The organism is Paenibacillus cucumis (ex Kampfer et al. 2016) (assembly GCF_019748695.1).
In the GTDB taxonomy this organism is placed as follows: domain Bacteria; phylum Bacillota; class Bacilli; order Paenibacillales; family Paenibacillaceae; genus Paenibacillus; species Paenibacillus polysaccharolyticus.
The window spans coordinates 57,672-173,014 of the sequence record NZ_JACLIC010000002.1; the positions used below are offsets into that span (position 1 = coordinate 57,672).

At 45.8% G+C, this 115,343-nt stretch carries 107 protein-coding genes, 1 tRNA gene and 1 pseudogene (1 of these 109 only partly in view); 81 read left to right on the forward strand and 28 right to left on the reverse strand.

Going from position 1 to position 115,343, the window contains the following annotated elements; genetic code table 11:
* The 5 genes from H7T88_RS00255 to H7T88_RS00275 form a co-directional block, all read left to right on the forward strand.
* A protein-coding gene (locus H7T88_RS00255) for an endo-1,4-beta-xylanase (RefSeq protein WP_221786427.1) crosses the window boundary here: on the forward strand, positions 1-2,621 show its 3' portion. Its footprint begins 640 nt before the window's first position; the window shows 2,621 of its 3,261 coding nt (coding positions 641-3,261); its start codon lies off the left edge, out of view; it ends in the stop codon at positions 2,619-2,621.
* A gap of 292 nt (positions 2,622-2,913) precedes the next feature.
* Positions 2,914-5,400 carry an EAL domain-containing protein gene (locus tag H7T88_RS00260; protein ID WP_154886820.1) on the forward strand — a complete coding sequence of 829 codons (2,487 nt, stop codon included), beginning with the start codon at positions 2,914-2,916 and terminating at the stop codon, positions 5,398-5,400.
* Between the two features lie 280 nt (positions 5,401-5,680).
* Complete coding sequence (locus H7T88_RS28570; RefSeq protein WP_260510634.1) at positions 5,681-5,830, forward strand: hypothetical protein; 150 nt, start codon at positions 5,681-5,683, stop codon at positions 5,828-5,830.
* A 446-nt stretch (positions 5,831-6,276) separates the two neighbouring features.
* Positions 6,277-6,954, forward strand: a complete 678-nt coding sequence (locus H7T88_RS00270; protein ID WP_221786428.1) for a hypothetical protein — start codon at positions 6,277-6,279, stop codon at positions 6,952-6,954.
* Between the two features lie 4 nt (positions 6,955-6,958).
* The gene (locus tag H7T88_RS00275) at positions 6,959-8,698 is read left to right on the forward strand and encodes a zinc ribbon domain-containing protein (protein ID WP_221786429.1); all 1,740 of its coding nucleotides are present in this window, start codon (positions 6,959-6,961) and stop codon (positions 8,696-8,698) included.
* A 459-nt stretch (positions 8,699-9,157) separates the two neighbouring features.
* On the opposite strand, the pseudogene H7T88_RS00280 reads toward H7T88_RS00275, so the two are convergent.
* Positions 9,158-9,466 (reverse strand): annotated as a pseudogene (locus H7T88_RS00280) (stage V sporulation protein R); the annotation flags it as partial.
* A gap of 14 nt (positions 9,467-9,480) precedes the next feature.
* Between H7T88_RS00280 and H7T88_RS00285 the strand changes: the two are divergent.
* Positions 9,481-9,678 carry a hypothetical protein gene (locus H7T88_RS00285; protein WP_221786430.1) on the forward strand — a complete coding sequence of 66 codons (198 nt, stop codon included), beginning with the start codon at positions 9,481-9,483 and terminating at the stop codon, positions 9,676-9,678.
* Positions 9,679-9,860: 182 nt separating this feature from the next.
* Here the strand turns inward: H7T88_RS00285 and H7T88_RS00290 are convergent, their stop codons facing one another.
* Both H7T88_RS00290 and H7T88_RS00295 read right to left on the reverse strand, forming a co-directional pair.
* Entirely contained in the window at positions 9,861-10,274 is a 414-nt protein-coding gene (locus H7T88_RS00290; RefSeq protein WP_221786431.1) for a hypothetical protein, read from the reverse strand.
* Positions 10,275-10,334: 60 nt separating this feature from the next.
* Positions 10,335-10,757 (reverse strand): YqxI family protein, encoded by a 423-nt coding sequence (locus H7T88_RS00295; protein WP_221786432.1) that lies wholly within the window; start codon positions 10,755-10,757, stop codon positions 10,335-10,337.
* Positions 10,758-11,158: 401 nt separating this feature from the next.
* On the opposite strand from H7T88_RS00295, the gene H7T88_RS00300 reads away from it, so the two are divergent.
* The gene (locus H7T88_RS00300) at positions 11,159-11,854 is read left to right on the forward strand and encodes a hypothetical protein (RefSeq protein WP_221786433.1); all 696 of its coding nucleotides are present in this window, start codon (positions 11,159-11,161) and stop codon (positions 11,852-11,854) included.
* Positions 11,855-12,038: 184 nt separating this feature from the next.
* On the opposite strand, the gene H7T88_RS00305 is transcribed toward H7T88_RS00300, so the two are convergent.
* Complete coding sequence (locus tag H7T88_RS00305) at positions 12,039-13,475, reverse strand: SpoVR family protein (RefSeq protein ID WP_154886817.1); 1,437 nt, start codon at positions 13,473-13,475, stop codon at positions 12,039-12,041.
* Positions 13,472-14,638 carry a sporulation protein YhbH gene (gene yhbH, locus H7T88_RS00310; protein ID WP_154886815.1) on the reverse strand — a complete coding sequence of 389 codons (1,167 nt, stop codon included), beginning with the start codon at positions 14,636-14,638 and terminating at the stop codon, positions 13,472-13,474. The genes H7T88_RS00305 and yhbH overlap by 4 nt, the downstream gene beginning before the upstream one ends.
* Before the next feature lie 257 nt (positions 14,639-14,895).
* Between yhbH and H7T88_RS00315 the strand changes: the two genes are divergently transcribed.
* The 9 genes from H7T88_RS00315 (at position 14,896) to H7T88_RS00355 (ending at position 24,838) form a co-directional block, all read left to right on the forward strand.
* The gene (locus tag H7T88_RS00315; RefSeq protein WP_261769205.1) at positions 14,896-16,236 is read left to right on the forward strand and encodes an MFS transporter; all 1,341 of its coding nucleotides are present in this window, start codon (positions 14,896-14,898) and stop codon (positions 16,234-16,236) included.
* Positions 16,237-16,593: 357 nt separating this feature from the next.
* Complete coding sequence (locus tag H7T88_RS00320) at positions 16,594-17,862, forward strand: sulfotransferase family protein (RefSeq protein WP_221786434.1); 1,269 nt, start codon at positions 16,594-16,596, stop codon at positions 17,860-17,862.
* A complete protein-coding gene (locus H7T88_RS00325) occupies positions 17,859-19,790 on the forward strand; it encodes an asparagine synthase-related protein (protein ID WP_154983027.1) in 1,932 nt (643 codons plus the stop codon). Before H7T88_RS00320 ends, H7T88_RS00325 begins: the two co-directional genes overlap by 4 nt.
* Positions 19,791-19,831: 41 nt before the next feature.
* Positions 19,832-19,969: a paeninodin family lasso peptide gene (locus tag H7T88_RS00330; RefSeq protein ID WP_123065008.1), complete on the forward strand. Its 138-nt coding sequence runs from the start codon at positions 19,832-19,834 to the stop codon at positions 19,967-19,969.
* A gap of 138 nt (positions 19,970-20,107) precedes the next feature.
* The gene (locus H7T88_RS00335; protein WP_154886806.1) at positions 20,108-21,052 is read left to right on the forward strand and encodes a phosphoenolpyruvate carboxykinase (ATP); all 945 of its coding nucleotides are present in this window, start codon (positions 20,108-20,110) and stop codon (positions 21,050-21,052) included.
* Positions 21,049-21,348, forward strand: coding sequence for a lasso peptide biosynthesis PqqD family chaperone (locus H7T88_RS00340; protein ID WP_090919998.1), 300 nt, complete (start codon positions 21,049-21,051; stop codon positions 21,346-21,348). The genes H7T88_RS00335 and H7T88_RS00340 overlap by 4 nt, the downstream gene beginning before the upstream one ends.
* Positions 21,349-21,352: 4 nt before the next feature.
* A complete protein-coding gene (locus H7T88_RS00345) occupies positions 21,353-21,835 on the forward strand; it encodes a lasso peptide biosynthesis B2 protein (protein ID WP_221786435.1) in 483 nt (160 codons plus the stop codon).
* Positions 21,825-23,021 (forward strand): nucleotidyltransferase domain-containing protein, encoded by a 1,197-nt coding sequence (locus H7T88_RS00350; RefSeq protein WP_221786436.1) that lies wholly within the window; start codon positions 21,825-21,827, stop codon positions 23,019-23,021. The genes H7T88_RS00345 and H7T88_RS00350 overlap by 11 nt, the downstream gene beginning before the upstream one ends.
* A gap of 20 nt (positions 23,022-23,041) precedes the next feature.
* Positions 23,042-24,838 (forward strand): ABC transporter ATP-binding protein, encoded by a 1,797-nt coding sequence (locus tag H7T88_RS00355; RefSeq protein WP_260510635.1) that lies wholly within the window; start codon positions 23,042-23,044, stop codon positions 24,836-24,838.
* Between the two features lie 112 nt (positions 24,839-24,950).
* Here the strand turns inward: H7T88_RS00355 and cysC are convergent, their stop codons facing one another.
* On the reverse strand, positions 24,951-25,589 hold the full coding sequence (gene cysC / locus H7T88_RS00360; RefSeq protein ID WP_221786438.1) for an adenylyl-sulfate kinase: 639 nt from the start codon (positions 25,587-25,589) through the stop codon (positions 24,951-24,953).
* A gap of 147 nt (positions 25,590-25,736) precedes the next feature.
* On the opposite strand from cysC, the gene H7T88_RS00365 reads away from it, so the two are divergent.
* The gene (locus tag H7T88_RS00365) at positions 25,737-26,144 is read left to right on the forward strand and encodes a hypothetical protein (protein ID WP_090920012.1); all 408 of its coding nucleotides are present in this window, start codon (positions 25,737-25,739) and stop codon (positions 26,142-26,144) included.
* A gap of 99 nt (positions 26,145-26,243) precedes the next feature.
* Positions 26,244-27,023, forward strand: coding sequence for a delta-lactam-biosynthetic de-N-acetylase (pdaA, locus tag H7T88_RS00370; RefSeq protein ID WP_090920015.1), 780 nt, complete (start codon positions 26,244-26,246; stop codon positions 27,021-27,023).
* 160 nt (positions 27,024-27,183) lie between these two features.
* Here pdaA and H7T88_RS00375 read toward each other — a convergent pair whose 3' ends face one another.
* Both H7T88_RS00375 and H7T88_RS00380 read right to left on the reverse strand, forming a co-directional pair.
* The gene (locus H7T88_RS00375; protein ID WP_221786439.1) at positions 27,184-28,032 is read right to left on the reverse strand and encodes a DegV family protein; all 849 of its coding nucleotides are present in this window, start codon (positions 28,030-28,032) and stop codon (positions 27,184-27,186) included.
* Positions 28,033-28,143: 111 nt separating this feature from the next.
* Positions 28,144-28,563 carry a hypothetical protein gene (locus H7T88_RS00380; RefSeq protein ID WP_154886794.1) on the reverse strand — a complete coding sequence of 140 codons (420 nt, stop codon included), beginning with the start codon at positions 28,561-28,563 and terminating at the stop codon, positions 28,144-28,146.
* Between the two features lie 184 nt (positions 28,564-28,747).
* On the opposite strand from H7T88_RS00380, the gene H7T88_RS00385 reads away from it, so the two are divergent.
* Positions 28,748-29,134 (forward strand): DUF423 domain-containing protein, encoded by a 387-nt coding sequence (locus H7T88_RS00385; RefSeq protein ID WP_154886792.1) that lies wholly within the window; start codon positions 28,748-28,750, stop codon positions 29,132-29,134.
* A gap of 99 nt (positions 29,135-29,233) precedes the next feature.
* Here H7T88_RS00385 and H7T88_RS00390 read toward each other — a convergent pair whose 3' ends face one another.
* Positions 29,234-29,833, reverse strand: a complete 600-nt coding sequence (locus H7T88_RS00390) for a hypothetical protein (protein WP_221786440.1) — start codon at positions 29,831-29,833, stop codon at positions 29,234-29,236.
* A 246-nt stretch (positions 29,834-30,079) separates the two neighbouring features.
* Between H7T88_RS00390 and H7T88_RS00395 the strand changes: the two genes are divergently transcribed.
* Positions 30,080-30,433 carry a hypothetical protein gene (locus H7T88_RS00395; RefSeq protein ID WP_154886788.1) on the forward strand — a complete coding sequence of 118 codons (354 nt, stop codon included), beginning with the start codon at positions 30,080-30,082 and terminating at the stop codon, positions 30,431-30,433.
* Positions 30,427-30,729 (forward strand): YunC family protein, encoded by a 303-nt coding sequence (locus tag H7T88_RS00400; protein WP_154887430.1) that lies wholly within the window; start codon positions 30,427-30,429, stop codon positions 30,727-30,729. The genes H7T88_RS00395 and H7T88_RS00400 overlap by 7 nt, the downstream gene beginning before the upstream one ends.
* 133 nt (positions 30,730-30,862) lie before the next feature.
* On the opposite strand, the gene mtnA is transcribed toward H7T88_RS00400, so the two are convergent.
* Together mtnA and mtnK are read right to left on the reverse strand one after the other, a co-directional pair.
* Positions 30,863-31,927: an S-methyl-5-thioribose-1-phosphate isomerase gene (gene mtnA, locus H7T88_RS00405; RefSeq protein WP_123064994.1), complete on the reverse strand. Its 1,065-nt coding sequence runs from the start codon at positions 31,925-31,927 to the stop codon at positions 30,863-30,865.
* A 23-nt stretch (positions 31,928-31,950) separates the two neighbouring features.
* The gene (gene mtnK, locus H7T88_RS00410; protein WP_221786441.1) at positions 31,951-33,168 is read right to left on the reverse strand and encodes an S-methyl-5-thioribose kinase; all 1,218 of its coding nucleotides are present in this window, start codon (positions 33,166-33,168) and stop codon (positions 31,951-31,953) included.
* Positions 33,169-33,465: 297 nt separating this feature from the next.
* Between mtnK and H7T88_RS00415 the strand changes: the two genes are divergently transcribed.
* The 9 genes from H7T88_RS00415 to H7T88_RS00455 all read left to right on the forward strand — a co-directional run bounded on the left by H7T88_RS00415 (position 33,466) and on the right by H7T88_RS00455 (position 41,441).
* The gene (locus H7T88_RS00415) at positions 33,466-33,927 is read left to right on the forward strand and encodes a Dps family protein (protein WP_090920097.1); all 462 of its coding nucleotides are present in this window, start codon (positions 33,466-33,468) and stop codon (positions 33,925-33,927) included.
* Positions 33,928-34,080: 153 nt separating this feature from the next.
* Positions 34,081-34,659, forward strand: a complete 579-nt coding sequence (locus tag H7T88_RS00420) for a DUF1802 family protein (protein ID WP_090920101.1) — start codon at positions 34,081-34,083, stop codon at positions 34,657-34,659.
* A 443-nt stretch (positions 34,660-35,102) separates the two neighbouring features.
* A complete protein-coding gene (sufC, locus tag H7T88_RS00425; protein ID WP_090920103.1) occupies positions 35,103-35,885 on the forward strand; it encodes a Fe-S cluster assembly ATPase SufC in 783 nt (260 codons plus the stop codon).
* 24 nt (positions 35,886-35,909) lie between these two features.
* Positions 35,910-37,214, forward strand: coding sequence for a Fe-S cluster assembly protein SufD (gene sufD, locus H7T88_RS00430; protein ID WP_090920106.1), 1,305 nt, complete (start codon positions 35,910-35,912; stop codon positions 37,212-37,214).
* Positions 37,211-38,431 carry a cysteine desulfurase gene (locus H7T88_RS00435; protein ID WP_090920108.1) on the forward strand — a complete coding sequence of 407 codons (1,221 nt, stop codon included), beginning with the start codon at positions 37,211-37,213 and terminating at the stop codon, positions 38,429-38,431. The genes sufD and H7T88_RS00435 overlap by 4 nt, the downstream gene beginning before the upstream one ends.
* Complete coding sequence (sufU, locus tag H7T88_RS00440; RefSeq protein ID WP_090920111.1) at positions 38,421-38,852, forward strand: Fe-S cluster assembly sulfur transfer protein SufU; 432 nt, start codon at positions 38,421-38,423, stop codon at positions 38,850-38,852. The genes H7T88_RS00435 and sufU overlap by 11 nt, the downstream gene beginning before the upstream one ends.
* Before the next feature lie 20 nt (positions 38,853-38,872).
* A complete protein-coding gene (sufB, locus tag H7T88_RS00445; protein ID WP_090920114.1) occupies positions 38,873-40,270 on the forward strand; it encodes a Fe-S cluster assembly protein SufB in 1,398 nt (465 codons plus the stop codon).
* Positions 40,271-40,425: 155 nt separating this feature from the next.
* Positions 40,426-41,136, forward strand: a complete 711-nt coding sequence (locus H7T88_RS00450; protein WP_221786442.1) for a M23 family metallopeptidase — start codon at positions 40,426-40,428, stop codon at positions 41,134-41,136.
* A gap of 164 nt (positions 41,137-41,300) precedes the next feature.
* Positions 41,301-41,441, forward strand: a complete 141-nt coding sequence (locus tag H7T88_RS00455; protein ID WP_167375722.1) for a hypothetical protein — start codon at positions 41,301-41,303, stop codon at positions 41,439-41,441.
* A gap of 83 nt (positions 41,442-41,524) precedes the next feature.
* Here the strand turns inward: H7T88_RS00455 and H7T88_RS00460 are convergent, their stop codons facing one another.
* Positions 41,525-42,571 carry an HD-GYP domain-containing protein gene (locus H7T88_RS00460; RefSeq protein ID WP_090920120.1) on the reverse strand — a complete coding sequence of 349 codons (1,047 nt, stop codon included), beginning with the start codon at positions 42,569-42,571 and terminating at the stop codon, positions 41,525-41,527.
* Positions 42,572-42,687: 116 nt separating this feature from the next.
* Complete coding sequence (locus H7T88_RS00465) at positions 42,688-43,437, reverse strand: molybdenum cofactor biosynthesis protein (protein WP_090920123.1); 750 nt, start codon at positions 43,435-43,437, stop codon at positions 42,688-42,690.
* A 119-nt stretch (positions 43,438-43,556) separates the two neighbouring features.
* On the opposite strand from H7T88_RS00465, the gene H7T88_RS00470 reads away from it, so the two are divergent.
* From H7T88_RS00470 to H7T88_RS00500, 7 genes are all read left to right on the forward strand, one after another.
* A complete protein-coding gene (locus H7T88_RS00470) occupies positions 43,557-44,987 on the forward strand; it encodes a bifunctional metallophosphatase/5'-nucleotidase (RefSeq protein ID WP_221786443.1) in 1,431 nt (476 codons plus the stop codon).
* A gap of 90 nt (positions 44,988-45,077) precedes the next feature.
* Positions 45,078-46,199 (forward strand): HD-GYP domain-containing protein, encoded by a 1,122-nt coding sequence (locus H7T88_RS00475; protein WP_154958199.1) that lies wholly within the window; start codon positions 45,078-45,080, stop codon positions 46,197-46,199.
* Between the two features lie 225 nt (positions 46,200-46,424).
* Positions 46,425-47,561: a radical SAM/CxCxxxxC motif protein YfkAB gene (gene yfkAB / locus H7T88_RS00480; protein WP_221786444.1), complete on the forward strand. Its 1,137-nt coding sequence runs from the start codon at positions 46,425-46,427 to the stop codon at positions 47,559-47,561.
* Positions 47,562-47,607: 46 nt separating this feature from the next.
* Positions 47,608-48,954, forward strand: a complete 1,347-nt coding sequence (locus H7T88_RS00485) for a hemolysin family protein (RefSeq protein WP_221786445.1) — start codon at positions 47,608-47,610, stop codon at positions 48,952-48,954.
* Between the two features lie 272 nt (positions 48,955-49,226).
* On the forward strand, positions 49,227-49,517 hold the full coding sequence (locus H7T88_RS00490) for a spore coat associated protein CotJA (protein WP_090920510.1): 291 nt from the start codon (positions 49,227-49,229) through the stop codon (positions 49,515-49,517).
* Positions 49,489-49,764 carry a spore coat protein CotJB gene (locus H7T88_RS00495; RefSeq protein WP_090920142.1) on the forward strand — a complete coding sequence of 92 codons (276 nt, stop codon included), beginning with the start codon at positions 49,489-49,491 and terminating at the stop codon, positions 49,762-49,764. The genes H7T88_RS00490 and H7T88_RS00495 overlap by 29 nt, the downstream gene beginning before the upstream one ends.
* Positions 49,765-49,786: 22 nt before the next feature.
* Positions 49,787-50,356, forward strand: a complete 570-nt coding sequence (locus H7T88_RS00500) for a manganese catalase family protein (RefSeq protein WP_090920145.1) — start codon at positions 49,787-49,789, stop codon at positions 50,354-50,356.
* A gap of 374 nt (positions 50,357-50,730) precedes the next feature.
* Here the strand turns inward: H7T88_RS00500 and H7T88_RS00505 are convergent, their stop codons facing one another.
* The 4 genes from H7T88_RS00505 to H7T88_RS00520 form a co-directional block, all read right to left on the reverse strand.
* Positions 50,731-51,723, reverse strand: a complete 993-nt coding sequence (locus tag H7T88_RS00505; protein WP_221786446.1) for a 3-oxoacyl-[acyl-carrier-protein] synthase III C-terminal domain-containing protein — start codon at positions 51,721-51,723, stop codon at positions 50,731-50,733.
* Between the two features lie 62 nt (positions 51,724-51,785).
* Positions 51,786-52,127, reverse strand: a complete 342-nt coding sequence (locus H7T88_RS00510) for a hypothetical protein (protein WP_154886770.1) — start codon at positions 52,125-52,127, stop codon at positions 51,786-51,788.
* 194 nt (positions 52,128-52,321) lie between these two features.
* Positions 52,322-52,690 carry a carboxymuconolactone decarboxylase family protein gene (locus tag H7T88_RS00515; RefSeq protein ID WP_221786447.1) on the reverse strand — a complete coding sequence of 123 codons (369 nt, stop codon included), beginning with the start codon at positions 52,688-52,690 and terminating at the stop codon, positions 52,322-52,324.
* A gap of 12 nt (positions 52,691-52,702) precedes the next feature.
* On the reverse strand, positions 52,703-54,340 hold the full coding sequence (locus tag H7T88_RS00520) for a thiamine pyrophosphate-binding protein (RefSeq protein ID WP_221786448.1): 1,638 nt from the start codon (positions 54,338-54,340) through the stop codon (positions 52,703-52,705).
* 283 nt (positions 54,341-54,623) lie between these two features.
* Here H7T88_RS00520 and H7T88_RS00525 point away from each other — a divergent pair, with 283 nt between their 5' ends.
* The 9 genes from H7T88_RS00525 (at position 54,624) to H7T88_RS00565 (ending at position 65,750) form a co-directional block, all read left to right on the forward strand.
* The gene (locus tag H7T88_RS00525; RefSeq protein ID WP_154958194.1) at positions 54,624-55,604 is read left to right on the forward strand and encodes a Gfo/Idh/MocA family protein; all 981 of its coding nucleotides are present in this window, start codon (positions 54,624-54,626) and stop codon (positions 55,602-55,604) included.
* A gap of 29 nt (positions 55,605-55,633) precedes the next feature.
* On the forward strand, positions 55,634-56,320 hold the full coding sequence (locus tag H7T88_RS00530; RefSeq protein ID WP_154886764.1) for an HAD family hydrolase: 687 nt from the start codon (positions 55,634-55,636) through the stop codon (positions 56,318-56,320).
* A 285-nt stretch (positions 56,321-56,605) separates the two neighbouring features.
* Positions 56,606-57,496 (forward strand): carbohydrate ABC transporter permease, encoded by an 891-nt coding sequence (locus tag H7T88_RS00535; protein WP_221786449.1) that lies wholly within the window; start codon positions 56,606-56,608, stop codon positions 57,494-57,496.
* Between the two features lie 22 nt (positions 57,497-57,518).
* Positions 57,519-58,400 carry a carbohydrate ABC transporter permease gene (locus H7T88_RS00540; RefSeq protein ID WP_221786546.1) on the forward strand — a complete coding sequence of 294 codons (882 nt, stop codon included), beginning with the start codon at positions 57,519-57,521 and terminating at the stop codon, positions 58,398-58,400.
* Positions 58,401-58,516: 116 nt separating this feature from the next.
* Positions 58,517-60,262, forward strand: coding sequence for a sensor histidine kinase (locus tag H7T88_RS00545; protein ID WP_221786450.1), 1,746 nt, complete (start codon positions 58,517-58,519; stop codon positions 60,260-60,262).
* Between the two features lie 14 nt (positions 60,263-60,276).
* Entirely contained in the window at positions 60,277-61,884 is a 1,608-nt protein-coding gene (locus H7T88_RS00550) for a helix-turn-helix domain-containing protein (RefSeq protein WP_221786451.1), read from the forward strand.
* A 129-nt stretch (positions 61,885-62,013) separates the two neighbouring features.
* Positions 62,014-63,414 (forward strand): ABC transporter substrate-binding protein, encoded by a 1,401-nt coding sequence (locus tag H7T88_RS00555; RefSeq protein ID WP_221786452.1) that lies wholly within the window; start codon positions 62,014-62,016, stop codon positions 63,412-63,414.
* 93 nt (positions 63,415-63,507) lie between these two features.
* Positions 63,508-63,843 carry a cupin domain-containing protein gene (locus tag H7T88_RS00560; protein ID WP_154958190.1) on the forward strand — a complete coding sequence of 112 codons (336 nt, stop codon included), beginning with the start codon at positions 63,508-63,510 and terminating at the stop codon, positions 63,841-63,843.
* Positions 63,840-65,750, forward strand: coding sequence for an alginate lyase family protein (locus tag H7T88_RS00565; protein ID WP_221786453.1), 1,911 nt, complete (start codon positions 63,840-63,842; stop codon positions 65,748-65,750). The genes H7T88_RS00560 and H7T88_RS00565 overlap by 4 nt, the downstream gene beginning before the upstream one ends.
* A gap of 174 nt (positions 65,751-65,924) precedes the next feature.
* Here H7T88_RS00565 and H7T88_RS00570 read toward each other — a convergent pair whose 3' ends face one another.
* The 5 genes from H7T88_RS00570 to H7T88_RS00590 form a co-directional block, all read right to left on the reverse strand.
* Positions 65,925-67,103 carry a YheC/YheD family endospore coat-associated protein gene (locus tag H7T88_RS00570; protein WP_221786454.1) on the reverse strand — a complete coding sequence of 393 codons (1,179 nt, stop codon included), beginning with the start codon at positions 67,101-67,103 and terminating at the stop codon, positions 65,925-65,927.
* 37 nt (positions 67,104-67,140) lie between these two features.
* Complete coding sequence (locus H7T88_RS00575) at positions 67,141-68,247, reverse strand: YheC/YheD family endospore coat-associated protein (protein WP_221786547.1); 1,107 nt, start codon at positions 68,245-68,247, stop codon at positions 67,141-67,143.
* Positions 68,247-69,620 (reverse strand): YheC/YheD family endospore coat-associated protein, encoded by a 1,374-nt coding sequence (locus tag H7T88_RS00580; protein ID WP_154958186.1) that lies wholly within the window; start codon positions 69,618-69,620, stop codon positions 68,247-68,249. Before H7T88_RS00580 ends, H7T88_RS00575 begins: the two co-directional genes overlap by 1 nt.
* Before the next feature lie 61 nt (positions 69,621-69,681).
* Entirely contained in the window at positions 69,682-70,872 is a 1,191-nt protein-coding gene (locus tag H7T88_RS00585) for a YheC/YheD family endospore coat-associated protein (protein ID WP_221786455.1), read from the reverse strand.
* Between the two features lie 30 nt (positions 70,873-70,902).
* Positions 70,903-72,270 carry a YheC/YheD family endospore coat-associated protein gene (locus tag H7T88_RS00590; RefSeq protein WP_090920197.1) on the reverse strand — a complete coding sequence of 456 codons (1,368 nt, stop codon included), beginning with the start codon at positions 72,268-72,270 and terminating at the stop codon, positions 70,903-70,905.
* 233 nt (positions 72,271-72,503) lie between these two features.
* Here H7T88_RS00590 and H7T88_RS00595 point away from each other — a divergent pair, with 233 nt between their 5' ends.
* The 3 genes from H7T88_RS00595 (at position 72,504) to H7T88_RS00605 (ending at position 74,801) form a co-directional block, all read left to right on the forward strand.
* Entirely contained in the window at positions 72,504-72,851 is a 348-nt protein-coding gene (locus H7T88_RS00595) for a YlbF/YmcA family competence regulator (RefSeq protein ID WP_090920200.1), read from the forward strand.
* Between the two features lie 122 nt (positions 72,852-72,973).
* Positions 72,974-73,258 (forward strand): hypothetical protein, encoded by a 285-nt coding sequence (locus tag H7T88_RS00600; RefSeq protein WP_090920203.1) that lies wholly within the window; start codon positions 72,974-72,976, stop codon positions 73,256-73,258.
* Positions 73,259-73,466: 208 nt separating this feature from the next.
* Complete coding sequence (locus H7T88_RS00605) at positions 73,467-74,801, forward strand: DRTGG domain-containing protein (protein WP_090920206.1); 1,335 nt, start codon at positions 73,467-73,469, stop codon at positions 74,799-74,801.
* A 287-nt stretch (positions 74,802-75,088) separates the two neighbouring features.
* Here the strand turns inward: H7T88_RS00605 and H7T88_RS00610 are convergent, their stop codons facing one another.
* The 3 genes from H7T88_RS00610 to H7T88_RS00620 all read right to left on the reverse strand — a co-directional run bounded on the left by H7T88_RS00610 (position 75,089) and on the right by H7T88_RS00620 (position 76,340).
* A complete protein-coding gene (locus tag H7T88_RS00610; RefSeq protein ID WP_090920209.1) occupies positions 75,089-75,409 on the reverse strand; it encodes a YtpI family protein in 321 nt (106 codons plus the stop codon).
* Positions 75,410-75,501: 92 nt separating this feature from the next.
* Entirely contained in the window at positions 75,502-75,990 is a 489-nt protein-coding gene (locus H7T88_RS00615; RefSeq protein WP_154958185.1) for a sporulation membrane protein YtrI, read from the reverse strand.
* Between the two features lie 20 nt (positions 75,991-76,010).
* Complete coding sequence (locus tag H7T88_RS00620) at positions 76,011-76,340, reverse strand: YtrH family sporulation protein (protein WP_090920214.1); 330 nt, start codon at positions 76,338-76,340, stop codon at positions 76,011-76,013.
* Positions 76,341-76,631: 291 nt separating this feature from the next.
* Here H7T88_RS00620 and H7T88_RS28575 point away from each other — a divergent pair, with 291 nt between their 5' ends.
* The 9 genes from H7T88_RS28575 (at position 76,632) to H7T88_RS00670 (ending at position 87,116) form a co-directional block, all read left to right on the forward strand.
* Positions 76,632-80,729: a DNA polymerase III subunit alpha gene (locus H7T88_RS28575; protein WP_260510638.1), complete on the forward strand. Its 4,098-nt coding sequence runs from the start codon at positions 76,632-76,634 to the stop codon at positions 80,727-80,729.
* On the forward strand, positions 80,704-80,961 hold the full coding sequence (locus H7T88_RS00635; RefSeq protein ID WP_221786456.1) for a hypothetical protein: 258 nt from the start codon (positions 80,704-80,706) through the stop codon (positions 80,959-80,961). The genes H7T88_RS28575 and H7T88_RS00635 overlap by 26 nt, the downstream gene beginning before the upstream one ends.
* Positions 80,962-81,236: 275 nt before the next feature.
* Positions 81,237-81,728: a phosphatidylglycerophosphatase A family protein gene (locus H7T88_RS00640; RefSeq protein ID WP_090920516.1), complete on the forward strand. Its 492-nt coding sequence runs from the start codon at positions 81,237-81,239 to the stop codon at positions 81,726-81,728.
* Between the two features lie 282 nt (positions 81,729-82,010).
* Positions 82,011-82,199 (forward strand): glutamate decarboxylase, encoded by a 189-nt coding sequence (locus tag H7T88_RS00645; protein WP_090920220.1) that lies wholly within the window; start codon positions 82,011-82,013, stop codon positions 82,197-82,199.
* Positions 82,200-82,538: 339 nt separating this feature from the next.
* Positions 82,539-83,432 carry an acetyl-CoA carboxylase, carboxyltransferase subunit beta gene (accD, locus tag H7T88_RS00650; RefSeq protein WP_123064194.1) on the forward strand — a complete coding sequence of 298 codons (894 nt, stop codon included), beginning with the start codon at positions 82,539-82,541 and terminating at the stop codon, positions 83,430-83,432.
* Positions 83,433-84,536 (forward strand): acetyl-CoA carboxylase carboxyltransferase subunit alpha, encoded by a 1,104-nt coding sequence (locus H7T88_RS00655; RefSeq protein WP_221786457.1) that lies wholly within the window; start codon positions 83,433-83,435, stop codon positions 84,534-84,536.
* A 107-nt stretch (positions 84,537-84,643) separates the two neighbouring features.
* Entirely contained in the window at positions 84,644-86,071 is a 1,428-nt protein-coding gene (gene pyk, locus H7T88_RS00660; protein WP_090920229.1) for a pyruvate kinase, read from the forward strand.
* A gap of 132 nt (positions 86,072-86,203) precedes the next feature.
* Positions 86,204-86,710, forward strand: a complete 507-nt coding sequence (locus tag H7T88_RS00665) for an acyl-CoA thioesterase (RefSeq protein ID WP_373323200.1) — start codon at positions 86,204-86,206, stop codon at positions 86,708-86,710.
* Between the two features lies 1 nt (position 86,711).
* Entirely contained in the window at positions 86,712-87,116 is a 405-nt protein-coding gene (locus H7T88_RS00670) for an FxsA family protein (RefSeq protein ID WP_090920522.1), read from the forward strand.
* A gap of 122 nt (positions 87,117-87,238) precedes the next feature.
* Here the strand turns inward: H7T88_RS00670 and ytvI are convergent, their stop codons facing one another.
* Positions 87,239-88,357, reverse strand: coding sequence for a sporulation integral membrane protein YtvI (gene ytvI / locus H7T88_RS00675; protein ID WP_090920232.1), 1,119 nt, complete (start codon positions 88,355-88,357; stop codon positions 87,239-87,241).
* A 495-nt stretch (positions 88,358-88,852) separates the two neighbouring features.
* Here ytvI and citZ point away from each other — a divergent pair, with 495 nt between their 5' ends.
* The 4 genes from citZ to H7T88_RS00695 all read left to right on the forward strand — a co-directional run bounded on the left by citZ (position 88,853) and on the right by H7T88_RS00695 (position 92,936).
* Positions 88,853-89,965: a citrate synthase gene (citZ, locus tag H7T88_RS00680; RefSeq protein ID WP_221786458.1), complete on the forward strand. Its 1,113-nt coding sequence runs from the start codon at positions 88,853-88,855 to the stop codon at positions 89,963-89,965.
* Between the two features lie 147 nt (positions 89,966-90,112).
* Entirely contained in the window at positions 90,113-91,405 is a 1,293-nt protein-coding gene (gene icd, locus H7T88_RS00685; protein ID WP_154958182.1) for an NADP-dependent isocitrate dehydrogenase, read from the forward strand.
* A gap of 28 nt (positions 91,406-91,433) precedes the next feature.
* The gene (gene mdh / locus H7T88_RS00690; protein ID WP_090920243.1) at positions 91,434-92,375 is read left to right on the forward strand and encodes a malate dehydrogenase; all 942 of its coding nucleotides are present in this window, start codon (positions 91,434-91,436) and stop codon (positions 92,373-92,375) included.
* A gap of 135 nt (positions 92,376-92,510) precedes the next feature.
* Positions 92,511-92,936 carry a hypothetical protein gene (locus H7T88_RS00695; protein ID WP_154983046.1) on the forward strand — a complete coding sequence of 142 codons (426 nt, stop codon included), beginning with the start codon at positions 92,511-92,513 and terminating at the stop codon, positions 92,934-92,936.
* Between the two features lie 279 nt (positions 92,937-93,215).
* Here the strand turns inward: H7T88_RS00695 and H7T88_RS00700 are convergent, their stop codons facing one another.
* Positions 93,216-94,775: a histidine kinase N-terminal 7TM domain-containing diguanylate cyclase gene (locus H7T88_RS00700; protein WP_221786459.1), complete on the reverse strand. Its 1,560-nt coding sequence runs from the start codon at positions 94,773-94,775 to the stop codon at positions 93,216-93,218.
* A gap of 428 nt (positions 94,776-95,203) precedes the next feature.
* Between H7T88_RS00700 and H7T88_RS00705 the strand changes: the two genes are divergently transcribed.
* The 12 genes from H7T88_RS00705 (at position 95,204) to H7T88_RS00760 (ending at position 108,615) form a co-directional block, all read left to right on the forward strand.
* Positions 95,204-96,076 (forward strand): SDR family oxidoreductase, encoded by an 873-nt coding sequence (locus H7T88_RS00705; protein WP_221786460.1) that lies wholly within the window; start codon positions 95,204-95,206, stop codon positions 96,074-96,076.
* A gap of 353 nt (positions 96,077-96,429) precedes the next feature.
* Complete coding sequence (locus H7T88_RS00710; RefSeq protein WP_221786461.1) at positions 96,430-96,774, forward strand: cupin domain-containing protein; 345 nt, start codon at positions 96,430-96,432, stop codon at positions 96,772-96,774.
* Between the two features lie 172 nt (positions 96,775-96,946).
* A complete protein-coding gene (gene pnpS, locus H7T88_RS00715; protein WP_154958178.1) occupies positions 96,947-98,776 on the forward strand; it encodes a two-component system histidine kinase PnpS in 1,830 nt (609 codons plus the stop codon).
* A gap of 141 nt (positions 98,777-98,917) precedes the next feature.
* Complete coding sequence (locus tag H7T88_RS00720) at positions 98,918-99,646, forward strand: response regulator transcription factor (protein ID WP_221786462.1); 729 nt, start codon at positions 98,918-98,920, stop codon at positions 99,644-99,646.
* Positions 99,647-99,796: 150 nt separating this feature from the next.
* On the forward strand, positions 99,797-100,993 hold the full coding sequence (locus H7T88_RS00725) for a methyl-accepting chemotaxis protein (protein ID WP_221786463.1): 1,197 nt from the start codon (positions 99,797-99,799) through the stop codon (positions 100,991-100,993).
* Between the two features lie 252 nt (positions 100,994-101,245).
* Positions 101,246-102,001, forward strand: a complete 756-nt coding sequence (gene pstB, locus H7T88_RS00730) for a phosphate ABC transporter ATP-binding protein PstB (RefSeq protein ID WP_090920265.1) — start codon at positions 101,246-101,248, stop codon at positions 101,999-102,001.
* 63 nt (positions 102,002-102,064) lie between these two features.
* Complete coding sequence (gene phoU, locus H7T88_RS00735; RefSeq protein ID WP_090920525.1) at positions 102,065-102,724, forward strand: phosphate signaling complex protein PhoU; 660 nt, start codon at positions 102,065-102,067, stop codon at positions 102,722-102,724.
* A 247-nt stretch (positions 102,725-102,971) separates the two neighbouring features.
* The gene (polA, locus tag H7T88_RS00740; RefSeq protein ID WP_154958176.1) at positions 102,972-105,626 is read left to right on the forward strand and encodes a DNA polymerase I; all 2,655 of its coding nucleotides are present in this window, start codon (positions 102,972-102,974) and stop codon (positions 105,624-105,626) included.
* Positions 105,627-105,686: 60 nt separating this feature from the next.
* Entirely contained in the window at positions 105,687-106,514 is an 828-nt protein-coding gene (mutM, locus tag H7T88_RS00745; protein WP_090920271.1) for a DNA-formamidopyrimidine glycosylase, read from the forward strand.
* Between the two features lie 149 nt (positions 106,515-106,663).
* A complete protein-coding gene (locus H7T88_RS00750) occupies positions 106,664-107,428 on the forward strand; it encodes an MntP/YtaF family protein (protein WP_186811653.1) in 765 nt (254 codons plus the stop codon).
* Between the two features lie 30 nt (positions 107,429-107,458).
* Positions 107,459-108,055, forward strand: coding sequence for a dephospho-CoA kinase (coaE, locus tag H7T88_RS00755; protein ID WP_221786464.1), 597 nt, complete (start codon positions 107,459-107,461; stop codon positions 108,053-108,055).
* Positions 108,052-108,615 carry a lytic transglycosylase domain-containing protein gene (locus H7T88_RS00760; protein ID WP_221786465.1) on the forward strand — a complete coding sequence of 188 codons (564 nt, stop codon included), beginning with the start codon at positions 108,052-108,054 and terminating at the stop codon, positions 108,613-108,615. Before coaE ends, H7T88_RS00760 begins: the two co-directional genes overlap by 4 nt.
* 98 nt (positions 108,616-108,713) lie before the next feature.
* Here H7T88_RS00760 and H7T88_RS00765 read toward each other — a convergent pair whose 3' ends face one another.
* On the reverse strand, positions 108,714-108,935 hold the full coding sequence (locus H7T88_RS00765) for an alpha/beta-type small acid-soluble spore protein (RefSeq protein ID WP_017689472.1): 222 nt from the start codon (positions 108,933-108,935) through the stop codon (positions 108,714-108,716).
* Between the two features lie 115 nt (positions 108,936-109,050).
* Here H7T88_RS00765 and nrdR point away from each other — a divergent pair, with 115 nt between their 5' ends.
* From nrdR to H7T88_RS00800, 7 genes are all read left to right on the forward strand, one after another.
* Entirely contained in the window at positions 109,051-109,518 is a 468-nt protein-coding gene (gene nrdR / locus H7T88_RS00770; RefSeq protein WP_090920285.1) for a transcriptional regulator NrdR, read from the forward strand.
* Positions 109,519-109,722: 204 nt separating this feature from the next.
* A tRNA-Ala gene (locus H7T88_RS00775) sits at positions 109,723-109,795 on the forward strand.
* A gap of 157 nt (positions 109,796-109,952) precedes the next feature.
* Positions 109,953-110,204 (forward strand): hypothetical protein, encoded by a 252-nt coding sequence (locus tag H7T88_RS00780; RefSeq protein WP_221786466.1) that lies wholly within the window; start codon positions 109,953-109,955, stop codon positions 110,202-110,204.
* 184 nt (positions 110,205-110,388) lie between these two features.
* Positions 110,389-110,691 (forward strand): tyrosine-type recombinase/integrase, encoded by a 303-nt coding sequence (locus tag H7T88_RS00785; protein ID WP_312027568.1) that lies wholly within the window; start codon positions 110,389-110,391, stop codon positions 110,689-110,691.
* Between the two features lie 1,403 nt (positions 110,692-112,094).
* Positions 112,095-112,934, forward strand: a complete 840-nt coding sequence (locus H7T88_RS00790) for a hypothetical protein (protein WP_221786468.1) — start codon at positions 112,095-112,097, stop codon at positions 112,932-112,934.
* A gap of 606 nt (positions 112,935-113,540) precedes the next feature.
* Complete coding sequence (locus H7T88_RS00795; protein WP_221786469.1) at positions 113,541-114,059, forward strand: DUF4365 domain-containing protein; 519 nt, start codon at positions 113,541-113,543, stop codon at positions 114,057-114,059.
* Positions 114,044-115,162, forward strand: a complete 1,119-nt coding sequence (locus tag H7T88_RS00800) for a hypothetical protein (RefSeq protein ID WP_221786470.1) — start codon at positions 114,044-114,046, stop codon at positions 115,160-115,162. Before H7T88_RS00795 ends, H7T88_RS00800 begins: the two co-directional genes overlap by 16 nt.
* Positions 115,163-115,343: the final 181 nt, after the last annotated feature.

Consider the following 115,343-nt stretch of genomic DNA (forward strand, 5'->3'; position numbering starts at 1 on the left):
AACCTCGCGGTACTGAAAAGCTGGAGGTAGTCAGCGGCATCGGACACAATAGTAACCGCAGTTTGAAAACCTCCTCCCGAACGGAAACTTATCATGGACCGTTGGTAGAGGTGTTGCCTTACTTGCAAAAGGGAAGTACAGTTCATGTCTCCTTCTGGGCGATGTATGATGAAGGGCCTGCAACCCAGGTAATCAACGGCTCATTGGAGAAGGAATTTAATGGTGATGCAGCTAAGCTGGAATATGCAACCTTTGCTTCCACTACACTGAATAAAGGCCAATGGAAGAAGATCGAAGCAGATGTCATCGTTCCGGCAGAAAGCACGGGTGTAAGCGGATTGCGGATGTATGCCGAGACACCGTGGAAGCAGTCTTCTGAAGTGACGGAGACAGACACGATTCCGTTCTACATTGATGATGTTCAGATTACAGCGACGGAAGCGATCGCAATTGAGAAGGATATCCCGGATTTGGCCAAAACGCTGGGGACATCTTATGCTCTTGGCGCAGCGATTGACCAAACGGCTCTAGATCCACAAGATCCGCACTCGGATCTGCTTAAAAAACATTTTAAAAGTATTACTGCGGGCAACTTCATGAAAATGGATGCCATGCAGCCGACGGAGGGCAATTTTGTCTGGTCTGAGGCAGATCGGCTGGTTAACTTTGCTGCAGCGAACAATATGGAGGTCAGAGGCCATACGCTACTATGGCACAGTCAAGTACCGGACTGGTTCTTTACCGATCCTAATGATCCATCGAAACCAGCTACGCGTGAGCAACTTCTGAAGCGTATGAAAACACATATCCAAACGATTGTGAGCCGTTACAAAGGTAAAGTGCATACGTGGGATGTTGTTAATGAAGTCATCTCGGACGGCGGCGGTCTGCGTGATCAGGCGAGCAATTCGAAATGGCGGGATATCATTGGCGATGTAGACGGTGACGGAGATGACAGTGACTACATTGAACTGGCTTTCCGTTATGCACGCGAGGCTGATCCTGACGCGGTACTGGTGATCAATGATTACGGTATCGAAGGCAGTGTTAGCAAAATGAACGACATGGTCAAACTGGTAGAGAAACTGCTGGCTAAAGGTACACCGATTGATGCTATCGGCTTTCAAATGCATGTGTCGATGTACGGACCGGATGTAAAACAAATTCGTGAAGCGTTCAACCGGGCGGTTGCTTTGGGGGTTCACATTCAAGTAACGGAACTGGATATGTCGATCTATTCGGGGAACTCGGAGCAGGAGAAACCTGTGACCGATGAGATGATGCTGGAGCAGGCTTATCGTTACCGTGCGCTCTTTGATCTGTTCAAGGAGTTTGATGATCGTGGTGTTATGGACAGCGTGACGTTATGGGGACTTGCTGATGACGGCACATGGCTGGATGATTTCCCTGTCAAAGGCAGAAAGGATGCGCCGCTGCTGTTTGACCGTAAATTGAAAGCTAAACCTGCTTATTGGGCATTGGTTGACCCGGCATCCTTACCTGTATATCGAAATGAATGGACAGCCGCACAAGCCAAAGTATCCTTGCCAGACCGTAAAGGGCAGGAGGATATTCTCTGGGGAGCTGTTCAGGCCAAGCCGGTTTCACATGTAATTGAAGGCACAGCAGGAACTACAGGTCAAGTGAAGACATTATGGGATGGGAAAAAACTGAACCTGCGTATTGAAGTCAAAGACGCCACACGTCAGAAAGGCGACCAGGTAGAGGTGTTTGTAAGCCCGGATGATATGGCAACCAGCAAGAAAAACACGACACCGAAAGATGGACAATACGTCTTTCATCGGGATGGCGGCAAAGGCAAAGATCAGAAGCTGTACCAAGTGAAGGAGGATAAATCGGGATATATTGTCTATGCATCATTGCCGTTCTCCGCAGCTGATCTGGCGGAAGGCAAGGTGTTATCTCTGGATTTCCGCATTACGGATAAACAGCCTAACAATAAAACTTCCATTATTGTCTGGAACGATACCAATAATCAGCAACCGCAGAAAAAGGAAAGTCGGGGCAAGCTTAAGTTAGGCCCTGCATTAAAACAAGTCAAAGTTTCACATGGAACTCCTGTTGTTGATGGTAAGGAAGATAAGTTGTGGAAAAAAGCAGTGACCATCACAACGGATGTTAAGGTTGCCGGAAATGCCGGTGCTAAGGCCAAGGCGAAGTTGCTGTGGGATGAAAAGTATCTTTACGTACTTGCTGAAGTCAAAGATCCTTTGCTCAGTAAAAAAAGTGCTAACGCACATGAACAAGATTCCATCGAGCTATTCATTGATCTGAATAAAAATCAAACGAACAGTTATGAGGACGATGATGCCCAGTATCGAGTTAATTTCGATAATGAAACTTCGTTTGGTGGTAATGCCCGTAAAGAGCTGTTCAAATCAAGTACACGTCTGACGAAGGATGGATATGTGGTAGAGGCAGCTATTCCGCTGGAGAATGTTAACGCCAAGCAAAGCAAATGGATCGGGTTCGATCTGCAGGTGAATGATGACGGTGCTGGAGATGGAAAACGTAGCAGTGTCTTCATGTGGAGTGATCCTTCAGGCAACTCGTACCGCGATACTTCCGGATTCGGTAGTCTGTTATTGGTAAAGAAGTAGAATTACTGACCATGCTTTGGATGAGGATGTTTAATGAAGTGTAACAAATGAGTGACTAGGGTGAAATGGGCTGTGCTTCTGGAAATAAGTGTTGATTTTCAGGGCTGGGACGTTTAGACTATAAACATTCATCATTAGCGGGTTTCATTGTATGCCAATCGGTTTATGACTAAGTCGCTAGTCGCAAAGTCAAATGCTACGGAGGGAGTGCCTGTCGCCCAGGCAGCGCACTCGCTTCTTTTTTTACATTTAACATACATATGAGCATTACCCGGCTGAAAGGACAGAGTGAGTGGAGCACATACATGGCACGTACAATCTACAACTTGTTATTTTATCCTATTTCATTGCGTCGTTAGCCTCTTATGCAGCACTTGATCTTGCAGGCCGTGTATCTTTGACGAGTGGAAAGGCGCGTCACTGGTGGGTTGCTTGCGGGGCAATCTCTATGGGACTGGGTATCTGGTCGATGCACTTTGTTGGCATGATCGCTTTTGTGCTCCCTATGCACGTTTCCTATTCCATGGACAAGGTGATCTTGTCCGTTTTGTTAGCTATTATCGCGTCGGGGGTAGCATTGGAATTTGCAGGTCGCCCGTCCAACCGGATTAGCAAACTTGTGTTTGCCGGATTGTTGCTGACTGCAGGCATCACCTCTATGCATTATGTAGGCATGGCAGCGATGTCTATTCCGATTACGTACAAGCCGGGCCTTGTGGTGTTATCCGTTCTGATCGCGGCACTGGCTTCCTATGCAGCGCTGTGGCTGATGTTTTTTTTCAATCGTCCGGAATCTAAACATCATTGGGTCTATAAAATAGGCAGTGGACTCATTATGGGTTTGGCCATTACAGGCATGCACTACACCGGAATGGCAGCAGCTCAATTTCATCAAGTGCAAGTCATCCCTGAGAGTCTAAGCAGACAGGTGGAGTCGGAGGTTCTTGCTTACCTTATTGCGGCGGGAACGATTGTGGCCATTGGTCTCACGTTATTCGGTAATTTTATCAATCAACGGATGATTCAGAAAGATCAACGTATTCATGAAAATGAACAGTGGTATCATGCACTGTACCATAATCATTCGGATGCCATCGTTTCCGTAGATCGCGAAGGTATCATTAAAGGCATTAACGCTGTAGTCACTACAATTACTGGATATCCTGAAAAGAGGGTGATTGACCGCCCGATTAACCAGATTATTGAGCAGATCAGTGTACAGTGTTCGAGTAAGGATAACGCTCACACGTGGGACAACCAGGAATTGCAACAGCGGCATTACATGGCCAAAATGAGAAATACACAAAATGAACTCCTTGATCTGAGTATTGCGGTCATTCCAGTCATCATTGATGACACCCATGTTGGGAGCCATATCTTGATTAAAGATATTACAGAAGAGACCCAGGCACAGCAAAATATTCGGCATCAGGCTCTGCATGATCCACTTACAGGGTTGCCTAACCGACGCAAGTTGGATGAAGTGCTGGCTACTACGATAAATGTCTGTGAACAACAAAAACAGCATAAGTTTGCTGTAATGGTCATGGACATAGACCGGTTTAAGATGATTAATGACTCTCTGGGGCATTCCATCGGGGATGTGTTTCTGAAAGAAGTGAGCAACCGGATTATAACCGTAATTGAAGCTTCTCATCCTCAGGCAACCTCTAATGTTACGCTAGCCCGAATGGGCGGGGATGAGTTTACCATGGTAGTCACAGGAGAACAAGCGGATGAAAAACAGGTGGTTCGACTTGCAGAAGAAATTGTGGAAGCGATTAAGCAACCTTATCGTTTGAAGGAAAATGATTTTTACGTTACAGCCAGTATCGGTATTGCCATGTACCCTGAACATGGGGTTGGAACGGATGCTTTGATTAAACATGCCGACTCCGCAATGTATGAGGTGAAGAAAAATGGCAAGAACGGTTACCAGTTCTATACGGCTCAGCTCGACTCTGAACTTTATGAACGGATTGAGCTCGAAGGTTATCTAAGGAAAGCACTGGAGCGTAATGAGATGGTGCTGTACTATCAGCCGCAGATTCGTACGCTGGACAGCCGAATGATCGGGGTAGAGGCTCTGATTCGCTGGCAACACCCGCTTAAAGGGCTGCTTGCACCCGATGTATTTATCCCCCTGGCCGAGGAGACCGGCATGATCTACGATATTGGTAACTGGACGATTCGTGAAGCCTGTAGACAGATGAAGCTGTGGCACGCTAGCGGCGGGCCACTCATCCCGGTGTCTGTGAACTTGTCCAGCCAGCAGTTTCACCAGTCCAACCTGGTGGAGCAGGTGCAGAATGCTTTAACTGAGACAGGTCTGGAAGCCAAATATCTGGAACTGGAAATCACAGAGAGCATGATGATGGATGCAGCGGTATCCACGGCAATTCTAAACGAGCTATCCGCTCTGGGTGTGAAGATCAGTCTGGACGACTTTGGCACGGGATACAGCTCACTGAGTTATCTGAAGCATTTTCCGATCCACAAACTCAAGATCGACCGCTCGTTTGTCACGGATATCACCGAAAGCCATAGCGATCAGGCTATCGTAGCCACAATTATCTCGATGGCCCAGAATCTTAAGATGGAAGTGATTGCAGAAGGGATTGAGACCAAAGGCCAACTCGATATTTTGATGCAAAATGATTGTCGGGAAATTCAGGGTTACTATTTCAGCAGGCCTTTACCAGCCAATGAAGTGGAAAATAATTTCTTTGTACCCCTGCGTTTGCTGGGGGAACGTAACACGGTGTTTCATTCCGTATAACAGGCTAAGCGGCAAGTTCTCGATCTGTATCGGGAACTTGCCGCTTTTCTGTTCTAAGATACAAATTGAGAAATGATTAAATACAGGAATATCACAGTGGGTGACTAAGTTCTTACTTGGTTATATGCTATAATCAGATTAAACATTTCATCAGAAGATGTTGTGATTTCATCAAAGGAGGTTGCAAGGGATGAACTTTAGTCTGAAAGCTCCTGATGGCACCGTCATTGAATCCTATGAGAAAGATCATAAGGAATAGGAATTTATTCGTATTGCAGGCTTGGAATATGAAGTGTATAACCCGGTGGATGAGTTGGATTCCGATCCGGAAATAAGACAAATGATTGAAGCATCCGAGAAAGACATCGAGCAAGGCAAGCTGTATTCAACAGATGACCTGATTGAACTGGTGAAGCGTGGTGAGCTGTAATTGATGGTTCAATGGACCGCAACGGCGATGAATCGACTTCGTCAGATCAAGAGTGAACATTTTACAGATCAAGAAACGTTTTGTAGAGTGAAAAAAGTAGCCACCATTGCCCATTGTTCCTGCTCATCTCGTGTTGGATGACCCCAGCGGAGGTCGATATCTTCAGAAATTTTGAGTACTAGATAGTATAGGTTCAGACTCTTTTTGGACGGCTACACAACGGAAAAATCAGCTCGGCAAATTTGATGGTATCTTAACTACTCAGGTCAAACTTGCGTATGATACGTTGAGGCTAGTTCGAAGCCCGGCCTTCTTTGAATAAAGCGCTTGAATTAAAATGAATATATGGATAAGTATTACAACGTAAAATTTATTTTTCTAGTATAATAAAGTCTTACGCATGTAAGAAAGAGGTGAATTATCTGGACTCAAAAAAAAGTTTAAATATGTACCAAGAGCTACATAAGAAATTCAAAACTAACTTTACTATATCTTTGGCTAGCGAATCAGTTCTTCTAACTAGAGTGGAGTTAAAGTCTAGGTCATTTGCTATACTAGGTCAAATTATCAGTGAAGATAAATCTCTGAATCCTCATCAAAAAGAAATAATCACAATATTTGACGAACTTTTTTCTGACATATCAATAGGTATTTATTTTGCAGCATGTTCATTGGAGAACCCAGCAAAGATTCAGTTGAGGAGGGTTTTAGAACTAGGAATAGCTTCAGTGTTCCTTTGGGATATGCCTCATATTTTTTGGGGGTGGAAAGACCACGATAACGATTTAAACTTCAATGATATGCTAGAGCATTTTTCTAAAGATGGATACAAGTCCTATATTAAGTCGATCAACAAGGAATATAACAATGCTGAAATTTTAAACTTTAAAGATGCCCGAAGACTTTACAGGATCTTAAGTAATACTGTACATGGTAAAATAACAACTTTTGAGTCAAATTTACCAAAACGTTATTCCCATCAAGTAGAGGACTGGAAATCCATCTTACAGATGGCTGAGGAAGTCGAGGATATAGTTTTAGGTTTATGGAAAAAAAGATTTAATAAATATTTCCCTGAGCTTTACATTCAAGTTCCGTCTCTTACTATATTAAATGGAAGGTGAAAGCATGATTAGTACGTTACAAGAAGATGACTTGCTACAAGCGGCAAGGATGGAAGACTTGGTCTATGATCAAATTAGTGATTTAACAGTTCTCGGAGGTTTTGAAAGAAAAATTGTTGACACTTTAAAACAAAGTGGTGCGCATTTGTTAATGGGTGCACGTGGTGTTGGCAAATCAATGTTATTAAAACAAGCAGAGATAGAGCTTGATAAGGATTTCACAGCTAGTAGGAAATTAGCTGTGTACGTTACATTCAAAACCAGTACTATTCTAGAAGGGGTTAAAGCTGAAGAGAGAGATGCTTTTCAAGTCTGGGTTGGGGCTAAGATTCTGCAAGCTCTACACGACAAACTAACTCAACTAAATTTAATTGGTCATGAAGGAAGTACCGACCCTTATTTTAGAATTTTTGGTATTAAGTCAGCACATGGTACAAAAACAATGTTACAAGATAAAATTCATCAATTGCAAAAATTGGCGATTGCTTCTGATAAAGAAAAAATTATAAATGATATTGGCAGTAATTTTTTAGATAAAGTTAACGATGTAAGCTTTATAAATGAAATAATCAGAGATGTACTTAGTGAATTTAAAATTCAAAAACTAATTTTCTTATTTGACGAAGCCGCACATACGTTTATTCCTGCTCAACAAGAAATATTTTTTGAAATTTTCAAATTATTACATGGTGGACCTATTGCAGTAAAAGCTGCGGTGTATCCAAGTGTCACTTCTTATGGAAGGAATTTTGAAGTAGGGCATGATGCATATATTTTACAAATGGACAGATACGAAACTGGTGAGTTAGGACGTAAAGCAAATAGAAAGCTATTTAGAGATTTATTGGATAAGCGATTACCCCAACAGAGTTCGCTGAGAAAAAAAATCTTCCAAAAGGGAGAAATCTTAGATAATTGTATTGATCTGTCTACAGGAAATCCTAGAGCGTTTTTGCATCTATTAGTCAGAAGCCTGGATAAAGGCTTTTCAGAAAGAGCATTGTCATTATCAACGCAAGAGTATATTGATCAGGAACTGCTACCTTATCATAATAATCTTACAAAAAGGTTACCTAAATATTCCAATCACATTAAAGTTGGTTTGGATTTATTAAAATCTTATGTTATACCTGAAATTAAAGAGAAAAATTTACGTGAACGAAAAAATACATATCAGTCAGCATTTTTCACGTTTCCCAGAGATGTTTCTCCTAACTTAAAATTGGCATTAGATATTCTTTGCTATTCAGGGGTTCTAACCAGTAGAGGTACTGTAAAAATAGCCGATAGAAAAACTGGGCTTAGGTATATGGTCCATTTAGCTTTACTTACTACAGAAAAAGTCTTCTCTTCAAATAATATTAGTGAATCGTTGGGGAACATTAGTCTAACTGATTATAGAGAATTCAGTTTAAATGATTCTAATATTGAAGGCTATCTCCAGGAGATCAAGGATTTGTCTGATAAATGTGCTGATTGTAATAGAGACTTGTCCCCGAATGCAAAGTTTTGCTCTGAGTGTGGAAAAAAAGTCGAAAACACTTCTATTATAAGTAGTTTATTGGATGAATCAGTATATAAACTACCAATAGAAGCTCATTTAAAAAATAAAATTTCTTCTACGTATCCTCGGGTAGGAGATATTATCCAGACTTCTCGTGAAGAACTTATGACTATAAAATATATTAAAGAAGTTCGCTCGAGAATTATTAAGAACGCTGCGGATGAATTTGTATCAGGATGACAACGTAAATTTAGAGAGTGTTGTGAAACTGGAATGTCAGTTTTACAACACTCTTTAGATTGTTAAAGAGCTTGGAATTAATCGATGGAAATATGAACTTTTAGATTAAACTCTCGCATAATAACTCGTTGATAAAAAAACAAGAAAGACATTGAGCAAGGCAAGCTGTATTCAACAAATGAATTGATCGAATTGGTGAAGCGTGGTGAACTATAATTGATGGTTCAATGGACCGCAACGGCGATGAATCGCAAATATAGATTCTAGTTTTCGAAACAATCATGTTAAAACGGCCAAGCGGCAAGTGCCCGAGTTATATGGTGAACTTGCCGCTTTTTTTTTATGTCATATCCTCATATGTTTTAAGCGGAAGATAAGGCATTCTTTTTCTAAAGGAAAAGATTGGTACCACCTCACTCTGACTCATGCAAAACATTTCGGGTGTACGATCACTTCCGCCTATAAAAACTTGCGGTGGTGTTTTTTGCCGTCATAGGTGAACCAGATCAAGTTTATCCTCCACACTGGTCTCCACATGCACCGTACTTCTCCAGAGTCGATATAGGTAGAGGAGTGTGTGCTCCATGTATTTCAGAACCATTTCGATGCCCTCGTATGAGCTACTGTTCACACGGGAGAATACCAACTGGTGCTAATGCTTTCCCAAGACTTGTCGGTGATTTTCCAGCCCGGTCCTTTTTTCTCAAACACATAGAGGTCGAGATCTTCGGTTAACTTTTTGGTCATGTAGTTACGGATAAAGGCTATTATCCAGAAATAGGGTGACGGTTCGAAATACCGGAGATGATGAATACCGGATTGCTTATCGTTATGTACGGAACGTCAATGTGGACGCTATTAGTTCAATTGGGCATAACGGTCGAAGAGATGAACAGTTCAACGAAGACTTCTATATTGTTACGGCGGGCACAGTGCATGACGAAGCGCTTCTTCAAAGTGGGAAGCACGACTACGCGTGAAAGAAATAGCCGCTATCAAAGTTTGTATGACAAATGCTGTAACCGTTGAAGGTCGATGTTGAAATATGCAACGAAGGGTTGAAGGAATTAAGTAGGAAGATTAATCTGGAACAATTCATGTAGGACAACATATGTGTAGACAAAAAAACAGCCGTATAGGCTGTTAGAAAAAGCATGGTATGTTAAGAGTCTTTTAAAAGTAACTCGCATAATTCTGAAAACATGGATTGTCTATGCATGGCTGTTAATAGATACTTTGGGTTAATATCACTATTCATAATCTTGTCTATATATCCGCAAAATTCATGATAATTAGGCATATTATTTACATTTAATTCTTGGACGGTTATTCCATGATTTTTCAACTTATTTAATATGTTATCAGAAATTAAAGCAGTAGTATCAATTATTTCGCGGTTGTCTACTAAATAGCGGCGGCGTGAATTCATTGAAATCATTAAAGAGTTCAGTAAGTTTGTTTGATCTTCTGTTACCTCATGATCGAGTAGATACATGAAATAAGGGTGACTATCACCGCCTATTACCATTTTCATCAGTTTGATTTGATACTTCAACAGTTCAATTTCCTTGTTCAAAAGATCGCTTCCTTTATTTATTTAATAGTGTAGCAAGGCGCTAGAGGACTTACAAATTAATTAAAGCAGAATGCCCGTAATTGCACCAGCAATTACCCTAGCATAGCCTTGTGGTATATCACATTGGAATATTAAGAAATCTAACAATTTCTTTTCGATCTCATCAGTGACAGAATCGAGGAAATCAGCTATTTTACTAGAATGCTTAGATAAGTATTTAGCTTCTTTACTAGCAACTCCTAACCAGTCTAACAGAGTGTCAAGAGCTTCTCCACCATGTCGCAATGCTTTGACAACAACAGTCTTTTTAAAACCCATTGCATCAACTGTGTCATTAGCAGGTTCTTCAACTATAGTTGGTTGTGGAAATTGTGGTTGTACTCGATCTTGTGGATTAGCAGCATAAGTTAACGACGGAGCAACTATTCCAAGACCTAAAGCTACTACTAGCGTAGCAGCAACATACTTGATTTTTTTGAACATCAATATATTACTCCTTTATCCTTTTTTTTCCTCTAGCGTCTCTCTTGAATATAATCGGGTGTGTATAAAATGTCAATAAAACACTTCTTTTTACTTTATTGTGTTTTTATTTTATATTTTAGAAGTTTTTTTAGAAATACCCAAAGAAAATAGCCTGAAAAGGGTAATTTTGAAAAAAAATTACTTATTACTAAAATAGGGAAAGTACGTGAAAACTGAAATCGGGAAGGGATAGAAAACAAGGCGCATCGGACGTTAGTATGGTCGCCAAACGGAAGTAATCATTTCGGAATACGGTCAATAAATGGTTGCCAACATAAAAAAACACTTCGATTGTTTTCACCTGTTGCCTGATAAGCCGCTAGAAATGGCGCTGCTAAACATGGAAACTTTGGAACCTGATGAATCGGAAACGAATCAATTTTGAAAAGGGACGTGTAACGTTCTCGCCGTTTTCTGCGTCCGAGTGTGAACGCGAATTGTTCTATAAGACGTTGAAGGGTGATAAGGATGAACAAGTAATATTTCCGTATCAGAAACGTTGGGTTCGTAATGGTTCCGCTACATGCGGCACGGTACAAAAAGATCTGATTTATGCTGAACGTTTGGACGGTGTGAAGTTCACCGTTGATCGAATGTCTGACAAAACACCCGCATGGGAGCAAAACTTGAAGGGCGTAAAGCTAGTTAAGCATAACGGCGTTCGATTCCAAATTTTTTTAGGCATGATGGACGGTATTCTTGTTTACAAAGACGGTTCACAGGCTGGATTCGAGTTCAAAACGAAATCGACGACGATGGGCGCGATTGGTGAATATAAAATGAAGGATGCCCAAGATGGGCATAAAGAAAAATGCGTTGCGTATTCGATTCTCTTCGACATGGACGAGTTCCATTTGATATATGAAAGTCTTGTTAAGAATGGATGGAACAAAGGCGAAGAAGCTAAGCCTAACGTTCGACCGTCTTCCCTGAAATGGTCAAAGATGCTGAATTCCCTTGACTTCGAGAAGCATTCCCAGCTCAAGTACGAATACGGAAATCGAAAATTTTGGACGAAGCTGAATGAAAAATTAATACGAAGAGCCATTCAGTAGTAATCGGAGGCAAAAGAAGTAAAACCAGTTTAACTGATAAGTCAAGGTGACAAATAACACTGAGCCTGAACAACCCTGCTGCCAGGCTAGCGTTTTTAGGCGGAGTTTAGCAACAGGGGTTATACTCCGAGAGCAAACCACCCGTTGGACGGGTGGTCATGATTTCAAATATTATTACTCCCGCCTATAAAAACTTGCGATGGTGCTTTTTGCCGTCATAGGTGAACCAGATCGGTTTATCTTCCACACGGGTCTCTACATGCACTGTGCGTCCCCAGAGACGGTACAGATACGGAAGCGTGCGCTCCATGTATTTCAGATCCAACTCGATGCCCTCATACTGATGTTTCAACACGAGTTCGCCTGTACGCAGATAGTCTGCATCCTGTACGACTAGATACGGAGAGCCGCCGTTAATGCGGGAAAATACAAGCTGGTCACGGATGTTTTCCCAAGACTTGTCGGTAATTTTCCAGTCGGGTCCTTTTTTCTCAAACACGTAGAGGTCGAGGTCCTCGGTTAACTTTTTGGTCATGTAGTTACGGATGAACGAGGTATCGGAGTCGAACTCGCGCACTTCGAACATTTTGGCCCGGCCTTGCCCAGGCTGACGTCCCCAACGTTCCTGTTCCTCGCGTGTCGGATGATCCCAGCGCCGCTCGATATCTTCAAAGATTTTCAGTCCCAGGTAATATGGATTCAAACTCTGCTTGGACGGTTGCACAACGGAAGAATTCAGCTTGGCAAATTCGATGGTATCCTCACTGCTCAGATCGAGTTCGCGTATAATACGTTGATGCCAGTACGAAGCCCAGCCTTCGTTCATGATTTTCGTTTCCATCTGAGGCCAGAAATAGAGCATCTCCTCACGCATCATACTCATAATATCCCGTTGCCAATCGGTGAGCACCTCGGAGAACTCTTGGATGAACCACATAATGTCTTTCTCCGGCTCTGGTGGAAAATGATGCACTTGCAGACTATCCGTGGACTTTTCCTCAGTTTGCAGATTGTCGAGCGACCACAGGTCGTCATATTGACCTTCCGGTTTAGGGGCTTTATCACCACGTTGTTCGCGAATTTTCATCTCCATATAACGCTGTTTGTCTAGGTGCCGCGGTTTAATGAGCTGTGGGTCCACATGTTCTTGAATGGCAATTACCGCATCGATGAAGGCTTCAACCGCCTCCGTGCCATATTCCATCTCATAATTGCTGATTCGATCCGCCGTGGCGGCCATGCTTTCAACCATATTGCGGTTGGATTTGGAGAAGCGGGCATTGTTTTTGAAAAAGTCGCAGTGTGCGAGTACGTGGGCGACGATTAATTTATTCTGAATCAAAGAGTTGCCATCCAGCAGAAAGGCGTAGCAAGGGTTGGAGTTAATAACGAGTTCATAAATTTTGCTCAGGCCAAAATCATATTGCATTTTCATCTTGTGAAACGTTTTGCCAAAGCTCCAGTGGCTGAACCTTGTTGGCATGCCGTAAGCACCAAAGGTGTAGATGATATCCGACGGGCAGATTTCGTAGCGCATCGGGTAATAGTCGAGGCCGAATCCATCGGCAATCTCCATAATTTCAGCAATCGCGTATTCCAGTTCGCGGATTTCATCGGTCATCCTAGGCTGCCTCCTTCTCTTTTTTGAAAAAAGCTGCGGAGCGCTTTGTACACCTCGCCTTTTTCCTTGATGACGTAATACATAAACTGATCCATCTTAATATGGCGGTAAGCAGACATGAGTGTACTGCTGCGGTTATATTGGTTCACTTCACCGTAACCAAACATGTTGCTGCGCTTCATTAATTCCCCGATCAGCTTCACACAGCGCTCATTATCCGAGGTGAGGTTATCGCCATCCGAGAAATGGAACGGGTAGATGTTGTAACTGGTAGGCGGGTAACGTTTATCGATAATATCCAGTGCCTTCATATATACAGAGGAGCAGATCGTACCGCCGCTCTCGCCACGAGTGAAAAATTCCTCTTCCGTCACTTCTTTGGCTTCCGTGTGGTGAGCCAGAAACACAATTTCGACTTTCTCATACTGACGACGAAGAAAACGAGTCATCCAGAAGAAAAAACTGCGGGCGCAATATTTTTCAAATGATCCCATCGACCCGGATGTATCCATCATGGCGATGATGACGGCATTGGACTGAGGGATGATTTTGTCTTCCCACGTTTTGTAGCGGAGATCATCCGGACTGATGTGATGAATGCCCGGATTGCCCGTGGTTGCATTGCGGCGCAGGTTCTCCAGTATGGTTCGTTTCTTATCGATGTTAGACTGCATGCCTTTTTTGCGAATATCGTTGAAGACCACGGTATGTGTCTCGATCAAATCTTTATCCTTTTGTTTCAGATCCGGCAATTCCAGTTCGGCAAAAAGAATATCTTCCAATTCCTCAATGCTGACCTCAGCTTCCACTATGTCATGACCTGGTTGATCGCCAGCTTTCTCGCCCTTGCCCGGCTTCTGGGACGCAGGATCACGGCCAATGACATCGCCAACCTGACTGTCACCGTCCCCCTGACCGACATGTTTTTGCTTTTGGTAGTTATACACGAAACGGTACTCATCCAGACTGCGAATGGGTACCTTGATGATTTGTTTTCCATCGGACATGATAATATTTTCTTCGGTGATCAGATCGGGCAGATTCTGCTTAATGACATCTTTCACCTTTTGCTGATGGCGCTGCTGGTCCTGGTACCCTTTGCGGTGAAGCGACCAATCTTCCCGGGATACGACGAACGAGTAAGGCTGGTGTGAATTTGACATGTAGGCACCCCCCATTGATTACGCGGCACAGTTTGGCCTGTCGGTAATTAAGTATATTCACGGGCGGGGACGATATGTGATGCGATCTCAACTAAAATGAATGAAATACGCTGCAATTGCCTTAGGATAGGCTGGAGCGAGGTACATGTTTAAATTTTACAAAAATCATGATCATATGTGATATCTTTCCTTTACAATAGAGAAAAAGGTCTGATTCTGAGCATCGAGCCCTGATGCATGTAAAGGAAGGATTAAGTGTGGATAAACGTGCAGTAAAAGCCTGGATTACGTATGACTGGGCCAATTCGGCTTATGCTACAACCGTGCTTGCGGCGGTGCTACCTGTATTCTATGCTTCTGTTGCTGCGGCAACATTGGATAAGGATACGGCAGCTTCTTACCTTGCTTATACACACTCTATTGGAATGTTGTGTGTGGCGCTGTTAACTCCGCTGCTAGGAACACTGGCTGATCTATCGGGACGAAAAGGGGACTTCCTGCGAGTTTTCGCGATAACAGGAATTGTGTCAACGCTGGGATTCAGCGTGATCGGAGAAGGAGACTGGTTGCTTGCGTCTACCCTGCTCGTGTTATCCACGATTGGTTTTGCCGGAGGAAATACATTCTATGATGCGATGTTACCGGATTTAGTTCCCGCAGAACGAAGAGACATGGTATCCTCCAAAGGTTATGCCTATGGTTATATAGGCGGGGGGTTACTGCTTGCAATCAATCTGTTAATGATTCAGCAGCCGGGCTGGTTCGGCATGCCGAGTACACTTGCAGGTACGCGACTTGCGTTCATTTCAGTTTCGATGTGGTGGCTACTGTTCTCCCTTCCCATCTTCCGCTATGCACCTAGAAGGCCAGCCTCGTCTGAGTTGCCTGCATCCGCAACAGGTTATGCAAAGGTTGGCGTACGCAGATTACGGCAAACCTTCGGTCAGATCCGGCGTTTTCCGCAGTTGCTTCGGATGTTGGTCGCATTCTGGTTTTTCAATGACGGGATTAATACCATTATTCTGATGGCTACAATCTATGGAACAAGCATTGGCATTGGTACATCGGATTTGATGTTGGCGCTACTAATTACGCAATTCATCGGTTTCCCGTGTACACTGCTTCTAGGTGCTTGGGCGCAGCGGTGGGGAGCAAAGCAGGTGTTATTGGTAAGTTTAAGTATTTATATTTGTATCGTTATACTTGGCTACTTTATGACCCAAGCTCTGCACTTTTATGTGCTCGCAGGGTTGGTTGGCGTTGTGCAAGGGATTAGTCAATCGACGGCACGTTCCTTGTTTAGCAATCTGATGCCGGCTGCACGAACGGGGGAGTATTTTGGATTTGTTAACATTACAGGGAAGTTCGCTTCGATCTTTGGGCCATTTGTATTTGGTTACGTGGGACAGATTACAGGTTCTACCCGCTGGGGCATTCTGTCACTGATCTTCTTTTTTGTAGCAGGCATTGCGGTATTATTAACCGTGAAGGTACAGAAAGGAATGCAGGATGCTCAGTCAGCCGACCAGGAAGAGTTGGAACGTATGCAAGGCCTAGGTATGGCTGGAAAAGGGAAGGATGTTACCTTTACCGGATAAGTTTAGTCTGGTTTCAATTGGTTAGGTTAGATTAGGTCAGCTTGGTTTAGATAAGATGGATATAGTCATTGTGTCGTATCGGTTATTGATTATCTCGGTCTCCAGATTCTGTTTATCTCATAACAGGAACTGGAGGCTTTTTTGCATTGTTGCGTACTTAGATCATCGGCAAGTGAATAAATTATGAAAAGGTGAAAATAAAAGATTGACATGATACATTTTGTATCATAGAGTAAAGGTATAAATACATATTGTATCTTAGAGTGTCGAAATTCCCTGTCATTTCCAAGGTAATGATCATCCGGTCGATCCGATCCCACGGCATAATTTTATAAATTTACAGAGGAGAGGCTGCCATTGATAGATACGCAAGGAAACGGACTTGTCTTTTTATTATGCATTCCCCGCAGTGGCAGTTCGTTATCTACCGTTATGCTGCAAAATCATAGTCGCATATTTGCCACGCAGGAGATGTGGTTTCTGATGAATCTCGTCGATTTGTCCAAAGCCGACTCTCGCGCTTACGGTGGCAGTTCCATCATCCGTCAATTTTATCAAGCGATGGTGTCCGAAGATATTTTCGAAAAGGCGTGCAGAAGCTTTGCTCTTGAAATATATAATGGATTTCTGGAAGGGAGCGGAGCAGACTTCATCGTTGATAAATCTCCGCGTTATTATTATATGCTTGAATGGCTGGATCGATTGTTTCCGCAGTCCAGACGCATTCATCTTCAGCGTAACCCCCTTTCTGTAGCGGCATCCTTTAAAAAAGTAAATCGCCATACCGGCGAAGGTTTTGATCTGATTCAGAGTCTGAATCATTCAAAACTCAATATGAAAGCCGTAGACCTGACACTTGGTCTAACTCGATTGAATGATTATTTTGCAGAGGCTCATCCTTTGGCCTACGAATTAAAATATGAACAGCTCGTTATGAAACCTCAGGAAGAACTGGAGAAGTTATGTGCTTTTCTAGGCATTACTTATGAACAAGGCATGGAGCGATATGGTCAGTTTGTGGATAGTACGAAATCTGACATGTTCTATAGTATGGGCGTCGGGGACCCCTTCCTCTCTTCACATCAGGAGGCACATCAAGGTTCTGTTAACAACTGGAAAAACATACTCGAGCGGCAAGAAGTTGAACTGTATTGCCGTGTACTCGGTGCGAACCTGTTCCACCGGATGGGGTACAGTGAACAGCTACAAGAAGCTGAAGATTGGACGGGAGTCCAGTTTCAGGCAGAGCCGGATACGGAGGTATTGGAGCGGCTCAAGCAACAGCTAGTACTCGCAACGGAGTGTCGTTGGCAGCCAAATTACCGCATGGATGCGCCGATGAATGGAGCCAAGGATCGGTCTCCGATCCACAGCGGCAGTGAGGAGAAGGAAAGCCCCAAGATTGACCCGTCACTAGCCGCTATGGCCACGATCAGACAATTGCAGGCAGCTCTTCGCGCAGCGGATCAGCGGCTGGAACGTGGGTATACGGAGCGGGAACGTTTGAAGAAACAGCTTCATGCTGCCCATAGCAAATTACAACGAATCAAATCATGGATACCATTTGGTCATCGAATTAGCGCATGGGCATCCCAGCGCAAGATCGTTCGGGGAGGAAAGTCATGAGCGCCATAGCCGGAATCGTACATACAGAAGGTCAGCAAGCACTATGGGAGGACAGCTGGCGGCTCTACGCAAGTCTTGGACATATCCCGGCAGATACAACGGGGGTATGGAAAGGAGATGAAGCGTTTCTTAGTTGCCATGCTCAGTGGATTACGCTGGAGTCCGTAAACGAGAAATTACCTCTCTATGATGAAGAAAGTCAATTGACCATTACTTCAGATGCCATTTTGGATAACCGTGAGCAACTGGCCGATCAGTTGCAGATTTCACGAGCAGAGCTGGCTGGACTGGCGGACAGCGAACTGATTCTCCGTGCATACCAGCGTTTTGGAGAAGATGTAGCTGGTCATCTACTAGGGGACTTTGTATTTGCGATCTGGGATGAACGCCGCCGCATGTTGTTTGCTGCGAGGGATATTACGGGCATGCGGGCATTTTATTACCGACATGACGGTTCGCGATTTGCCTTCTGTACGTTAATGAAGCCATTGCTTGAGCTTGGAGGGGTGCAGAAGGCACTTGACGAAAACTGGTTATCCGAATTTCTGGCCATCCCTGACATGCACGATTCGGCTGATATTCATTCCACGGTGTATCGCGGAGTGAACCAGTTGCCCTCTGCGCATACGCTGACGTTTCGAAACGGGAGGATCGAACTCAGGCAATATCATCGCTGGGATGATGTCGAACCGCTTCGACTCAAATCGGATGAAGACTATGTAGAAGCTTTTCGTGAGGTGTTTAGCCAAGCCGTAGGTTCGCGCTTACGAACGCATAGACAGGTTGCAGCGGCATTAAGTGGTGGACTGGATTCAGGAGCTGTTGCGGGTTTTGCTTCCGGAACGCTCCGGAGTCAGGGGAAGCAGCTACAAGCTTATAGCTACGTGCCTGTTCCGGATTTTACGGATTACACGTCGAAAACGTTGCTAGCAGACGAGCGACCATTTATTCGTTCCACCATTAATCACGTAGGCAATATCTCGGAGAACTATCTCGATTTTGAAGGACGCAGTCCGCTCAGTGAAGTGGATACGTGGCTGAACATGATGGAGATGCCTTATAAATACTTTGAAAATTCATTCTGGATCCGTGGATTTTATGAAAAAGCGAGTGAGCAGGATGCCGGTATTTTGCTGACAGGCGCACGTGGCAATTTTACGATCTCATGGGGACCTGCACTTGATTATTACGCTAGTCTACTGAAAAGTGGCCGATACTTCCGCTGGTTCCGTGAGATGCAACAGTACAGCGAACGAACAGGGATGGCATTCTCACGCATCGCCCGTATTACAGGCCGTAAAGCGTTCCCAGACTGGTTCAAAGGAAATAACAAGGGGACAGCTCAGCCTGCAGGAGCACAGCTGATTCATCCAGATCTGGCCCGGAGAACAGGCGTGCTGGAGCGACTTAAATCCATCCTTGTACTCCAGGGCGGAGCCCGAGCCGATGCACTACAGGTGCGAGCCGACAAGTTCAACAATCTAGCGATTGCAAATAAAAATGGGGCCGTCGCCACCAAATGTTCCCTTCGTTACCGCGCATGGGAACGCGATCCCACAAGTGATCCAAGAGTGATCCGATTTTGTCTCTCCGTACCGATTGAGCAATATGTAAGACAGGGAACGGATCGTTCCCTCATTCGCCGAGCTACATCACCGGAATTGCCGGACAAAGTGAGGCTTAATCAGCGTGTACGGGGCGTACAACCTGCGGACTGGCTACACCGTATTTTGCCTGACTGGCAGACGTTTACCTCGGAACTGCAAACCTTGTGTTCTGACAGTCAGGTTGCCGGCATATTAAACACGGATCGGATTAAATCAGCTCTGGCTAATTTTCCAAGTCCCAGGCCCGAACTGGCATCCCATCCGGATTTGCGTTTGATGATGCACAGTTTAATTGTATACCGCTTTATTCAGAAGTTTTGATCCAAGGCAAACGTATACGCTCTTGAAAGGAGGTGAAAACGATGCAAAACGAAAAAAAGGAATGGCAAGCACCCGTTCTTGAAGTGTTGGATGTGAATGAAACGATGGCAGGGGTAGGATACAGACAAATCGACTGGATCACTGTTCACGATGCCGACATGTACGATCCAACGTCCTAATTTAGTAGTTTCCCCAGCTAGTTCATACTTAAAGGGCGGAAATGCAACCAATCCAGCTTTTTCGCCTCCGCCCTAATATTGAGCTTGTGAATATCAGGGCTTTTTTCATATCTATAAATGAAGGAGGCGCCTTTATTGTTGCCTTTGTACTATGAAGCTTATGGTTTACGCTGGTTGAGTCAGATTCCGATGCCTGAGTTGCAGCGCGCAACTCTGACTGCTGAAACGCAGCAGGATGTCGCTGATGTACAGATCGAGTCTTTTGATCTGGCAGGGTTATGGGAGAAATGGGATGTTGGTAGCGACAACTTTGTGGCGCGAGACGGTTGTCTTTTTTTCAGAATCGAAGATACGGGTCTTTTTTTCATGGAGCATGGCAAACGAATCGTTGTCTCTCAAGTATCTGGTGCCGATCCGAAAAAAGTCAGGCTGTTTATCCTCGGGACATGCATGTCCGTGATTATGATGCAGCGTGGTATTCTTCCTCTGCACGGAAGCGCAGTTGTGATTGATGGTTGGGCCTACGCGTTCGTTGGGCATTCTGGCGCGGGAAAGTCTACCTTGTCAGCGGCACTGGCCTCACGCGGATATCCTCTTCTCACCGATGATGTGGTTGCCTTGACCTGGGATGCTGGAGGCAGAGCGATCGTATCCCCCGGATATCCCCAGCAGAAATTATGGCAGCCTAGTCTGGAAGGCTTCGGAATGAAGCAGCAGGATTATGCAACGGTGCATGCTGAAATTACGAAATACGCCATACCGGTTCAGCACTACTTTCACGAGAGGGCTGTTCCACTTGGGGGAATCTACGAACTTGTACCTGAGCCGGACCAGGAATCTGGTTCTGTGTATTTGCAGGAGGTAAGTGGTCTGGAACGTCTGCACTTGCTCTGCTCTCATACCTTTCGCGGTGGACTGGTGAATCGCCAAGGACTCGCTCAATGGTTGTTTGAAACAGCTTCAAGACTTTCAGCCAGTGTGGAGATTAACAGAATTAGCAGAACGGGGCACCATTTTACAGCATTTGAAATGGTGGATCGGATCATTAATCATATACGCAAAGGAGTGCAGATAGAAATATGACAGCAATTACACCTATCGATGCGAATGACGTCGTAATCCAGAAGGATGGCAACTTGGTCAGTGATATGGGTGGCGAAAAGGTGATGATGAGCATCAGTTCAGGGAAATATTACAATCTGGGGAGTACAGGCGGACGAATCTGGGAACTGATTGCAGAAGAGAGAACGCTGAATGAATTGATTGAGACGCTTGCTACAGAATATGACATTCAGGCAGAACAATGCCGTGATCAGGTTGTGGCTTTTTTGGAACACCTCTCACGTGAAGGTTTAATCAACATTTCGCGCGGAGTGTAGGAACATGTTTCGTAAAGTGAAGTCCTATTTCTCGCTTCCAGGTAGGATAAGGCGTTTGGTATGGGAGGCTTATATCCTGCTAGGATGGGCTAGAGTGCAGAAGGCAAGGCCGTTTGCCAAAATTGCTCCGAGGCTTGGTACACCTATGGTCGAAACACCTGTTACTGGATTGAATCGGACTCAAGTGACGGAAATAAGAAACATATCGAAAGCCGTTATGATTGCTAGTAAATATACGTTTTGGGAAAGCCAATGTCTTGTTATGGCGATAGCTGCAATGAAAATGCTGGAACGGCGTAATATCGCGAGTACATTATATATGGGTACCGCAAGGAATAAGCAAGGACAACTGATGGCACACGCCTGGCTACGAAGTGGAAAACTGATCGTAACTGGAGCAGATACGATGGATCAATATACGGTCGTCGGCGTGTTTGGCAAACGATGTCCTGAGAAGGGATCTGGAGAGATTGTCTATGACGCATGAAACTGAACTGTATTCCACAGGGTTTCCGAAGGAGCTCAAGCTAATCTTGAGCCTGCTTAGAGATGATCTGGCAGATCTGACTTCCGAGGAGATCAAGGGCCGACTGCACGAGATGGATTGGCCACTTTTTTTACAACTTGTGGTCCATCATCGTCTGTATTCTGTTATTTATGTGAAATTAAAAATGCTGGATCTGCGGTTTATTCCCGAAGCAGTTTTAGGGAGTTTGAAACAGCAGTATACGATTAATACCTTCCGTATGTTACATTTAACAGCCGAAATGGAGCAAGTGTGTGGAGCATTTCGGGAGCGTGGCATTCGCACGATTACACTGAAAGGGCCTGCTCTGGCTCATGATTTGTACGGAGATGTGTCCATGCGGACTTCGAAAGACCTGGATATTTTAATTCCAGTTCAGAATGTGGAGGAAGCTGGCCGTATTCTTGTCGACCTTGGTTACCAGTGCAAAGAAGGAGAAAGGGCGCTTACTGTTCGTAGCTGGAAGTGGCGGGAGCATCATATCTGTTATGTTCATCCGGTCAAACGTACTCAAGTGGAGATCCATTGGCGGCTTAACCCTGATTCTGGCCGGGAAACGGAGTTTGAACTGTTGTGGAAACGAAGCCGATTCAGTTCGTACACCCAGACACCTGTACGTATGCTTGAAAGAGAGGATCTATGGGTTTATTTAGTGACGCATGGTGCAAGACACGGCTGGTTCAGACTGCGGTGGTTACTGGATATCGATCAGATGATTCGTTCGATGCCGCTCGACATGAAAAAGGTAGAACGTCGTTTGAAAGCAGAAGGACGTCTATCCATCGGTTCCCAGACATTACATCTCGTTTCGGATCTGTTGCATACCCCGCTGGGCGATCCGTATTTATCGATTATGGCTACGCGTGAGCGCATGGGAAAGCGACTGGCGAGAGAAGGTGCGCTGTTTATGAACAAAATGTTAGACAGTCCAGAAGAGCTACACAACTATTCATCTTATTTATTCTCTCTTCGTAGTACGAGGCAAAAATGGTTTTTCTTTATTGAGCGGTTATATCCAAGTACTTGGGACGTACATCAATTCCCGCTACCACGTTCCCTGTTTTTTCTGTATTTTCCGTTACGTCCATTTCTCTGGTTCTGGCGGCGCTTCAAAAAAAGCACGATGGCAGAGAGGGGAAAGGTATGATCTCCGAGTTAAATTATTTCATGCGAAAACTGCATCATATTTCTGGGCCTATATTATATTGGAATCTGCTAGCTATGATCTTGATTGGTTTAATGGAAGGAATCGGCATCTACATGCTTGTTCCTATGTTAAGTTTAATTGGTGTTTTTGAGATGGGCTCTTCTGGTATACATATCCCCTGGTTAACGGAGCTACTCCACCGATTCTCGGAAAATGGTCAATTGCTACTTGTTTTACTGGCTTTTGTATTTATCCTCTCAGGACAGGCATGGATGCAGCGTCTTCAGACGATTCGCAATACCCGTATTCAGCAGCAATTCATACGAACGCTGCGTCTGGAAACCTACAGTGCACTACTTCGGGCACGGTGGTCTTTTTTTCTCCAAAAACGAAAATCCGATTTCAACCATATATTAACCACAGAACTTGCCAGGGTAAGTCAGGGAACAAGTCTAGTCCTGCAGATGGCAGCTTCGCTGACTTTTACAGCGATTCAGATCGGGCTGGCTTTCTGGTTATCCGCAAAGCTCACATCGCTTGTACTTGTCAGTGGTTTGTTGTTATTTGTATTACTAAGAAAGTTTGTTAGGCGTGCCAAACAGATTGGAGATCAGACTTCCGAATTCTCGCAGAGCTACTACAACGGGATCACGGAGCATTTCAACGGAATTAAGGATATTAAGAGCAATATGCTGGAAAATTTGCATATCCGCTGGTTTGATCGTATATGTAGCCAAATTGAACGTAATGTGGTGCAGTTTAGTCAGTTAAATACAGGTACACAGCTCATTCATCGGGTGTCAGCGGCGATAATCATTGCGGCGTTTATTTACCTTTCTTTACAGGTGATGTCGGTGCCACCAGCCGACCTGTTATTAATTATTTTGATTTTTTCACGATTATGGCCAAGGTTTACAGCGATTCAGTCTAATCTGGAGTACATCAGTTCAATGTTGCCGGCATTTCGGATCGTGAGAGAGTTGAAGGATCAAACGGAGAAGAACTGTGAGATCCGTGAATCAAGGAAAGAGACAGGTATTTCTGCTTCACAGCCTATTGCTCCAATCGATCTGGTAAAAAGCATCGTGTGTGAGGATGTGAATTACCGTTATGAGGGAAGTGACACGTATGCATTAAAGAATGTGCAAGCATATATTCCTGCTCAAGGTATGACTGCTATTGTTGGGAAGTCGGGGGCTGGTAAAAGTACATTTGTTGATCTGATCATGGGTCTGGTGAAGCCTGAGAGTGGTCGTATCCTGATTGATGGAAAACCCTTGACTGAGGAACAGTTATTGAACTGGAGAAGTTCGATCGGGTATGTCTCACAAGATCCTTTTTTGTTCCATACCAGCATTCGTGAGAACTTACGTCTGGTTGATCCGGATGCAAGTGAAGAACAGATGTGGCGGGCACTCCAATTTTCTTCTTCCGCTTCATTCGTTCGCAAGCTTCCGCAAGGCCTGGATACCATTATAGGTGATCGTGGCATACGCCTGTCCGGTGGAGAGCGTCAGCGTCTTGTACTGGCTCGGACCATGCTTCGTAACCCTTCTGTACTGGTACTGGATGAAGCCACAAGTGCACTGGACAGTGAAAATGAACAGCATATCCATGAAGCGATCGAACGATTGAAGGGCCACGTCACAATTATCGTCATTGCACATCGGCTCTCCACGATCCGAACAGCAGACCGTGTCATTGTTTTGGAAGAAGGGCGGGTCATCCAAGAAGGCGGATATCAGCAATTATCTATGGATTCGTCAGGCACTTTCAGCAAATTGCTTCATATGCAAGCTGGTGCTGCTGGACAGTAAACCATAAATTATATTCTTATTAACGAATTAAAGAGAAGCGAGTGTTACTAGAATGAAAAAAGGCGTGCCGCAGAGGGACGCCTTTCTTATCTTTATATTTTCTTGAATTGAATTAATAAGTCAGAGATGAGTTGGCCTGTACAGGAAGATGTAAGGCACCGATTCGCTGCAGATGTTGCACAATTTCTTGAACAGCTTCCTCAATACTGCATTGTTCGGTATCAATGACGAATGAAGGAGAGGTTGGGATATCGTAGGGAGCAGATATACCAGTAAAATGAGGGATTTCACCTTTGCGAGCTTTTTTGTAGAGTCCCTTGGGATCACGCCGCTCACATTCTTCAATAGAACAACGAACATAAACCTCGATGAAATCCTCCGGTTCAAACAGCTGCCTGACCATCTCCCGATCCTGTGCGTGGGGGGAAATGAATGCCGAAAGCACAAGTAGTCCCGCATCTACCATCAACTTGCTTACTTCTCCGATGCGACGCAGGTTTTCCTGGCGATCTGCAGCGGTGAAACCGAGATCCCGATTCAATCCATGCCGTACATTGTCACCATCAAGCACATAACAGCGAACACCTTGTTCATGCAGGGTTCTCTCCAGTGCAAAGGCAATGGAGGATTTGCCCGCTCCGGATAAACCTGTAAACCATATCGTACGACTGCGATGACCGTTGTTATTCTCCCGATCCTGTCGATTTAGACTCGATGCTTGCCAAGTAATATGACGATCTTCCTTCGACATGTTATCCCACCTCTTTTCAACTAATCCTAGTATAATATTTTAACATATTTGCTAGATTATAGACCATGAAAATTATCCGTCAAAGAAGCGTGAACCGTCTGTATATCGGGTATAGATGTTATACACAGAGAGCAGGAGGACAAGATCATGAGTGACAACATTCAAAATATTCAGGTAGGGTTCATATGCCCTGATTGCGGGCAGGAAGTGAACACCTATTTTGTGCAGCAACAAGTGAACACAGTTCGCTGCGAAGGCTGCAATCGGGCTTATACACTCATGAAACCGACGATCGGAGATGAAATTTTGCTGGATTGGGAGCAGGAGGCTCTATATCATAAATTACGTGCAGAACGCTCTGAAAAGGACAATCATAACATGTCAGCGCTCATCATCAAAGTGATAGAGCTTCTAACCTGGCGGGATCAAGGGGACGGTCAGACTCGTGCAATCCAGACGGTAAAAGATTGGCTGGCTACCAGCGGTAAACCTCAGACTTTACTTGAGCTTTTCCATCAACCAACGCAGTCCTCACGCGAGAATAAACGGATATAACGCTAATGATTACATAATATAGACGCTCTTGCGGCATATTACCTGAAGGTGTTTGTGACCATTAAACAAACTGAAATTTCAGGGACAGGAGCGGATAACATGAAGCGAACGGTGCTATATCTGCTGCTCGGCTTGTTTACCATTAGCATGCTGGCATCGCAGGCAGAAGCATCTCCCATTAATGGAGCATACCACTTTGGCTTTAAAAAAAGTCAGAATGGCGAACTGCCTTCCATTGATCAGGAAGGTTTCAAGTCTATTTTGGAGCATAATCATGCCATTTTCTTGGGGGATACCAAACAAAAGGAACTGTATCTGACTTTCGATAATGGGTATGAGAATGGGTTCACACCTGCAATACTGGATGTGTTGCGAGCGAAGAAGGTGCCGGCAGCTTTCTTTGTTACAGGACATTATTTGAAGGATCAGCCGGATCTTGTCAAACGTATGGCTGCCGAAGGGCACATTGTCGGGAACCATTCCTGGAGTCATCCGGACATGACTCGAATTTCCAATACACAAATTAAAGAGGAACTGGAAAAAGTGAAATCTGAAGTGCACCGTCTCACGGGGCAACAGGCTACATTTTTGCGGCCACCTCGCGGTATTTTCAACAATCGTACACTTGCTGAGAGTTATGCTCAGGGATATGTCAATGTGTTTTGGTCTGTTGCCTATAAGGATTGGGACACGAATGTACAGCGTGGTGCACAGTATGCTCATCAACAGGTGCTGAAACAGCTTCATCCGGGGGCTGTCATCTTGCTACATTCCGTTTCGAAAGACAATACGGAGGCACTTGGAGCAATCATTGATGAGGCACGCAAGCAAGGTTATGCATTCAAAAGTCTGGACGATCTGAAGACCAGAACCTATTAACGATCAAATCAAGCGGGCAAGACGAGCATGGATTAAGTTAGTTTTAGTTGAGGTCTGGGTATCAAAGAAAATAAGCTTATTTAGTTGTCATCCCCAACCAAATAAAGGACATGCCTAGCAATCTGCTGAGCATGCCCTTTATTTGTTGTTACCATTCGTCCTAATGAATCGTGTTATAGATTATTCCGGTCGTTTTGGGTCCGCAATGACTGCAAACGACGCAACCTGCCGTAGTTAATTCTACGCGCGCTCCGGTTTGCTCCTGCAGCGTCTTTTTCAGGTTTAACGCATCTTCCTCAGCCATGGTATGAACAACGATCACTAAATCCCGATCAATCTGTTCTCTATTGTTGAGTGTGTTTTGAAGCATCTGTTCCAGCGCCTTTTCTCGTTTACCGCGTACTTTGTAGGCGGGGGACATCTTACCATCGGTTACCCGAATGACGGGACGGATTTTAAGTAGGCTACCAATCAGATTTTGCATACCGGAGCAACGTCCGCCTTTATACAAGTATTCCAGAGTATCGATAACAAACTCTGTACGTACCGTTGGTTTCATGGCTTCAATCTGCTGCGTAATCTCGGCCAGCGTTTTTCCTTGTTCTGCTGCATACACAGCTTTCATTACCATCAAGCCAATGCCTGAGGAGAGATTTTTGGAATCCACTACAGAGATGCGCCCCTCTGGAAATTCAGAACTGGCGAGCAGAGCGTTCTGATAGGTTGAAGAAAGCTCAGAAGATAAGGAGATGTAAAAAATATCGTCGCCTTGTTCTATGTAAGGTTGAAATGCGGTCATGAAATCAGCGGGTGAAGGTGCTGCTGTTTTGGGCAGAGAACCATGGCGACTTACACGTTCGTACAATTGCTCTGGTTTGATCTCTTGTCCGTCCTTCAGGGATTCTTCACCAAACACCACATACAAAGGAATGATGCCGATTTCGTACTGCTGGATCCACTCCGGAGCCAGATCACTGGTGCTGTCCGCAAAAATTTTAATTCGTGGCATGTCAATCTCCTTTTGAATTCAAATATTTGGTCATTCATATGTTAAGTATAACGGGGCAAAGGTTAAGCCACCTAGCTTAATTATAAAGAACCGGGGCTCTCAAGGAAAGCATTACGTCAAGTATATACCGCCAAGTACTAGCACTGTGAAAAACAAAATAAGTAGTCCACTCAGAATCGTGCCAATAACGGCAAAGACTTTCTTGCGATTTTTGAGCGCTAATCCAATAATCCCAAGAATGAGGCCGATGAGATTAAAAACCAGGCAGACAAGAAAAGCCAAAGAACCTAGAACGAATGCCGGATGAATAGCGAGTTCTTCCCGGCTGATTGACGATCCGAGGAGTTCAATGGAGTTATTCAGTACAAGAGACATCAACACAAATGTTACGAGATGCCCTAGAAAACCAACCAGTCCAATAACAAAACTTGCGATCCCCGGCCCTGAATGTTTGAGAGGTATTCCATTGATTTCTGCTGATTCTGGCGGGATTGTATAGTCATCTGAGTTTGGTGAATTGTAATTATTCATTAGGGCACGCTACCTCCTTAAAAGATATCATGATTTGTATAGAATACTGAATGTTTATTACCCTGTATAGTGTCCAGCGATTCTAGATTAGATATGCATAAGGCATTTCTTTTACTTTAGAGCTTGAATTCGCTACAATATATGGAGTAATGGCGTTCGAAACGAATCAAGGGAGAGAGTGGATATGCAACGGAGATGGATGATGCTTGGAGCCATATTAACGATGCTGTCGGTGGCTATTGGTGCATTCGGTGCACATATGCTTAAGGACAAAATTGGTGCAAGTGCAATTGCTACCTACGAAACAGGGGTACAATACCACATGATTCATGCGCTTGCTTTGCTAATTGTAGGATTAACTGCTGGGCAGCTCGGAGCATCAACGAAGCTGAAATGGGCAGCGCGTTTGCTTTTCGCGGGTATCATCATTTTTTCAGGAAGCCTCTATGTACTTAGCATCTCGGGTATCAAAATTTTAGGAGCGGTCACACCGATCGGTGGCGTAGCTTTTATTGCTGGCTGGCTGCTGTTTGCAATGGATGTCTGGCAACGGGGCAAGACCAGTCTGTAGCAGTCTTTGTTAAAGAATAATCGTATAACAAAAGCAACCTGTGCCCGAATGTTTACCGCATTCCAGATCAGGTTGCTTTTTTTGTTTGAATCTTTAAGGCTACAGTAAGAACTCATCTATTTCGTTTGTTCTGAATGTGTAAACTTGTTTTTCATCCACATGATAAATGCTAACCACATTGTTATCCCGATCAAAATTAAGTATTCGACAAGGAATGCTCTGATGCTTGCCATGTTTGTTGTTTACGACAATTCGGGTGAGACGATTTTCTTTAATTAAGGATTCAATCCAGGCATCGAACGAATTCGAATCAGCGACATGGGAAGTGTCTGCAGTAGACTTTTTCTTGTCAACTTTTGAATTTGATTCCTTGGCAACTGGTTCTTGTGGTTGTGATTTGGACGAAACCGAATCAACGATATGGTCTGACTTGTTGGAGTTTAACTGTGCGTTGGAAAATTGTGGTGAATCAAGGAAATTCTGATTAGAGTCAGTAGAAGCTGTTTTAGCCTGAGTCATAGCTTCAATGATTTGACCAAGCACAATTCCGGAGTGAATCCGAAAGTCCGCAATTTGTTCTTCTTTGTTTATGAACTCGATCAGGGACTGCAGTGCCAATGCATTTGAACGGCTCTTAATAAGTATATCGACATTAAATAAATAGCCGACGTCATCTTGATTGGATAAGGTTTGTTTCATTCATCCCAGCCCCGTTAAATAATGTGTAAGCACGTATGTACTCTAATATACTATAGCACTAATATGATGGAAATCATAGTACCAAAGACTTAGAAATCGGTTAATTTTAGAACTCAGAATGATCCTTTGTTTTCCTCATATATTCTTCTTTTTTCATCCCGTGATCAAACCTTTTGCAGGCTTCATGAACCTGACCTACAACTATAATTTAGTAATCAGGACAGGAAGAAGCAGGGGGAATAGGGCATGAACATTTCATATCAGAATCGATTGAGATACGTATATAAGGTCACTTCGTCACGAATCCGCAAAGCGAATTATCATCTGAATTTAACGTACCATGACGCCTCGATAAACGGAGAACTAGCAGCAATTGGAAACCATCAGGTGTTTCGATTCATTGATCAGTTGCGTTCACAGAAAAGAATGGAAGAGCAGTGGATAGAGATTCAACATGAACTCCGACGCGTCAAAGCCTTGAAGACGACAGTTCAGCATAACTTTTCTCTTTTCACGGCAGGTGTCCACACGACGATTCACCAAGAGGCATACAATTATCGTGATCTGTTGAAGAGGAGGTGGATCGTGAGATTATGGTGACGATGGAGCCGATTGTGGTGGGAGAACACGTACTCGTTGGGGTAGAAGTGAAACTTCCCAAAACGACACTGTTAACGATTAATACATCCAAAGGGTACATCATGTGCGGCGCCCTTGATGTGGGGTTATTGAATGAGAAGCTGGGCGATCGCAAAATTGTGGCCGCACGGGCCGTGGGTGTGCGAACATTGGAGCAACTGCTTCATGCACCAATGGAATCGGTGACGACTGAGGCAGAGACTATGGGGATTACAGTAGGGATGACAGGTGTAGAAGCATTGTTAAAAATGATCTGAAGTACGTGCCGGTTTCATTCGGCACCATAGAAATAGAACAGAAAAAAGGGACGAAGTCGGAGGCATCCGTCTTGTCCCTTTTCTTTACAGACCCACAACAATGGTTGCTATATGGGTTATCTGATATATTTTTTTATTCCGCAAATAAAGCCGCGAGGTTCTCCTGGAAAGGCGCACGCACAATACCTTTTTCCGTAATAATTGCGGTAACATATTCGTTAGGGGTAACGTCAAAGGCTGGATTAAACACCTTAACGCCCTGCGGTGCAGTACGCTTCCCAAATCCTTCGGTCACTTCCTCAGCTGCACGTTCTTCGATTGGAATCAGATCGCCGGACGTTGTGGACAAGTCAATGGTTGATAATGGACTTGCTACATAAAAAGGAATATTATGCGCTTTGGCCAGTACAGCCAGGCTGTATGTACCAATTTTGTTGGCAACATCCCCGTTTGCTGCGACCCGATCCGTCCCCACAATGACAGCTTGTACCCAGCCTTTGGACATGACCATACCTGCCATGTTGTCACAGAGTAACGTTACGTCAATTCCGGCCTGTTGTAGCTCAAATGCAGTTAAACGGGCGCCTTGCAGAACGGGACGTGTCTCGTCAGCGAATACCTTCAGATGAATGCCGCGCTCTTGAGCTAGATACATCGGAGCGGTTGCCGTACCGTATTTCGCTGTCGCCAGACCTCCTGCGTTACAGTGTGTAAGTACACCCATTCCATCCTCAAATAAAGGCAGGGCATGTTCACCGATCATGCGGCATACTTCTTCGTCTTCCTTCTGAATTAACAACGCTTCTGCTTCAAGCGCATCTGTGCTTTCATCCAGACTTAGACCAGCTTCTACGACTTGGTTAGCCTTTTGCATCATGCGATCTAATGCCCAAAACAGATTAACCGCTGTTGGACGTGATGTTGCCAAATGTGCACAGACGGATTTGACATGATCCAGCCAGCCTTGGATAGCGATGCCATCATAGGCTTTGGCTCCGAGCACTACGCCGAAGGCCGCAGCAATACCAATGGCAGGTGCGCCGCGTACTTTCATGGAATGGATGGACTCCCATACTTCTTCAGGAGTGTAAAGTTTCAGCATCAGAATCGTTTCGGGCAACAGACGCTGATCGAGCATTTCAAGCTTGTCCTTTTTCCAATTGAGCGAAGACAGAGGCTGATGTTCAGGGGTTGTCATGAATGTTCCTCCGTTCAATAATGTTAGACTTTAACCGTTGCGAGGGCAGAAGATACCAGATCTAGAACCTCACCGATTGTATTTACGTGCCGATTGTTCTTAATCAAGGCTTTACCAACGGCCAGTGCCTTGCGCTGTGCATGTTCACGTTCAGTAGCATCCGTAATGGTGTCGATATCAGCGACGCGGGCAAGTCCTACGATGCGACGTACCATTTTAGCCCCGGCAAAACCGATCGTATCTCGAAAAAGCTGCTGTACATACAGGTTTTGATAACCTGGCGTTTTAGCCATTGGGTCAACGAGAGCGGTAGTCCACAGTGCGCGGAAACGAGTATCGAATTCAGTCCAGACATCACGTACCATGTCCAGTAACTCTGTTTCACGTTTATTCCGCGTAGACTGATCCTGAAAACGGCCAGACAACGAAACATAATGAAGAAGCAGGTTCGCCAGCACGGCGCCTACGTCAAAACCCATCGGCCCATAGAAAGCAAACTCCGGATCAATGACTTTGGTCGACTCGGAAGTTACAAAAATACTGCCTGTATGCAAGTCCCCGTGAAGAAGGGCTTGTCCATGGGTCAGGAATTTTTCCCTGAGCAGGGCGATCTCCAAATGCAGTGCTTCGTCGGTACGAAGAGCTTCCGCTTCATCTTCAATCGCTGTTTCATAGTTGTTATTTTGTGCAATCCGATACGGTTCATCAAAGATCAGGTCTTCTGTTATTTTACATTGGTCAGGGTTGACGAATCGTCCCTGCTGTTCTTTCTTCTGTTGTTGGTTCATGCCGAGGTCTGAAGTGAAGAAGAGGGTTCTCGCCATAAACTCTCCGATATGCTGAGCGAAAAGAGGGTAGGAAGCTCCGTCAATCAGACCCTTGCGCATAATAACATGGTCACTTAAGTCCTCCATGACCGTTAATGCAAGATCATCGTCATAATGATACACTTCGGGCACCATTCCAGGGCACAGACGATATTCTTCCTGCAAAATTTCACGTTCAATGCGAGCACGTACGAGGGAAAGCGGCCATGATTCGCCAACCACTTTCGCATAAGGAAGCGCCTGTTTGATAATGATACTTTTATCGGAGTTTTGATCCGTGATATGGAAAACGAGATTCAGGTTGCCGTCACCGATCTCACGACAATCCAGATTCGCATCTGCCGTAAATGGACCCGGTAAAGTTTTGGCTAATTCGATCGCTTCTTGTGGGGTTAAAGGATGATATTGAGTCAAAGGTGCCACCTCCATATATATGAAGAAACAAGAAAACCCACTTCTTTGCTTGGTTTATGACAGTATATCGGATAAAGCACGTTTTTTGAACTTTTTTTTGAGACAAGTCTGGGTTGTGGTGATTCGAAGATCAGGCTCACGGGTAAAAATGAATAGGCTGGACGGTTGAATAAAACCGCGCCCCATAACACTTCCGCGAAATTAGCGGGTTCTGAACTTGAACTCTCTGTCTTGCGTACAGGGGAACCTGAGATAACGTGGACAGACTACATTTTAAATTAAAGGATGGGATTGAATATGGCTACAAAAAACAAAACAGATCAAGCAAAATCCGTTGAACAAGTACTTAATCGTCAGGTGGCTAACCTGAACGTACTGTATGTCAAAATCCATAACTATCACTGGTATGTAAAAGGCCCGAACTTTTTCACACTGCATGTGAAATTTGAAGAGTTCTATAACGAAATTACAGTGCAAATGGATGAAATTGCTGAGCGTTTGCTTACACTGAAAGGCAGCCCTGCAGCAACGATGAAAGAATATCTCGAGATGGCTTCGATCCAGGAAGCTTCCGGCAAAGAAGATGCGAACGCTATGGTACAGAACCTGATTGAAGACTTCGCTACACTTTCCAATGAGTATCAAGAAGGTATTGATCTGGCCGATGCGGCTGAGGATCAGCCAACTGCTGATATGCTGACAGGCTTTAAAGCGGATTTGGAGAAACATATGTGGATGCTTCGTGCATACCTGGGCTAAACCGTTTCAGGACGGACTCAGATCCGTCTGTCTGTAACTCATTCGTGGTTGATGAGTTCATCCGTAAAGTGTTCAGTGTTGCCTGCTAAAAGTTGTCAGATAAGTGTGAAGCGTCTATACTGCTGTCAAGAGTGACAGGGGAGGACGAACACAATGTTAGACACAGGAGCGATACCGGCATTAAAAGAATGGGCTTCTGCAATTCAAGCTCTGGAAAACGGTCGCCAGATCATGGTGATGCGAAAAGGCGGGATTGTGGAGGAAACGAAACATTTTGAGTTGAAAAGTCCAGCGTTTTACCTGTATCCGACTTATGAGCATCAGCGTAAAGAACTGATCAAGTCCTCGGATCAATCCTATGTTGAAGAGTCGCTGGCCGAATGGGCGCCTGAAGCTTCAACCGTCCGCATTACATCGTATGCTGAAGTAACGCAGGATTTGGAGATTCGAGATCAGGAGATGCTGGATCGACTTCTGGAATATCATATGTGGACAGCGGATTTTGCTGAATCCCGTTTGAAGTGGAAAAAGAAAGATCCGCTCCACGTGTTGATTTTACGTGTGTACCGTTTGCAGGAACCGATGGAAATTCCCGTATTGCCAGAATATAACGGTTGCCGTTCATGGATTTCCATTCCGAATGGTTTGGTGCCGCGCGAAATGACGCCGGTGCTGAACGTTGCGGATTTTGCCGACCAGGTACAGAAGATTAACGAGACACTCAGAATGTAATCTTTTTTATGTGCAAAAACTTGTGTAAATAAAGTGTAAAGGACTTGTCCGGAAATGGATAAGTCCTTTTTCATTTTGATGTGCAAGCTGAACAAACTGTGAAATTTGTGATTTATATCACTGTCCGGCAGATGAAAAGTTGTTTTCTAATTTGATTCAAACAGTCATTTATTATAGAATCATAAGGAATGAAGTTTCCTGAGAAGGACAAGAATTAATAGGAAATGACTTGATAATCATTGAGAATCAGTTTAGAATTATTCTAAAGTGATTGTTGCTCTACAGCATGTGAAGAAAGTATGCCTGAGAGTGGCAAGAAGAAATTGCTTTACAGATGTATGATGAAACAGAGAAAGTCAGGGGAAGCCCTGTTCAGATATAATAGGCGCTTTTTCGTTTTCGACAGTAAACATCAATTTAATCAATGGAGGGAAACAATACACATGACTACGAATTTCGTCATTGAAGGTCTGAAAGCGACCATTGAAGGTAAAGAAATCCTGAAAGGCATCAACTTGGAGATGAAAGGTGGAGAAATCCACGCGATCATGGGACCGAACGGAACAGGTAAATCCACGTTGGCTTCTGCCTTGATGGGACACCCTAAATATGAAGTAACAGACGGTACAGTCACTCTCGATGGTGAAGATGTACTGGATATGGCTGTAGATGAGCGCGCACGTGCTGGTCTGTTCCTGGCTATGCAATACCCGAGCGAAATCGCGGGTGTAACTAACTCCGACTTCTTGCGTAGTGCAATCAACGCTCGTCGCGGTGAAGGTAACGAAATTTCCCTGATCAAGTTCATCCGTCAAATGGAAGGTAAAATGAAAGAACTCGATATGAACCCTGAGTTTGCACATCGTTACCTGAATGAAGGTTTCTCCGGTGGTGAGAAAAAACGGAATGAAATTCTGCAAATGATGCTGCTTGATCCTAAAATCGTCGTACTTGACGAGATCGACTCCGGTCTGGACATCGATGCTTTGAAGATTGTTGCAGAAGGTGTAAATGCAATGAAGAGCGAAGATCGCGGCTTCTTGATCATCACGCACTATCAACGCCTGCTTAACTACATCACTCCAGACTACGTACACGTAATGATGCAAGGTCGCATCGTGAAATCCGGTGGACCTGAGCTGGCTCAACGTCTCGAGGCTGAAGGTTATGATTGGGTAAAAGCGGAACTGGGAATTACAGACGAAACTGTAGGTCAAGAAGCGTAAGGACAAAACGGAGGAGGATAATAAATGACTACACAAACAATTCTTCCGGTTGAATCTGAAGCGCTTCGCGCCTTGTCGGAAAGTAACAATGAACCCGGCTGGTTGACTGAGCAGCGGCTCGAAGCTTTGAAGCTTGCGAGTGAGCTGGCGCTTCCCAAACTGGAAAAACAAAAAATTGAGCGCTGGAGTATCAGCGAGTACGGCACATATAAAGCAGACGCAGCAATTTCTTCCCTGGAAGAAGTACCTTCATCCATCAAAGAGCTGGTTCAGGATCAAGCTGAAGGAAGCCTGGTAATCCAACGTAACTCTGGTGCAGTATATTCCAAATTGTCTGCTGATCTGGCAGCACAAGGTGTCATCTTCACGGATTTGGCTACTGCTGTTCGTGAACATGCTGATCTAGTCAAGCCTTATCTGAACACAGCGGTCAAAGCCGATGAACATTCCATTGCCGCATTGCATGCAGCGTTGTGGAATGGCGGGGTGTTCCTGTACGTTCCGAAAAACGTGAACATTGAAGTTCCACTGCAAGCAGTATTGCTTACAGACGATGCTTCCGCAACATTTGCGCCTCACGTACTCGTTGTTGCCGAAGCAAACAGCTCGGTTACTTACGTAGATAACTACGTGTCTGGTGAGCTCTCTGCACCGGTATTCCATAACGGAGTTGTGGAAGTATTCGTAAAATCGGGTGCAAAAGTACGCTTTGCAACGGTTCACCAACTGAACGTTAACGTAACGGATGTATCCTTCCGCCGTGCTGTTCTGGAAAATGACAGCTCCATTGAATGGATTGTTGGTGAAATGAACAATGGTGATACGGCAAGCAACACGATGAGTGTTTTGAAGGGGAATGGGTCCACTTCGGATTCCAAAGTGATTGCTGTGGGTTCCGGTTCACAGAAGATTAACTACACAACTGAAGCACGTCACTTCGGTAAAAATACGCCAAGCCAAATGATCACACGTGCGGTTATGCGTGAAGAGGCTTCGGCAATCATCAACGGTATCACGAAAATCGAGAAAGGCGCTACAAGAGCCGACGGACAGCAAACCGAGAAAGTATTGATGCTGAGTCCTAAAGCACGCGGAGACGCCAACCCGATCCTGCTGATTGATGAGGATGATGTAACAGCAGGTCACGCGGCTTCTGTAGGTCAAGTGAATGCGGAGCAAATCCATTACTTGATGTCTCGCGGGATTAACCGTACGGATGCGGAGCGCCTGATCATTTATGGCTTCCTTGCTCCGGTGGTGGCGGATATTCCTTTGGAAGCACTGCGTACCCAATTGCAGTCCCTGATTGAGAAGAAGCTGGGACAATGAACCCATCCATTCGCGAGCAGTTCCCGATCCTCCACCAGGAAATCAATGGACACCCGCTCGTATATCTAGACAGTGCTGCGACTTCGCAAAAGCCTCGTGCTGTGATTGACGCGGTTAAACATTATTATGAATATGAAAACTCCAATGTGCATCGCGGTGTGCATACACTCGGAAGCCGGGCAACGGACGCTTATGAAGGCGCTCGTGAGAAGGTTGCCAAGTTTATCAATGCTCGTCGCACGCAGGAGATCATCTTTACACGCGGCACAACGACAGCCCTGAATTTGGTGGCTTCGTCTTATGCTCGTGCCAACTGTAAAGAAGGCGATGAAATTGTTCTTACACAGATGGAGCATCATAGTAACCTGATCCCTTGGCAACAAGTCGCCAAGGAGACAGGGGCCACATTGAAATACATTCCGCTACAGCCAGACGGCCATATTGAGTTGTCTGATGTGGAGCAAACAATCACGAACAAAACTAAAGTTGTCGCGATTGCCTATGTATCTAATGTGATGGGACTCGTGCATCCCGTTAAACAGATCGCTGAAATCGCCCATCGCAATGGTGCAGTTATTGTTGTGGATGGCGCACAAAGCACACCGCATATGAAGGTGGATGTGCAAGATCTGGACTGTGATTTCTATGCGCTGTCTGGTCACAAAATGTGCGGACCAACCGGTATCGGTGCACTCTACGGCAAAAAGGCGCTGCTGGAGTCCATGGAACCAATTGAGTTCGGCGGTGAGATGATTAATGATGTGGGATTGTACGATTCCAATTGGAAAGAACTGCCGTGGAAATTTGAAGGCGGAACCCCGATTATTGCGGGAGCAGTAGGATTGGGCGCTGCCATTGATTTCCTTGAGCAGATCGGCATGGATGAAATTGCTCATCATGAAGGTGTACTGGCCGCTTACGCAACGGAACGCCTGTCAGAGATTGATGGACTCAGCATCTATGGACCAGCTAAACGTCATGTTGGTGTAGTAACCTTTAATCTGGGAGATGTACATCCACATGATGTCGCTACCGTGCTGGATGCGAGCGGTATAGCGATTCGTGCAGGACACCACTGCTGCCAACCGTTGATGCGCTGGCTTGAAGTAAGCTCAACGGCTCGTGCGAGCTTTTATCTATACAATAACGAACAAGATGTAGATCGGCTTGTCAGCGCCTTAATCCAGACAAAGGAGTATTTTGGCGATGCAACTTGATGATCTGTACCGACGTGTTATAATGGACCATTACAAAAACCCGCGTAACCGCGGAACGTTTGACAATGACGTCGTCACGGTGAATTTGAACAATCCAACGTGCGGCGACCGGATTTCACTGCAGCTGATGCTGAATGACGGAATCGTTCAGGAAGCCAAGTATACGGGAGAAGGCTGTTCAATCAGCATGTCTTCGGCATCGATGATGACCGAGGCTGTCAAAGGCAAGACGATTGAACAGGCGCTCGATCTGGCTAACCGTTTCTCCTCATTGATGCAAGGGGAAGAAGTCGATTTCGATGATTATGAAGATCTCGAAGCCCTATCCGGTGTGAACAAGTTCCCTGCACGCATCAAATGTGCCACTCTGGCCTGGAATGCATTACGCAAAGGAATTGACGAAGAGGACAATGTACAATAACGATAGGGAGGTCGAGCAAGATGGCTAAAAAAGCACCAGAAATGGAAGAGTATAAATATGGTTTTCGCGATGAGCATAAATCCATCTTTCAAACCGGCAAAGGTCTGACAGCGGAAGTTGTAACGGAAATTTCTAAAATCAAAAACGAACCGGAGTGGATGCTGGAATTCCGTTTGAAATCCTTGAAACAGTTCGAGAAGATGGCTATGCCTAAATGGGGCGGCGATCTGGATGGACTGGATTTCAATGATATTCAATACTATGTTCGTCCTTCGGAAAAGCAAGGAAAAACATGGGAAGAAGTTCCTTCCGAAATCAAAGAAACATTTGATAAACTGGGTATTCCAGAAGCGGAGCAAAAGTTCCTTGCTGGGGTATCGGCTCAGTATGAGTCCGAGGTTGTATACCACAATATGCAGAAGGAACTGGAAGACCAAGGCGTAATCTTCATGGATACGGATACGGCTCTGAGAGAGCACCCGGAAATTCTGCGTGAATATTTTGCTACTGTTATTCCGCCAGCAGATAACAAATTTGCTGCGCTGAACAGTGCGGTATGGTCCGGAGGAAGCTTCATCTACGTACCAAAAGGCGTAAAATGTGAAGTGCCTCTGCAAGCATATTTCCGGATTAACTCCGAAAATATGGGCCAATTCGAGCGTACATTGATCATTGCAGACGAAGACAGCTTCGTTCACTACGTAGAGGGTTGTACTGCTCCAATTTACAGCACAAATTCCCTGCACAGTGCGGTAGTTGAGATCATCTGTAAGAAAAATGCCCGCGTTCGTTACACAACGATCCAAAACTGGGCACCAAACATCTACAACCTCGTTACCAAACGTGCGGTTGCCGAAGAGAACGCAACGATGGAATGGGTCGATGGTAACATCGGTTCCAAACTGACGATGAAATATCCTGCAGTTGTACTGAAAGGCCGTGGAGCTAAAGGTTCCGTTCTGTCCATCGCTGTTGCAGGCAAAAACCAGCACCAGGATGCAGGCGCGAAAATGATTCACTTGGCTCCGGATACAACTTCAACGATTGTATCCAAATCGATTAGTAAACATGGTGGTAAAGTAACGTACCGTGGTCTGGCTTCCTTTGGACGCCAAGCTGAGGGCGCGAAATCCAACATCAAATGTGATACCCTCATTCTCGATAATGAGTCCACATCGGATACGATTCCTTACAACGAAATCATGAATGATAACATCATGCTGGAGCATGAAGCAACGGTTTCCAAAGTGTCCGAAGATCAACTCTTCTACCTGATGAGCCGTGGTCTGACTGAAGCTGAAGCTACACAGATGATCATCATGGGCTTCATTGAGCCGTTCACGAAAGAATTGCCAATGGAGTACGCAGTTGAGATGAATCGTCTCATCAAATTCGAGATGGAAGGTTCCATCGGTTAAGACATATGTACTGAAAAAAGACGAACCGTCATGGTTCGTCTTTTTTCTTATGCCATAAAGAGAGTAATCTTTGATTGAACATGTAAAAATAAGACTAATAGCACAGGCCAATTCATAGAGTTAAGCATTTAATGATAGAAAAAGGATGTGAGTCTATGAATGCAAACCCTTTCGAAGGGTATCGGGTTACTAGTTCATTCGGTTATCGAATTCATCCTATACATGGAGGCCAGACGTTTCATCGAGGGGTAGACCTGGTCACCGAGCCTTGGAATGGGCCTGTATCTGCTTTTCTTGAAGGGACGGTACGTTTTGCAACCGAAGGACGCACAGGCTCCGGTTTTGGCGGTTACGGGCTTACTGTGGCGCTGGAGGATCATCGTGGATACTTGCATTGTTATGGCCATCTTTCTCGAATTGCCGTTAATGTTGGTCAAAGAGTGAGGAGAGGGCAGCTAATCGGTTATCAAGGCAGTACAGGACAAAGCACAGGACCTCATGTGCATTATGAGATTCGTAAAACAAGCTCGCCTTCGTACGGGTATACTGCAAGTGAAGATGGTGTTGTGGAACCAACGGCGTATTTGTTAAACGAATACGGAACGATCTCTCAGGAGGAGGGTCCGCCAATGACAAGTCAGGAAAAGCAGTTGTTCACGCTTATGCAGAAGCAATTAGAGCTTCAAGGAAGCTGGATTCAAGAACAAAAGCGATTATCCAACATGAGTTGCCCTGACTGGGCGCAGGAGGCACTGGCTTATTATCGTCCCTATATTCAGGATGACACAGGAAGTTATGACTTTTGGAGAATACTTGTGATCATGTATCGGAAGGAAACGGGAACACTGGTGCCAAAAGAGGATTGAAACTTGAAGGGCAAGGTCAGTGTAAGAGCGAAGGCCAGTATAAGTGCATACCACTCATATCTTATGGGCTATGAACCAAATTGCGAAGAATGCCGTTTCGCCCAGTTCCTCCGGCAGGGGAGCGTCATATGTTAGGGTATACCTGATAAAGAGGAGGCAATCACATGAGCGAAGTAGGTTACGGCTGTAAAGGCAACGTTGGTGGTGTAGGCGGTGTAGGTGGATACAATCCATGTACTTCGGTTGGCGCGATCTTGGTACTGTTCATCCTGTTGGTTATCATCACAAAAGCATTCTGTGTGTAACTCCAACGACCGAATATAAGCAAGAGGGATCAAAGGAAGCTCATTCGAGCTTCCTTTGATCCCTCTTTTCTCTTCACGCGTATTTATTGAACGTAAATCTCAACAATGGCAATATCTCTTTCTTTCGCTAAATCGATAAAGGCCGTAGAGGTCTGAACGAGTGGGCGGAAGTAGTCAGCTGGATTGTTCATTACAATGACACCAGTTTGTCCTGTTGTGAGCAGTACTTTTTTACCAATAAAATTCGGAAGCATATGTTTGATCAGCTCTTGGGTGGCTTCACCATTTAACTGACCAAAACTGAGGCTGTATAGCTCGCATAGAACAGAAATTAGCTCCTGTTTGGTCTGATACACCCGATTTGTTGTCATAGCGCTGTAAACGTCGGCTACAGCAGTTATACGAGCATAAGGATGAATCTCATCTCCTCGCAAACCATGCGGATAACCACTGCCATCCTCACGCTCATGATGTTGAAGAGCAACCATGGCGATGATTTCGTCCTCTGTTGAAGCTTTGATAATATCGTAACCATAAAAGGTATGTTTTTTCATTTCTGCGAATTCTTCTGTCGTTAGTTTGCCTGGTTTATGTAAGATTTCAGAAGGAATCTTGGACTTGCCAATATCATGAAGATATCCTGCCTTGGCTACCGTAATACATTCATCCGGGCTATAACCCATCCACCCAGCAATATAAAAAGCGAGCATGCCAACCTGTAAGGAATGATTGTAGGTGTAGTCAATGTCTCCATCCAGCATAAGTAACAGGGAGACAACATCCTTTTGTTTTTCAAGCTGTCCCGTTAAGGTGCCTAATATTTCGTCAACCTGTGATTCATCAATAAAGCCTTTTTCTATGGCTTGTTCGAACAGAGATTCTGTGCCTTTGATCGTGTCGTTAAACAGATTGGTTAACAGACGGGTCTGATCGGAAGGCAAGTTTTGTTCATTAGAGTGAAGGTCGGATGATTGTTCTACATCTGCGAAATCAATTCCATGCTGCAGCAGCTTAGATATATCATCTTCGCTGAGAACGGAACCTTTCATTAGCATGTGGAGACCTGAAGTATTGTAGATATCATTTTTTAGCAGGTCGCCGGGTTTAAGATCTGTAACATGCACTCTCACGTATAAACCACCTTTTCCTCGACTAATATCGACACATATCATTATAATAACAAGAAAAAAATGGGTTGACAACGACTTATTTACTGTTTATGCGCCTCTGTAAACAGCGAATAGACTCATTTTTTCTCGTCCATGGGGTTCCAGGGTCCTAGTTGATGGCCTTTCCATTCTGATCCGTCTTCCCAAATTTCTTTTTTCCAGATTGGTACGGTTTGCTTCAGTCTTTCAATAGCGTAACGGCTTGCATCATAACAATCGCTGCGATGAGGCGAGGATACCGCGATAACGACACTGATTTCGGCAACGTCAACTTTGCCGATTCGATGACTTATCGCACAAAGTACACCTGGCCAGCGTTCTGCTATCTCCTTGCCGATCGCAGCCATATGGGACAGCGCCATGGGGACGTATGCCTCGTATTCCAGATGAACCGTGCGCTGTTCACCAGTCATTTCCCGTGTCGTGCCTACAAAAGTTAACGCAGCGCCATGATTAGCCGTAATGACCATGTCGGTCGTTGCCTCCACGGACAAGGGCGCATTGGTAATCAGAAACAGGCCGTCTTCAGTGCGATGCTCTTGTGTATAAGGGTGATCCTCGTCTTGGTTCGTCGAACCGTCACCTCCAGATACAGGAGGGATCAAAGCCAATTCATCATCCGTCTTAAGTAATGTATCGGCAGGAGCGTATCTCTGGTTAACTGCTAAAAATGATGAACGAATCTGTGTGGCAGCCTCAGGATAAGCCTGGCTCAATTGTTCTTTAAGCATAGCAGCTGTAAGCGTATCACCATCATACTCAAATTCAAGTTGGGATGTATTTAAACGTTCTGCAATACCTGCAAATAGTTGAATTGTCAATTTCATGGAATGAATCTCTCCTTTTTGATCTCTAAACCCTATAAATATATCATAACGACGTAGAAAATGTTATGCTTATCCATTAGAAGAATGTACGTTTAATGAACGGCAGGGGAGGCAGTGTAATGCGCAGCAGCGAGAAGCAAACATTAACCATTCTGCACACCAATGATATACACAGTCATTTCGGCTCTATGAGCGCGATCGCTGCTATGATCAATGAAGAACGTGCCCAAGGTGGACATCTGCTTGTCCTCGATATTGGAGACCATATGGATCGAATGGCTGTTGAAACGGAAGGCACACTCGGAATGGCCAACGTAGATGTGCTCAATCTGACAGGTTATGATGCCATTACGATTGGAAATAATGAGGGACTAACCTTTACGCCAGACCAACTCGCTCAGTCCTATACGGGACTCCTATGTCCGATTGTGTGCGGCAATGTGGTAGAACAGGATACAGGGCGTCCTCCAGCCTGGATGAAACCTTGGATTATTGTCGAAAAAGGACCATTTCGCATTGGTCTGCTAGGAGCAACAGCCCCGTTTAACACCTTCTATGAACTGTTAGGCTGGCAAGTGACGGACCCTGTAGAAACTTTAAGAGATCAGGTTGAGGTACTGCGTGAGCAAGTGGACGTGATCGTTGTTTTATCACATCTGGGTCTTTCAACGGACAAAAGACTGGCGGAACAGGTTGAGGGCATTGATGTTGTCCTGGGCGGACACACCCATCATGTGCTGGAGGAACCCTTGCTGATTACCAATACCGTGCTGGGAGCGGCAGGTAAATTCGGACAATGGCTCGGTAGAGTTGTGCTGGAAAGAGCAGGCCAAGCAGAGCCTGTGCAACTGGTGAGCAGCGGTTGTGTGCCAGTACACAGTAACATGCTGGAAGAGCAGGTGTCTCTGGCAATTGCTACGAACCGTAAGGAAGCTGAACGATTGCTGGATCAGACGGCCGTGATCACGGATCGAACCTTGCCCGTTTATTACGAGCGGGAATCTCCTTTTGCTATCTTGCTTGCACAAGCTGTAAGGCACTTTACAAAAGCGGAAATATCGCTTGTGAATGCGGGCCAGTTACTCGGAAACCTGCCACAAGGCGACATTACGAAAGGAATGTTACATTCCCTATGTCCATCTCCAATAAATGCTTGTACAATATGTTTGAATGGTGATCAGATTCGTGAAGCACTTGAACAGTCACTGTTGGAGGAATTCTTCTCTAAACCCATCGTGGGATTTGGCTTTCGGGGACGTATTCTCGGGACGTTATGTGTAGATGGAATAGAGGTTCTTTACGACCCTAGTGCGCCAGCGTATGATAAGATCCAATCCATTTATGTGAACGGTATACCTATGGATGGGAAGCGTGAATATGTGGTTGGAACGCTTGATATGTTTACGTTTAATGTGGGATATCCTTCTTTGGCTCAAGGAAGCAATATACAATATCACCTTCCGGAATTTATACGGGATTTGCTGGAAGAAGAATTAAAACGACCAGGGGCGCTGGAGGAGAGCCTGCGTAACCGCTGGTTATCAAGCTAAAAGCCAGAAGCTAGAAGCTAGAACGAGACTGCCTTCTGCTGATGCGGCGGCTAGTGTTCATTACATCTATGGAGCGGGAGAGGATAGGCTGTGCGTTTAGTACATATAAACTTATTGCAGCCTGGCATGAAGCTGGGGAAACGAATTTTTAGTGAGGAAGGTCTGGTTTTACTCAGTGAGGATGTAGAACTGACGAGTCGTTTAATCGGACGGTTGAAAGATCTTGGGATTGGATATGTATATATTCAGGATGCTGCGACAGAAGACATTATCGTGCCCGATATGTTACAGGAAGAGACCAAGCGAAGAGCACTTGTGGAGATCAAACAGCAATTTCAACATATGTCCGGCTTCAAAAGTAAAAACCAGATCACACATTTTGGTAAAGCGCTTAGTGGTGTAATGAACAGCATTCTTGAGGACATTGGTGGTCAAAAGGAAGCGATGATCATGTTAATGGACATGAACTCCAGCGATTTTGACCTGTATACTCACTCACTGAATGTTTGTGTGTATACTCTTGTTCTCGGTGTGGCATCAGGTTATACACGTCAGCAACTTATGGAGATTGGTCTAGGCGCTCTGCTCCATGATATTGGGAAAACGCAGATTCCCTCCGATATTTTACATAAACCTTCACGTCTGAGTGATGAGGAATACAAGATTATTCAACAGCATACCACGTATGGACACCGCATTCTCAAGGATGAACCCGGCATCCCTCTGCTCGCAGCACACTGTGCACTGCAGCATCATGAGCGAATTGATGGCAGTGGCTACCCTTTTGGTTTGAAAGGCAATGAAATCCATGAATATGCGAAGTGGATTGCTCTTGCCGATTCGTATGATGCCATGACGACCAATCGGGTCTACCGTCAAGCTTTATTGCCGCATCAAGCCGTAGAGGTACTGTATACAGGTTCTGGAACGCTTTATGAACAGTGGATGCTTGAAAAGTTTAGGGATTGTGTAGCGATCTATCCCGTAGGTATATCCGTAAAACTGAGCACTGGAGAAGTTGGCGTTGTCGCTGCAATTCAACCCCGCGTGCCACAACGGCCATTGATTCGTGTAATCAAGGATGCAGAAGGACAGGTTCTTGCAGCCCCCTACGAAATAAATCTTGCTACGAAGTTATCAGTCATGATTACAGGGGTGGAGGGTGCGGAAGATTCTGCTACACTTATGAAGCATGAACAGCTGAATAGTTAAGCTAACGAAGTATAGAGCAGGCGCTCAGGTGGTCATATCGGGAACGTGAAGCTAGGCTGAATTTCCGATGATTCATGAGCGTTTTTTGTCATGTAATGGTCAGGGTTTGGCTGTGCAGGAAGATTCATAATTGTGCTATGATAAAAGATAACTCCCAAAAAAGTAATCTCGGATATGATGTAAATAAAACTTTTTAGGTTAATAAAAGGAATAAGGTGAAGAACAATGACCATGCTAAACTCAGGATCGGTACAACCGATGCCATTATCGCCAACGAATGATCCGTGGGATCCGATTGGCTCTTTGCGTGCATATGGCCGGCATGTGCTGACCAGTGTAGAAATGACAGTGACACATCTGTGCAATATGCGATGTGAGCATTGTGCCGTGGGGGATATGCTTACGATGCAAGAGGCACCAGCACTGCCACTCTCACTAATGTTGAAACGACTTGATGAGGTGGAGCATCTGCAGACTATCAGTTTGACAGGTGGTGAACCCAGCTTTAGCCAAAAGACGGTGGATGAGATGATCATTCCTCTGCTTAAATATGCGAAGGAACGCGGAATTCGCTCCCAGATCAATTCTAATCTGACACTGGATATCAGCCGTTATGAAAAACTTCTCCCGTATCTGGATGTGATGCACATCTCCTTCAATTATTTGAATGCAGATGATTTCCATCAGGTGGGATTTGCCAACAGCGGTAGGTCGGTAAAACGTGAAGTCGCCGTGAAAATGTATGAAAAGATGATGGAAAACTCCCGCAAGCTAAGTGAGGCTGGAATGTTTATTTCTGCTGAGTCGATGATTAATTATCGGACGCATGATAAGCTGGACGGCATTCACCAATTGATTCGGGAAATGGGTTGTGTACGGCACGAAGTACATCCGATGTACAACTCTAACTTTGCATCCTCCCTTCCAGTATTATCACTGGAGAACATGAGGAATGCCATTCATCGCTTGCTTGATGTCCGTGACAAAGACATGTGGATGCTTTTTGGAACACTACCGTTCTTTGCATGCAGTGCAGCTGAGCAGGATCGTGAGCTTATTAATCGCTTGTACAGAGAACCGAATGTAACGGTTCGTAATGATCCGGACGGACGCAACCGTGTTAACGTCAACATGTTTACTGGCAACGTGTACGTGACTGATTTTGCCGATATCCCTGCATTCGGCAATATCCATGATCGGAAGCTGGATGATGTATTCCATGAATGGTCTGCGGAGCATCCGCTCAATCAGACCGTAAATTGCCATTGTGATGCTGCATCGTGTTGCGGGCCAAATCTTCTTGTGGCCGATATGTATTATAAAGGCGTGGACTTCAAATCTAGAAAAGCTATTTTACGTTAATATTCCAGGTGCATTCCTGAAATAGACAGAGAAGGGGAGTTACATCTTGGGCATTCATACCGAATTTCATCTTGGACAGCTGGTATTTAATCTGGTCTGTGTCTTTTTGCTCGTATTTTTGAATGGTGTATTTGTCGCAGCAGAGTTCTCTCTCGTCAAAGTAAGACAGACACGCCTGACACAATTGCAGAGTGAGGGAAACCGTCTGGCTGGTTACGCCCTGAAGGTGAACGGTAAACTGGATGCCTATCTGTCGGCAACGCAGTTCGGGATTACACTGACATCTCTCGGACTGGGATGGTTGGGGGAACCTGCGATCTCCAAACTGCTTGTGGAACCGCTGATGTTTAAGCTTGGCGTTTCCGATACAAGTCTGATTACAACGGTATCCGTTATTATCGGATTCTGTATCATTACGTTTCTGCACATTGTACTTGGTGAGCTGGCCCCAAAATCGCTGGCGATTCAAAAAACAGATGGAGTGGCGTTGCTTTTATCGGCACCGTTACTATTATTTTATAAAATTTTCTTTCCGTTCATCTGGGTTCTTAACGCATCAGCGAATGCTTTATTACGTTTGGCTGGTATTGAACCCGCGAGTGAAAGCGAGGCCCATTCCGAAGATGAGCTTCGCATCCTGATGAAACAGAGTGCCAAAAGCGGGGTCATCGACAAGGATGAGATCAAGCTGATGGATAATATCTTTGATTTCTCCGATATGCTGGCTCGCGAAGTTATGTTACCTCGTACAGATATGGACTGTTTGTATACCCATCTGTCCCTGGAGGAAAATCTAAAGATCATCAACGCAACGAAGCATTCCCGTTACCCGGTTGCCGTAGAAGATAAGGACGAGATTATCGGATTTATTCATATTACGGACTTGCTTCTGGCAGAACCGGAGCAACAACAGGATCTGGCTTCAATGGTACGTCCGATTCTGAACGTTCCCGAGTCGATGGAGATCAGTCATGTGTTACGTTTAATGCAGAAAAAGCACTCCCAGATGACGCTCGTTGTCGATGAATATGGAGGGACTGCAGGCTTGCTGACGGCTGAAGAAATTTTGGAAGAGATCGTTGGGGATCTGTATGATGAATTCGAGGATGAGCGGCCACATATGGAACGAATCGGTGAGGCTTTCTCGATTGACGGACGTTCGTTGATTGAGGAAGTTCATGAATGGACCGGAGCGATCATTGAGGATGAAGAGGTAGATACCATTGGCGGCTGGCTCTTCAAAGAACTGGAAGGCAGTCCGGCTAAGGGGAGAACACGTGAACGGAACGGCTATGTTTTTGAAGTCGAAGAGTCTACACGTCTACGAATTAACCGGGTCAAAGTGTACAAGCAATTGAAAGAACAAGAAGAACCTCTCGAAGATGAGCAGTGATCTTCTATTGTCTCCGGATGATAATCGATGTGAACAATAGCGGATAAACAAGATTTTTAAGTAAGACCTTTGAGCTGGTGTTATGACACCTTTCAAAGGTCTTTTTTTGCATGTCGGGAATAAGTGAGCTTGCTCTGCAATGGCAAAATCCTTCTTATAGTTTCTGTAAAAAGGGATTATCTTGATCATCTCGACATATGGTTATAAGGACAGGAAATGATGGGGATGTACTGTATGCCTTATGGAGTAATGCCCAGAATGCATGTGATTGCATGATAAAGGAGGCGTTTCGATTGAAAGATCCTCTGAAAGATCCTCAGGTTCGGGCTTATGTTCCTTTTGTGGGTCCGTTTGATCCGTGTAAACCTCTAGGTATTCGTACGTATCTGGTTCCACCGCAATTATTTATTCCTTTTCAGCCGATGGGGTGGCCGCAATACAGTCCGGCTGAAGCTTTAAGGCTCGGCACATTGTGGCCGGCGCTGTACAGTCCGTATACCTCGAAGAAAACGAAGGAAAGGGCGGTGGTGAACGATGGAGAAGGAACAGCCGAAAGCCTGTGACGCCAAATATTACGAACTGCTGGAGGAACTACAGGCGCTGGATTTTGTTCTGGTTGAGCTGAATTTGTATTTGGATACACATCCGGGAGATTTTCAAAGCATCGAACAGTATAACAAGTTCAGCCAGGAACGGATGCGCGTTGCACATGAATTTCAGCAGTTATACGGTCCGCTGACGAATTTTGGTCATGCCTTTTCCAAATATCCGTGGGAGTGGTCCCAGACACCTTGGCCTTGGCAAGTATAAAATCGAAGGAGGCGTCCTGTGCATGTGGGTATATGAAAAAAAATTGCAATATCCAGTTCGGGTGAGTAAATGTGATCCTCATATGGCGAAGCTGTTGATGGAACAATATGGCGGTGCAGACGGAGAACTGGCGGCAGCCCTGCGATACCTGAATCAACGTTATACGATTCCTGACAAAATTATCGGTCTACTGAACGACATTGCGACGGAGGAATTTTCTCACTTGGAGATGATTGCAACGATGATTTACAAACTCACCAAGGATGCCACGATTGAGCAATTGGAGCTGGCCGGGTTGGATGCCCATTATGCGGCACATGACAGAGCACTCTTTTACAATAACGCTGCTGGAGTACCCTTTACCGCCACCTATATTCAAGCGAAGGGTGATCCGATCGCGGATTTGTACGAAGATATCGCAGCCGAAGAGAAAGCTCGGGCTACATATCAATGGTTAATTGATTTAACGGATGACGTGGATTTGCAGGACAGTCTGAAATTTTTGCGGGAACGCGAGATTGTGCACTCACTGCGGTTCCGGGAGGCCGTTGAAATTCTGAAGGATGATCGGGAAACGAAGAAAATATTTTGACGATGGGCCAATCAGCAACAAATGTAGCGTAAGGGATAAAGGGCAGTCCAGGTGGGCTGCTTTTTATATTCAGGTACAATAATATAAGTTGAACTGTTCTTTTACACGTTAACGGAGAGGACAGAAAAAACCTGGAAAAGCGAAGCGGTCGCCTTTATCACCGAATTTTTCCCTTTGGAAAAGGGAATTCAAAAAAATCTGGGGATAACAGCGAATGGAAGGTTCTTCTGTTATCGGAGTGGACTGTGTAAAATTTTTAGTTGAATTTATATAGATTGAAAAAATAAGATCAAAAAAAGGACGATGAATGAAGAGTTGTTCCTCAAGGTCGTCCTGCAGATTGAACATATAAGATTGTAGAAGTGCTTTTGCCCTTAGTATTCCACGACCATTGCAACATTTTGCCACCCGGCTCCAACGGTCCAGAACAACACTTTGTCACCGCGTTGCAGTTTCCCGGAGCTAATGGCTCGATGCATGGCTATAAACGGGCTGCTTGTCGAGGTGTAACCAAATTCGTCGCCAATATATACAGCAATGTCATCAGCAATGCCGATGTTTTCGGACACTGCACGAATGTTAGCAATGGACAGCTGAGAGAAACAGGCGGCTTTAATCTCATCCGGCTTGATTTCATTCCGTGTCAGCAACGTACGAATGGACTCTGAAGCTGCATCGACACAGATTGAATCGTCAAAGGGTGTGAATTTCACATGAAAAGCTCCTGCATCAACACCCGTGCTTCCAAGCTTCGCGAGTCCTTCGGCTGGAAAGAGTGAATTTTGATATACACAGGTATCCGTCTGGTAGATTGAATCGATAAACCCAACGGCATGTTCATCCCGTTCTACAATTACAGCTGCGGCCGCATCTCCGAAATTCGCAAAATAAACCGGATCATCCGGACTGGCATGAGGAGCAACATAGTCTGAGCCGATGATCAGCGCACGCTTGATTCTTGGATTACCAAGCATCTGCCGACTGACCTGTTCAAAAGCTGCGGTCATGCCTGCACAGTTGGCATTGCTATCAATACAGATGGTGTGGGCTGCTCCGCTAATCAGATGATGAATCATTAAGGAATTCGTAGGAAAAATATATTCCGGTGTTTGGCTTGCATACGCAATCAAGTCGATATCTTGTCCGGTTAAACCGGTTTTAGCGAGTAGCTTTCGGGTGGCCTCGAAGGCCATGGTCAGTGAGTTTTCGTCCTCCTGATCAATTTTGTAACGTGACTCACGCCCGAGTGCTTTTAACAAACCACGAATATCGACCCCTCTGGCATCAAAATGTTCAATGTAAAAATCATTGTGCACCTTGGTTTCAGGGTGATACATATCGATATCTACAATACGAATTCCAGCCATCGTCATCCTCCTCTTAAGTGGAAAGGCAGAGCTGTCATTAAAGCATCATACAAATCAGGGAGCTACGCCGAAATAATTTCCAAATTGTCCAGCCCTACGGTCCGGCCAAGTCTGGCGAGCTGCATTTTCAGAATGGCATTGTTCTCCAAGGTTAACACCACTTTTTTGTATTCGTCCTTTTTAAACATGGCCAGGCATCCCTCCAGAAGAGGTACAATCTCGGGGGCAGTAACATTCAACTTTTTGCAGTCAATATCCAGGTTAAACTCCTTGGTGTTGATGGCAGATATCGTATCCTGATAAGCCGAGATCGAACGAAGACCATCCTCTTGAGAAAAAGAACCTTCCAATTCAATGTGCAACACCTTGTTTGAAGCATCCGTTTGTAGATTAAACTTTCCCATTGCGCGTTCTCTCTCCTTTGTAAAAAATGAGTGAAAACTATCCTCTATGGAATGAATGGAGCAGTCCAATAGCCCCTAAAGTGAGCGGTACCAGGTTGTAAGGCTGGAAGGATAATTTACCCATATTATAAAGGTAATAATGTAAAAAGATCAATAAAAAGGTCGAATAATGTATAAAAATGTAGAACGTTGAATTACTGGATTTCCTCAAGCGTGGCAAGCAATACATTAAATGCACTGATAATACGTGGAGCACCGACACACGGTGCCAGATGAAGCAATACTCCCTTAAGTTCATCAACGGTAATACCCACACTTAAGGCCATGGCATAATGCACACCAAGCTGTTCGAATTGTCCCTGTGTAATTAATGACGAAATAATGGCGACTTCTTTCCACTGATCTGTAATGGTTGTCCGCTGAAAAATATCACCATATGCCGTTCCCATTATAAATTCGGACAGTTCGGGAAAATGCTCCTTAATCGGAGCAAGTGCCTTCGCACCATATTCCCCGGAAAGCTTGGCAAAACGATCTAACCCTTGGGTCACTTGGTCACTCATGACTCGTACCTCCTAATCTAGATTGACAACCCGATGAGCCGTTGGTGGGATCTCGTCCCGGTCGGTCAACAGCTCGATGACAGCAACTTGATTTAATTCCAAAGCGGCTTCCAGTGCGCTTGAGAACTGCGGTAACGTTTCTGCACGGAAAGCCTTAGCTCCAAGAGACTCGGCAAACTTGACTGCATCCATGGGAACCTCGAAAAGTGTGCCATCGATGCGTCCCGTCGTTTTTTCCATGCCTTTCAAGGCCATATCCAGCTGTTTGTTGTTGACAACGATAAAAATAACAGGAAGATCCTTGCATACGGCTGTATTGATTTCTGTGCCCAGCATCATAAAACATCCATCTCCGGTGATACATACAACCGTTTCTTCAGGTGAAGCCGCTTTGGCACCAATAGCCATGCCGATGGCATTCCCCATGCAGGCAAAGTAGGCATCAAATATGAAACTGCCGGGTTTCTTCACTTTGTAACGCTGGACGGCATGAAAGCCGTGGCTTCCATCATCAACAAACAGTTTGTGGTCATAGGGAAGCAGTTCGCTCATCTGATCGAGTACGGCAGCAAGTGACAGATGCGGCAGATCTGGTAATGGAGTTTGATATTCAAAGGACTCGAAGGTACCTGTAGAAGCAGACGTAAGAGAAGATGGCAAGGTGCTGAGCAGATATTGCAGATTGTCTTTGATATCCCCTGTTATATGTAAGGTCTGAGATTGAAGGATTTTGCCTACGAAAGTTGGATCGGTATCGATTTGAATCAGCTGTGCCGGATGATTATGCGGCTTGAGATTACAGAGCGTCATATCACTCAGTCTGGAGCCGAGGACAATATACAGATCACTTTGATTCAACATCTCGTCCCCGTTTGGGAATCCGCCAACACCACAGGGGCCATGATATAAGGGGTGATCCCATGTTATCGCTCCTTTTCCCCCAGGAGTTGTCACGACTGGAATATTAAATGTTTCGGCTAATTGCTTTAGTTCCTCATGCGCCCCGGCACGAGTTACACCTTTACCTGCAATGATTAATGGGCGTTCTGCTTGATGCAGTAAAGGCAGGATTCGATTCAAACTTGAGATGCTGAGCAATGGCTCAGGTTCTGGAATAACAATACGACATATTGGAAGTTGCTCCGTTTGTACGTCAAAAGGCAGGCAGAGATGGACAGGACCTTTGTTTGGGCCAAGTGCAATAGAAAGGGCATGATTCAAGATGGTTCCGAAGTGATCTCCACGTTCGACCAGTTTGCTGAATAGTGTGGCAGGTCTGAACATTTCGGCCAGATCAGCCAAATACGAAGAGGAGTCCTGACACTGGGGGATGCCCAGTTCCTGAATAGATTGATGGCCGGTAAGAAATAAAACGGGAAGATTATTCGCTTTGGCATGGGCCGCTGCGGTGAGCAGATTAGTTCCTCCAGGGCCAGAGGTGGCGAAGGCTACGCCCAAACGGCCTGTCTGCAATGCATAACCCGATGCGGCAAAGCCTGAACTGGCTTCGTGACGACCTGGGATAAATTCCAAACCGTAATCTACCATTTTCAGAAGAGCGGGACAGATGGATTTTCCGATAATACCAAATACATGAGTGACACCCAGATTGCGTAGCGTTTCTGCTAAGTAGTCCGCAACAGTTCTCACGCGTGGACACCTCGTTTCAAAGTAGTAGGTTTTAAGAACCAGGCGGCTTATCCAATTGTGCATGTTGGTATTTGTCTAAGGTTGTAAGAAGAAGAATTACTTGGTACTAGAAATGGTATCTTTTTTTGTGGTTTTTTGTCAATCCTTTTCCTGATTCCAATGACCCGAGGCTATTTACCTATACATATTGACGCGATGAAGCGATATCGGGATAACGCAATGCATGATCAACGGTTCTAATCCACGATTTCTGCTATACTGAAATTGAATTGGAGGGAATGCAATGACATCATTGAAAATGGCTGTAATCGGCCTGGGTAAGATGGGTTTACATATGATTCATCAAGCGGAAAATACTCAAATGGATATCTCCGTTGAGATTACTGCGGTCTGTGATGCGAATGAGCAAAGCTTGCAGGAATTTGCAGCAACCCGTCCATCGGTGAAAACATATCGTGATTATAAACAGCTACTGGATGAACAGCAGATTGACCTCGTCTACATTGCTGTACCGCCGAAATATCATTATCCGGTGGTTATGGACGCTCTGGACCGTCGAATTCATGTGTTCTGTGAAAAGCCGCTCGCTAACAGTTTAGAAGAAGCGCGCAAAATGGTCGAAGCTGCTGAGCAAGCTGGTGTGGTTCACGCCGTTCATTTTTCGATGCCGCATGAGTCAGCTGTGTTGAAGTTGCAAGAGATGGTTAAACAACAGGCAGTGGGTGACATTCGCAAAATTGACCTGATTCTGCAGTTCCCGCAGTGGCCGCGCTCATGGCAGCAGAATGAATGGATCACAAGCCGGGATCAGGGAGGTTTTATCCTCGAAGTTGGCATTCACTGGATTCATATGATCCAGAATGTATTCGGGCGTCTACGTGTACTGAATGCTCAAGTAACTTATCCTGCCGATCAACCTGATGCTTGTGAACAGGAAGTGCAGGCTGTACTTGAAGTACAGGGTGGAACCAGGGTTCATCTGCAGGGGATTTCTCATTTTGCTGGCGAGGAGCGTGTGTCCATGGTTGTATATGGCACCGAGGGCACCATTGCGCTGGAAAATTGGGAGGAATTGATGAGTGGCAAGATCGGACAGCCGTTGTCCCCCGTGGAAGTGCTGGAATCTTCCAGCGAACTGCCTGTGTTGAAACATGTCATTGCCCGTATTCAGGAGAAACCGGGCAGGATTTATACGTTCCACGATGGGTACGAGGCGCAACAGGTGCTTGAAGCACTTCGGAACAGTAATTCATCTACAAATTAACCAATTTCACTCCGAAAGGAATTTTGCATATGACCAATATATCGGGTTTACGTAAACCGGAAGCGATGATTTTTGATATGGATGGCACGTTGTTTCAGACAGAGACCTTGCTTTTGCCAGCGTATCATCAGTTATTTGATACGTTGCGTGCAGAGGGGCATTTTGAAGGAGAAACCCCGCCGGAAGAGCGGATGCTCGGAAGTCTGGGCATGTTGCTTGAAGATATCTGGAAAGTTGTTATGCCTGAAGCATCCGAAGCAGCTCATCGTCGTGCCGATGAATTATTGTTGCAACTTGAGATCGAAGGACTCGATGGAGGCGACTCCAAACTGTATCCCGGTGTCAAAGAAACATTGACAGCACTGAAAGCCCAAGGCATTCGTCTGTTTGTTGCCAGCAATGGGCTTGAGGATTATGTCAAGGGGGTTGCGTTCGCACACGAGATCATGCCGCTATTTGAAGGGGTATATAGTGCAGGTCAGTACAAGACACCTTCCAAAATTAACTTGGTACAGATTTTGCTGCAGAAACATCGGATTCAGGATGCCTGGATGGTAGGTGATCGTTCTTCGGACGTCGAAGCGGGCAAAATGAATAACCAGACCGTTATCGGCTGTGCTTATGCCGGATTCGGCAGGGATGAAGAACTTGCCGGTTCCGATGCACTGATCTCAGATTTCACTGATTTGCTCCGTCTATATGAAGAAGCAGAATAAGTGTTTTAACACTGCATGATCACGGCAACACCCCTGACAAACTCAAAGCTACCTGGCCTCGGTAGGGTATGTCTGGTTATCAATAAACAGCACATGAGCAACAGCTTTATCAACGATTTACAGCTTTTTATCACATACCTGTATGGGCCTTTTTGCGCCTATGCAGGTTTTTTGCGTTTTCGCACGCAGTCACATTCTCCCCTGTAGAAAGTTGATTTCCCTATCCCGCATATGATGTAAATCCCTCTATACTTTCATTCAAAAGCTATAGGGGGTCTGATTCTGATGAAACCATCCAAACTGAACGCCTACATCTTCATCATCCCAAGTCTCTTTCTCACACTGGTATTCGGAATCTATCCGTTGTTATGGGCTCTGCGCTACATGTTCTATGATTATCAGGGCATCGGGAAGCCGATCTTCATCGGACTTGATAACTTTGCACGGATTATTCGTGATGGACAGTTCTGGGATTCGGTAAAAAATACGGGGATATATGCACTTGGTAAACTCGTCATCACCATTCCGCTATCTCTGATTCTGGCGATTATCCTGAATCGCAAGTGGCGTGGCCGCTCTTTGTTCAGAGCGGTTTTCTATCTTCCAACCATTTTTAGTGCATCTGTCATGGCGATTGTTTTTTTCATCATTTTCAATTCATATAACGGCATTCTGAATCAGCTGCTGATGAAGTATCACATCATATCCTCGCCAATTGGTTGGCTGGATGCGAATCATGCGATGCTGACAACGATCATTATTGCGATCTGGGGTGCTGTCGGAAACTATATGTTGTTGTTCATTGCGGGTCTGCAAAGCATTCCGGAGGAGCTGTATGAGGCAGCATCACTGGATGGAGCAAGCGAATTCCAAAAATTACGCAATGTAACGATTCCGCTACTCGGACCAGTAATGCAGATGATCATTATGCTAGCGATCACGACAGCACTTAAGGGGTACGAGAGCATTATGGTCTTAACCGAGGGTGGGCCCTATGGCAAAACGGAGGTTATGTATCTGTACCTGTTCAAACTGTTGTTCCCTGTTTCGGCGGACACACAATCTTTGCAACAGCTTGGTTACGGAAGTGCAGTTGGATTCACAACAGCTCTTATTGTAGGGGCAGTGACGCTCATTTACTTCCAGATTTCCAAAAAGCTTAATGATGTCTACTAATCATGATTAGGAGGGAACGATGATGACTCAAACCGTGCTTGCACCTGCATCTTCGAATTCAAGCTCATTCCGCTGGACTCGCTGGACGAAGCGAACCATTCTCTTTATATTTTTGCTGATCATTGCGATCTTGTCCCTGTTCCCAATCATCCTCGTGTTACTAGGATCGTTCAAAACCAACCAGGAACTTACCGGAGGAGCAACAATCTGGCCGAAGATATGGCAGTTCACGAACTACAGCCAGGCTTGGAAGACGGCGAATTTTTCCGGATTTACGATTAACAGCATCTTTGTAAGTATCGCCACAACGGTAGGAACATTGCTTGTATCGTCCATGGCAGCGTATGCGGTGGATCGGGTGAATTTTAAAGGCAAAAAAGCGTATACCCTGCTCATGGCATCCACACTGTTTATTTCGATCGGTGCTGTGGTACTTAGACCACAGTTTGATCTCATGGTCAAGCTGGATCTGAATAATTCGCTGTGGGGTGTCATCATCATATTAATCAGTGCCCATGCGGCAACCTATTTTATTCTCGTTGGGTTCTTTAAGAGTATCCCCCGTGAATTGGATGAGGCTGCGATGATTGATGGCTGTAACTTCTTTACCACATACTGGCGGATTATTCTACCACTCTTGCGTCCGGGTCTGGCTGTTGCGGGACTAGGTGTTTTCCAGAACTCATGGAATGAATATATTCTCCCGTTCGTATTCACGATGAGCAATCCCAAGTTGCAAACCTTGCCGGTTGGTCTGGCGAACCTTCGCTACGGCATCGGGGCTGCAGCTGAGGTGCAATTAATGATGGCTGGAGCTTGTCTGTCCATTTTGCCACTGCTCGTTGTATACATTTTTGCAAATAAATCATTCATGCAAGTTACGCTGGGGGCTGTCAAAGGTTAGGGCGGTAAAGCTGAGGAAGAGATTTCGGGGAACGGTATTCCGTGCAGATTCCGCTGTGCTATACTCTTTTTAATTACAGCGGACAGGGCCAGCCCTTGTTCAAGGAGCGACCGCCTTTGAAGTCAACTTTCTACAAAATGTCTCTGAAAAAACGGATACAGCTCATCTACATTTTTCTCGTTGTTTTGTGTATCAGTGTGACGGGCATTTTCTCTTATCTCTTCGCTGCCAAAAGCATAGAGCGGAACGCGCTTGAATTAAAGAAGAGCATTCTGAACAAGTCCGTACAGGTTATGGACGAGCATCTGCGTCATATCGTCGTTTCATCTTATTCGTTCATGCTGAGTGACACGTTCACACAGGTGATGAAGGATGTGCGCAATCACAATGATGGGCGTTATTATCAGAATCTCTCTCTGCTTCAGACCACATTTGCCCAGTTGAAGCTGGTAGAGCCGCTGATTGATACCGCATATTTGAAGACACCGATCGGCAATTTTTTCTCGACAAAAGACTTCCCGAATCAAAGCAATGCGTTTGACAAGGAATATGGAGAAGTTGTCAAACGGCCCGGCTGGAATACGATGTGGTTTGGTTCACATCCCAGCGAATTATTCCAATCCCGGGGTAATGTGCTGTCACTGTTGCTTAAACCGATTGTGATCGATAACCATACCTTTTCGGAGGTATACATGGTCGTTAACATGAGGGAAGCAGCCATGCGAGATATTTTAAATCAGGATCTGATGAACAGTCAGGTACAATTGTTTTTACTTCATAAAAATGGAAGTGAGGTCATTCGTCCGGGAGCAGGCACTTTTGATCTGGTAACAGAGCCTGGATTTGCACAACGATTAGATCGCGGGTCAGGTGATTTCACGTATACCAACGGACAGGGACAAGATATGTTGGTGAATTACTCGGCTCTATCGATGAATGAGGACTGGGTTATGGTCAGTGTTCAGTCCAAGGCCGATTTATTATCTCCACTGAAGAAGATTCGCTGGCTGGTCATCCTGATTATGCTGTTCTGCATCCTGCTGGCGCTCGCGTTGTCCGACCTGTTATCCTCTGCGCTGCTGAAACCGCTGAACAAATTGCGGCGGCTCATGGTCGAGGTGGAGTACAACGACTTGGACGTACGCTTTCGCAGCAAATATGACGATGAGGTCAGTGCCGTAGGACATCGATTTAATCGGATGCTCGATCAGATTCAGGTTTTGTTTGAAGAGGTGCGAGCAACGGAACAGGATAAGCGGCGGCTGGAAGTGAAGGCGCTTCAAGCTCAGGTTGATCCTCATTTTCTATACAATACGTTAAATACGATGTTCTGGAAAAGCGAGAGTGGGGAGAAGAAGGATGTCAGCGCCATGATTGTCTCTCTTTCTCTGCTGTTCAGACTCGGGTTAAATGATGGAAAAGACATGACCACCGTAGAGCAGGAGATCAAACACGTCGAGCAGTATATGCAGTTACAGCAGCAATGTTACGAAGACTTGTTTGAATACCGGATTGAGGCAGAGGAATCTTGCAAAGGAATCGAAATTCTAAAAATTTTGCTTCAGCCTCTGGTGGAAAATTCGATCCTGCATGGTTTTAATGATAAGGAAGATTTAGGACGCATTCTGATCCGGATTCATCGTCTTGAAGATACACTCCGTTTGGAGGTCACGGACAATGGATGCGGCATGGATGTAGCGAAAATGAATGCGGAAGAAACAATAGAGGGGAACCGGAAAGGTTATGCTATATCCAATCTGGTTGATCGATTAAATCTACAGTACGGTGAGCAAGCTTCGCTTGTGTTCCGTAGTGAAATAAACGTGGGGACTACGGTAGTCATTACCATTCCGATTAGCTAGGAGGGAGCGTACGTATGGAGCAACTGACGATGTGTGTTATGGATGATATTCAGGCTGTGGTCAAGGGCATCGTTTCCACCATTCCGTGGGAGGATCATGAGGTGCGGATTGTTGGCACAGCGAACAATGGAGAGCAAGGCTGGTCGCTTCTGATTGAACAGCAGCCGGACATTGTCATTACGGATATCAAAATGCCTCGGCTCAGCGGACTCGAACTCATGAAGCGGGCAATGGATGCTGGACTGCGCTCCAAGTTTATTTTTATTAGCGGATACTCCGATTTTCAATACGCCCAGGAAGCGATCAAGCTCGGAGCCTTCGATTATCTGCTCAAACCGTTTACGCCTGAGGAGATTTTGGGTGCGGTGCTAAAAGTGAGACAGGTTATCGAGAGTGAACAAGCGAAGTCGCAGCAACTTCAAAAGCTGAAACAGAAAGCGGTTAGCAGCAGTGAGTACGAACGTCACAGTTATCTTCTGGGTCTGCTTCGGCATGAGATTGGCGGATTTCTGAATGAAAGCCGGTGGGACGAGCTTGATATTGAGCTGGATTCCTCCAACCTCAACGTTATGGTCATTGAGGTTGATGGCTATACACGCTATGGATCGACGATGCATCTGGATGCAGAGATCGTTCCGTTTGCGGTTCAGAATATCGTCAGCGAGACATTGAATCGGTATACGAGAAGCATTGTATTACGTGAGAATCGTTACCGGCTGGCGGCTATATTTAATTCTTCCGAACATATTGATTTATCCGATCTTATGGAGCAATGCCGCCACAATGTGGAGCAATATAGCAAAAAGACTATATCCATTGGAGTCGGAACGATCGCTCGCAGACCACAAGAAATCTGGATATCTTATGCCAATGCGGACAAGGCGATATCTTATCGTTTTTACAGTGAAGGAAACTGCATCTTCCAGTATGCAGAACTGGAGAATCAGGATGTGGTTGCTCCCGTCTATCCTTTGGAAAAGGAAAAGGAGCTATTTTACGCATTGAAATGTGGCAATGAAAGCTCTTGTCACCGAATTATCGATGATATTTTGGAAGTCTGGCAGAACGCCAAAGGTTTTCCCGAACCACTGACGATGATCCGTCTGTTGTCAGGACTCGCATTTGCGATCTACCGGGCGTTCTGTGATGAGATCACAGAAGAAGAACGGCTTCGTCTGGAAGCAGACTTGACCGTGCTTGAAGCGATGCGGTCGTTGACGTTTGAGGGCTGGGGAGCTTACATCAAGCATTTCAGCAGTATGGGATGCGAGATCATGGATAAGAAAAGGCTTACGGATGTTAAACAGGCGATCAGTAAATCCCAAGAGTTTATTAGCATGAATCTGTCCGAAAATCTCACATTGCAGACTTGTGCCCAGTCGGTTCACTTAAGTCCAAGTTATTTTGCGAATGCGTTCAAGAAGGAAACGGGTATGACGCTTATTCAATATATTACGAAGTTAAGAATGGAAAAGGCGAAGGAACTGCTGGTTGCGGGTGTACAGGTACAGGAAATATGCCAGATGCTGGGGTATGAGGACAGACCGTATTTCAGTGGCCTTTTCAAAAAGTATTGTGGCATGACCCCTACACATTTTCGGCAGATGTATGAGAACGGCTAAGACAGAGATCGTCATTTTTCCCACCTTGCATAGTCAGAATGTCCCTCACTTCGACAGAAGTGGAACGTTTATCATTACGTTAACGGGGAACCAAACAGGTTGTCCAGACAAGCATAAGGGGGCATTTCAATGGTTAAGAAGTGGATGATGACTACACTAAGTGCTGTGCTTGCATTAACGGTAGCTGGTTGTTCGACAGACAGTGGAACGACAAAGGGCAGCGGGGCTGCTGCTGGCGGCGGAGAACAGAGTAGTGGCAAAACGAAAGTGGTCTATTGGACTCCGGATCGACACGATGCTGATTTTATGAAATCCAAGATCGAGCAGTTCAACCAGACCAACAAAGACAACATTGAAGTAGAAATGACCGTCATGGGTGATAATTATCCGCAGGCCGTTGATATCGCATTTGCGAGTAAACAAGCTCCTGATGTGTTTCAAATCGACGATTTCCAAACGTATTATCAAAAGGGGTACCTTGCTCCAATCGACGGATATATGAGCGATGCCATGAAGGCAACGTTCAAGGACAGCCTGATCGAAAATAAAAATACGATTGATGGAAAAGTCTATACCCTTCCGAATACAGGCCAGATCTGGAGACTGGTGTACAATAAAGATATTTTCCAAAAAGCAGGCATTGCTTCTCCGCCTAAAACCATTGCTGAGATGGTAGCAGACGCAAAGAAAATTACCGAAGCAGGTAAAAGTGAAGGCATCTATGGCTTCGCCAGCCCATTCAAAAGTGGTAGCGGTTTCTGGAGAGCGGCGAACACCATTGCCGGTGCAAGCACGAACGAAGGTATCGACGGCTTTAACTACAAGACAGGTCAGTTTGACTTCAACATGTACAAGTCGATTGCCCAGGCACTTCGTCAGATGAATCAAGATGGCAGCATGCTTCCGGGTGTGGAAAGCTTGGATATTGATCCACTGAGAGCACAATTTGCACAAGGCAAAATCGGGATGTACATCAATCACTCCGGTGAGCCAGGCGTCTACAAAGATCAATTCCCGACCAAAGAAAATTGGGGTGCCGCTCCTGTTCCAACAGACGATGGTACGATTAAAGGGGCTTCGCAAGTCATTGGTGGTTCCTATATCGGCATCAATGCGGACTCGAAAAACAAAGAAGCAGCTTGGAAGTTCATGGAGTACGTATACAGCACGGATTTGCAAAGCGAGTATTATGAAAAAGGATACGGTATCTCTCTGATTCCTGCTGTACTCAGCTCCGATAAAAAACCTAGCATTCCAGGTATCGAAGGTTTCTTACCTAAGAAGTATGACGCGATCTTCCCTGCCAATCCAAGTGTGATTACAGAGAGCTCGCTGGAAGGTATGAAATGGGCTGAAGCTTTCTCCGCTTACGTATTCACTGGTGGTGATCTGGATGGCGTAATCAAGGATCTGAACACACGGTATAATGCAGCACTTGAGAAAAGCAAAGCGGCAGGCCTGACTAAAATTGCGGCAGATCCATCGTTTGATTCATCCAAGCTTCAAGGTAAACTGTCCAAAGAAGAGTAAAATCTAAACATGGCGGCCGTTGTATTCATACTTCGGTCGCTTCACTTTACTGAAACTTTCAAAATTATCTTGCCTTGGAGAGGGGAATATCCAATGATTATTGACCAGAATTCCGTAAAACCACATATCATTAACGAAACAAGTTCACGCAAAATTTTGGGGATGGGTGGAACACTCATGATGGTCGAAGTTACCTTTGCCAAAGGTGGGATCGGCGAAGTTCACTCCCATGATGCGCACGAGCAAGTCAGTTATATTGTAAAGGGTAGCTTTGAGGTTCAAGTAGGCGAAGAGACCAAGGTTCTCCAAGCGGGAGACAGCTTCTATGCAGGCTTGAATGTGCCGCACGGGGTAAAAGCGCTGGAAGATGCGATTATACTGGATGTGTTTACGCCATTCCGTCAGGATTTTCTTGAGGCAGACCAATGAGTGATTTTTACCTTTCAGCAGACGAACTGCAGCAGGCAGCGCTATATTACCAGGAGCATTTTCCAGAGGAAGCCCGCAATTCAGTGACGATTGCCAACCGTGCTATTCTGAACGAATTTATTGTGCCATATACGAATGATCTAACCAACTGGATTCCACTGGGGACGCCGGTGGACTGGCTTCACAATCCGACCAATGATCTGGAGTTCACGTGGGGCATTAACAGGCACTGGCATATGCTTGATTTGGGTAAAGCTTATCTGATGAAAGGCAACCCGTTATATGTGACTACCTTTATCGATCACTATCGTACGTGGCGAGAACAGAATCCTGTGCCTATTCATCTGCCATATGATGAAGCTGTTTTTTTTCAGAAACCAGGTCCTTGGCGTTTGCTTGAAACAGGTCTGCGTGTGCAATCCTGGATTGCCGCGTACAAATATATGGAATCCAGTCGGCAATTGGACGATGCCTTTCGGGCCGAATTTCTGCAAGGGCTGGAGGAGCATGCGGAATTCCTGACGCATTATCTCGGCAGTACGGAAATTAATCATGCCATTATGCATATGCAGGGTTTGTTTATGATTGCGGCTTTTTACAAGGAGCATCCACGCAGTCCATTCTGGCGTCAAGTGGCTACCGAACGGCTGGAGCTGTGTCTGCTGCATCAGTTGAATGAAGAGGGAATCCAGGTCGAATTGAACACCCACTATCATAACGCGAGTATTGAGATGTTTGGTACACCGTATCTGCTGGCAGGTATTTCGGGACATCCGTTCTCGGCGTGGTATGGGGAATGTTTACGGAATATGGCCGCGTTCACCGAAGCGATGATCAGACCGGATCATCAATCGACGGGCATTGGAGATTCGGACTGGCTTAGTGATGGACGACAACGGTTGACACTGTTAGGTGCAATTCTGGGAGACGAGGATCTCATGGCTCGCGGAACCGACAGTTCAGAATGCCTATGGCTGGTGGGTGTGGCAAAATACGAGCAGTGTGTCAGGCTGCAGGCTGGTGCATCCCGTTCATTGACAAGCCGTACATTTCCCCAAACCGGATATTATGTGATGCGGGATGAGAAGCAATATTTGTTCTTTGATGCAGCTCCGATGGGTGGTGCTCACGGTCATGCGGATGCTTTGAACATCGAATGGATGTGGAATAACCGGCTGTTCTTTACGGATACGGGACGTTATACGTATGAAGAAGGGCAGTGGCGTCATTATTTCAAAAGCACGCGGGCACATAATACGATTACCATAGACGGGACAGATCAGACACCTTATGTATCCACTCAGCAATGGGGTGAGCCTGAGGCGGAAGCGACAACACATCGCTATGAGAGCCAAGCCAACTATCACTTTATGGATGCTTCACAAGATGGATATACACACCTTCCCGATCCGGTTAGCCATCGTCGGTGGGTGCTTGCAGGCAAAAGCGTACCTCTGCTTCTGGTGGTGGACTGGCTGGATGGTAAAAAAAAACACACGTTGGAGCAACGGTTCCATTTGCATCCGGATGCACTGCTTGTATTGCGCAAGGAAGATCAAGCGAAACAGCGAGCAGGCATTCGATTTGACGATTCTTCCACTAAGCTGTGCATTAAATTTTTGATGGCGGGGGATGGCAGCGAAACGTTTGAGTTGACAGAACAGGTGGGCTGGGTATCTGAAATCTACGGCTCGAAATCGGAAACGGCTGTTATTCAAGGCAAAGCTGAATTTTCTGGCAAAGTGGGCGTTGTGGCCATAGGCCTACCGGCTGACGAATCAGAAGAAGCTGTGAAAGTGACAGGATGTGCACTGGAGCCGGAACAAATGAGGTTCACGCTAGATTACGAGTACCGCGGTCAGGAAGCCCGGATTGTGATCGACGAACATCAGGTGGACTGGAAGTAGTTAGAACCTGTTTGCATATGCTGAAATTTATAAAATGATAAGCTCCATGCTTACAGCTAGATAGGATGGATGGTGTGGAACCGTAAAAGGATTGCAGGCTCAGCTTATTACTGAACCTGCAATCCTTTTTACTTTGCCCAGCCTAGGGTTACGATGTATGATCAGCGATTTGGTTTATTTCACTCTCCGGCCTCGCTTCAGCCTCGTTGCTTTAGAAGTAACGGGCCTGGGAGAGGGAGGTTTTTTAACCGTTTGAGCAGGACGGTTACGGTATACCCATAAAGCATATTCCAGCGGCTGTGTGATCGCTTTATAATAAATGCTTCGTTCACCAATTCGGGCAAAGACTTCACGGGCAGGTTTGGGGTTGACCTCAAGCAGGTAGATCTGCCCACTTTTGTCTATCGCCAAATCCAGTGCAAGCTCACATAGATCGCCATACGTATCCTCAAGGAACGAAGCTACATCAATGCCAAATTTTGCTGCCGTTGCTGTCACTTCTTCTCGCAGTTCTTCTTCGGGAATCCATTGTTTCATCAAACGCTGCATGGCTATGGCCTGCCCGCCTCCATGAAGGTTCGAGGTTACACTTTTCTCAGCGCCCATTCGTCCTGCGCATCCTGTGAGTTCCCATTCGCCTTCTCCATTTTTCTGAACCAGCATACGGTAGTCATGTACCCTGCCGTTAGGAAGCTGGAGCTGAATCCCTTTTTGCACCAGATATTTATCTTTCATGTTCCAGTGCTGGAGCAGGGGGCCGAGCCTGGATAGATGAACCTTACGCGGTGTAATAATGCGGCGTTTCTGATCGCGGCCTTGAACGAGCACTGTACTGGGTTCCTTGCTGCTACGTTCTATGCGCAAAATGCCGCGTCCGCCTGTGCCGTTGATCGGTTTCAGATAGATCAGCGGGGACACCTTGAGCATTCGGTTTACATCGGACATGTCCTGAAATAAAATCGTTTCCGGCAAATGCTGCCGGAAGGCGGATTGCTCGGACAGGGTTTGATGAATGGTCCATTTATTGCGTAAAGGTCGATTCAGAAAGAGCAGATGTCCGTATTTTTCACGAAAGGCAAGGAGCTGCTGGAAACGATGGTTTCGCTGAATGCGACACCGATCAAAAATCAGATCCGGGAATGCGCGCCATTCCCTGGACCAGCCATTCTTTTCGTCATACACCATCGCTTCGATCTGCCTGCCGCCGGAATGGACATCAGCAGGTGTGAATACATAAATATCAAGTCCCCGTTTGCGCCCCTCCAGAATCATTCGGCGGTAGATGCTTCGTTCTTCCAGAGCGCGGTGTTCATTCAGATACAATGTCATAATGCCCAGAACAGGTGAGGACACAAACAATCACCTTCTTTGTATGCAGTATTCCTGCCATTCATCGTACAGACTGACGGGCAAGATAGGCGCTGTACTGGAAAATGCGTTCCAGAGAACGCCGCCTGATCTGTGGTTCATCAAATTTCATCGGTTTTGCATTGGCTTCAAAAAACCAGATCTCCCCCAGATCATCCACGCCAAGATCCATCGACATTTCACCAAGTGTATGTCCCGAACCGCGCTCAACCTGCCTGGCAATCATTAAGGAGGTAGACTTTACCCGTTTCATTAGAGCTGTAGTCATTTCTTCCCCAAATAGCTCGGTGAGTAGCTTTTCCGGGTCTTCTACACTTCCGCCTCGAGGCACGTGAGTTGTAATGCTGCGTGAGCCTGCCAGTCGTGCACCGATGCCAGTCACACTCCATTGCCCTTTGCCATTTTTCTGCACAAGCACACGAAGGTCGAAAGGTCGTTTGTGAGAAGAAGCGAGCTCGATGCCTTGTTGCATGATATAGGGCGTATGTCCGGTTTCTTTGCGAATTCGGGCCCATAACTTGGATAACGTGGCTGCCTTGTATGTCATACTTTTTCGAGTGTTCTGTATTTTAAGTCGGTAAGGCAGCTTTTCTTTTTCTTGAAATTTGAGCATCATGATGCCTTTGCCAGCTTTGCCGCTCTCCGGTTTCAGGTACAAATAAGGATAGGTGCGAAGTACCGTACCCAGTGAAGATGCGCTGCGCATCCGCCGGGTATGAGGAATCAATTGCTGCGTAGACTTGGATTTTTTGAGCCATTCAAACAGATTCCATTTATTGAAAAAATACGGGTTATACAATTCAATACCGGATTGCAGACATTCTTCAATTTTACGTTGAACCGAGGGTTTGCGTTCATCTTCCCGGTTAGGAATACGGTTATAGAGCACATGAGGGAGAGGGAACGGCTTTGAAGTCCATTTGCCGCTCCCTTTGTTGTACGTATATCCTTTCACGGTAGGTCCAGTCATATTAAGATCGCGGACTGTCACGATATAAACGACGTAGCCCATGCTTTCACCTGTTTGCAAAATATCCTGAAAATTTTGATGATTTCCTCTGAACATACGCTGTTGATCATGCATGGTGAGTACAGCGATCACAGGTTTGAAATCATCATGAAGGCTCATCAAATGCTGTCCTTCTTCCGGAATTTGCTCAAATACAGGCAGTGCTCCAAAATGTGTTCCACCGACGATTTGCCCTCCACCCGGAGTGAAGGGTGACGGAAGATGGAGCGCCCGGGTTTGGCGTTCGCTTCGAACATCCATACATGTTCCTCCTGATCAATGCCCAGATCAAAGCCAATCTCACCAATCAGATGCTGGTGCTGGGATTCAATCGCCTGGGCCAGTGTAATAGCGACGGATTTCGCCTGTTGCAGAACCTCGCCCGCACGTTCCCCGAAATTGCGACTGAGCGCCTGTTCAGGGGTCATTAGAGAGCCGCCATTTTTGATGTGAGTTGTTACACTTCCGCGTCCGGCTTTTTTGGCACCGATGCCAACAACAACCCACTGATTGTTCCCGTTCTTATGCATGTGGAAACGAAAGTCAATAGGGCATTCGTCAATCTCAATCAGCCGTATTCCCTGTTGAACGACGTAGCCGCGTAACTGCTTGCCATGTCTGCCTTGAAGCATGCGCATCAGGCTATTAAATGAACCAAAGCGCAACAGGGCGTTACCCCCTTTTTTGCGATAACGTGCAAAATATCCACGTTTAGGTGAGTAGGTTAAGCGGTAGATCCCGTTGCCAAGGCTGCCGGCGGTGGGTTTGTAATAAACGAACTGATGCCGCTCAAGCATTTCCCTCATCTGGTCAATTGTAGGATTGGTGATGGATTCCGGGATATAACGTCCTGCGGTGGGTTCGTTCTCCAGCAACTTGTAAATATCCGACTTATTGAAGAAGCTCCAGTTGAAAAAAGGAATTTTGCGGCGGATGAATCGTTCCCGAAGCTGATTGATCGCTGGCGAAAAGTCGGAGCGGCGGCTCGGCAAACGATTGTAAACCACATCGGGCAGTGGCACCGTCCTGCGGAAGAAGCTTCCGCTCTCATTGAGGAAGTACCCGGTAACGGTCTCGTTCTGCCAGTTGATATCTCGCGGAGTGAAGGCATAAATATATGATTTACGGCTTCCTTCACGGAGCAACTGCTTGATGAAACCGGTACGTGAGCCGAACGGATTCGAGCTTGAAGAAGAACCGTCGGACAGCACCCCGATGAGCGGTCCCAGCTGCACTTCATCATTCTGGAGGTTGCGAAGATAAATGCTGCCACGTTTGGGAACGTTCATTAAGTTGCGGATGCCTGATGCCAGATACAGATGTTTCCCCGCTTTGCGAATCGGTTTGATGGTGGCTGGCACGCGATCACGCCCGAACCGCAGATGTATCGTTTTTTTGCCGGACAGATTAAGGCTTTTCATTAAAGCATTAGATACGTACACCACTTTTTCGGGTTTTTGGGTGAAATGCAGATTGCAAAAGGTCAAACTCATGATTTATCCTCCTATCCTGAAAAAGATCCTTGTGCTCCATGGCAAGCAGGCATTACAGGCCTCAGCTACCTGGAATCGGGATGCGTTTCAGGCCAGCTTTGCTGGATGAATTCGGCATTTTCATTGGACGTGAGACGTCCGCGAGAACATGTTGTTGCAGCAGATAACGGGCATAAGCAAGTGGTTGTGTATACGTCAGGGCATGCATGTGTTTGTCATCTGATTCCGCAAATGAGGCGCGGCCTGGTTTTGAATTTACTTCAATCAACCACAGCCTGCCATCTACATCAGCTCCAAAATCAAGACCAAGTTCCGCGAGTCGGCCGAAACGGCTCTCCAGCGTCGAAGGAATGAGAGAGGCAGCATGTTTGATCTGTAGCAACAACGATGAAGATTTGTCTTTGCCATATCGCTCTGTAAGGTATGCATCAGCAGGATAAGCGTTACCCCCGCCGTGAAGATTCGAGGTCAGAGAGCCTTCAGCTCCTTCCCGAATCATACAACCCGTCAGCGTCCAGCGCCCTTGCCCGTTTTTTTGTACCAGTGCCCTTATATCAAATGCTCTTCCGTGATGGCTAAGCTCCAGATAAGGCTGCACAATCATGTTTTGTACAGCCTGATGTGATTCCAGCCAGGAAGATACATCCGTTGCTTGATAAAATGACTTGACATAGTGTTCGTTGCCTCTATTACGACCCTCCACAATCCAGGGGAATGGCAATTCTCCTGTGGATAAGCGGAAGGTGTTTTTGCCATGAGTTCCTGAGGCGGGTTTGAAAAATAAACCTTTGGGCCAGCGGGCAAGCCATATTTCCCAGGGAATAGTCGACCTAACCCGAGTGGTTGGAGCAAGTAGTCCTCGAAGGGTGGTTGACTTCGATAGAGCACGATGAACTTCCCATTTGCCAGGAAGTGCACTTGACCAAGAACGCTGACGAAGACTGGAGGTATGAGGTAGATATTGTTCCAACTGCTGCCTGGTATTTCTGGAAAGTGGATTCAGGCATCGGTTCATCACCAGATCGATCATAGGCATACGAATAGCTTTCCATTTCTTTTGATGATAAGTGTATGCTCTCTGAAGAATGCCTTCGGTATATTGGGCAGGAATCGGGATGACGATAATTCGTAACCCGTACCTGAAACTTTCCACGCAAAGCCTGCGGCAGAAGCGTTCATCTGCAAAAGGAGGTGAGCCTTCTGCTTCACGGACGAGTATAGCCATGGTATTGTTTTGCGGCGATGTAAACATGTTGCTGCACCTCCTTCATGAGATCAAACTTCAGAATCCGGCAAGATATGTGGAGTATTCAAGCATGGCTTTGACCGACGGGCGGATTTTGCTCTCGCTCAGCGGGGTATTATCGTTTTTGGATGGTTTCGAATTCACCTCAAGTAGCCATACGCGTCCACTTGTATCTAGCGCGAGATCGATACCTAGCTCACCAAAATGGGCGGGGATCGCACTCTCAATCCCTTTGGCGATATCGAGTGCTGCTGTATGCAGTCCGGCATAGGCCGAGGCTTTGGCAGAACTGGACAGCTGCGTTTTGGCTACGGCTTCTTTGACGGTACTGAGGCTTCCGCCTCTCGCCAGATTGGAGACGTAATGACTGCCCCCTGCAATACGGGCAACGATGGAAGTTACACTCCACTTTCCTGTCTTGTTTTTCTGTACGAGTGCGCGGAAATCAACAGGCCTGCCGCTGTTGTCAATCAAGGTCAGTCCCTGCTGAATCTGATAACGCGTTGTTTTCATTTTTCCGGACATACTGGCATAGAGTTTATCCAGAGAAGCATAAGATTGTTTGCGGGTACCTCCGACACTTGTCGCCAGAGTTAGATATCCTCCTTCTGGCTGACGGGAGACCCGGATAATGCCTTTGCCCAGTGAACCACGAACCGGCTTCAGAAAGATGACCGGATAACGTTGGCACATTGCTTTGAGAGTCGCTGATGTTTTGAGTAAATGGGACTCGGGCAGCACCCGTTTGAGTGTCGGAATCGACTTAAGTGCGTCAAACACCTCATTTTTGTCCAAGAACTTTTCGTTAAAGGTGTGTGTACCGTATAGCGATTTTACTTCTTTCATAAAATGCTGTACGCTAGGTTTGTTCTCGAGTTTGCGGGACGTCAGCCGGTTATTGACCACATCTGCCACAGGCAGAACGGTCTTTTTCCAGCCGTCATCATATACCCAGCCTTGCATGTAACCAGTTACTGCTCCGATGTCCTCCGGTGTGAAAAAGGATACATAGGCGCCCTGCTTTCGGCAGGCATGCACTAATTCCTGGCAGAACATCGTAATCGAGCCAAAGGGCCGATCAGGTTGATCGGGGTAATCCTGGCTGACCATAACGCTGATGTAGGGTCCCAGGCGAAGCGTATGGCTGGAAGCACGGTAAGATACCCTCAGGACTGAACGGGGTACAAGGCCGGTTTTGCTGGCTACCGTCTGATTGAGTCTTAATCCGTCATACCGGGGAACCGGAATAACTGTAACTTCACGGCGGTACGAACCGAATTGCAGTTGAAGAGGTCTTCCCGAAGGAATCTTGAGTGCTTTGAGAACCCCTTCGCCCAGCATGATGACGTCGTCCTGCAGGATGCCCGAGCCGGTAACCTGTATCGTTACTTTTTTAGTGGACATCACGGATCTCCTTCCGGGCGGCAGCTTGATGTCTGATCTTGAAGTTGAACGGCATCTGAACATGGCATGTGCTTCATCATATGAGGACATATACCCCTTGGTGATTGACCCAGCCGGATTTAAATGTGTTTGATTTGGGGCGTTTTTGGGCGGCCTGATCCAGAACCTTTATTTGAGAGCATAGAATGCGTGTTCTTACACGGATGAACAACCAATTTAGAGGAGGAATTATAATGAATATTTATGACAAAGCCAATGATTTGGCAAAAGCACTAAGAGAAAGTAGCGAGGTTGAGGAGATTACCTCTGCGATGAAATTGATTGAAGCTGATCCAGAGGCTAAAGCGATGCTGGACAACTTCCGTAACCAACAGATGGAATTGCAACAACGCATGATGAGTGGAGATATGCCAGCACCGGATGAGATGGAAAAGATGGAGAAACTCTTTGAAGTATTGAGTCTGAACCTGAACATCCGCCGCCTGTTTGATGCAGAGCGTCGCCTTAGTGTAATTATCGAGGATGTAAACAAAATTATTGCAGACAGCCTCGCTCATCTGTACGGCGGAGCAGAAGCTTAAGCTATAAGCTATAAGCTATAAGCTCAATAAGATACACTTGTCTGTTTTTTTCTCTGATCCTCTCATATTCCCTCTGAACCGTTCATAGACTAGCTATATATGGAACGAAGGAGCTGTGAATAGTGAAGAGGTTGAAAAAAACAAAACATGTCATCTATCTGCTGATTGCATTGTCAATGCTGGTTATCGCGCTTCCGCGCATTTCCTTTGCTGGCGGAATGGACTGGGTTAATATTTTCGGTATCGTGTGGGTGCTGTTCTCGCTGTTAATTGTAGGCGCACACCTGCATTTCATTCTTGGCGTAGATGAGGAGAAGAAACGTGCGCTGGAGGCTGTACGCCGGGCGAAGTTACGGCAGTGGGAGATGAAACTGCTGGACAAGCAGGAGCGTAGCGAATCCGTATAAATGAGTTTTAGATAGACCGGAATCCTGAAGTGTGTGGGGTTTCGGTCTTATTTGTGTTTTCAAGCAAAGTATATAGGATCAGACCATGCAGGATAACATTGAGAAGTTTTTTGCAGGTCAGGACTCTATGTCAGATGGGGGTTATTTTCCTAAGGTCGTGTTATAATAGATACAGTATAGTACAGATGCAACCTCGGGGGTGGTACAGTTGGACGGACAAGAAGAAAACGTCACGAAGCATGAACAGCTTCTACAGCATATTGAACAATTGAAGGTGGGCAGCAAAATCTCGGTGCGCGGGCTTGCACGTGAACTGGGGGTAAGTGAGGGAACCGCTTATCGTGCCGTTAAAGAGGCGGAGAACTTCGGACTGGTCGTGACGAAAGAGAGAATCGGAACGGTGCGGATCGAAAAAAGACCTCGGGGCATGTCGGAGCAACTGACCTTTGCCGACGTGGTCACGATTGTGGAGGGGCATGTGCTTGGAGGTAATGAAGGACTAGCCAAGCCATTGCACAAGTATGTGATTGGTGCGATGAAGGAGCAGGCGATGGCGCGGTACATCGATGCTGGCAGTCTGCTTATTGTCGGTAACAGGGAAGATGCTCATTCTTTGGCATTGGAACAAGGAGCTGGCGTATTGATTACGGGTGGCTTTGGTACAAGCAGGGATGTAAGAATTATGGCAGATGAACTGGGATTGCCGATTATCTCCTCCAGACATGATACCTTTACCGTGGCCTCTATGATTAACCGTGCGATCTTTGACAGGCTGATCAAGAAAAAAATCATGCTGGTGGAGGATATTATCGGCCAGAAACCACGTCTGCAAGTGCTCAAAGTAACGAGTTCGGCCGCGGATTTCCATTCGCTGGTGTCTGAGACAGGGGAGCACCGCTTTCCGGTTGTAGATGAATGGAACCGGGTCATCGGTATTGTGAGTCTGAAGGATGTCAGTGAACTGCAACCGGATCAAAGCATTGAAAAGTGTGTCGTTCGCCGTCCGATTACAGCATCGTTACAGACCTCCCTTGCTTCTGCTGCGCAGATAATGACCTGGGAAGGCATTGATTTCCTGCCTATCGTTGATCGTAATCGTAAGCTTATTGCTTCCGTTACACGTAAGGAAGTACTGCAAGCCATGCGTGATGCGCAGAAGCAACCCCAGCTTGGCGAGACCTTTGATCATCTGATCTGGAACGGATTCGCAGAAGAACGTGGGGAACAGAACGAACTTTTGTTCCACGGCTTCATTATTCCCCAGATGGCCACGGATTTGGGGACGATCTCGGAAGGTGTGTTACTGAATGTTATGACACAAGCTGCCCGAAGAGCAGCGTGGGACGTCACAGGTAATGACCATGTGGTCGATAACGTAACGACTTATTTTGTCCGCCCGGTGCAGATTGAGGATCAGATTATGGTGCGTCCCATGATTCTGGAAACGAGCCGCAGGACATGCAAAATGGATATTGTCATTACCCGTGAGGGCAGTGTGGTGTGCAAGGCAGTCATGACGTTGCAGTCCATAGACCATGCTTAGAATAAATGCATAATACGTAATCGAAAGCGATTGTCTGGAAACATATCCAGGCACATAAAAAGAGAGCGGTTGCCCGTCAGGGGAAGACGTGAGCCATGGATTCTGCTATGCGGCATGTGCACTTTGATATGTACGGATCAGCATGTACAGATCACAGCAATGCAGCAAAGTGCATACGGCTTACTCGATTCACCTCAAGATTGTTCGGGAGTGCTCTCTTTTTTTTGCTGATATGTTGTCCAAACCTGACTTGTAGCGAAACGCTTCGGAATGTGCAATGTTTAACCCTAAGCGGTTGTATTGCTGGAATGCTGTTTAAGTCTGGCGTAGTAACTGCGATTACGGAGACCAGCAAACACATTGTAAGCTCCCATGATCAGGAAAAGCGCTTCCACAATGACAGATAACGTAGAACCGGTAAAAACAAACATCAAGATCAGTGCGAGAATGATAAGCATGCAGCCCATCCAGATATTCGTCCAGGAGCGATACAAACCGGCAACATGTTGGTCAGTTGTCCGGCGTGAACGAATGCTGTTCATGGCAGAACAGATCATAGCGATGGCGAAGAGGGCGATCAGGATATACTTGAATACTTCGATCAACACGCAGAAGCAACTCCTTTTTTGAAAAACATAGACTGCCCTTATTGTAGCATGTGACCATGCAGACCAGGGCAGTTTTTTGCATTTTTCGGAGATTATGCTGGAACGTGAATGCGGATCTGTACCCAGACTTGTAAAACGCCCTCCATGACAAGCATCGTTTTGACCTGAACGGAATATTCTTTTTCCCTGACTTTATATATTTTCTGGTTAAGCATGATGCGTGTCATTTTGCTATATTCGTCGATGTTATACACATCTCTTCCACGCAAAACTTCAAGCTCATCCCCGAGTTTCTGTAACATTAGTTTTAGTGAGGCCTCGTCAGGGCCTTTATCGGATTCTTCGGCGCGAACTTTGATCTCTTTGATCACCGTTTGGCGCTTGCTGTATTTTTTCAGCGTTTTTATATCCTCCTCGTTCTGGTGTAGTTGAAGTTGCAGCTCCTGATTGTTTAGCCACAGTTTGTTGTAACTGAGATGAAACACGCCGTTATACACAACACATCCAACGATCATTCCGAGTACAAATACGGCAGTCATACGCATCAACGGGCGGTAGCGGGAGAAGGGGGGAAGTCTCATACAGGGTCATCACGGGTCATCTAACCCCGACCTCCGCCGCACACCCATTTCACCAGTTCCGTTCCCATATGTGCCCCCATAAAGGCTGAGATCAGGTATAGGATTTGTTTCACTGCTGGTGACAGGTTGCCATCCAGAAAATTACTCTCAATGACTCGCATCGGATCGATCGTACCACCCACAGCGGCAGCGAGTGCCCAGATTTTTATTTTGCCAGAAATATCGAGCATGGTTTGTGTGGGAGGCTGAAGAGAAATGACCGCACCTATACCTCCAATCATCGCGCCGCCCAGCACGATCCCGAATGCAATAAAGAAATCAAGAATGGCTTTGGATAAAAAAGTGCTCACCCACAACACCCCTTTCAGACCAGCAGCATCCCGCCTGTTTTAGGTTTGTACAACAGGGGAGCAGCTTGTACTTCTATTGTATGGGCGAGCCCCCTGACGTTATGATAAAATAGAATAATAAACTCTTTTATTTTAGATAGAGAATTCAATTTTAACGGTAACATTCATATAAGTGCATATTTACGCGGATTTCGACGATTCGGATTTTGCGCATTATAAAGTACACTACGGCGGCACACAGCATCAATGATGGGAGCTGCCACTGTAAGCGGGGAAAGGAAGTAAAAAGACATGAGTTCTTTTGTGCATTTGCATGTTCACAGTGAATATAGTTTGCTGGACGGCGCTGCGCGTATTCCGGATCTCGTGGATAAAGCCGCAGATCTGGGGATGACGACACTTGCGCTGACCGATCATGGCGTCATGTATGGGGCTATCCCATTTTATAAAGCCTGCGCCCAGCGGGGAATCAAACCGATTATCGGCTGTGAAGCATATATGACGGCAGGTTCTCGCAAAGAACGGGGAAGCCGGAAGGATCAACCGATCTATCATTTGATTTTGCTGGCGAAAAATATGACCGGTTATCGGAACCTGATGAAGCTGTGTTCCATTGGACATCTGGAGGGTTTCCACTATAAACCGCGTATCGACATGGAGAGTTTGGCGGCACATCATGAAGGAATTATCTGTCTCAGCGCTTGTCTCGGCGGCGAAGTTCCTCAGCATCTGTTGCATGGGCGTGAAGAAGAGGCGCGCCGTGCCGCGCTACGTTACAAAAATATCTTTGGCTCCGACTTTTATCTGGAACTACAGGATCACGGACTGGCTGAGCAAAAAAGAGTCAATCCGCAGCTGATCAAACTCGCTGCTGAATTGGAAATCCAGCTTGTGGCAACGAATGATGCTCATTATCTGTCCGAAGAGGATGCAGAACTGCAGGATGTCCTGATCTGTATCGGGACAGGTAAAACGGTAGAGGATGAGACTCGTTTGCGGATCGGAACGAACCAATTGTATTTGAAGAGCGGCGAGCAGATGGCTCGTCTGTTCCCCCATGTGCCGGAGGCCATCGCTAATACAGTCCGCATCGCCGATTCTTGCGAACTGGAGCTGGAATTTGGCAAATCCATTTTACCGGAATACCGTCCGCTCCCTGAAGGTTTGAGTCCGTCTGCATATCTTCGTCAGTTGTGTGAAGAGGGTATGAATGCCCGGTATGCAGACTCCGATCGGTGGAACGATACGGCGCTTCGTACAGAGCTGGAGCAACGGCTGGACTATGAGTTGCGGGTTATTGACAGCATGGGATTCTCGGATTATTTCCTGATCGTGTGGGATTTCATCGCTTATGCGCACAAGCAGGGAATTGTCACCGGACCGGGTCGGGGTTCATCGGCAGGAAGCCTGGTGGCTTATACACTTCGTATTACGGATGTCGATCCGATGAAATATAACCTGCTCTTCGAGCGTTTTCTTAATCCAGAGCGGATATCCATGCCCGATATCGATATCGATTTCAGTGATGAACGTCGTGATGAGGTCATTGATTATGTGGCACAGAAATACGGCAAAGCCCATGTTGCCCAGATTATTACGTTTGGAACCATGGCAGCCCGGGCTGCAGTCCGTGATGTTGGGCGGGCGCTGAATGTGCCATATGGCGAAGTGGACAAGGCTGCGAAACTGATTCCTGCACAGCTCGGCATTAACATTGAACGAGCAATGGAAGCTACGCCGGAGCTGAAGGCGTTGTATGAGACGAAACCCAAGACACGTGAGCTGCTCGATATGGCAATGAAGGTGGAAGGAATGCCTCGTCATGCTTCCACGCATGCTGCGGGTGTCGTCATCTCACGAGATCCGCTGACGGATGCCGTTCCATTGCAGGAAGGAAGCGAAGGAACAGCCCTGACACAGTATTCCATGGAAAATCTGGAATCGATAGGGCTGCTTAAGATGGATTTTCTCGGCTTACGAACCCTCTCCATTATAGAACGTTGTCTGCGCTGGATTGGGGAGCGTGCGGAAGTTCCTGATTTTACACGGATTGCTGACGACGACCCACTTACGTATGAGATGCTGGGACGCGGCGATACGATGGGTATATTTCAGCTGGAATCTGCCGGAGTACGTCGTGTGTTGAAGGAAATGAAGCCGAGTGTGTTCGAAGATATTATCTCCGTATTGGCGTTGTACCGTCCAGGTCCGATGGAGTTTATCTCCAAATACATTCAGGGTAAGCATGGTCAGATTGAAGTGGAATATCCACATGATGATCTGGAGTCGATTCTGAAAGATACGTACGGCATCATTGTCTATCAGGAGCAGATCATGCAGATTGCATCCCGTATGGCGGGCTTTTCATTGGGAGAAGCGGATTTGCTTCGCCGAGCTGTTTCCAAGAAAAAACGGGAAGTGCTCGATCTGGAACGAGGCCACTTTGTTCAGGGCAGTCTGAAACAGGGATATAGCGAAGCAGAAGCAGACCTCGTTTACGATATGATTGTCAAATTTGCCAACTATGGCTTTCCACGTGCTCACGCGGCAGCGTATGGTGTGCTTGCATTCCAAACGGCTTACTTGAAGGCGCACTATCCCGTGCATTTCATGGCTTCCATGTTAACCGCTGTTATGGGGAGCCATCGTAAGGTTGCAGAGTATGTAGTGGAATGCCGTCACATGCAGATTAATGTGCTCCCGCCAGATGTAAATGAAAGTGGCATTTTATTCACACCTGTTTTTGCTTCGTCTGCTGTGAAGGAGATGGATGAATCAAGGGTAACGAGTGAAGCTCCCGAAGCCCGCGAAGATGCTTCTTATGATAACTATGAGGAACATGGGGATTACGGAGAGGTGCCGTTACCGGATGATCCTGGGCCTATGCCGGACGATAACGAACACTTAACGGAAATGGAGAGAAGTGGATACAACGAAGGTTGGCAGGCTGTATCTGCTAAGTCAGATTCGAAAGAGTCGGGCCGTAAGTTAGACCCGGGTCTGGTGAGAATATCTGTATCGGACACTGTGCTTGGATCGGAACAGGTTCATGATCAGCAGGAAATGCGGGATCATGATAGGATGCAGGGTGCCGAGCATGCTCAGTCTGAGGATGTGACGCACAACCAGAATCCCGATCATGCGCATGGACGGATTCAGGAGAAGGCATCAGAATTAAGCAATAAGGATAGTGGAGTAGTAACGATATGGTCTTCTGGAGCCATTCGTTTCGGGCTGGCTGCAGTGAAAAATGTAGGCACACAAGCGATGGAAAGCATTATGGCAGTCAGACAGGAAAAACCGTTCGACAGTCTGCTCGATTTTTGTCGCCGTGTTGATCTGAGAGTGTGCAACAAACGTGTCATTGAATCGCTGATTCAGGCCGGAGCATTTGACAGCTTGCCAGGACATCGTGCGCAACTGCTGGCAATGTTAGACGAGACCGTTGAAGCGGCTCTGAAATGGCGTAAAGAACGTGAGGACTTGCAGATTCAGCTGTTTGACTTTGTGGAGACACCAAACTGGGAGATTGAATATCCGGAAATTCCGCCGTTCTCGGCAAGTCAGCAGCTGGAACTGGAACGTGAATTGCTTGGTCTGTATCTGTCCGGTCATCCACTGGATGACTACGAAGATGTGCTCGCATCGAGTGGGGCTGACCGGATCATGGAATTGACGGAAGCGGCTGACGATACGATGGCCGTCGCCGCAGGTATGGTGGTGTCCGTGAAGTCGATTACGACGAAACAGGGCAAGGCCATGGCGTTCATGGAGCTGGAAGACCAAGTCGAACGCTGCGAAGTGGTTCTCTTTCCCGAGGTATGGCGGCGAAGCCAGCAACATGTCGGGAAAGGTGAACTGCTCGTCGTGCGTGCCAAGGTGCAGCAGCAGGACGAGGGCTTTAAGCTGCTGGCCGAGGAAGTGTCGCCGCTGACACCGGCGGCACTGGAACAGCAGCTGCGCAGCCGCGACCGCCGCGGCAAGCCCGGCAGCGGCAGCGCTTCGCGCCCGGCGCAGGCGGCTTCGCCGCAGCGCCCGGCGGGCGCTGGAGCCGCAGCGCAGCGCAGCGAGGCAGGCACAGGCGCCGCAGCCAGCGCACGCGCGGGCAGTGCGACGCCTGCGGCGAGCGCGGCGGAGCAGGGCCGCGCGCCGCGTGGGGCCGAGCAGCGGGTGTTCGTGAAGCTCACCCCGCAGGCCGAGAAGCCCGAGTTGCTGACGCGCCTCAAAGAGTTGCTCCAGCAGCATCCTGGCCCGGTAGCGACCGTACTTTTCTACGAGCAGCAGCAGAAGCTGCTCGCCTTGAGCGACGCCTACCGGATCAAACCTTCACCGGCACTGTTCTCCGAAATGGAGAAAATGCTTGGTGAAGGGACAGTCAAAATCAAATAAAGCTGAAGCAGGTTTTCACCACCTTCAGCGGGGGATGTCCACCGTTTGCAAGATCAAGAACGGTGGGCATCCTTTTTTTGTAAAAGTTCCGTCAATGATGTATCCCTTCGGCTCAGTGTTATCGTTCACCAGAAGTCTTTGCGCGAATGTACACATTGCCAGTGGTAATGATCACGAGAACGGTTATTCCGGTGAAAAACAGCAAAATACGCCGGGAAATTCTATTTTATGAGGAATTGTGTCTGCTCCGTTTACCATGATCTCCGTCCTGAATTACAAGGCTCTCTCTATGAATAGAATGATGAGGGAAATACCCTCTTTGAAATTTTAGCCAATAAACGCCAGCTGTACTTGCACATGCTAGCTAACAGAAGATCGGTATGGCGTAATGTCAGCTTGAGCTTGTACATTCGCACAATTTATGAACATTTTGGAAGTTCACTGCATACACTTGAGAACACCGAAGAACCTGGAAGTTCTCGGAGGATTGATGCGGGAGGTCGAGATATGTCATATGAGATCGCGGAAGCTATGCTGGCCCGGCGAGGTGTACACATTGATGCTATCGCAGAGATTGTATATCGTTTGCAGAAAGGGTACCACCCGGAATTGACCATGGACGACTGTGTAACCAGCGTAAAATCCGTTTTGCAAAAAAGAGAGGTACAGTACACACTGTACACTGGCATTGCGCTTGACGAACTGGCTGAAAAAAAGCTTCTACCCCAACCGCTGCAAGCGATAATGGAAGCGGATGAGTCACTCTATGGAGTGGACGAGACTCTGGCTTTAGGGATAACACATGTGTATGGCATGATTGGTTTAACCAGTTTTGGCTATCTGGACAAGGAAAAAATAGGTGTGATTCATGATTTGAATGAACAAAAATCGGCCGTTCACGTGTTCCTGGATGATCTGGTTGCAGGTCTTGCTGCAGCCGCCTCCGCACGGATTGCACACAAGAATATTAAAGCCAAGAAATACCTTTCAGACCTGTAAGATCTATTAATACCAACAGAAACCTGTGGTTACCATCTCAATCTGTCCAATAGGATTAAGGGCGGCTATGGCTGCCCTGTAAGGTTTTTGCCTCTTAGGAAAAGTCAGCGAATTATATCACATGACTATGACCATTTGGCTTGCCAAGCAGGGGGCAATGTCCCGAATCATCCGATTTTCTCCTGAAAGGTCTTCAACCCTTCCTTGCAGAAAAAAACGGAGGTATGGTATCATTAGTCCAATATACGGGCTCTGAACATTAGCTTAGGGGGCGGACATGGCATGTGGACGGTGATTTACATTGCGCCGACAGCAAAGGTTGCGGACAAGATCAAGACCAAGCTTTCGGAAGAAGGTTTTCTGGTACAGACCCGTCCCATCAGTTTATCCAAGCAACAATATGAGATTCGCGTCCCTTCTGGGGAATTGGAAGAGGTTCAGGAAGTGTTGAATTCCATTCTGCATTCTTGATTCTCGATATTGAAGTGCCTTGGCAGATAACAAAAAGTACCACTGGTACATAAGGGACTGACCGCGGAAGCGGAAAGAGGAATCGACTTGCATGAGTATAATGCTACTGTCCTTCCTTCTTTTTTTGTTAATCGGTTATAGCAGGTAACCTCAATTGTGCGGAGAGTAGCCGTTGAGGTTTGCCTTGTATCGGAGGAATTTTGTTCTGAATGCTAGTAAGGTATAAGTCTTAGCATGAGTTATAAGCGTAAGCGGTTCACCGCAGCATGCAGATCAAGCTGATTGTTACAGCGGACTGTGGCCTGCGGCCATCAAATTATTGGCTGGAGAGGTGTAGTTGTGTTCAAAGATATATTCCAAAAGAAACGGAAGTACGCTACCATACCTTCCGAGCGTGCAATTCCAGGTGAACGTCAAGAAGCCGTCGAGCGCCCAAAACGTGAAATACCTGAAGGGCTTATGAACAAGTGCAGCAAATGCGGCACCATTCAATATAGCAAGGAACTGGAGAAAAACCTGAAAGTATGTCCTGCCTGCGGCTACCATATGCGTCTTAACGCTATGGAACGTATTGCAATGGTACTGGATGAAGAAGGTTTTGTTGAGCATGATGCCGATATGGTTTCGGTTGATCCACTCGGATTCCCGGGGTACAGCAGTAAGCTGGAGCAGCAGCGTCTGAAATCGGGTTTGAAGGAAGCCGTTATAACAGGAGAAGGGACCATTGAAGGTCTTCCTGTTGTTGTTGCTGTAATGAGCTTTGATTTCTTCACAGGCAGTATGGGCTCTGTAGTCGGAGAGAAAATTACCCGTGCTGTTGAACATGCCATTGAGAAGAAGCTTCCTTTAATTATTTTCTCTACTTCAGGCGGTGCACGGATGCAGGAGAGTATTCTGAGTCTGATGCAGATGGCTAAAACAAGTGCGGCTTTAGCTCGTTTGGACGAGCAAGGCGGGCTCTATATTTCGGTGATCACCGATCCGACAACCGGCGGGGTATCGGCTAGTTTCGCGAGCCTTGGCGATATTATTATCGCTGAACCTGGCGCTGTATTTGGTTTTGCAGGCAGAATAGTAATTGAGCAAACGATCCGTCAGAAGCTGCCGGATGATTTCCAGACCGCAGAATTCAACCTACAGCATGGTCAACTGGACATGGTTGTTCACCGGAAAGAACTTCGGGCAACCCTTGGCAAGCTTCTCGATATGCACAGTGAAAAGGGAGGGGTCTAAATGGCGGGTAGTTTGCCATATGAAGCGCCTCTGATTGAGATGCGCAAAAAAATTGAAGAACTCGTTCAGTTTGGGCAGGAAAAAGGGATTGATTTTACCGAAGAAATAGCCCGTCTCGAAGAACGTTATCATAGACTTGAAGAAGAGATTTACACCAGCATAACACCGGCTCAGAAGATGCATTTGGCTCGTCACCAGCAGCGTCCAACAGCACTGGATCTGATTCAGCTCATTTTTACTGATTTTACCGAACTGCATGGTGACCGTATGTTTGGTGACGACCTTGCGGTTGTTGGTGGACTCGCCAAGCTGAATGGACAAACCGTAACGGTACTTGGCCAACAGCGTGGAAAGGATACGAAGGACAACATCGCCCGCTTTTTTGGAAGTGCTCACCCGGAAGGTTTCCGTAAAGGACTTCGCTTGATGAAGCAGGCTGACAAATTTGGTCGCCCGATTATTACGTTTGTTGATACTAAAGGAGCGTATCCGGGTAATACTGCAGAAGAGAGAGGTCAATCGGAAGCGATTGCTCGTAATTTGCTGGAGATGGCTAAACTCTCGGTTCCTGTTATTGTTGTTGTCATCGGCGAAGGTGGAAGCGGCGGTGCTCTAGCTATGGCTGTAGGTAACCGTGTGCTCATGCTCGAGCATGCCATCTATTCTGCAATTTCTCCTAATGGTGCGGCATCGATTCTATGGAAGGATGCATCCAAAGCAGATCAGGCCGCTGAAGCGATGAAAATTACGGCGAAAGACCTGCTCGAGATGGAAGTGATCGAAGAGATTATCCCTGAACCGCGCGGCGGAGCTCACCAGGATTATGATACAGCTGCAACAGCGATCTCCGAAGCTCTTGTTCGTCATCTGGAAGAGATGAAAGGATGGAGTGCGGAGCAATTAAAGCAGGATCGCTACGAGAAATTCCGGAAAATCGGCTCAGTAACCTTTGAAGCACCAGCCTCTGCGGTAGAACCTACTAAAGAAAGAGAGTCTACAGGTGAAGTAGACCCACAAACCGGAGCAGAATCTGTCCAAGTGGAAGCATCGGAACAGCCGCTAGAAGCAGAACCTGTGAAAAATTTGTCGGGAAATGCAGAATGATGTGACGAATTTCCTATACAAATGATCGAAAGTATAGTAAATTTAATAGTTGGAAAAAGAAAAATAGAGATATAAAGTTAGACCTTTAAAATCGGAGGAAACCCAAAATGCGCAAAACGAAAATTGTATGTACGATTGGCCCATCCAGTGAATCCCTGGAGAATACCAAGAAACTGATTATGGCTGGCATGAACGTAGCCCGTCTGAACTTCTCCCACGGTGATTTCGATGAGCACGGCGGACGGATCGTAGCGATTCGCCAAGCATGTGAAGAGCTGAACAAAACTGTAGCAATCCTGCTGGACACCAAAGGACCGGAAATTCGTACAGGTAAACTTGAAGTTGAGCCAATTGAATTGGTTCAGGACGAGTACATCACTTTGACGACAGAAGAAATTCTGGGAACCAAAGATCGTCTTTCCATTACGTATGCAGATCTTCCTAAGGATGTTGAAGCTGGATCTACAATTCTGATCGACGACGGTCTGATCGGACTGACTGTGGTGGAAGTACAAGGCACCGAGATCAAATGCCGTATCGTTAACGGCGGTACAATCAAAAGCAAAAAAGGTGTTAACGTTCCAGGCGTCGCGATTTCCCTGCCGGGTATCACTGAAAAAGATGCTAACGATATCGTGTTTGGTATCGAACAAGGTATCGATTTCATCGCAGCTTCTTTCGTTCGTAAAGCAAGCGACGTGCTTGAGATTCGTGAATTGCTTGAGAAACATAATGCAGGTCACATTCAAATTATCTCCAAAATCGAAAACCAACAAGGTGTAGACAACCTGGACGAAATCCTTGAAGTGTCTGACGGCCTGATGGTTGCTCGTGGAGACCTGGGTGTGGAAATCCCTGCTGAAGAAGTACCACTGGTACAAAAACGCATGATCGAAAAATGTAATGTTGCGGGTAAACCGGTTATTACAGCTACACAAATGCTGGATTCGATGCAACGTAACCCGCGTCCGACTCGTGCGGAAGCAAGTGACGTAGCCAACGCAATCTTTGACGGTACAGATGCAATCATGTTGTCTGGTGAGACAGCTGCCGGTAAATATCCGGTAGAGTCCGTGCTGACAATGTCCCGTATTGCAGAAAAAGCAGAATCTGCTCTGCCTTACCAAGAGTTGTATCTGAAACAACGTGTTGCACAACAAACAACGGTTACTGAAGCGATCAGTCAATCCGTTGCTCTGTCCGCTCAAGATTTGAACGCAAAAGCGATCATCACTTCGACAGAATCCGGACATACTGCACGTATGATCTCTAAATATCGTCCAGAAGCTCCAATCATCGCTGTAACGACAGAAGACAGAACTTCCCGTCGTTTGGCACTGGCATGGGGTGTAACTCCTGTTAAAGGTAGATTGGTTGATTCTACGGATGCTTTGTTCGAAAATGCAATTGAAGGTGGCGTAAAATCAGGACTGGTTAAAGAAGGAGACCTGGTTGTCATTACAGCAGGTGTACCTCTGGGCCGCTCCGGTTCTACTAACCTGATCAAAGTTAGCCAAATTCCAAACAACGCTTAATTGTAGCGTATGATTCGGTAAGTAACATGAAAGAAGCAATGGGGCCTTATGTCCCGTTGCTTTTTTTCCATCTTCATGACACGATTCTGTGATTTGAAGCGTATGAATGGTAGAGCCAAGGAGGCTGAGAACGTGCGAAAAGAAAGTAATGGTAACTGGTATACAGCTCGTCTTCGTGTACGTTATCAGGAGAGCGACCAGATGGGGGTTGTCTATCATGCGAACTACCTGAACTGGTTCGAGATCGGCCGTACCGAGATGATTCGCCAAATGGGGTATACATATCGTAAAATGGAGGAACAGGCACTGTTGCTTCCTGTAACCGGTCTGGATGTGAAGTATCATAAACCGGCGCGGTACGATGACGAGATCATCATTTTCACTCGAATCACTGCTTTTAGCGGCTTGCGCCTGAATTACGAGTACGACATAAGACGTATGTCTGAGGAAGATGATGCTTCACTCGCTGTCGGTGAACGGGTGTGGGCACATGATGAATCACTCCCAGGTGAACGATTGGTGACGGGATCTACCCAGCATGTGTGGGTGAATACAGACTGGAAGCCGGTTAGACTGGATAAGGTCGCTTCAGAGCTATACAGCGCGCTTGAAAAGGTGTGGTTCTCAGGAAAGGAGTAACATATCAATGCGAAAATGGATGTGGGCTTTACTTTTATTAATTCCGGTAATTGAGCTGTTTGGTTTCATTCTGATGAGTGATTGGATCGGGGCCGGAAAAACATTGCTTCTTATGATTCTCACGTCCTTGATTGGTATAGCCATGTTGCAGTTTGAAGGGCGTAAGGTATTGATGGACGCCAAACAGGAGATGGAACGCGGCAAGGTGCCTGGGCGGAAAATGGTCGATGGTCTTTTCGTTTTTGTCGGCGGATTCTTGCTGTTGATCCCTGGTTTTGTGACCGATCTCATCGGTTTTACGTTAGTATTTCCGTTAACACGTCCAGTTTATCGGTTATTCTTCCTGGGCTGGTTGGAGAAAAAGATGAGAAACGGCAGCATTACATTTTATCGCCGTCCGAAATAGGAGAGCATCTATCTCGTTTAAACCAAAAGTCTCCGTTCTGCAGACACCTTCTGCTTGGAACGGAGACTTTTTTGCATTAGTTTAACTGGAAAAGGATTGTGATTAATGCTCTTCAATCAGACTCATCGGACTCTGCCATTAATGATATAGGTCCTGAGGTCACGAAGTACATTGGCACGGTTAAAGGCATCGAGAATCACAAGACTCACCGGACCGATAATGAGGCCTAGCACACCAAATAGCTTCAAGCCAACAAACATGCCTACTAACGTTGCGAGTGGGTCTAGCCCCACACTACTGGCAAGAACTTTCGGTTCAATGATCTGCCGGGCAATAAGCAAGATAAGATAGATCACACTAATACCGATGCCAAGATAGATATCCCCGTTCATGAACAAATACGCCGCCCAAGGTACCATGACCAGACCGACACCAAGATAGGGGAGCAGGTCGACCAGACCAATCAGCAGAGCGATCGTGAACGCTGACTTGACTTGAAGGATAAGCAACCCAATCATGACGAACAGCGCTGTAATCGAGATCATGATCAGCTGTGCGCGTACATAACCAAAGAGGGCTTTTTTGAGATCATTCCAGATATCAGAGATCGGTTTGCGAACTGCAGACGGAACCCAACCAGAGACGGTAATGCTATGACGCGTCCAGCCTTTGCTAATGAAGAAGGTAGATAGCAACACCACAATGAGAACTGCACCCATATTAGGTAGCGAGGTCAGCAGGTTTAAAATCAGGTTGAAAAACCCAGTAACAAGGTCACTTACCGCTGTTCCGACGGTCTCTGTTGTTTTGCTGATGTTACTGTTAATGGTTTCTTGATAATTCGGGTTTTCTTTGTAAAAATCGTTAATCTGCGCTATCAAACTTTGGATCGTATCGTTCTGCGTCCAGCGTACAAACGTTTCTTTGATTTCGTCCACATGCAGATCGAAACTGGTGGTTAGTGAAATGACTTCTTTAACCATACGAGTAACAGCCGCAGATAAAATTACAGCGATTGCCCCAAAATACAATAGAAGTGATAAGGTAACCGCGAGCCAGCGTGGAAAACGGAGCCTGTTCTGGAGCAACTTTACGAGCGGATTCATCGCGTAGGCAATAATCCAGGCAATAACAAAAGGATATAACAGCGGGAACAACAGATATACGGCTACGGCGATCAGAAAGGTAGCTACAATAACCCACAGACCGCGAAGCAGACGTTTGAGAATGATTCGATCCAAGGTTCAACTCCCCTTTATTCAGTCAAGAGCTTATCTTATTAATATAGAGCAATCGTCAGCTTTTGAAACGCCAAAAAGAACAGTCTGCAACCGTGTGCCGGAATCCTGCTTAGCACATCGTCTGCCTAAAGTATGCCTGAGGTTTACAAATTATAGCAATAGATTTTGTGACTATATTTTGGTTTGATTTCTCTAATGACATAAATTGTTCAGTACACATTAAATCCCAACCCTGCTTGTGTAAAGGTTTTCAAAAATGCTTTATCACTCCGATAAATATGTTTGATGTGCGAATGAACTCTCATCATGTTCACATAAACGACAAAATCCAGTATGATGATATAAGTAAATACCGATTGACAGATAAGAAAACCGAATTTTGACAACTTAGGTCATTTTTAAAATGAAACGGTTTACAAAAGAGGTTAGGTGCACTTTGGCACTGATATGACTTAGAATGATTTCTGATTTCGCTTATTAAAGGAGAGATGTAATATGACAGCTACCAAAGGTCTGGAAGGCATCGTTGCAACAACCTCTTCGATCAGCTCTATTGTAGACGGTGTGCTTACATACCGTGGATACGATATCGATGATTTGGCTGAACATGCAAGTTTTGAAGAAGTTGCTTATTTGCTCTGGTTTGGCAAATTGCCAACAGCAGATGAATTGAAGTCACTTCGTAAAAGTCTGAGCGATTACGCGCCGATTCCAAACGAATTGATCGCCCAAATCAAGTTGTATCCAAAACACATCAGCACGATGGCAGCTCTACGCTCTGCAGTCTCCGCGCTTGCGCTTTATGATGAGCAAGCCGACGAGATGACAGAGGCTGCGAATGAAAACAAAGCGGTGAAGTTGCAAGCGCAATTGCCAACCATTGTAGCGGCAATCTCACGTATTCGTAAGGGGCAAGAGCCTGTGGCTCCAAAAGAAGGCGCTTCCATCGCTGAGAACTTTTTATACATGATGACAGGAGAAGAGCCGTCCGAAACCGCGGTAAAAGCACTTGATCAGGCACTTGTTCTGCATGCAGATCACGAGCTGAATGCTTCGACGTTTGCTGCCCGCGTTACGGTAGCGACCCTGTCTGATATTTACTCAGGCGTAACTTCTGCGATCGGTGCACTCAAAGGGCCTTTGCATGGTGGTGCAAACGAAGCTGTTATGAAAATGCTGGACGAGATCGGTACACCGGATCGTCTGGAAGCGGCTATTCAGGAAAAACTGAATAACCGTGAGAAAATCATGGGCTTTGGACACCGCGTGTACAAAAATGGTGACCCACGTGCAAAGCATTTGCAGAAGATGTCCAAAGAACTGGGTGAGATGAACAACGATACCCGTTTGTATGAGATGTCCGTGAAGATTGAAGAAATCGTGACAGGCCAAAAAGGTTTGAAGCCAAATGTCGATTTCTATTCCGCTTCCGTATACACTCAACTGAAGATTGATCAGGAATTGTTCACACCGATCTTTGCGATCAGCCGTGTGTCCGGTTGGACAGCGCATATTCTGGAGCAACTTGCAGATAACCGCATTATCCGTCCGCGTGCCGAGTACACGGGCCCAACAGATCAGAAATACGTTTCCATCGATCTTCGCTAAACTTTAGCAAAAACAGTATAATCATATAGATGAGGTGAGGGGCTTGTGAATGCGAGGCTATACTGCCGAGTAGAGACAGCCCTTCCTTCCTGCAAAAATGTGGTATGCTTCATACTGTGAAACCAAAACTTAGGAGGAATTGTAATTATGAAATTGGAAAAATTTGCACTCCCAACTGAAGGCGAAAAAATTCAAATTGACAACGGTACGCTTCAAGTACCTAATAATCCAATCATTCCATTCATCGAAGGTGACGGTACAGGCCGTGACATCTGGAAAGCTTCTGTACGTGTTCTGGATGCAGCAGTAGAAAAAGCATATAACGGTACTAAAAAAATTGCTTGGTATGAAGTGTTTGCTGGTGAGAAAGCATTCAATACATACGGAGAGTGGTTGCCGAACGATACGCTCGAAGCGATTCGTGAGTACATCGTAGCCATCAAAGGACCTCTGACTACGCCAATCGGCGGCGGTATCCGTTCCCTGAACGTGGCACTTCGTCAAGAGCTTGACCTGTACACTTGCCTGCGTCCTGTACGTTATTTCAATGGGGTACCTTCCCCGGTTAAACGTCCTGAGCTGGTTGACATGGTTATTTTCCGTGAAAACACAGAGGACATCTATGCAGGTATCGAGTACGCTGAAGGTTCTGAAGAAGTGAAAAAAATGATCCAGTTCTTGCAACAGGAAATGGGTGTTAACAAAATTCGCTTCCCTGAAACTTCCGGTATCGGTATCAAACCTGTATCTGAGGAAGGTTCGAAACGTTTGGTTCGTGCAGCGGTACAATATGCTGTTGACCATAACCGCAAAACCGTTACTTTGGTACACAAAGGTAATATCATGAAATTCACTGAAGGTGCCTTCAAAAACTGGGGTTACGAAGTGGCTGAAGCAGAATTTGGCGACAAAGTATTCACTTGGGCACAATACGATGTGATCAAAGAAAAAGACGGTACAGACGCAGCTAATGCAGCGCAAAAAGCAGCAGAAGATGCTGGCAAAATCATCGTTAAAGATGCTATTGCTGATATCGCTTTGCAACAAGTATTGACTCGTCCGGGTGAATTCGACGTGATCGCTACATTGAACCTGAACGGTGACTATCTGTCTGATGCTCTCGCAGCGCAAGTTGGCGGAATTGGTATCGCACCTGGTGCGAACATCAACTATGTAACTGGACATGCTATCTTCGAAGCAACACACGGTACTGCACCTAAATACGCAGATAAAGATGTCGTGAACCCTGGTTCCGTAATCCTCTCCGGCGTAATGTTGCTTGAGCACCTGGGCTGGCAAGAAGCGGCTAACCTGATCTACAAAGGCATGGAAACATCCATCAACAATAAAACGGTAACGTATGACTTTGCACGTCTGATGGACGGCGCAACAGAAGTGAAATGTTCCGAATTCGCTGATCAAATCATTAGCAACCTGTAACAAAAACCTGTAAGGGGAGATGTGAATCGTGACTATTCAGCGCAAAAAAATCACAGTCGTTGGTGCCGGTTTTACCGGTGCTACAACTGCACTGATGCTTGCCCAGAAGGAACTCGGGGATGTTGTTCTGGTTGATATTCCTCAACTGGAGAATCCGACCAAGGGTAAAGCACTCGATCTGCTGGAGGCTAGCCCTGTGCAAGGGTTCGACAGTCATATCGTGGGAACTTCCAACTACGAGGATACAGCTGGTTCAGACATTGTGATCATTACAGCCGGAATTGCCCGCAAACCGGGCATGAGCCGTGACGATCTGGTGAATACGAATGCAGGTATCGTGAAGTCCGTGTGTGAAAATGTGAAAACATATTGCCCTGAGTCCATTGTCATTATTCTGAGCAACCCGGTAGATGCAATGACGTATGCAGCGTATCAGACACTCGGTTTTCCGAAAAACCGCGTGATCGGACAGTCGGGTGTTCTCGACACTGCCCGATACTGTACGTTCATTGCGCAGGAGTTAAATGTATCCGTAGAGGATGTACGTGGCTTTGTGCTTGGTGGTCATGGTGACGATATGGTACCGCTCGTTCGTTATTCGAGTGTAGGCGGTATTCCAATCGATACCCTGATTCCAGCAGATCGCATTGATGCGATTGTGCAACGTACCCGTGTAGGCGGCGGTGAGATTGTTAACCTGCTGGGTAATGGCAGTGCATACTATGCTCCGGCAGCTTCACTGGTCCAGATGACGGAGGCCATTTTGAAGGACAAAAAACGCATTATTCCGGTTATTGCTTATCTTGAAGGTGAGTATGGATATCAGGATCTATTCCTCGGTGTGCCAACTGTTCTGGGAGGCAACGGAATTGAGAAGATTTTCGAACTGGAGTTGACAGCCGAAGAAAAAGCAGCGCTTGATACGTCTGCAGATTCGGTGCGTAACGTCATTTCAATCGTTAATATTTAAGTTTTGAAGACTTTTTGAACATGAAAAGTGAGAAAACCTCCGTAAATACGGAGGTTTTCTTTTCTTTGGATAAGTTCCCCAGTATAATAAAATGTGATATACAGCACAGCGAATATGTTGAGGAGGATGAAAATTTTGACAATGATTATGTATTTGCTCCATATCGTCGGAGCACTAGCCATGGGATTTTATCTGATTTTGCCATTCGTGGTAGGTAAAATTCGCACATTGAGCTTGCCAGCACAGGAGGGAGCATTCGCGTCACTTCGTTCCTTAAACAAAGTTGCACAGTATGCGCTTGTTATTCAGCTTCTTACAGGTGGTTATCTGATGACAAAGGGAGATTACTCCCACATCTGGATGGCTGTTGTCGTAGTAATTCTTCTCGCGATTGCAGCCATTGGTGGAATTATGGGTAAACCGTTACGTCTTGCCGCAGAAGGCGTGAAAAGTAATAAGGATGTAACACCATACCAAAGCAAAATTCGTACGTTCAGCACGTTGCTTGCCGTGTTCTTGCTCATCATGGTGTACCTGATGGTGGACAGATCCATTTTCTAATAGAAGAATAAGAGGCTTCAGGGTGTAATGTTGATTCTCAAACGATAACTATGAGTATAAGGTGAAGCGTTTGCACATGTTCAGGACAAGTGGTAGCGCTAAAAGCTATTGCTAATGAAACATGTACACTTTTAACCATGTGGCGTGAGTAACGCCGGGTTCTATTGAATTAAACCGCACAGTTATACAAACAAACAGACAGCCTGCAAAGGCTGTCTGTTTGTTTTGTGATCTTTTATTCAATGACTGCCGGGAACCTGAATACCTTGCTACTCATCATTAGCTAACACCGGCACCATAAACTCGTACTGCATTTCGGCCATTCCGTTTGGACTCATACAAGGCGTGATCGGCGTCACGTAGCAAAGATTCCAGGGTATCCGACTCGCCAACCGTTTGGGAGACACCAAAGCTGGCGGTGACCGGAATGGACTTGCCCTCTAGGTTGAGCGGTTGATTTAACAAAGCCATTCGCAACTGCTCTGCAAGAGTATATGCTTCCTGGAGTACCATGTTCGGCAAAGCGATAACGAATTCCTCTCCGCCGTAACGGGCGAATAACATTTCACTGTTTAAATAACGATTGCACACGGATACAACATGAACGATGGCTTGGTCACCCGCATCATGACCGTACGTGTCGTTGATACGCTTGAAATGGTCAATGTCAAACAAGATAAAAGAGACGGGGTGAAAATTAAGCCGGGCTTCTTGAAGCCATTCTCTTCCTTTGTTTAAAAATTGAGTCCGATTGTATATTTTGGTTAAACCATCGAAATAAGCTAGTTGTTTCAATTGTTCTTGTAAAAAACGTTGTTCGGTAATGTCGATTAGCATAATGAGAATACCGACAACTTGAGGATTTTTGTTAAATACATAAGACGTCCTGACTTGGTAACAGACGGTTTCTCCGTTTAATTGCCAGTACAAGTCGGTTTGCAGCCCTTCTCTTTCATATTCAACGGGAAAGGTCTCTCCTGCAAGACGAAGCCAGATGTCATTCAAGGGTTGCCCAACCATCGATGTTTCAATCTCAGGTAACATCAGTCTTAGGGATCTGTTGAAATCGACAAGACGATAGGAACTATCCAGCACAAGAACCCCTTCGCGCATACTTTCAAAAATACTTTCTTTGGCGATCGGTACAATGGTTAACAGTCTGGAGGACAGAATAGCCCAGATATACATAGCCGATGTAACACACATCAGAACGGGAACTGGGTCGAGGCCAAACGGAGTCACGCCAAGTAAGTATACAAATGCAGCAACCATCGGAATAATCTGCGACACAATTAACGTAAGCAGTTGACGACGGTACATCTTTTTGGTGTGACGCCATTGCCCAATTAAGATAAGGCCAGCACACAAAAGGCAGGAGAACGTAAATGCACCATGGACAACATACCATTGACCAATATCCATCGCCATGACGGGGACTGTGCTATCCTCACGTAACCATACTCTTTTGTAATAGAGATGATGCCAATCATTCGTAGCAACCAGAAAGACGGTAATGGAAGGAATGATGAATAAGGCTGACGTCAGCCATTTAGACAACTTTTTTCCAGTGTAATGAATCATGAGAAGCAAGCCAAGCGGTGCAGAGATCGGCATACCAATATATTGGACGATATTCCAGAACTTCATCTGTTCCAGTGTATTACTGGCGAGGCCAATGGCATATCCGAAGGTATATACGGACAGGGAAGCCGTGTACAGGATAAAGATGTTGGCGTTTGGAAAATGGGCTCTTCTGAAGTACGTATACATACACAGAAACAGATTCAGCACGGCTGACGTGGTCACAAGTGTAATGTAAGTAGTAATATGCGATTCCATGTTCAGATCTCCATGTCAAATTAGATTGTTGTCGTATTGAAGCAAATGAGATGATGCTGCTAATCACGCTAGGTGACTTAAAAAAGGATGAATATAATCTCCACACTGTACATTGTACATCAGCCCTATCTGCTTAGGAACACCATTTGCATGATGAAACAGGTCAATTTCGAAAAAAATTCGAATATTCACAAATGCAGATGATGACGAAATACAAAGTTTGGATTTCCATATATGTGGTAAATAAGGAATGACAGTAATTATGAGGGTTCGCATTGCTGTCCAGTAGAAGAATAATCTGGTCGGTTCATGCCATCCTACAGAATGAGACTAATGAGAGTTATGACGAATGAGAGACAAGGAAGCATGTTATTTGTGTCCAAGTCTTCTTAAAATCAAACATGTTCATTTTGAAAGGAGAAGGTACAATGTCAAGCACTACCCAGCAAAAACAACAAACGATGCCTGCACAACATCAGGATCAGCGTCCGGGGATTGAATCCAAGATGAATCCCAAGCCTGAATTCGAGAGGGCGCAGTATAAGGCAGCCGGCAAACTATTGGACAAAGTGGCTTTGATTACGGGAGGAGACAGCGGGATTGGACGGGCTGTTGCTGTGACCTATGCCAAGGAAGGCGCCGATGTGGCGATTGTATATCTGAGTGAGCATGAGGACGCCAAGGAAACGAAACGTCAGGTGGAGCAGGAAGGGCGCAAGTGTGTGCTTATCGCAGGTGACATCGGTGATGTGAATTTTGCGAAGAAAAGCGTTCAACAAACGGTCGATGAACTTGGCAAACTCGACATTGTGGTTAACAATGCGGCTGAGCAACATCCGCAACAAAACCTGGAGGATATTACGCCAGAGCAACTGGAAAAAACATTCCGTACCAACATCTTTGGTATGTTTTATGTTACACAGGCGGCTATGCCACATCTGAAACAAGGTAGCACCATCATTAACACAACATCGATAACCGCTTATCGGGGAAGCCCGACGTTACTGGATTATTCGTCGACTAAAGGGGCAATTACATCCTTCACCCGTTCATTGTCGATGAATCTGATTGAAAAGGGGATTCGTGTGAACGCCGTAGCTCCTGGTCCGATCTGGACACCCTTGATTCCTTCGACATTTGATGAGAAAAAAGTAAGTGAATTCGGAGCCACGCAACCGATGAAACGTCCAGGGCAGCCGGATGAATTGGCACCAGCTTATGTGTACCTCGCTTCTGATGACTCTTCTTATGTCAGCGGACAGGTGATGCATGTGAACGGCGGCGAAGTCGTTAACGGCTAGGTGATGCACCGGGCAAATGGCATTGCGGAACGGGCGAGGATAGTCGCTGTATTGAGAAGAGAAAGACGGGACGCTAAAGCATAGTGGCGTCCCGTCTTTCTTTATATATTTTTTTCAAATAAGAAGAGGGTTTCGAACAGGGGAGGCAGGTTGAAGTCCTATCTATTGTAAGATGTGATTTACAAAAGTCTGTATCTGCGTTGATATATTTATGATACCTTATACAGGTCTGACTTTAAAGCAATGGGGTGAGTCAGAGGGGAAGAAGGCAGATTTATTGCTCATTTTACATGGAAAGATATCTCATTAGATGTGATATGATAAACCGGATAACATATTCGGGAGGCACTCATATGAAGATTAGCAAACAAGAGGCATCACATTATATATGGGGAGCTCAGTGTGATGGTTGGCATCTGGTTCAGGGAGAGACACTTAGTGTGATTCATGAGCGAATGCCCGCAGGCACGACAGAAACAAGGCATGTACATGTGAAGAGTCGCCAATTCTTTTTTGTTCTTAGCGGTGAGGCTTGTATGGAGCTGAATGGAGAGACCTATGTACTGGAAACACATGAAGGCATCGAAATCCCGCCGGGAGCACCCCATCAGATGCAAAATCGAGGTGCACAAGATGTGGAATTTCTAGTTATATCACATCCAACGACACGCGGTGACCGTAACGAACTAAATGGATAAATAATGGTTTGTTTTCATCATTTGAATTTAATATTAACTTATTTACATATGGACGAAGAGTGCAGAAAAAACCTGAAGATAACAGGGATTGGAAGGTTATTCTGTCATCAGAGTGGTTATGTAAATTGTCTTGTTGTTCAACGGACCAAAATATAACAGAAGGAAGAGATTAATGAGACCGTTTCGCATTCGCCTCGCTCTAATCATGATGGTACTCATTGGCGTATCCGTCATTGTAGCCGGATATACGATGGGCAGAGTTTTCAAGACTACTCATATCGCCGCACTGGAACAAACGATGGTGCGTGAAATTAATTTGTTAAAAGCGACATTCCCTTTTCATGACGCTTCCAATCCGACATCAGCGGAAACTCGGAAATATTACTCGGACCGAGCGCTGGAACTGGATCGTCTAACAGACTCGCGAGTAACTTTTATTAATAAAGACGGCATAGTCATTGGCGATTCCGAGAGCGATCCTGCAACAATGGATAATCACCTGAATCGCGAAGAGATCCGGACGGCTACGGAAGGGACTTTTGGACAGTCCATCCGATATAGTGCAACGTTAGGGCAGGACATGCTGTATGTCGCGCTGCCTGTTAATTCGGATCAAAGTGACATGATTGAAATGCCAAGTGGCAAATTCGACGGTTTTATTCGTCTGTCTATGAGTTTGCAAGCGGTGGATCAAGGACTGCAACGCGGATGGATGATTATGTTTGCTGCCCTGGGCCTGCTTTTTCTCATTGTGGCATTTGTCAGTTACCGGGTAGCTAGAGGTCTAACGTCGCCCATTGAGCATATTACCAAAGTGGCACACCGGATTACAAAGCTGGAGTATGATGCGCGAGTAAAAGTTACACGCAGGGACGAGATCGGCCAGCTGGGACTGGCGATTAACGGCATGGCAGATAGTCTGCAGTCCCAGCTCAAAACGATCCGAGACAATGAAGCATTGCTTCAAAGTGTGTTGGCGAATATGACGGGCGGGATCGTCATGATTGATGCAACGCAATCGATTGCACTGGTTAATCGGGAAGCGGAGCGTATGCTCGGCATTCAGGCCGTGAAGGTTACAGGAAGACCTTACACGGAACTCAAGCGGCATTACGAGCTGACACGCACGATTGAAGAGAGCGTTGCTAATCAGGAACGGATGCACGAAGAAGTAAGTGTATTTAACCCGGAAGAACGGTTGATAAGGCTGGATGGTGTACCGATGTCAGAAGACAATGGCGGATATCGGGGAATGTTATTCCTGCTACAGGATGTAACTGCGATTCGCAGATTGGAATCCATGCGTAGCGAATTTGTGGCCAATGTCTCGCATGAACTCAAGACACCTGTGGCAGCAGTGAAGGGATTTGCAGAAACCTTACTAAGCGGCGGTGTACAGGATAAGGAGACGGAACGTTCTTTCCTGCAGATTATTTATGATGAAGGTGATCGACTAAACCGCTTGATTGGAGATATTCTGGAGTTGTCCAAGATTGAATCGAAACGTGCACCGCTGGAATGTTCACCAGTTCATGTGCATTCCTTCTTCGAAATGGTGCTTGGAACTTTATCCAAGGTAGCGGAGAAAAAGCAGATTCGTCTGGAAATGAATGTACCGGAGGAACTGTATATTGAAGCGGATGAGGACAAAATGAAGCAGATTTTCATTAATCTGTTATCCAACGGCATTAACTATACACCTGAGGGTGGAAGGGTGAAACTCCAGGTGAAGATGGATCAGACGAGTGAGGAAGAGCAGGTGGTTTTCTCGGTGTCCGACACAGGAATTGGTATTCCCAAGAAGGATTTGCCGCGAATCTTTGAACGTTTCTACCGTGTAGACAAAGGCCGATCACGGAATTCGGGAGGAACAGGACTTGGACTCTCTATCGTTAAACACCTGGTGGAGCTTCATCATGGTAAATTGTCGGTCGAAAGTGAACTAGGGATGGGAAGCACCTTCCGGGTAATCCTGCCTTTAATTCAAGAAGAAGAAGTCTAGTTTTACTTTGGAAAGAAAAAGGTAGGCTTAGAGAAGCAAAATGTAAAATGAGCCATTTGCTTTACACAGCGTTAACAAATTAGTGCTATGATAGAAAAAGTGTTGTGGCAACAGACAACCTATGAAGAGAGAAGGGGTATCATGGCACAGCGTTTGCTGGTTATTGAAGATGAACCGACATTATCGAGATTACTTACGTATAACCTGACACAGGAAGGTTATGACGTAACGGCAGAGGATCATGGGTCAGCAGGATATGACCGGGTCTTGTCTCAGGATTTCGATTTGATTCTACTGGATCTGATGCTGCCAGGCATGAATGGTCTGGATATTTTGAACAAACTGCGTATTCAGGGAGTAAGCACTCCTGTCATTATTCTTACCGCCAAGAACGGTGAAGCCGAGGTTGTGCAAGGGCTGAAATCGGGTGCAGATGATTACATTACGAAACCGTTTGGTGTATCCGAGCTTTTGGCACGTGTAGATGCGGTACTCAGACGTTATTCGAATGGCGACGATTTACCGCAGCCTGAGGATAAAGACGGCTCACGTATTATTCTTGGTGAACTTGAAATTTATCCGTTGAAGTATGAAGTGACTCTGGGAGGGCAATCGATCAGCCTGCGTCCGAAGGAGTTCGAAGTCCTATTATATCTCGCTAAAAAACCTGGCGTGGTGCTCACCCGGGATGACCTGATGAATGCGGTCTGGGGTTTTGATTATATCGGAGGTCAGCGGACCGTGGATGTACACGTCAGTTCATTACGTAAAAAGCTGGAGCTTGACCCTGAATCCGTTCATATCGATTCCATCCGTGGCGTAGGTTATAAATTGGTTGTCAAAAGAAAAACTCCCCATCATTCTAGTTAAATGATCGGGGAGTTTTATTTTTACCTCCTTTTTACACAAAGGAAGATTTTTCTTCATTTATGGGGAGTAGGATGAGGTTATCCAAGTGATACTTTGTACCTAAAAACCCACCTTAGGGCGGAGCTAACACGTAAAGGAGAATGTGTAATTATGCCCATGTTGTTAGAAGCTAGACCTGAGAATCTGGATGTTAGTTTACAAAAAGGGGAAGAAACATCGTTCGTGCCTGAGTTGGAATCGGACGAATCAACAAGTGAAGTTCAGGAGGAACATGCCGTTTCTTTGACTGATTATTTCCGTCAGGTGCCTATAGCTAGGGGAGATACTACTTGCGGAGATGCTGCGGCGATGTTAAGTGATGGACTGGAGCATCCATGTATTGTGCTCTGTGATGAACACATGAAACCGATAGGATTATTGATGCGTGAGAGCTTGTATCGTTTACTGAACGGAAGGTTCGCAGCGGACTTATTTTATCGTAAACCGATTATGAATGTAGCTAACGCATCACCGGTTATTGTAGATATACATATGGAACCCGCCGCTATTATTGACGCCGCGCTTCGGCGGGACGAGGATCATTTTTATGACTGCCTGCTCGTAACGGAACAGGATCGCTTGCTTGGTGTACTCACGATCCGTGATGTGATGTCGCTTTCTCGTAAACTTCAGCAGAAGGCATCCGCAGATCGCATATGCACCGTGACGGAGAGTGGACAGGAAATTTCACGCATTCATGACGCTGTAACCAAACTGGTTCAAGCGGCGAATCAGACCGTACAGGAAGCAGGGCAAGTTATCCTCTTGTCCAATGAGGGAGAAGGGCGTCTGCGTCAAGTTGAGTCTTCCTACCTTCAGGTTCATGAGCATATGGGGGATCAGGGCAAACACGCAAGTCAGATGCTCGAATCCATCAAAACGGGTGCAGGCATGGCGCGTTCCATTCGAACGCTGGCGGATCAGAGCGGGCTTTTGGCACTGAATGCATCGATAGAGGCTGCGCATGCCGGAGAATACGGCCGGGGGTTCCAGATTGTTGCCGGAGAGATCCGGGCACTTGCCAAACAGACACGAGAAGTGGCTGGAAACATGACCGTATTGCTTCAGGATATTGAAAGTTTAACCCAGCAGACCGTATCCCTCATTCAGGCGAGTGGTACTGAAATCGATGAGAGTGCGCAGTATGTGCAGGAAGGTGCGGCAGCGTTTGGGAAGTTAAATCATGCGGTAAAAGCTTTGTCCTGCATCGTGGAGACCATTGCTGCTGAAGGCGGGGAAGCTGGCAGGGTCGCAGAGAATATCCAGTTGAAGCTGAAAGCCATGATTACGGATCATTCCGAGCTGTGAACTAAAGCACAACCGAGGCACAGCGTATAACGGAAATCGCGCAGATCAAAAAAGAGAGACCTGGGACGTTGAACTAACGGACTAGGTCTTCTTCAGGTGTTTTTACATTCCGTTAACATGAAGGTGGTACTGTTTTTACAATGTTACGTTAGGATATTAAAGATGACTGTGCTGATTGGTAGAGAATATGAACGCCGGTCTCAACGTAAAGGGAATCCAATGATCCCTGCAACGAAGGAGAAGTGAGCATCCATGAAAGACCTCATTCACATTGATGGACTTAATTTATACTATGATACGCATCACGCGCTTAAAAATATATCGATGGATCTGCCGGAGAAAACCGTCACAGCGTTTATCGGGCCGTCAGGCTGCGGTAAATCGACATTGCTCCGTACGTTGAACCGGATGAATGACATGATTCCGGGTGTTCGTGTGGAAGGACAAGTTATGCTGAACGGTTCGGATATTTACAGTAATGAAATTGAAGTGGAGACGCTGCGCAAACGGGTAGGAATGGTATTCCAACAGCCGAACCCTTTTCCAAAATCGATCTATGACAACGTGGCGTACGGACCACGTCTGCACGGCGTAACCCAAAAAGCAGAACTGGATAAACTCGTCGAACAGAGTCTGGTTCATGCGGCATTGTGGGATGAAGTGAAGGATGTGCTGAAAAAATCGGCGTTAAGCCTGTCTGGTGGACAGCAACAACGTCTGTGCATCGCACGTGCACTGGCTGTACAGCCGGATGTGTTGTTGATGGACGAAGCAACTTCGGCGCTGGACCCGATCTCCACGCTGAAAATCGAGGAATTGGTCAAAGAGTTGCATCATAAATATACCATCGTCATGGTTACGCACAACATGCATCAGGCCGCGCGAGTATCTGGACGAACGGTGTTTTTCCTGAATGGTGAAGTGGTGGAGGCAGCTGATACGGAGACGTTATTCTCCACACCGCAAGATTCCCGGACCGAGGACTATATATCCGGTCGGTTTGGTTAAGGCGAGCTGAACAGGATGATCCCGGCTTACCCGGAGATGATGGAGAAGGAGGACATGAAATCTATGATTCGCAGAAAAGAATTTGATCAAGAGCTGGAAGAACTGCGCTCCCTGCTGAAACAAATGGGGGAACATGTAGGAAATGCCTTGGACGGTGCGATTGAGAGTTTGCAGACATTGAATGTAGAGAAAGCTCAGATCATCATTAAGAATGATGCGAATCTCAATGCCCTTGAGGACAAAATCATGGAGCTGGGCTCCAAGCTTATTATTACACAGCAGCCCGTTGCGAAGGATTTAAGACGTATTATCGTGGCCTTCAAAATCTCCAGTGACTTGGAGCGTATGGGCGATCTGGCCCTCGACGTGGCAAAGGTAACGATCCGTATGGAAGGTCAAGAGCTGATCAAGCCGCTGGTGGATATTCCACGTATGGCGGAAGTGGTGAAATCCATGATTGATGAGTCCATTGAGTCCTATTTGAAAGAAAATACCGATCTGGCCTATAAAATGGCACAAACCGATGATCAAGTAGATCAGTTGTACAGCAATATGATTCGTGACCTCTACACGTTAATGACTGAACATCCAACGAATGCATCTCAGGCTATGTTGCTCTTGATGGTTGGGCGTTACATTGAACGTATTGGTGACCATGCGACCAACATTGGTGAGAGCACCGTGTACCTGGTGACGGGTCAGCGTCCGGACCTGAACCAGTAAGTTGTTCTGGGCAGGCTATGCTGCACAAGCGAGGAATATTAGACATACAAGATAAAATAATATGATCGAAATGGAGAACTTTCTTCCGGCTGGCCTGTGCACAGGCTGACTGGGAAGGAGGTTCTTTTTTTGCGGAAGAAATGTGGTGAGAAGGGGTGTGAAGTTTTTTTGATGTAGGTGGCAGGTATGGTATCATGAGAGTAGGTATGTAAGTACAGTCTGACCATATGATACGCGAGGTGCTGGAATGGACAAGTTTATTCTTATAGATGGAAATAGCATTATTTATCGGGCATTTTTTGCAATGCCTCCTCTGACCAATTCGAAAGGTCTGCACACCAATGCGGTGTACGGATTTACGACGATGCTGCTTCGCTTGCTGGAAGAACACAAGCCTACACATGTGATGGTGGCGTTTGATGCGGGCAAAGTGACGTTCCGTCATGAAGGGTATCAGGAATACAAGGGTGGACGGGAAAAAACACCGCCGGAGTTGTCCGAGCAGTTCCCATTGCTTAAAGAGTTATTGCAAGGCCTTGGGATCGCGCAGTTTGAACTGGCTGGTTTCGAGGCGGATGATATTATCGGAACACTGACCAAACGCGCGGATGATGCAGGCAGACAGGTTCTCGTTGTATCGGGTGACAAGGATATGTTGCAACTTGCTTCCGAGCATGTACATATCGGGCTGACGCGTAAAGGGGTTACGGAGATTGAACTGTACGACCCGGCTCAGATTAAGGAACGTTACGGTCTGACACCACTACAGATCATTGATCTGAAAGGTCTGATGGGCGATGCTTCCGATAATATTCCGGGTATTCCGGGTGTTGGGGAGAAAACGGCGCTGAAACTGCTACACCAGTTTGGATCGGTGGAAGAGGTGCTGAACGGTACGGGTGAACTGAAAGGCAAGATGAAGGAAAAGATTGAAACCCACGCCGATGATGCACGCATGAGTAAACAGCTGGCGACGATTCACCGTGAGGTTCCGCTCGAGCAGACGTGGGATGATATGAAGTTTGATGGATTGAAAGAAGCAAGTGCAGGGCCTGCACTTGCTAAGCTGGAGTTTAAGTCATTGCTGGAGCGCTTGTCCTTTAGCGGTAGCGTGGCTTCCGAGCAAGAGGCTGTTCCAGCGGCTGAGGTTGAATCTACGATTGCAACAGAAGATAACATAGCTGATCTGATGGATATGTTGGATTCGATCGATGTGCTGCATGTGGAAACGCATGGTGACAATCCGCATCAGGCGAAGCTTGTTGGTCTTGCCGTAGGTGCCGGGGAGAAATATACGTTCATATCTCCGGAATTACTAAAGTCTGATGCGGCAACTCCTGTACGGGAATGGCTTGCAAGTGCCGACCAGCCAAAGCGTGGATATGATCTGCATCGTGTGGATTTGGCTTTGCATGCACATGGCATTGAATTCTCAGGTGCATCATTTGATGTGCAGCTTGCTGCTTATTTGCTTGACCCGACCGAGTCGAATCAGACAATCAGCGGGCTGACGTCCAAGTATGGGCTGCCTTCGCTGGTTGAAGACGATACCGTTCTGGGGAAAGGGGCTAAATACAAATTGCCTGATGCGGATGTTTTGGGCGATTTCCTATGCCGGAAAGCCGCTGCGCTGGCCGCGATTATCCCTCTTCAGGAACAAGCGCTGGAGAGCGATGAGATGAATTCACTATTCCATGAGCTCGAAATGCCGTTATCTCGTATTCTCGCCGACATGGAGAAGCAGGGAATCAAGGCGAACACAGAAGACTTACAAGCCCTTGGTCGTGAATTTGAAGGACAGATCGGCAAGCTGATGGCCGAAATCTACAAGTTGTCCGGTACGGAGTTTAATCTGAACTCACCTAGACAACTCGGCGAGATTTTGTTTGACAAGCTGGGCCTGCCTGTCGTGAAGAAAACAAAAACAGGCTACTCCACCGACGCTGAAGTGCTGGAAAAGCTGGCTCCTTATAACGACGTGGTGCAGCACATTTTGCAATATCGCCAGCTTGCCAAGCTGCAATCCACTTATGTGGAAGGTTTGCTGAAAGAGATATCCGACCGGGATGGCAAGGTGCATACGTTCTATCGTCAAACCATTGCAGCAACAGGACGACTGAGTAGCCAGTTCCCGAACTTGCAGAACATTCCGATTCGTATGGAAGAAGGACGCAAAATTCGTAAGGTCTTTGTACCGTCCGAGCCGGGTTGGTCTATTCTCGCAGCCGACTACTCTCAGATTGAACTGCGTGTACTGGCACATATTTCAGATGATGAGCGTCTGAAGGAAGCTTTTGTACATGATATGGATATCCATACGAAGACCGCCTCCGATGTATTCGGCGTGAAGCCGGAGGATGTGGACAGTGACATGCGTCGTTCTGCGAAGGCGGTTAACTTCGGAATCGTATACGGAATCAGTGATTATGGTCTATCGCAAAACTTGAACATTACGCGGAAAGAAGCGGCACAGTTCATCGATCAGTATTTTGAAATATTCCAGGGTGTGCGCCGGTATATGGATGATATTGTGAAGGATGCACGCCGGGACGGTTATGTGAAAACGATGCTGGAACGCCGCCGTTATCTGCCCGAAATCAACGCGAGTAATTTTAATCTACGTTCCTTCGCGGAACGTACCGCGATGAACACACCGATCCAAGGTACTGCGGCTGATATCATTAAGCTGGCGATGGTACAGATGGACGAGGCGCTGCGCGAGCGTAAGCTACAGAGCCGTATGTTACTTCAGGTACACGATGAGCTCGTTTTTGAAGTGCCGGCGGATGAACTGGAGCTGATGAAGGAGCTTGTGCCTTCGGTGATGGAAAAGGCGCTTCCGCTGTCGGTGCCGCTCAAAGCTGAGGTTAGCTTTGGTGAGAACTGGTATGAAGCAAAATAGATAAGAAGGGGTCCCGCTGAGCGTCATCTTCCGTTATAATATAAGGGAGGTGAGAACATCATGCCGGAACTACCGGAAGTCGAAACAGTCAGAAGAACGTTGAATCAACTTATTGTAGGTAAAACGATAGATTATGTTACCGTTAATTTGCCGCGGATTATTCAGCGGCCTGACGATATAGAAGCATTTGCATTGGAACTGGCAGGACATACCGTGATTGGTGTAGAGCGCCGGGGCAAGTTTTTACGGATTTTGCTGGACGGGCTTGTGCTGGTCTCCCATCTGCGGATGGAGGGACGTTATGGTGTGTACCATCAGCACGAAGAGGTGGAGAAACACACTCATGTCATCTTCCACTTCAATGATGGGACGGAATTGCGATACAAGGATGTTCGTCAGTTTGGAACGATGCATCTGTTCAGCGCAGGTGAAGAGCTGGTTTCGAAACCGCTCATGAAGCTTGGACTGGAACCACTGGATGAGGCTTTTACCGTGGACGCGTTCCGCGCTGCAGTGGGGAAACGTACGACCAAAATTAAAGCTGTATTGCTGAATCAGGCATATGTGGTTGGCATCGGGAATATTTATGTGGACGAGGCTCTCTTCCGTGCAGGTATACATCCCGAGACGATTGCGAAGACGCTGACCGAAGCACAGCTGAAGGTTTTGCATGAAGCCATTGTGGCTACGCTACAGGATGCCGTGAATGCAGGAGGTTCCTCAATCAAGTCATATGTTAATGGGCAAGGCGAGATGGGCATGTTCCAGCATCAGCTGAAAATTTATGGCCGTAAAGCCGAGCCTTGCCATACCTGCGGCACATTGATTGAAAAAAGTGTCGTTGGCGGACGTGGGACGCACTTTTGCCCGAATTGTCAACGACTTTGATATCCCGAACCAGAACTGAATCAATGAAATGATGAAATCATAGCACCCTTGGATTCCTCCCTCCATATACTGATATGGCAGAAATAAGCGGGCATATACCCATACTGACATCATCAGTTGGCACGTACCGCACAGGGGAGGAATCCGGGGTGCTGCATCATTTTATTTCATTACTGGCGCTTGCTTTTGCAGTGAGTTTAGATGGTTTTGGAGTTGGAATTACATATGGACTTCGGAGGACCAAGATTCCGCTCTTATCCATTGCTATTATTTCGCTTTGTTCGGGATTGGTAATCGCGTTATCTATGCAGGTTGGTGTGCTCTTATCTCATGTTGTGTCCCCAGAAGTAGCTTCAATTGTGGGGGCTGTCATTCTCATTGTGATTGGTGCGTGGTCGCTTTTGCAACTGATCAGGCGGCGGGGCAAAGAACGTGAGGAAGCTGAGAGTGAATTGGTGCAGGAGAGATTGCTTCAAGAAAAGGGAACAACGGAATCGGGGCTTTCATCCAGAAGCAAGAATCAATTAATGGTTCTGGAAGTGCAACCATCGCCAACGGATGGTTCGGTGGAGCGCATGGTATTTACACTGGAATTGCGCAAGCTGGGTGTGGTTATTCAAATTTTGCGCAGCCCGTCCAAGGCGGACATGGATAACTCAGGCAGTATCTCCGCACAGGAAGCGATGTGGCTCGGAATTGCGCTGTCACTGGATGCCTTTGGTGCAGGTCTGGGTGCGGCATTGCTTGGATTTCCTACGCTGTGGACAGCACTGGTGATTGCTTTGTTTAGTGGGGCGTTTCTGTCACTTGGCATGAAGGTAGGATTACGGTTTGCAGCACAGCGCTGGATGCAGAAACTCTCAGTTCTGCCGGCCCTGCTGTTAATGATTATGGGAATATTCAAGTTGTTTTGAGGAGTAATAAAGCTGTTATGAGGTGAGACGATGAATATAGGCTTAACGGGCGGAATCGCAACAGGCAAAAGCAGTGTTTCCGCCTATCTGGCCAGTAAGGGAGCGCTGCTAATCGATGCAGATGTTATTGCCCGGGAAGTTATGTTGCCTGGGCATCCCGTTTTGGCTGCCGCTGTTCAGCGGTTTGGACAAGCTATCTTGAATGAGGACGGAACACTGGATCGGAAAAAGTTAGGGAGTATTGTTTTTCAGCACCCTGAGGAACGTAAAGCGCTTGAGGCCATCACTCATCCGGCGATCCGGAAGGAAATGCGTGAGAGAGCGGCTGCATACGAATTGAAACATCCGGACAAGCTGGTGGTGTCGGATATTCCTTTGCTGTACGAGTCGGGTCTTGAGGAAGGTTTTTCGGAAGTTATGGTCGTATATGTACCTAGAGCAGCACAACTGGAGCGACTGATGAACCGGGATCAAATGACCCAGGCTGACGCCGAAGCACGCATTGCGGCCCAAATGGATATTGAACGCAAAAAAGAGCGGGCAGATATCGTTATTGATAACAGCGGATCATGGGCTCAGACGGAGAAGCAGCTTGAATTATTTTTAACTCATAAGGGTTTATTATGAAAATATTGCGTAAAAAACGTGTACTGCTGATCATGTTTGTTTCCTTTGTACTTGTGTTATTTCTAAATACGAACTGGATGGCCTGGTTTTATCCGATTGAATATAAGGAAGAGATTCGGGCGCAATCCCAGAGCTATGAGGTTGATCCGTTTCTGATCGCCTCGATTATTAGGGTGGAGACCAATTTCAAGACCAGTAAAGAATCCAAACGTGGTGCGATCGGACTGATGCAGCTCATGCCGGATACGGCGAACTGGATTCTGGAACAAGCCAAAATTCCGGATACTTCGCTGGAGGAATTGAAACATGAACCTGGGCGAAATATTCAACTGGGGACATGGTATCTGCGTAATCTGTCAGACCAGTTTAGTGGCAACGAAATTGTGATGATTGCCGCTTATAATGCAGGACCGGGGAAGGTCAGCAGCTGGTTGAAAAATGGTGTATGGGATGGCACGCTTGAAACGGTGAAGGATATTCCTTTTGGTGAGACACGCCACTATGTACAACGGGTTATTTACTATTATAATCAGTATGTGAAGATCTACGATACGTTCTAAAGCGATTGCTCGGAAAAAGATAAGGAGAAGCACGGAGCAGACCGGTAGTGTACCGGCCGCCCCATGCTCCTCTGTGTAACTTATTACGATGCAGATAATTATTGGTATTGACCTGCCAATTGCTGTTCTGCAATTGTTACCAGACGCTTCGTGATGTATCCACCGATCGAACCGTTCTCGTAAGAAGTCATGTTACCTTGGTACCCATCTTGTGGGATGCTGATTCCGAGTTCTTGAGCTACTTCATATTTCATTTGCTCCAGGGCTGCGGAAGCTTTAGTTACAACCAAGTTGTTGGAATTACCGTTGCTTTGTGCCATTGCTGTTCACCTCCTCGCGGGTTGGTAAAAGTATTATGTGTCGCGAATGCGATTTTCATTACAAGATATGCTCAGGGAATATGTGGTAAAAAGTAAAAGTGGGAAGTGATCTTAGTTGAAATGTCCTTATTGTGGTTATTTAGGTACCAAAGTGTTGGACTCCAGACCAGCGAATGAATCGAAATCCATCCGCCGCCGCCGCGAATGTGAGCAGTGCGCGAGAAGATTTACAACCTTTGAAATGATTGAAGAAACACCGTTGATCGTCATTAAGAAGGACGGTAGCCGGGAAGAGTTCAGCCGTGACAAAATTCTCCGTGGTTTGATCCGTGCGTGTGAGAAGCGTCCGGTCTCTGTAGAAACGCTGGAGATGATGGTATCTGAAGTGGAGAAGTCACTGCGTAACACAGCAGAAGCTGAGGTAGAGAGCCGTCAGATCGGCGAGCTGTTAATGGAGCAGCTGTTTCCGGTTGATGAAGTGGCGTACGTGCGATTTGCTTCTGTGTACCGCCAGTTCAAAGACATTAACATGTTCATGAAAGAACTGAAATCACTGCTGTCCAAAGAAGATCTGGAGGACTAATGTAGTGGGGGAAAAGGAGAAGAGCAATCCGGAGCTGCATCTGGTATATGCCATGCCGTGTGTGCCCGTAACATGAATGTTCTTCTCCATAGATTTCGGTGCTTCAGAAGGGTATTGACAGTCCAGAAGGGATTTTATATGATATAGAAGTCGCCTGTAAAATGAGTTTTTAGCAGTGCTGGACAAGATGTAACATCATATCCTGGGGCCTTAGCTCAGCTGGGAGAGCGCATCGCTGGCAGCGATGAGGTCAGGGGTTCGATCCCCCTAGGCTCCATACTTGTAGAGAACCCGCTGATACAGCGGGTTCTTTCGTTTGTCTAGACGTTGACTGTGCGTGGACAATTCGCAGATCTGCGCTCCACGCATCGCAGATATACGCGCCTAATCCCTCGTTTTCTTACCGTACTTATTATCGAAGGAGACGGTATGGAATGGATAAACGTAAAGGAAGAACAATTAAGAGTGAGCGCACATCAACGCGCTTGCAGTACTCGTTAGACTACTTGTTCGATTATTATTACCAGGCGAAGAAGTCGGAAGGGCGAGCGGAGAATACGCTAAAGACATACGTACAAAATTACAATTACTTCTGCGAATTTCTGGATGAGCGTAAGATCATTCGTGACAGCCGGAATATCAACGTTGAGGTAGGGCGTGACTACATAAATTTGGTTACGGGATGAAAAACGGAGGTTTAGCGATAACTGTAACGTTCCGGAATCTGTTCGCACTGTTGGACTTCTTCCGAAATCAATTAACGTACGCATTAAGAATATGAAGACGATGTTTAAGGTTTTATAAGAAGAGGAAGTAATTGAAGCAGATTCGTTTACGTATCTAAAGAACGTACAGGACATTGCGAAAGATATTGAGGTACTTACCGCGGAGGAAATGAACAACCTACTCAAAGCGCCAAACCAGCGCAAATACAGCGACTTCCGTGATTTCGTAGTCATAAATCTCCTGATCGACGGGATGTTACGTGTAGACGAGACGTTAACATTGCGCATGACAGACGTAGACTTTATCGCATGCTGTGCAACTTTACAACGGGAAGTGACCAAGACGCGTAAGCCTCGAATTGTACCGATCACAAAACGAACAGCTAAGCTGATGCAAGAATTAATCCGCGAATCAACGGAATTTGTGAGTGAATATATCTATTCCTAAACAACTATGGTGAATGCTTGGGGCCTAACCATTTTCGGCATGAATTAAAGAAATACGCAGATCATGCTGGAATTGAGAAACACATTTATCCGCATTTGTTGAGGTATGCTGGGGCGAAATTCTTTCTTGAGTAGAGCGGGTCACAGCATCATCTGTAGGTTATTTTGGGGCACGCCGATGGTCGGATGACCGCTCACTATACACATCTGTCTGTTAAAAACGTGAGGAAGAATTACGACGTCCATTAAACGCGGTTTTCGGTAAGCTAGAGAAGTTAAGTAGAATAAAACGATAATACGATGTAAAGCCGCCGGATAGCTCACTGCAGCAGTTCGGCATTCCTTCTATTTTGCACTATTATATATACGTTTAGTTTCGTTATTTCCAGGCAGATACCCCTTGAGTCCAAATTTTTGCCTCTTTAGGCTTTCCGTAAAATTACCGTGAAATTAGCACATTTAAACGTCGGCCCTAACAAATACCCTCGTGCTATTTGAACAACTAAATCTACGGAGATCTCACGGCGATGATTATGAGGGGGCATGGGGAGATCAGAGGAGAGTATATCGAAAGAAAAACTTAAAATGCGAACGTATGTTTTTTGTTGCGGTAACCGATGGAAATGATATAATAGTTAAATCGTGGTAAGGTTTGAGGAGGGAGGTGTAACCCTCTATGACGATGGAAGCGATTATAACTTTAGTTTTTGTAGCAATGACTTTTGTAGTAAATTTGTTTAATGCATTCATCAATCTTATAAATATAAAGAAAAAGTAGTCGCCCCCCGCCAAGGTTACGACTACTCATTTTGAAGATGTACTACTTTTTTTAAAAATTCGAAACCTTATCACGATAACTGACGAAAAGTCTGAAATATTGTATTTTAGACTGATTGTCAATCATGATTTACATTTTAGTTTATTTTACACCTGTGAGTCAAATGGTTCAAGTATTATATTTGTGTAATTAAAAAAACCCGCATCGGAGACTGTTTCTGATAGTGGGTTTTTTGTCGTTTTTGGGTATCGACAAATTTGAGGGAGTGAGATTTGCGGAGTAGTATTTCGGTCACTAGCACGGTTAACATACGGGAGTACATCGCCGCAACCGTTAATTACGGGTATCTGTGTACTTACGATGGTGTGTTCGCCCGCTATAAATGTCGCGGATATGCGGATAAGGTGGACCATATTTGAGGTAGATGCGAGCATAGTTATGCGGAGATATCTCGTGTTGAGTACAGAAGCGAGTCCATTTGCGAAGGTAACTTTGAAGTAAAAAGAGAAAAGACTTAGCTTGGAATTTTTACGAGTTCTCGTGGTCAATAAGAGGTAATGAATAATTTGTTCGCTAATAACTGATACTGGAATTTAATTGAATTTAAGAAGGAGTGTTTGAGTTAAATGAATAATTTACAGATTAGTCTCTCACAGACCACACTAAATACTTTTTTGAAAAAAAGCCTCTCTCTAGTCAGGCAGTCTGAACCAATTTCTAATGTTATTGTTGAAAAAAACGGAGTGAAGGTTACTGCAAATATCCAGTTAAAATCCATTGAAGTAGATGATTTAAATTTAGCTGAACCGAATAAAGTAAGTTTAAATAATGTTAAACTGAGTTTTGAGCTGTTGAATGTAGTCGTGGAAGTAGATATTAAACGCATTCATGACTCAATTAAGGTTTTAAATTTACCTGGCGATCGTTTAGATGTAGAAATAAGCTGGGACTTTTTTGAGGGAGAACCAGATATAAAACTAACTTTGGGAATTGAGGATTACTTTAGCCCTCAGTTTACCGCTGAAATGAATTTTTCCATAAATGGGCTAGATGTTATGGTTGGCTTAAGTAATTTTAATGTCCATAGTTTGAACATAGCAAGTAATCTTGGAGAAAAAATAGAAGATCAAATTATTAATGAAGTAAAACAAATTATAAAGGAAAAAATAGGTGAATGGGCTGATAAAGTCCTCGATTTTATAGGTGATTTGGCTCGTTTTTTACCTGTCGATAATATGGCAAGCTGGATCGTAGTTGAACTATCTGAAAGTGAAGTGTTTAAACACTTGGTAGAAAAAGCTGTCAAAGACAATGTAAAAGAAGAGAAGGTTTACACAATACCAAATAAGTTTGAGTTAGGGAAAGATCAAACGAAAGTTAATGTTTCTCTTGCTGATGAAAATACAGCTTCAGTGCATGTGGAAAACGGTACTTTAATTGGTTTAGTTAACTTCAAAGACATTTAAAAATAACGACTGCAAACCTTCCTATAGTTGCAGTCGTTATTTTTCGTAAGAATCCCCTTACAAACACCTTGCCATTTCCGTCCAGGTACGTTCCCCTTACCAAAGCCTAAACACACTGATTCCACAGTAAAACCACGTATGGAGGAGAACGCGAAGTTGCGTTCTCCAACAAAAAGAAAGAGACGCATGAACAGACGTTAAACATAATACCAAGTAGGCCAAAAGATACGTGATCGACCGTTTGGTCACAGTGCTGATCTTACTGTTCAAGATGTAGTAATTGATTACACTACGGGTGAATGGTTATGTGTATCTTGCTCCTGTGACGTTGGACAACGCGGATAGAGATTACCTACGTGATCATTTTAGGGAGTAAGAAAGGCAAAGATGGGAATGGCCGCGTCTTATATAAAGTAAATACGCAATGAAAAGGCGCAGTTCTCACGGGAGTATCCGTTGAGGGCTACGTCCTTTCATTACGTTTATAAGAAGAACGCGCAGATAAATTGAATTGAAAAGAAAATAAAGTATTGCCAAATGTATACAGAATGATACTATTGGTTTTATACAATAGTTTTAAGAGACTAATTAGAGGTGCGATTTATTATGATAATTGAAAGTCACATTAAGGAAGGACTAAGCAGAGCTTACGTTATAGCGGTGGCTCATAAGGCCGGGATGAATTTCTCTAAACCTGATTTTGATTACGGCTTCGATGGGACATTCAGGGATACACGTAACTATAACGGACGATACTGTGATACGGGGTTTTGCATAGACATTCAACTTAAAGCTACTGAAAATGTTGTAATGGAAGAAGATTACATAAAATATGATTTAGAAGTTAAGAATTATAATGATCTAGTTCTAAAAGATGTGGGTAGTCCGCGTATATTAGTACTGTACGTTCTTCCTCCTGAGCAAGATGAATGGTTGAACGTGTCAGAGTTTGGAACAACACTTAAAAACTGCGCTTGGTGGTGTTCTTTAAAAGGGATGGAACCAACTACAAACTCAAGCAGGGTACGTATAAAAGTCCCTAAGTCCCAATTATTAACGGAAGTTTCTTTAAAATCATTAATGAATAAAGTAAAAATGGGTGAAGAGATATGCAATCTAACCTGATAAAACTTAACTCGCTGACGAATTACTTGCTAAGTAGGAATTGGACTTGGAATAAAGTTTTTCCAAATAAAAAACTTAAAGTTTTTAATAAATTTGTTGATGAGCATAGCGATCCCTTAACCATTGTTATACCTTCAAATGAAACATTTCAAGACTATATACCAAGGGTTCAATCAGTGGTAGAAACTTTAGCTGCTTTTGAAGGTGTGAGCAAAGAACAAGTAATAAGAGATATAACCTCTATGGATATCGATAAGCTTGAAATAAGAGTTGTTTCCACATTTGCAGAAGATGGATCGATTCCTCTAAGTTATGCATCTAATTTAATTGATGGTTTAAAAAACCTAATTGTTTCCGCAGCCTATTCAGAAGAGAACCCTAAGCGTTCTTTTAAAAGACCGTCTCAAAAGGCATTAAGTTATAGTGATTCATTTAAATTAGGTCAGACAGCAGTGGGTAGTTATGTTGTCACAGTTGAATCGGGTCCTTTATTAGATGATCATGTCGAAATGGTAATCGATAATCATGTAGCGAGAACAGAACCCTTCTCGAGAAGGGTAATGAGAAGGATTCACAAAGCTATGCATCAGATAGAGTCGTTCAATAAAGAAAACTATAAATTGTCAGACCTTATCAATGAAGGATACAACGATGGATTGAACGCAAACATTTGTGAAGCCTTACTTTCACTTTACTTCAAAGAAAAACCGGTCAAGCTCGAGTCTAGGATTAACTACTCATGGATAGTTGAAGTGGAGGGGGAGACACTCCCCGACCTTATTATATTAGATAACGATGATTACCATTCAATTAAAGTCATAGCCGAGGCATTACGGAACGAAGAGCCTGAAAGTCTTGTTATTGAAGGGACAATATCAAGACTCTCGATTAGTTCTGGTAGTCAATACGGCATAATAAACGTTAGCGCGACTTATGAAAACAAAAAACATAGTGTTAAAATCGCTCTCGAAGAAGAAGACTATAAGCTAGCTTGTGATGCGCATAAAAACAACAAAAGAGTTAGGGTTACTGGTAAAATGGATTCGTCAGGAAGGACATGGGAGATTATAGACTTGGAGGGCTTTGATATTCTTATGGATTAAAAGTTCGTTTATGACGTTTTTCTTGCTGCCAATATCAACAAGCAGTCTGAAAATATCTCCCTATAATGCGTAGTTTATTTGTTTATTTGGAACCCCGTTTAATAAAATTGCACAGCCTCCTTCGTCATGGAGACCAAGTGTGTGTGGAAACGCGCCAGACTCTCACTTGTGCGGCCCTGTA

Coding starts and splice junctions, on each gene's coding strand:
- H7T88_RS00510 (WP_154886770.1), bottom strand. CDS start 52,127: ATGGGAAAGTTTAATCTACAAACGGATGCTTCAAACAAGGTGTTGCAC.
- H7T88_RS00385 (WP_154886792.1), top strand. CDS start 28,748: ATGCAACGGAGATGGATGATGCTTGGAGCCATATTAACGATGCTGTCG.
- H7T88_RS00720 (WP_221786462.1), top strand. CDS start 98,918: ATGGCACAGCGTTTGCTGGTTATTGAAGATGAACCGACATTATCGAGA.
- H7T88_RS00395 (WP_154886788.1), top strand. CDS start 30,080: ATGAACATTTCATATCAGAATCGATTGAGATACGTATATAAGGTCACT.
- H7T88_RS00345 (WP_221786435.1), top strand. CDS start 21,353: ATGTTTCGTAAAGTGAAGTCCTATTTCTCGCTTCCAGGTAGGATAAGG.
- pyk (WP_090920229.1), top strand. CDS start 84,644: ATGCGCAAAACGAAAATTGTATGTACGATTGGCCCATCCAGTGAATCC.
- H7T88_RS00700 (WP_221786459.1), bottom strand. CDS start 94,775: ATGGAATCGCATATTACTACTTACATTACACTTGTGACCACGTCAGCC.
- pnpS (WP_154958178.1), top strand. CDS start 96,947: ATGAGACCGTTTCGCATTCGCCTCGCTCTAATCATGATGGTACTCATT.
- H7T88_RS00275 (WP_221786429.1), top strand. CDS start 6,959: ATGATTAGTACGTTACAAGAAGATGACTTGCTACAAGCGGCAAGGATG.
- polA (WP_154958176.1), top strand. CDS start 102,972: ATGGACAAGTTTATTCTTATAGATGGAAATAGCATTATTTATCGGGCA.
- H7T88_RS00390 (WP_221786440.1), bottom strand. CDS start 29,833: ATGAAACAAACCTTATCCAATCAAGATGACGTCGGCTATTTATTTAAT.
- H7T88_RS00270 (WP_221786428.1), top strand. CDS start 6,277: ATGTACCAAGAGCTACATAAGAAATTCAAAACTAACTTTACTATATCT.
- H7T88_RS00325 (WP_154983027.1), top strand. CDS start 17,859: ATGAGCGCCATAGCCGGAATCGTACATACAGAAGGTCAGCAAGCACTA.
- H7T88_RS00470 (WP_221786443.1), top strand. CDS start 43,557: ATGCGCAGCAGCGAGAAGCAAACATTAACCATTCTGCACACCAATGAT.
- H7T88_RS00760 (WP_221786465.1), top strand. CDS start 108,052: ATGAAAATATTGCGTAAAAAACGTGTACTGCTGATCATGTTTGTTTCC.
- icd (WP_154958182.1), top strand. CDS start 90,113: ATGAAATTGGAAAAATTTGCACTCCCAACTGAAGGCGAAAAAATTCAA.
- H7T88_RS00585 (WP_221786455.1), bottom strand. CDS start 70,872: ATGTTTACATCGCCGCAAAACAATACCATGGCTATACTCGTCCGTGAA.
- H7T88_RS00780 (WP_221786466.1), top strand. CDS start 109,953: ATGGATAAACGTAAAGGAAGAACAATTAAGAGTGAGCGCACATCAACG.
- H7T88_RS00580 (WP_154958186.1), bottom strand. CDS start 69,620: ATGAGTTTGACCTTTTGCAATCTGCATTTCACCCAAAAACCCGAAAAA.
- H7T88_RS00305 (WP_154886817.1), bottom strand. CDS start 13,475: ATGACCGATGAAATCCGCGAACTGGAATACGCGATTGCTGAAATTATG.
- sufU (WP_090920111.1), top strand. CDS start 38,421: ATGCAACTTGATGATCTGTACCGACGTGTTATAATGGACCATTACAAA.
- H7T88_RS00300 (WP_221786433.1), top strand. CDS start 11,159: ATGAATCGGAAACGAATCAATTTTGAAAAGGGACGTGTAACGTTCTCG.
- H7T88_RS00555 (WP_221786452.1), top strand. CDS start 62,014: ATGGTTAAGAAGTGGATGATGACTACACTAAGTGCTGTGCTTGCATTA.
- H7T88_RS00725 (WP_221786463.1), top strand. CDS start 99,797: ATGCCCATGTTGTTAGAAGCTAGACCTGAGAATCTGGATGTTAGTTTA.
- H7T88_RS00435 (WP_090920108.1), top strand. CDS start 37,211: ATGAACCCATCCATTCGCGAGCAGTTCCCGATCCTCCACCAGGAAATC.
- H7T88_RS00795 (WP_221786469.1), top strand. CDS start 113,541: ATGATAATTGAAAGTCACATTAAGGAAGGACTAAGCAGAGCTTACGTT.
- H7T88_RS00505 (WP_221786446.1), bottom strand. CDS start 51,723: ATGGCTGGAATTCGTATTGTAGATATCGATATGTATCACCCTGAAACC.
- yfkAB (WP_221786444.1), top strand. CDS start 46,425: ATGACCATGCTAAACTCAGGATCGGTACAACCGATGCCATTATCGCCA.
- mtnA (WP_123064994.1), bottom strand. CDS start 31,927: ATGACAACCCCTGAACATCAGCCTCTGTCTTCGCTCAATTGGAAAAAG.
- H7T88_RS00365 (WP_090920012.1), top strand. CDS start 25,737: ATGAGTGACAACATTCAAAATATTCAGGTAGGGTTCATATGCCCTGAT.
- H7T88_RS00575 (WP_221786547.1), bottom strand. CDS start 68,247: ATGAGCCTTCATGATGATTTCAAACCTGTGATCGCTGTACTCACCATG.
- H7T88_RS00525 (WP_154958194.1), top strand. CDS start 54,624: ATGACATCATTGAAAATGGCTGTAATCGGCCTGGGTAAGATGGGTTTA.
- H7T88_RS00355 (WP_260510635.1), top strand. CDS start 23,042: ATGCGAAAACTGCATCATATTTCTGGGCCTATATTATATTGGAATCTG.
- sufC (WP_090920103.1), top strand. CDS start 35,103: ATGACTACGAATTTCGTCATTGAAGGTCTGAAAGCGACCATTGAAGGT.
- H7T88_RS00495 (WP_090920142.1), top strand. CDS start 49,489: ATGGAGAAGGAACAGCCGAAAGCCTGTGACGCCAAATATTACGAACTG.
- H7T88_RS00465 (WP_090920123.1), bottom strand. CDS start 43,437: ATGAAATTGACAATTCAACTATTTGCAGGTATTGCAGAACGTTTAAAT.
- sufB (WP_090920114.1), top strand. CDS start 38,873: ATGGCTAAAAAAGCACCAGAAATGGAAGAGTATAAATATGGTTTTCGC.
- H7T88_RS00640 (WP_090920516.1), top strand. CDS start 81,237: ATGTCATATGAGATCGCGGAAGCTATGCTGGCCCGGCGAGGTGTACAC.
- H7T88_RS00490 (WP_090920510.1), top strand. CDS start 49,227: ATGATAAAGGAGGCGTTTCGATTGAAAGATCCTCTGAAAGATCCTCAG.
- H7T88_RS00350 (WP_221786436.1), top strand. CDS start 21,825: ATGACGCATGAAACTGAACTGTATTCCACAGGGTTTCCGAAGGAGCTC.
- H7T88_RS00615 (WP_154958185.1), bottom strand. CDS start 75,990: ATGAGACTTCCCCCCTTCTCCCGCTACCGCCCGTTGATGCGTATGACT.
- yhbH (WP_154886815.1), bottom strand. CDS start 14,638: ATGTCAAATTCACACCAGCCTTACTCGTTCGTCGTATCCCGGGAAGAT.
- sufD (WP_090920106.1), top strand. CDS start 35,910: ATGACTACACAAACAATTCTTCCGGTTGAATCTGAAGCGCTTCGCGCC.
- H7T88_RS00710 (WP_221786461.1), top strand. CDS start 96,430: ATGAAGATTAGCAAACAAGAGGCATCACATTATATATGGGGAGCTCAG.
- H7T88_RS00550 (WP_221786451.1), top strand. CDS start 60,277: ATGGAGCAACTGACGATGTGTGTTATGGATGATATTCAGGCTGTGGTC.
- H7T88_RS00380 (WP_154886794.1), bottom strand. CDS start 28,563: ATGAATAATTACAATTCACCAAACTCAGATGACTATACAATCCCGCCA.
- H7T88_RS00590 (WP_090920197.1), bottom strand. CDS start 72,270: ATGTCCACTAAAAAAGTAACGATACAGGTTACCGGCTCGGGCATCCTG.
- H7T88_RS00500 (WP_090920145.1), top strand. CDS start 49,787: ATGTGGGTATATGAAAAAAAATTGCAATATCCAGTTCGGGTGAGTAAA.
- H7T88_RS28575 (WP_260510638.1), top strand. CDS start 76,632: ATGAGTTCTTTTGTGCATTTGCATGTTCACAGTGAATATAGTTTGCTG.
- H7T88_RS00455 (WP_167375722.1), top strand. CDS start 41,301: ATGAGCGAAGTAGGTTACGGCTGTAAAGGCAACGTTGGTGGTGTAGGC.
- H7T88_RS00645 (WP_090920220.1), top strand. CDS start 82,011: ATGTGGACGGTGATTTACATTGCGCCGACAGCAAAGGTTGCGGACAAG.
- H7T88_RS00565 (WP_221786453.1), top strand. CDS start 63,840: ATGAGTGATTTTTACCTTTCAGCAGACGAACTGCAGCAGGCAGCGCTA.
- H7T88_RS00800 (WP_221786470.1), top strand. CDS start 114,044: ATGCAATCTAACCTGATAAAACTTAACTCGCTGACGAATTACTTGCTA.
- H7T88_RS00790 (WP_221786468.1), top strand. CDS start 112,095: ATGAATAATTTACAGATTAGTCTCTCACAGACCACACTAAATACTTTT.
- H7T88_RS00535 (WP_221786449.1), top strand. CDS start 56,606: ATGAAACCATCCAAACTGAACGCCTACATCTTCATCATCCCAAGTCTC.
- coaE (WP_221786464.1), top strand. CDS start 107,459: ATGAATATAGGCTTAACGGGCGGAATCGCAACAGGCAAAAGCAGTGTT.
- pstB (WP_090920265.1), top strand. CDS start 101,246: ATGAAAGACCTCATTCACATTGATGGACTTAATTTATACTATGATACG.
- H7T88_RS00420 (WP_090920101.1), top strand. CDS start 34,081: ATGTTAGACACAGGAGCGATACCGGCATTAAAAGAATGGGCTTCTGCA.
- H7T88_RS00450 (WP_221786442.1), top strand. CDS start 40,426: ATGAATGCAAACCCTTTCGAAGGGTATCGGGTTACTAGTTCATTCGGT.
- mutM (WP_090920271.1), top strand. CDS start 105,687: ATGCCGGAACTACCGGAAGTCGAAACAGTCAGAAGAACGTTGAATCAA.
- phoU (WP_090920525.1), top strand. CDS start 102,065: ATGATTCGCAGAAAAGAATTTGATCAAGAGCTGGAAGAACTGCGCTCC.
- cysC (WP_221786438.1), bottom strand. CDS start 25,589: ATGTCGAAGGAAGATCGTCATATTACTTGGCAAGCATCGAGTCTAAAT.
- H7T88_RS00515 (WP_221786447.1), bottom strand. CDS start 52,690: ATGAGTGACCAAGTGACCCAAGGGTTAGATCGTTTTGCCAAGCTTTCC.
- H7T88_RS00340 (WP_090919998.1), top strand. CDS start 21,049: ATGACAGCAATTACACCTATCGATGCGAATGACGTCGTAATCCAGAAG.
- H7T88_RS00560 (WP_154958190.1), top strand. CDS start 63,508: ATGATTATTGACCAGAATTCCGTAAAACCACATATCATTAACGAAACA.
- H7T88_RS00400 (WP_154887430.1), top strand. CDS start 30,427: ATGGTGACGATGGAGCCGATTGTGGTGGGAGAACACGTACTCGTTGGG.
- H7T88_RS00295 (WP_221786432.1), bottom strand. CDS start 10,757: ATGTTCAAAAAAATCAAGTATGTTGCTGCTACGCTAGTAGTAGCTTTA.
- H7T88_RS00530 (WP_154886764.1), top strand. CDS start 55,634: ATGACCAATATATCGGGTTTACGTAAACCGGAAGCGATGATTTTTGAT.
- H7T88_RS00330 (WP_123065008.1), top strand. CDS start 19,832: ATGCAAAACGAAAAAAAGGAATGGCAAGCACCCGTTCTTGAAGTGTTG.
- H7T88_RS00375 (WP_221786439.1), bottom strand. CDS start 28,032: ATGCCACGAATTAAAATTTTTGCGGACAGCACCAGTGATCTGGCTCCG.
- H7T88_RS00765 (WP_017689472.1), bottom strand. CDS start 108,935: ATGGCACAAAGCAACGGTAATTCCAACAACTTGGTTGTAACTAAAGCT.
- H7T88_RS00595 (WP_090920200.1), top strand. CDS start 72,504: ATGAATATTTATGACAAAGCCAATGATTTGGCAAAAGCACTAAGAGAA.
- citZ (WP_221786458.1), top strand. CDS start 88,853: ATGACAGCTACCAAAGGTCTGGAAGGCATCGTTGCAACAACCTCTTCG.
- H7T88_RS00655 (WP_221786457.1), top strand. CDS start 83,433: ATGGCGGGTAGTTTGCCATATGAAGCGCCTCTGATTGAGATGCGCAAA.
- H7T88_RS00540 (WP_221786546.1), top strand. CDS start 57,519: ATGACTCAAACCGTGCTTGCACCTGCATCTTCGAATTCAAGCTCATTC.
- H7T88_RS00705 (WP_221786460.1), top strand. CDS start 95,204: ATGTCAAGCACTACCCAGCAAAAACAACAAACGATGCCTGCACAACAT.
- pdaA (WP_090920015.1), top strand. CDS start 26,244: ATGAAGCGAACGGTGCTATATCTGCTGCTCGGCTTGTTTACCATTAGC.
- H7T88_RS00415 (WP_090920097.1), top strand. CDS start 33,466: ATGGCTACAAAAAACAAAACAGATCAAGCAAAATCCGTTGAACAAGTA.